77 protein-coding genes and 2 tRNA genes (1 of these 79 only partly in view) are annotated in these 82,367 nt (G+C 45.6%); 48 read left to right on the top strand and 31 right to left on the bottom strand.

The window, feature by feature from the left end; all coding sequences use genetic code 11:
- Positions 1–90 precede the first annotated feature (90 nt).
- Positions 91–1,395 carry a hemolysin family protein gene (locus KNQ15_RS06090; RefSeq protein ID WP_214728331.1) on the bottom strand — a complete coding sequence of 435 codons (1,305 nt, stop codon included), beginning with the start codon at positions 1,393–1,395 and terminating at the stop codon, positions 91–93.
- Between the two features lie 116 nt (positions 1,396–1,511).
- On the opposite strand from KNQ15_RS06090, the gene fumC reads away from it, so the two are divergent.
- Together fumC and KNQ15_RS06080 are read left to right on the top strand one after the other, a co-directional pair.
- Positions 1,512–2,906 carry a class II fumarate hydratase gene (fumC, locus tag KNQ15_RS06085; RefSeq protein WP_029341963.1) on the top strand — a complete coding sequence of 465 codons (1,395 nt, stop codon included), beginning with the start codon at positions 1,512–1,514 and terminating at the stop codon, positions 2,904–2,906.
- A gap of 80 nt (positions 2,907–2,986) precedes the next feature.
- Positions 2,987–4,504: a GGDEF domain-containing response regulator gene (locus KNQ15_RS06080; RefSeq protein ID WP_047395518.1), complete on the top strand. Its 1,518-nt coding sequence runs from the start codon at positions 2,987–2,989 to the stop codon at positions 4,502–4,504.
- Between the two features lie 50 nt (positions 4,505–4,554).
- On the opposite strand, the gene KNQ15_RS06075 is transcribed toward KNQ15_RS06080, so the two are convergent.
- The 3 genes from KNQ15_RS06075 to KNQ15_RS06065 are packed head-to-tail and all read right to left on the bottom strand — an operon-like array spanning position 4,555 to position 6,488.
- Entirely contained in the window at positions 4,555–5,031 is a 477-nt protein-coding gene (locus KNQ15_RS06075) for a dihydrofolate reductase (protein WP_029341961.1), read from the bottom strand.
- Positions 5,028–5,822, bottom strand: a complete 795-nt coding sequence (locus tag KNQ15_RS06070; protein ID WP_029341960.1) for a thymidylate synthase — start codon at positions 5,820–5,822, stop codon at positions 5,028–5,030. The genes KNQ15_RS06075 and KNQ15_RS06070 overlap by 4 nt, the downstream gene beginning before the upstream one ends.
- 48 nt (positions 5,823–5,870) lie before the next feature.
- Positions 5,871–6,488 carry a hypothetical protein gene (locus KNQ15_RS06065; RefSeq protein ID WP_029341959.1) on the bottom strand — a complete coding sequence of 206 codons (618 nt, stop codon included), beginning with the start codon at positions 6,486–6,488 and terminating at the stop codon, positions 5,871–5,873.
- A gap of 225 nt (positions 6,489–6,713) precedes the next feature.
- Here KNQ15_RS06065 and KNQ15_RS06060 point away from each other — a divergent pair, with 225 nt between their 5' ends.
- Positions 6,714–8,384: a glycoside hydrolase family 13 protein gene (locus KNQ15_RS06060; RefSeq protein ID WP_214728329.1), complete on the top strand. Its 1,671-nt coding sequence runs from the start codon at positions 6,714–6,716 to the stop codon at positions 8,382–8,384.
- 263 nt (positions 8,385–8,647) lie between these two features.
- On the opposite strand, the gene KNQ15_RS06055 is transcribed toward KNQ15_RS06060, so the two are convergent.
- The 3 genes from KNQ15_RS06055 to KNQ15_RS06045 all read right to left on the bottom strand — a co-directional run bounded on the left by KNQ15_RS06055 (position 8,648) and on the right by KNQ15_RS06045 (position 10,371).
- Positions 8,648–9,004, bottom strand: a complete 357-nt coding sequence (locus KNQ15_RS06055; protein ID WP_029341957.1) for a PilZ domain-containing protein — start codon at positions 9,002–9,004, stop codon at positions 8,648–8,650.
- A gap of 59 nt (positions 9,005–9,063) precedes the next feature.
- A complete protein-coding gene (locus KNQ15_RS06050; protein ID WP_214728327.1) occupies positions 9,064–9,762 on the bottom strand; it encodes a queuosine precursor transporter in 699 nt (232 codons plus the stop codon).
- 126 nt (positions 9,763–9,888) lie between these two features.
- A complete protein-coding gene (locus KNQ15_RS06045; protein WP_047395528.1) occupies positions 9,889–10,371 on the bottom strand; it encodes a GNAT family N-acetyltransferase in 483 nt (160 codons plus the stop codon).
- A gap of 204 nt (positions 10,372–10,575) precedes the next feature.
- Between KNQ15_RS06045 and KNQ15_RS06040 the strand changes: the two genes are divergently transcribed.
- Both KNQ15_RS06040 and KNQ15_RS06035 read left to right on the top strand, forming a co-directional pair.
- A complete protein-coding gene (locus tag KNQ15_RS06040) occupies positions 10,576–10,890 on the top strand; it encodes a hypothetical protein (RefSeq protein ID WP_023468579.1) in 315 nt (104 codons plus the stop codon).
- 41 nt (positions 10,891–10,931) lie between these two features.
- Complete coding sequence (locus KNQ15_RS06035) at positions 10,932–11,723, top strand: class I SAM-dependent methyltransferase (RefSeq protein WP_231925629.1); 792 nt, start codon at positions 10,932–10,934, stop codon at positions 11,721–11,723.
- Positions 11,724–11,778: 55 nt separating this feature from the next.
- Here KNQ15_RS06035 and putP read toward each other — a convergent pair whose 3' ends face one another.
- Together putP and KNQ15_RS06025 are read right to left on the bottom strand one after the other, a co-directional pair.
- Positions 11,779–13,251 (bottom strand): sodium/proline symporter PutP, encoded by a 1,473-nt coding sequence (gene putP, locus KNQ15_RS06030; RefSeq protein ID WP_214728325.1) that lies wholly within the window; start codon positions 13,249–13,251, stop codon positions 11,779–11,781.
- A gap of 261 nt (positions 13,252–13,512) precedes the next feature.
- Positions 13,513–14,688 (bottom strand): MalY/PatB family protein, encoded by a 1,176-nt coding sequence (locus KNQ15_RS06025; RefSeq protein ID WP_133207466.1) that lies wholly within the window; start codon positions 14,686–14,688, stop codon positions 13,513–13,515.
- Positions 14,689–15,126: 438 nt separating this feature from the next.
- Here KNQ15_RS06025 and KNQ15_RS06020 point away from each other — a divergent pair.
- The 7 genes from KNQ15_RS06020 to KNQ15_RS05990 all read left to right on the top strand — a co-directional run bounded on the left by KNQ15_RS06020 (position 15,127) and on the right by KNQ15_RS05990 (position 20,786).
- Positions 15,127–15,197: transfer RNA gene (locus KNQ15_RS06020), tRNA-Thr, on the top strand.
- 89 nt (positions 15,198–15,286) lie between these two features.
- Positions 15,287–16,174: a helix-turn-helix domain-containing protein gene (locus tag KNQ15_RS06015; RefSeq protein ID WP_214728323.1), complete on the top strand. Its 888-nt coding sequence runs from the start codon at positions 15,287–15,289 to the stop codon at positions 16,172–16,174.
- Between the two features lie 12 nt (positions 16,175–16,186).
- The gene (locus KNQ15_RS06010) at positions 16,187–17,083 is read left to right on the top strand and encodes a helix-turn-helix domain-containing protein (RefSeq protein WP_214728321.1); all 897 of its coding nucleotides are present in this window, start codon (positions 16,187–16,189) and stop codon (positions 17,081–17,083) included.
- A 47-nt stretch (positions 17,084–17,130) separates the two neighbouring features.
- The gene (locus KNQ15_RS06005) at positions 17,131–18,012 is read left to right on the top strand and encodes a helix-turn-helix domain-containing protein (RefSeq protein WP_214728319.1); all 882 of its coding nucleotides are present in this window, start codon (positions 17,131–17,133) and stop codon (positions 18,010–18,012) included.
- Positions 18,013–18,095: 83 nt separating this feature from the next.
- Positions 18,096–18,977, top strand: coding sequence for a helix-turn-helix domain-containing protein (locus KNQ15_RS06000; protein ID WP_214728317.1), 882 nt, complete (start codon positions 18,096–18,098; stop codon positions 18,975–18,977).
- Positions 18,978–19,014: 37 nt separating this feature from the next.
- Positions 19,015–19,881 carry a helix-turn-helix domain-containing protein gene (locus KNQ15_RS05995; RefSeq protein WP_214728315.1) on the top strand — a complete coding sequence of 289 codons (867 nt, stop codon included), beginning with the start codon at positions 19,015–19,017 and terminating at the stop codon, positions 19,879–19,881.
- 56 nt (positions 19,882–19,937) lie between these two features.
- Positions 19,938–20,786 carry a helix-turn-helix domain-containing protein gene (locus KNQ15_RS05990; RefSeq protein ID WP_214728313.1) on the top strand — a complete coding sequence of 283 codons (849 nt, stop codon included), beginning with the start codon at positions 19,938–19,940 and terminating at the stop codon, positions 20,784–20,786.
- On the opposite strand, the gene KNQ15_RS05985 is transcribed toward KNQ15_RS05990, so the two are convergent.
- Entirely contained in the window at positions 20,783–21,412 is a 630-nt protein-coding gene (locus KNQ15_RS05985) for an FMN-dependent NADH-azoreductase (protein WP_050678294.1), read from the bottom strand. The two genes, KNQ15_RS05990 and KNQ15_RS05985, sit on opposite strands and share 4 nt — an antisense overlap.
- Before the next feature lie 146 nt (positions 21,413–21,558).
- Here KNQ15_RS05985 and KNQ15_RS17025 point away from each other — a divergent pair, with 146 nt between their 5' ends.
- On the top strand, positions 21,559–22,641 hold the full coding sequence (locus KNQ15_RS17025; protein WP_353048889.1) for a GGDEF domain-containing protein: 1,083 nt from the start codon (positions 21,559–21,561) through the stop codon (positions 22,639–22,641).
- Positions 22,602–23,402, top strand: coding sequence for a putative bifunctional diguanylate cyclase/phosphodiesterase (locus KNQ15_RS16765; RefSeq protein WP_251137608.1), 801 nt, complete (start codon positions 22,602–22,604; stop codon positions 23,400–23,402). Before KNQ15_RS17025 ends, KNQ15_RS16765 begins: the two co-directional genes overlap by 40 nt.
- 81 nt (positions 23,403–23,483) lie before the next feature.
- Here the strand turns inward: KNQ15_RS16765 and KNQ15_RS05975 are convergent, their stop codons facing one another.
- On the bottom strand, positions 23,484–24,161 hold the full coding sequence (locus KNQ15_RS05975) for an amino acid ABC transporter permease (RefSeq protein WP_064299703.1): 678 nt from the start codon (positions 24,159–24,161) through the stop codon (positions 23,484–23,486).
- A 2-nt stretch (positions 24,162–24,163) separates the two neighbouring features.
- Positions 24,164–25,006 carry a transporter substrate-binding domain-containing protein gene (locus KNQ15_RS05970; RefSeq protein WP_058705360.1) on the bottom strand — a complete coding sequence of 281 codons (843 nt, stop codon included), beginning with the start codon at positions 25,004–25,006 and terminating at the stop codon, positions 24,164–24,166.
- 294 nt (positions 25,007–25,300) lie between these two features.
- Between KNQ15_RS05970 and gltB the strand changes: the two genes are divergently transcribed.
- The 22 genes from gltB (at position 25,301) to KNQ15_RS05860 (ending at position 51,833) form a co-directional block, all read left to right on the top strand.
- Positions 25,301–29,773 carry a glutamate synthase large subunit gene (gltB, locus tag KNQ15_RS05965; RefSeq protein WP_214728311.1) on the top strand — a complete coding sequence of 1,491 codons (4,473 nt, stop codon included), beginning with the start codon at positions 25,301–25,303 and terminating at the stop codon, positions 29,771–29,773.
- Positions 29,770–31,236 (top strand): glutamate synthase subunit beta, encoded by a 1,467-nt coding sequence (locus KNQ15_RS05960; RefSeq protein WP_214728309.1) that lies wholly within the window; start codon positions 29,770–29,772, stop codon positions 31,234–31,236. The genes gltB and KNQ15_RS05960 overlap by 4 nt, the downstream gene beginning before the upstream one ends.
- Before the next feature lie 157 nt (positions 31,237–31,393).
- Positions 31,394–31,687, top strand: coding sequence for a PTS sugar transporter subunit IIB (locus KNQ15_RS05955; protein ID WP_050678288.1), 294 nt, complete (start codon positions 31,394–31,396; stop codon positions 31,685–31,687).
- The gene (locus tag KNQ15_RS05950) at positions 31,680–33,692 is read left to right on the top strand and encodes a BglG family transcription antiterminator (RefSeq protein WP_214728307.1); all 2,013 of its coding nucleotides are present in this window, start codon (positions 31,680–31,682) and stop codon (positions 33,690–33,692) included. The genes KNQ15_RS05955 and KNQ15_RS05950 overlap by 8 nt, the downstream gene beginning before the upstream one ends.
- A gap of 193 nt (positions 33,693–33,885) precedes the next feature.
- Positions 33,886–35,316 (top strand): PTS mannitol transporter subunit IIBC, encoded by a 1,431-nt coding sequence (locus tag KNQ15_RS05945; RefSeq protein WP_214728305.1) that lies wholly within the window; start codon positions 33,886–33,888, stop codon positions 35,314–35,316.
- A 34-nt stretch (positions 35,317–35,350) separates the two neighbouring features.
- Positions 35,351–35,788, top strand: coding sequence for a PTS mannitol transporter subunit IIA (locus KNQ15_RS05940; protein ID WP_251137607.1), 438 nt, complete (start codon positions 35,351–35,353; stop codon positions 35,786–35,788).
- Between the two features lie 2 nt (positions 35,789–35,790).
- Positions 35,791–36,933, top strand: a complete 1,143-nt coding sequence (locus tag KNQ15_RS05935) for a mannitol-1-phosphate 5-dehydrogenase (protein WP_214728303.1) — start codon at positions 35,791–35,793, stop codon at positions 36,931–36,933.
- A 246-nt stretch (positions 36,934–37,179) separates the two neighbouring features.
- Positions 37,180–37,977, top strand: coding sequence for a hypothetical protein (locus KNQ15_RS05930; RefSeq protein WP_214728301.1), 798 nt, complete (start codon positions 37,180–37,182; stop codon positions 37,975–37,977).
- A 68-nt stretch (positions 37,978–38,045) separates the two neighbouring features.
- Complete coding sequence (locus KNQ15_RS05925; protein WP_035407390.1) at positions 38,046–38,570, top strand: TraR/DksA C4-type zinc finger protein; 525 nt, start codon at positions 38,046–38,048, stop codon at positions 38,568–38,570.
- 195 nt (positions 38,571–38,765) lie between these two features.
- Positions 38,766–40,286 carry an aldehyde dehydrogenase gene (gene adh, locus KNQ15_RS05920; protein WP_214728299.1) on the top strand — a complete coding sequence of 507 codons (1,521 nt, stop codon included), beginning with the start codon at positions 38,766–38,768 and terminating at the stop codon, positions 40,284–40,286.
- Between the two features lie 22 nt (positions 40,287–40,308).
- The gene (locus tag KNQ15_RS05915; RefSeq protein ID WP_023468555.1) at positions 40,309–40,671 is read left to right on the top strand and encodes a DUF779 domain-containing protein; all 363 of its coding nucleotides are present in this window, start codon (positions 40,309–40,311) and stop codon (positions 40,669–40,671) included.
- Between the two features lie 188 nt (positions 40,672–40,859).
- Positions 40,860–41,870 carry a S66 family peptidase gene (locus KNQ15_RS05910; RefSeq protein WP_133207453.1) on the top strand — a complete coding sequence of 337 codons (1,011 nt, stop codon included), beginning with the start codon at positions 40,860–40,862 and terminating at the stop codon, positions 41,868–41,870.
- Positions 41,871–41,885: 15 nt separating this feature from the next.
- Entirely contained in the window at positions 41,886–42,227 is a 342-nt protein-coding gene (locus KNQ15_RS05905; protein WP_050678281.1) for a hypothetical protein, read from the top strand.
- Positions 42,228–42,248: 21 nt separating this feature from the next.
- Positions 42,249–43,181 carry an alpha/beta hydrolase gene (locus KNQ15_RS05900; protein ID WP_214728297.1) on the top strand — a complete coding sequence of 311 codons (933 nt, stop codon included), beginning with the start codon at positions 42,249–42,251 and terminating at the stop codon, positions 43,179–43,181.
- A 42-nt stretch (positions 43,182–43,223) separates the two neighbouring features.
- Positions 43,224–43,307: transfer RNA gene (locus KNQ15_RS05895), tRNA-Leu, on the top strand.
- A 202-nt stretch (positions 43,308–43,509) separates the two neighbouring features.
- Positions 43,510–44,277: a transporter substrate-binding domain-containing protein gene (locus KNQ15_RS05890; protein ID WP_023468551.1), complete on the top strand. Its 768-nt coding sequence runs from the start codon at positions 43,510–43,512 to the stop codon at positions 44,275–44,277.
- 31 nt (positions 44,278–44,308) lie between these two features.
- Positions 44,309–44,953 (top strand): amino acid ABC transporter permease, encoded by a 645-nt coding sequence (locus KNQ15_RS05885; protein ID WP_023468550.1) that lies wholly within the window; start codon positions 44,309–44,311, stop codon positions 44,951–44,953.
- Positions 44,950–45,678: an amino acid ABC transporter ATP-binding protein gene (locus tag KNQ15_RS05880; RefSeq protein WP_251137606.1), complete on the top strand. Its 729-nt coding sequence runs from the start codon at positions 44,950–44,952 to the stop codon at positions 45,676–45,678. Before KNQ15_RS05885 ends, KNQ15_RS05880 begins: the two co-directional genes overlap by 4 nt.
- 312 nt (positions 45,679–45,990) lie before the next feature.
- Positions 45,991–48,831: a 2-oxoglutarate dehydrogenase E1 component gene (locus KNQ15_RS05875; protein WP_214728295.1), complete on the top strand. Its 2,841-nt coding sequence runs from the start codon at positions 45,991–45,993 to the stop codon at positions 48,829–48,831.
- 35 nt (positions 48,832–48,866) lie between these two features.
- The gene (odhB, locus tag KNQ15_RS05870) at positions 48,867–50,123 is read left to right on the top strand and encodes a 2-oxoglutarate dehydrogenase complex dihydrolipoyllysine-residue succinyltransferase (RefSeq protein ID WP_050678279.1); all 1,257 of its coding nucleotides are present in this window, start codon (positions 48,867–48,869) and stop codon (positions 50,121–50,123) included.
- A 152-nt stretch (positions 50,124–50,275) separates the two neighbouring features.
- Positions 50,276–51,172 carry a glycerophosphodiester phosphodiesterase gene (locus KNQ15_RS05865; protein WP_214728293.1) on the top strand — a complete coding sequence of 299 codons (897 nt, stop codon included), beginning with the start codon at positions 50,276–50,278 and terminating at the stop codon, positions 51,170–51,172.
- A 217-nt stretch (positions 51,173–51,389) separates the two neighbouring features.
- Complete coding sequence (locus tag KNQ15_RS05860) at positions 51,390–51,833, top strand: Rrf2 family transcriptional regulator (RefSeq protein WP_214728291.1); 444 nt, start codon at positions 51,390–51,392, stop codon at positions 51,831–51,833.
- A 53-nt stretch (positions 51,834–51,886) separates the two neighbouring features.
- Here the strand turns inward: KNQ15_RS05860 and mnhG are convergent, their stop codons facing one another.
- From mnhG to KNQ15_RS05825, 7 genes are read right to left on the bottom strand one after another with little or no spacing between them, the layout of a single operon-like run.
- Complete coding sequence (gene mnhG / locus KNQ15_RS05855) at positions 51,887–52,261, bottom strand: monovalent cation/H(+) antiporter subunit G (RefSeq protein ID WP_023468544.1); 375 nt, start codon at positions 52,259–52,261, stop codon at positions 51,887–51,889.
- Positions 52,245–52,481: a Na(+)/H(+) antiporter subunit F1 gene (locus KNQ15_RS05850; RefSeq protein WP_369792030.1), complete on the bottom strand. Its 237-nt coding sequence runs from the start codon at positions 52,479–52,481 to the stop codon at positions 52,245–52,247. The genes mnhG and KNQ15_RS05850 overlap by 17 nt, the downstream gene beginning before the upstream one ends.
- 47 nt (positions 52,482–52,528) lie before the next feature.
- Positions 52,529–53,005 carry a Na+/H+ antiporter subunit E gene (locus tag KNQ15_RS05845; protein WP_023468542.1) on the bottom strand — a complete coding sequence of 159 codons (477 nt, stop codon included), beginning with the start codon at positions 53,003–53,005 and terminating at the stop codon, positions 52,529–52,531.
- A 3-nt stretch (positions 53,006–53,008) separates the two neighbouring features.
- Complete coding sequence (locus KNQ15_RS05840; RefSeq protein ID WP_214728289.1) at positions 53,009–54,496, bottom strand: Na+/H+ antiporter subunit D; 1,488 nt, start codon at positions 54,494–54,496, stop codon at positions 53,009–53,011.
- On the bottom strand, positions 54,489–54,830 hold the full coding sequence (locus KNQ15_RS05835) for a Na(+)/H(+) antiporter subunit C (RefSeq protein WP_023468540.1): 342 nt from the start codon (positions 54,828–54,830) through the stop codon (positions 54,489–54,491). The genes KNQ15_RS05840 and KNQ15_RS05835 overlap by 8 nt, the downstream gene beginning before the upstream one ends.
- Position 54,831: 1 nt before the next feature.
- On the bottom strand, positions 54,832–55,272 hold the full coding sequence (locus tag KNQ15_RS05830) for a Na(+)/H(+) antiporter subunit B (protein ID WP_023468539.1): 441 nt from the start codon (positions 55,270–55,272) through the stop codon (positions 54,832–54,834).
- On the bottom strand, positions 55,269–57,674 hold the full coding sequence (locus tag KNQ15_RS05825) for a Na+/H+ antiporter subunit A (protein ID WP_214728287.1): 2,406 nt from the start codon (positions 57,672–57,674) through the stop codon (positions 55,269–55,271). The genes KNQ15_RS05830 and KNQ15_RS05825 overlap by 4 nt, the downstream gene beginning before the upstream one ends.
- A gap of 357 nt (positions 57,675–58,031) precedes the next feature.
- On the opposite strand from KNQ15_RS05825, the gene KNQ15_RS05820 reads away from it, so the two are divergent.
- Positions 58,032–58,283, top strand: coding sequence for a hypothetical protein (locus KNQ15_RS05820; RefSeq protein WP_023468537.1), 252 nt, complete (start codon positions 58,032–58,034; stop codon positions 58,281–58,283).
- A gap of 40 nt (positions 58,284–58,323) precedes the next feature.
- On the opposite strand, the gene KNQ15_RS05815 is transcribed toward KNQ15_RS05820, so the two are convergent.
- Both KNQ15_RS05815 and KNQ15_RS05810 read right to left on the bottom strand, forming a co-directional pair.
- Positions 58,324–58,617: a hypothetical protein gene (locus KNQ15_RS05815; protein WP_023468536.1), complete on the bottom strand. Its 294-nt coding sequence runs from the start codon at positions 58,615–58,617 to the stop codon at positions 58,324–58,326.
- A gap of 246 nt (positions 58,618–58,863) precedes the next feature.
- Complete coding sequence (locus KNQ15_RS05810; RefSeq protein WP_023468535.1) at positions 58,864–59,577, bottom strand: YebC/PmpR family DNA-binding transcriptional regulator; 714 nt, start codon at positions 59,575–59,577, stop codon at positions 58,864–58,866.
- A gap of 194 nt (positions 59,578–59,771) precedes the next feature.
- Between KNQ15_RS05810 and KNQ15_RS05805 the strand changes: the two genes are divergently transcribed.
- The gene (locus tag KNQ15_RS05805; RefSeq protein ID WP_214728285.1) at positions 59,772–61,544 is read left to right on the top strand and encodes a glycoside hydrolase family 13 protein; all 1,773 of its coding nucleotides are present in this window, start codon (positions 59,772–59,774) and stop codon (positions 61,542–61,544) included.
- 55 nt (positions 61,545–61,599) lie between these two features.
- Here the strand turns inward: KNQ15_RS05805 and KNQ15_RS05800 are convergent, their stop codons facing one another.
- From KNQ15_RS05800 to KNQ15_RS05775, 6 genes are all read right to left on the bottom strand, one after another.
- On the bottom strand, positions 61,600–62,802 hold the full coding sequence (locus KNQ15_RS05800; protein WP_214728283.1) for a DUF1015 domain-containing protein: 1,203 nt from the start codon (positions 62,800–62,802) through the stop codon (positions 61,600–61,602).
- A 13-nt stretch (positions 62,803–62,815) separates the two neighbouring features.
- Entirely contained in the window at positions 62,816–63,973 is a 1,158-nt protein-coding gene (locus KNQ15_RS05795) for a phosphoglycerate dehydrogenase (protein ID WP_133207446.1), read from the bottom strand.
- Positions 63,974–65,038 (bottom strand): 3-phosphoserine/phosphohydroxythreonine transaminase, encoded by a 1,065-nt coding sequence (gene serC / locus KNQ15_RS05790; protein WP_214728281.1) that lies wholly within the window; start codon positions 65,036–65,038, stop codon positions 63,974–63,976.
- 124 nt (positions 65,039–65,162) lie between these two features.
- Positions 65,163–65,528, bottom strand: coding sequence for a nuclear transport factor 2 family protein (locus KNQ15_RS05785; protein WP_047394207.1), 366 nt, complete (start codon positions 65,526–65,528; stop codon positions 65,163–65,165).
- An 84-nt stretch (positions 65,529–65,612) separates the two neighbouring features.
- The gene (locus tag KNQ15_RS05780; RefSeq protein WP_023468529.1) at positions 65,613–65,813 is read right to left on the bottom strand and encodes a cold-shock protein; all 201 of its coding nucleotides are present in this window, start codon (positions 65,811–65,813) and stop codon (positions 65,613–65,615) included.
- A 243-nt stretch (positions 65,814–66,056) separates the two neighbouring features.
- Positions 66,057–66,317: an RNA polymerase sigma factor gene (locus KNQ15_RS05775; protein WP_214728279.1), complete on the bottom strand. Its 261-nt coding sequence runs from the start codon at positions 66,315–66,317 to the stop codon at positions 66,057–66,059.
- Positions 66,318–66,460: 143 nt separating this feature from the next.
- Between KNQ15_RS05775 and KNQ15_RS05770 the strand changes: the two genes are divergently transcribed.
- The 5 genes from KNQ15_RS05770 (at position 66,461) to egtD (ending at position 71,015) form a co-directional block, all read left to right on the top strand.
- Positions 66,461–67,018 carry a GNAT family N-acetyltransferase gene (locus KNQ15_RS05770; RefSeq protein ID WP_214728277.1) on the top strand — a complete coding sequence of 186 codons (558 nt, stop codon included), beginning with the start codon at positions 66,461–66,463 and terminating at the stop codon, positions 67,016–67,018.
- On the top strand, positions 67,005–67,511 hold the full coding sequence (locus KNQ15_RS05765) for an NUDIX domain-containing protein (protein WP_051656280.1): 507 nt from the start codon (positions 67,005–67,007) through the stop codon (positions 67,509–67,511). The genes KNQ15_RS05770 and KNQ15_RS05765 overlap by 14 nt, the downstream gene beginning before the upstream one ends.
- A 160-nt stretch (positions 67,512–67,671) precedes the next feature.
- Positions 67,672–68,655, top strand: coding sequence for a GMP reductase (guaC, locus tag KNQ15_RS05760; RefSeq protein WP_023468525.1), 984 nt, complete (start codon positions 67,672–67,674; stop codon positions 68,653–68,655).
- A 123-nt stretch (positions 68,656–68,778) separates the two neighbouring features.
- Positions 68,779–70,059, top strand: a complete 1,281-nt coding sequence (gene egtB, locus KNQ15_RS05755) for an ergothioneine biosynthesis protein EgtB (protein WP_214728275.1) — start codon at positions 68,779–68,781, stop codon at positions 70,057–70,059.
- Complete coding sequence (gene egtD / locus KNQ15_RS05750; RefSeq protein WP_214728273.1) at positions 70,059–71,015, top strand: L-histidine N(alpha)-methyltransferase; 957 nt, start codon at positions 70,059–70,061, stop codon at positions 71,013–71,015. Before egtB ends, egtD begins: the two co-directional genes overlap by 1 nt.
- 78 nt (positions 71,016–71,093) lie before the next feature.
- Here egtD and KNQ15_RS05745 read toward each other — a convergent pair whose 3' ends face one another.
- Positions 71,094–71,417: a hypothetical protein gene (locus KNQ15_RS05745; protein WP_214728271.1), complete on the bottom strand. Its 324-nt coding sequence runs from the start codon at positions 71,415–71,417 to the stop codon at positions 71,094–71,096.
- A gap of 42 nt (positions 71,418–71,459) precedes the next feature.
- The gene (locus tag KNQ15_RS05740) at positions 71,460–72,578 is read right to left on the bottom strand and encodes an NAD(P)/FAD-dependent oxidoreductase (protein WP_214728269.1); all 1,119 of its coding nucleotides are present in this window, start codon (positions 72,576–72,578) and stop codon (positions 71,460–71,462) included.
- A 284-nt stretch (positions 72,579–72,862) separates the two neighbouring features.
- On the opposite strand from KNQ15_RS05740, the gene KNQ15_RS05735 reads away from it, so the two are divergent.
- From KNQ15_RS05735 to KNQ15_RS05725, 3 genes are all read left to right on the top strand, one after another.
- Complete coding sequence (locus KNQ15_RS05735) at positions 72,863–73,411, top strand: hypothetical protein (RefSeq protein ID WP_023468520.1); 549 nt, start codon at positions 72,863–72,865, stop codon at positions 73,409–73,411.
- A 94-nt stretch (positions 73,412–73,505) separates the two neighbouring features.
- Entirely contained in the window at positions 73,506–74,456 is a 951-nt protein-coding gene (corA, locus tag KNQ15_RS05730; protein WP_214728267.1) for a magnesium/cobalt transporter CorA, read from the top strand.
- Between the two features lie 12 nt (positions 74,457–74,468).
- Positions 74,469–75,377: a LysR family transcriptional regulator gene (locus tag KNQ15_RS05725; protein ID WP_214728265.1), complete on the top strand. Its 909-nt coding sequence runs from the start codon at positions 74,469–74,471 to the stop codon at positions 75,375–75,377.
- 55 nt (positions 75,378–75,432) lie between these two features.
- Here the strand turns inward: KNQ15_RS05725 and KNQ15_RS05720 are convergent, their stop codons facing one another.
- Together KNQ15_RS05720 and KNQ15_RS05715 are read right to left on the bottom strand one after the other, a co-directional pair.
- Entirely contained in the window at positions 75,433–79,020 is a 3,588-nt protein-coding gene (locus KNQ15_RS05720) for a dynamin family protein (RefSeq protein ID WP_214728263.1), read from the bottom strand.
- Between the two features lie 120 nt (positions 79,021–79,140).
- A complete protein-coding gene (locus KNQ15_RS05715) occupies positions 79,141–80,565 on the bottom strand; it encodes an NAD(P)H-binding protein (RefSeq protein WP_214728261.1) in 1,425 nt (474 codons plus the stop codon).
- A 156-nt stretch (positions 80,566–80,721) separates the two neighbouring features.
- Here KNQ15_RS05715 and KNQ15_RS05710 point away from each other — a divergent pair, with 156 nt between their 5' ends.
- The gene (locus KNQ15_RS05710) at positions 80,722–81,111 is read left to right on the top strand and encodes a hypothetical protein (RefSeq protein ID WP_029341901.1); all 390 of its coding nucleotides are present in this window, start codon (positions 80,722–80,724) and stop codon (positions 81,109–81,111) included.
- 245 nt (positions 81,112–81,356) lie between these two features.
- Positions 81,357–82,367, top strand: partial view of a phenylacetate--CoA ligase family protein gene (locus tag KNQ15_RS05705; protein WP_214728259.1) — the 5' portion only. Its footprint extends 339 nt past the window's final position; the window shows 1,011 of its 1,350 coding nt (coding positions 1–1,011); it begins with the start codon at positions 81,357–81,359; the stop codon falls past the right edge of the window.

The following is an 82,367-nucleotide window of genomic DNA, read 5'->3' as shown; positions in this document are numbered from 1 at the left end:
CTTGGACTTTAAACGCCTTTGTATATTTGACCATAAAAAACACCCCATAAAAGTTGGATTTTTATGTCCAACTTTTATGGGGCAGTTCACTCACGGTAGGGGTGTTTGTTTATGTTCGATGCGCTCAATCAAAATTTGGTCGACGCGTCGTCCGTCTAAATCGACGACTTCAAACCGATACGGTCCAATTTCGACAGTACTCCCACGGGAGGGTACATCACCTAACGTATATAAAATTAAACCAGCAACCGTATGATAGGCGTTCAACTGTTCTCCAGGTAAGTCATCTGTATAACCGAGCGTTCGTTTCAAATCATCGATGTGCAATAATCCATCAGCGAGGAACGACCCATCTTTCCGCATGACGAGTTCCGGTTCTTCCTCGACGCTTGAAATCTCACCGACAAATGCTTCGAGAATATCAAATAAAGTAATCATACCGAGGAACCCCCCGTACTCGTCTAAAACGAAAGCAATTGATACAGTTTCCTTCCGCATCCGTTCGAGTAAAACGGTTGCTTTTAATTGACGGGGAACAATCAGCGGTGACTGAATCAGTCGTTCCAGTTCCTGAACAGGTCGTTCCGTTGATAGCACTTCTTTCGCATCAATGAAACCGACGAAGTGATCCAAGTCACCATGACCAACCGGTAAGTTTCGATGTCGCGCTTGCCGAAGCTCTTGTAAGATCGTGTCGGAGTCATCCGCTAAGTCAATCCATTCGGTAACGGTACGCGGCTCCATCAGTTCGTAAGCGTACAAATCATGAAAATCAAACACACGAGAGACTTGCTCCGCTTCAGACCGGTTGAAGGTTCCCTCTTGCGTACCACGAATCAGTAATTGCCGGACTTCGTCTTCCGTCTCGTCTTCTGTCTGTAGGCGATCCAAACCAATCAAACGGAAGATGGAACTCGTCGACTTACTTAGAACCCAAATGAATGGTCGAAGCACGATTGAGAAAAAACGCATCGGTGGGGCAAGCCACATCGTAACCCGTTCAGGACTGACAAGGGCGATACGCTTAGGAACAAGTTCACCGATGACAAGCGAAATGTAGGTAATGATCGTTACGACGAGAATATAGCCAATTGTACTGGCATAAGGAGCCATCCATTCAAATTGAGCGAGCCAGTTGATGACAGGACCAGATAATGCGGCACCACCAAATGCACCATTGACGATTCCGATCAACGTGATGCCGACTTGTACGGTCGATAACAGATCGGTCGGGCGATCGAGTAACTCTAACGCGACATGGGCTGACTTCTTACCATTATTCGCTGCTTTTTCCAATTTCGGACGTTTTGAGGAAAGCAAAGCGAGTTCGGTCATCGCAAAAATGCCGTTTGCCAGAATCAATAACAAAACAATCATTAAATTTATCAACCACATAAAATCTTCACTCCTTTTTCGATAATAAACTATTCCCCAAAACTGTCTCCCTCATTCCCATTCCGCAAGCTTTCCGGTAAACTAGAAGAGAAGTAATTAAAAGGGGGAATTTGTTTATGGAATACCGTGTAGAACGTGACACGATGGGGGAAATTCGTGTACCAGAAGCGCAGGAATGGGGCGCACAAACACAACGTAGTCTAGAAAACTTTAAGATCGGAACGGAAAAAATGCCGATTGAAGTCATTCGTGCCTTTGCAGTCCTGAAAAAAGGAGCAGCACTTGCGAACCGTGACTTAGGCGTGCTTGAGGCAGAAAAAGCGGGTGTCATCGCTGAAGTATGTGACGAAATCATCGCGGGGAAATTCGATGATGAGTTTCCGCTTGTCGTTTGGCAAACGGGTTCAGGTACACAATCCAATATGAACGTCAACGAAGTGATCGCTCGGGTCGCGACACGCAAGTTAAAAGAACAAGGTAGTGAGACGACAATTCATCCGAATGATGACGTCAACAAATCACAAAGTTCAAATGATACATATCCGACAGCAATGCATTTAGCGGCAAAAACAGTCTTGCTGGAATCACTATTCCCAGCGATTGATGCTCTGCATGCGACACTTGACGAAAAAGCGAACGCGTTTGCGGATATCGTCAAAATTGGACGGACACACTTGCAAGATGCTACACCGATCACACTCGGTCAAGAAATCAGTGGTTGGGTCCGGATGCTTGCACTTTCGAAGCAAATGATCGAACGGACGCTTGATCCGTTAACGGAATTAGCAATCGGCGGTACGGCAGTCGGAACCGGCATCAACGCTCATCCTGAGTTCGGTGATTTGGCTGCGAAAAAGATGAGTGAAGAAACGGGATATGAATTCACAAGCGCGGAAAACAAATTCCATGCCTTAACGAGCCACGATCAACTCGTCTTCACACATGGAGCGGTCAAAGCGCTAGCGATGGACGCGATGAAGATCGCGAACGATGTCCGCTGGCTCGCATCAGGTCCACGAGCAGGAATCGGTGAAATCACGATTCCAGAAAATGAGCCGGGAAGCTCAATCATGCCGGGGAAAGTCAATCCGACTCAAAGTGAAGCGTTGACGATGGTCGCAGCGCAAGTTCTTGGAAACGATGCAACGATTGGTTTTGCTGCAAGTCAAGGGAATTTCGAACTAAACGTCTTTAAACCGGTCATCATGTATAACTTCATTCAATCCGTTCGTTTATTGACAGACGCCTTGCATTCGTTCAATGACCATTGTGCGATCGGAATCGAACCAGAACAGTCCGTCATCGCTGAAAACGTCGAACGTTCGTTGATGCTCGTCACTGCACTCAACCCGCACATCGGATATGAGAATGCGGCGAAAATTGCGAAAGCGGCGCATCAGTCAGGATCCACTCTAAAAGAAGCAGCACTTGCGACAGGTTTATTAACAGAAGAACAATATGATCAATGGATCGTACCAGCAGATATGGTCCGTCCGAACTTAAAAGCGTGAGTTGAAAAAGCGGGGGAATTCCCTCGCTTTCTCTTTATCCGAGGACGGTTCTTCGGATCTATAGAAAGAGAGGGGATTGGATGGAACGGAGTCGAAAACGGGCAGAAAAACAACTGCAACAAACGATTGTCATGGTAGAGACATTACTTCGAATGCCGAACGTACCACGGACAGAATTGCTAGCTTTAGCCAGCTGGCTCGAAGGACTCGGGAGAGAAGAGCTCTTTAAGGGACTCGCTGATCAAGTCAGCCGTGAAAAAGTGACGTGGGAACAAATGGACGCTGTCATTTCGCAGTCAAGCGTCAAAGAATTGCTGCAACCCATCGTCGATCAGTTGTCGGAACGCTCACGCGCCAATCGAATTCGAAAAGAATTGGTGGTCACTGTGACAAGACGTTTTCTTGAAAATATCAAATGGAAGAAATCGCTCGAACAGGAGCGCTATATGTCACGATTCTTCAGTTCGGTGGAAGACACGTTGTCGATATCACATGATATTGCGATGGATGCCGTCATCATCGACCATGCATCTATCGTGGATTCATTAGAGTTGTTTAAAAAACTGATCAAACAAATGGAGTCGGCATTCGTTCCCGTCATCATCGTAGGTCCGAACCGGTCTGAAATTCGTCAAGTCAGCTATGAGATGGGAGCCGATGACTACTGGGATGAAACAGTGCCGAATGAAGAACGGCATGTTCGTCTAGCGAGACTCTTACGAAAATTAAGGGTCGTATCTTCGACGATCTTGGTCGATGAATTGACGGGAGCTTATAATCGGAAATATCTCCAAAATGCTTTTGATCGTCGCGTAGCACGTCTCGAACGTGAACAGCGGACATTTGGGCTAGCGATTTTTGATATCGATCATTTTAAGCGGATCAATGATTTACATGGACATCCAACAGGGGATTTGGTCCTTTCCGAATTAGCTACCGTCGTTCAACAAGCTGCTCGTCTCGACGATGAATTCATTCGTTTTGGTGGTGAGGAATTCATCTTATTGTTTTCAGCAGAAACATTACCGCAAGCAGTTGCGAGTATGAATAAAATTCGCGAGCGCGTCGAGCGCCATATTTTTGCGAACGGATTAAGAGTAACGATTTCGATTGGTCTATCCTTTTCTTTTGATCTCCACACATCCCTGGCGCAAGCAACAGCGGAGGCAGATGAAGCTTTGTATCAAGCGAAACGTAACGGCCGTAATCAAGTGGTGTCCTATTCGACAGCGATATCCATCGAAAAAATACCGGTCTATATCCGTGTCGAGCAAGGATTGCTCAAACAGGTACATACTCTTGATATGCCGGATCATCCGAAATACCATATTGAGGTGATTCCGCTAGACGATCGACGGACGACGCAATTACAATTGGCGATTCTTTCACTTGATCAAGTAGTAAGAGAGAACTTTGTACGATTAGAAGAGTGGAGACAACAACGGGAATCGATCATTGATATTTTGGTCGTGACGGATCAAGAAGACGATCGTTTAGCCAATGCGCTATCATGCGGTGCGACAGACTATATCATGACCTCACAGATCGATTCTGATATGGAGGAATGGATTACTGAATGGATCATGCAAATTCCATAGAAAACCAGCCACATTCGTCCGTTACACGGAGCAATGTGGCTGGTTTTTGGTTACTGATCATATCGACGAATGATGAACGGATAATCGTTTCCCTCGACCGCATCATAATGTATTTCGGAAGTAATCTGAAATGAAGACGGGATTTCGGGATAATGTACATCTCCAGAAAGAACCGCATCAATTTCGGTGACATACAAGCGGCGAGCAAGAGGAAGCGTTTGAGCAAACAACTCTCCACCACCAATTAAAAAGACTTCTTCTTCTGAATCGACGTATGGTTGTAAAGCAGATAGATCATGCCATACCGTTACACCTTCGGCTGCAAACGTCTGATCGCGCGTAATGACGATGTTCTCTCGACCGGGCAACGGTCTTCCGATGGATTCGAACGTCTTTCGTCCCATGATGATCGGTTTGCCAATCGTCGTACGTTTGAAGTGAGCCAAATCAGCTGGAAGATGCCAAGGCATCGCATTGTCACGACCGATGACATGATTTTTTGTATACGCTACGATATGTGTGATCATACGGCTACCACACCTTTAATGTGAGGATCAGGATCATAGCCTTCAATGATGATGTCTTCGAAGCGGAAGTCTTCGATACGATCGACTGTTCGAGCGAAGCGCAGCGTCGGTAATTTTTTAGGGGTACGTGTCAACTGAAGATTGACTTGTTCCACATGGTTCGAATAGATATGAGCGTCACCGAGCGTATGAACGAAGTCTCCGACTTCAAGTCCACACACATGAGCAATCATATGTGTCAGTAACGCATAAGATGCAATATTGAATGGTACGCCTAAGAAAACATCAGCTGAACGTTGATACAATTGGCATGATAGTTTTCCGTCAGCGACATAAAATTGGAACAAGAGATGACAGGGCGGTAAAGCCATCTCATCGACTTGTCCAGGATTCCAAGCACTGACGATCAAACGACGAGAATCCGGATTCGTCTTGATCTGTTCAATGACTTGTGCCAGCTGATCAACCGTCGTGCCATCTGGACGTGGAAAAGAGCGCCATTGTGCTCCGTAAACAGGACCTAGATCTCCGTTCTCATCTGCCCATTCGTTCCAAATCCGCACACCATTTTCCTGTAGATAACGAATATTCGTATCACCCGAGATGAACCAAATCAACTCATGGATGATCGACTTCATATGTAACTTTTTCGTCGTAATGAGAGGAAAGCCATCTTGAAGGGAGAAGCGCATTTGGTGACCAAACACGCTGAGCGTTCCCGTTCCCGTCCGGTCTTCCTTTTTTGTTCCGTGTTCCAAAATGTGTTCGCAAAGTGCATGATATTGTTCCATCGGATGACAGCTCCTTTTCAAAAAATCCAAATTTCATTGTACCATAAATTAAGATTTTGAGGATGTCGGTAAATGTCTTGCGAATAGATAGCGGAATAAACCAAAGAGCGGAATCACGTCTTGCCACTTTAATGACTGTGCATTCCGAAGACGAATGCGCCGGAGCAAATAGACTTGTAGAATGTAGAATAATAACAAATCGACGGTCATCGTTCGAACGAATTGATTGGTCTCAAAGTAGATGCGGAATATACTCCAATCAGACCGAGCAAGAGCAATCCACAGTAATAATGTCGTCACGACGCTAAGTAAGGCGACGACGGTCGGAATCCATCCTCGACGACGAAAAGGAAGAAAAGTTTTCCTAGGAATAGCGAGAGCGACATAAGGCATCAACACGAAGGCACCTAAGAAGAAGGATCCAATACTTGCGACGAGCGGTCCAGGTCGCATGAATCGTTTCTCATCTAGAAATAGTAAAAAGAAAGCGAACGGATAAATACCGAGTAAAGCAAATAAACTTAAAGCAGAAGTATCAAATTGACTTTGGTCGAAACGTAAAAACGAAATCAAGAAACCTTCCGGAAAGACACGATTATTTCCAAATAATAAGATGAAGACAATAGCAATCGTCCAGACAAGGAAGAGCAAATATCGACGATACATTTATCCACACTCCTTTCTCATACCTTTCTTTCCCATCATCTTGGATGTAGTAAACACCTGTATTTCATATTTCATGATATCAAATATGTAGAGGTTCTTGCTTGAGCACCTCTCATGGACATGTTAAGATGACGTTGTGAGAATTGAAAGCGCTTTTACAAATTGATGCAATCGTTTGCTCAATATTGTAGCACGTTACGTACATAAAAGAGGAGAGTGTTGAGGATGGAACGTAAATGGTGGCATGATAGTGTCGTTTATCAAATTTACCCACGTAGTTACAATGATTCAAATGGGGATGGAATCGGTGACTTGAATGGGATCATCGAAAAGTTGAATTATTTGAAGACGCTTGGTATCGACGTCATCTGGCTAAGTCCTGTCTACGATTCACCGAACGACGATAATGGCTATGACATCCGTGATTATGAAGCCATCATGAAGGAATTCGGAACGATGGATGATTTTGATCGTCTTCTAGATGAGGCACATGCACGAGATATCAAAATCGTCATGGACCTCGTCATCAATCATTCGTCAGATGAACATCAGTGGTTCGCGGAATCGCGTCAAAGCAAGGACAATCCGTATCGGGATTATTATATGTGGCGCCCAGCAAATCCAGACGGTTCGCTACCAAACAACTGGGGATCGATTTTCTCTGGACCTGCCTGGGAATATGATGAAACAACGAATGAATACTATCTTCACTTATTCTCGAAGAAACAGCCTGACTTGAACTGGGAAAATGAACAGATGCGTCACGATGTGTACGGGATGATTCGTCGGTGGTTGGATCGAGGGATTGACGGTTTCCGAATGGACGTCATCAACTTGATTTCGAAGACACCGGGACTACCAAATGCGACGGTCCATCCAGGAGCATTGTATGGAGATGGTGGAGAACATTATATCAATGGACCACGTGTTCATGAATTTTTACACGAAATGAATGAAGCCTCTTTCGGTAAATACGATGTCCTGACAGTCGGTGAGATGCCAGGAGCGACGACGGATGATGCCATTCTATATACAGATCCGGCACGTAAAGAGGTCAACATGGTCTTTACGTTCGAACATATGGATCTCGATTCAGGTCCGAATGGGAAGTGGGACGTCATTCCGTTTGATTTACTTAAACTCAAGCAAAATTTCACCAAGTGGCAGACGGCGTTACATGAGACGGGCTGGAACTCGCTCTATTGGAACAACCACGATCAACCCCGTGTCGTCAGTCGATTCGGTAATGACACGACGTACCGCGTCGAGTCAGCTAAGATGCTTGCTACATTGTTGCATTTGTTAAAAGGGACGCCATATATCTATCAAGGCGAGGAAATCGGCATGACGAACGTCGCTTTTGAAGACATCGCGGACTATGAAGATATCGAAATTCGGAACATGTGGAAAGAACGTACGGAACAAGGGGCATCACCGGCTGAACTACTACGTTCTATCCATATCAAAGGACGCGACAATGCGCGGACACCGATGCAGTGGGATGCGTCGGAGAACGCTGGTTTCTCGACGGGAACACCATGGTTGAAGGTCAATCCAAACTATCCGGAAATCAACGTCGAACAGGCGCTTGCAGATGAGCAGTCCATCTTTTATTACTATCAACAGTTGATTCGTCTACGACATGATCATGAACTCGTTGTGTATGGTCGCTATCAACTCTTACTCGAAGATCATCCGGAAGTATATGCCTACTCACGGACGCTTGAAGGGGAGACATGGTATGTCTACTGTTCGTTTGCGGATCATGATGTGAACATTCCGTCTACGCATGATACGTCAGACCGGGTCATCGGAAACTATGATGGGTCCGCTGTTACCGACGAACTCACGCTTCGACCTTACGAAGCCGTCGTCTTCCGTACGTTTGAAGGATGATTCATCTAGGCACAAAACAGAGGGCTGACTCAAAAAAAGAATGACGCGTCTTTTCACGCCCTTTCCTCAGGCGAGACACAAGCCGGTTTTCCTGCTTCATTCAAGCAGGAAAGCGGGTCTTGTTTGTCTTTGAAGCGCATAAATGCGCTTATTCCTGTAAGAGTTGCGTGTGACGCGTCATTTTTTTACGAGAAAAGGGTGGCAGATCATCATTCTGCCACCCTTTCCTTTGTAGAGACTGACTTTTGAGTCAGCTAAATAAATTATCGTTCCAATTGAGCAACTTGTTTAACCTGAGCGATGATCGTATCACGATCAGTCGTTGACGGATTGAGGCGGATGCCATACAGTCTCTCGGGACCCACTGGCTTCTCATGCAATAACTGACCTTCGATGCATAAAGGTTCTTGACCCTCGATCAATGAGAACTCAACAACGATTTTCATTGATTTGTGAAGTGGAAGTTTTAGTTCTGTGCTGATTGCTAGTCCGTTCGGTGAGATATTATGAATTTTCATCAGACCATTGGGAGTACGCTGGTTATTTTTCAATAAATGAAATTCACCTGTTATTGGTTTTTTCAGCGTATATCGAAATGGTTCATTCCGTTTGATTTTCATGTAGGCACCTCCACTCCCATTATCCGACAATTTCGTCAAGTCTTCTAGTTTTTTTTAGGTCATGCAGCAGCGTCTGTCGATTGTTTCGTTGGGTGGATACGTTTTGCTAAATACATGAATGGTGTCGCGAACCAAGCGACGACGAATTTCGCAAGATACGTCGTAATGAAGATTTGCCACCAGATGGAGAAGGGCATATCGTGAAAGGCAATCGCACAAAACGTCAACGTATCAAGCAATTGACTTAATACGGTTGACCCTGTCGTCCGTAACCAAAGCTTACGTTCGCCTGTCTTCTGACGGATCTTTGAATAGATAAAGACATCGAATAGTTGCGAGACGAGATAAGCGGCAAGACTACCAACAGCAATCCATGGTAAGAGTCCAAACAATAAATGCAAGGAATCGGATGTTTCGAGTGCAGCCTTATCAGCAAGTGGTGTATACAAGAGACTGAACTGCATGAGGACGGTCGTCGTGATCAGGGAGAAGAACCCCATATAGACGCCTTTACGAGCGACCTGTTTTCCGTATTTTTCATTGAGGATATCTGTCGCTAGATAACAACTGCCATACACGACGTTTCCTAACGTGAAGACGAAACCAAAAATATGGACGGTTTGTGTAACTTGGATGTTTGCAATGATTGTTGCGATGGCAATCCACATCAACAATCCTGTCTTACCAAATAAATAATAACTGAAAATCAATAATCCCATCGTTAAAAAAATGGAAGGGATCCATAACCATTCGTTCATGAGATGTACTCCTTTCTGTTCATACAGATGAAAATTGTACGCTGAAATTCATCAACTGTCAAAGGTGACGAAGAGATGAGGGGCATTAAAAAAAGACCATGAGCTTCATGGTCTTTCGGACGGTCTTTAGCCCATTCGTTGCAGAGAGTACCGACGACGTCTTCCTTTGACGTAATAGTTCTCTGTCGACGTAAAATCATTCGCTTCCAAAATGCGTTTTGCAAACGAAGCGTGTGGTGATTGTTCAAGGACACGCGCGCGTACTTCGTGACGATCTAGTACCCCAGAATACGTCAATGCTTCGGCAACTGCTTGAGTAGCTAGACCCCGACGCGTATAGGGATCAAACACCATGAAGTCGAGTTGGAAGTAGTGACCCATTTTTAAGAGCAGAACCCGCCCCAGGATCGTATCCGCTTCAACGATATCAAAGTAATAATCTTCAGGATAGCTGTGCTCGACGGAATCAAAAGCTCGCTCTTCTCCAAGCTCATGGTCATACCCTTTGATTTCTTGCGGAGTCAGTCCATATGCTTGCTCGCCATACTTCAAGAAATGATCGTACTCAGCTTGATCGACATGACGTAATGTTCGACGTCTCAATTCCATCACAAAATCCTCCCTCATCCCAATTGATGCTTCGTTTACATTATAGCGATACCCTTCGTGCAATTGCAAAAATTAACTGGAATCGATCCGCAGGAAGAAATCTGAAAAAAGTCATTCTGTAATCATCTTGTGATTGTTTTAATTACCTCGGAATATGGTAAAGTAATGATGTAGACAACTGCATACTGGAAGGGGCTGGAAAACGTGTTCACAGAACGTGACGGAATCAAATTGCGTCTAGAGCAAATCGAACGATTGTATTCGGACTTGAATCGTGAAGCGAAACAATTGACGGAACGCTTACGCCAATTAGATGAACAAGGGGATGAAGTTCAACATGATCTTTCCCTTAATAAAGAAGACCGCGATCATTTGAAGTCAAGCATCGATGAGACGCTACAAGCACTCATGAAGCGGACGACGGTCGATGCAAAAGTCGAACAGGAAAAGCAAGAAGATCTGATTTCGAAAAAAGCATTGATTGAAGACATCGAAGGATTATTGAAGAAAAAGAAATGAGCTAGCTCCGGCTAGCTTATTTTTTTATGGAGGAACACATTATGAAACCAACCATTGGACTGACGACATGTCTTCGTCCGACTGACGACGTACATCATCGTGTGAAGCAGTTGTTAGCGGATGAAACGATACATTTTATCTACGTCGTGCGTCAGAAAAAAAGCATAGAACACTTGCAACAGGAGACAGGGTTACCGGTGCTTGTCGTCGATAAACAGCGGCTTGATTTATATCCACTAGGCGAGACGACATCGTTCTTTTTCCATCCTTCAAGTGCGGTGTTTCGCATCAAACAAATTGATGCAGGTGGAGGAGATCCACTAGTTTCAATCGGACGCTTATCGGAAGGGATGCATGTGTTAGATTGTACGCTTGGACTCGGGGCAGATGCGATCGTCATGAGTCATGCCATCGGAGAGCGGGGGCGGATCATCGGTTTAGAGAGCCGGATTGAGACAGCATTTGTCGTCAAGAACGGATTAAAACGGTGGGAAGAATCCTACGAACCGATCAATCAAGCAATGCGACGAATTGAAGTGAAAGTCAAACACCATCTTGCCTATTTGAAAGAATGTCCGGATCATTCTTTTGATGTCATCTACTTTGACCCCATGTTCGAACAGACCGTCGAAGAATCGACGCACCTCGACGCTTTACGAACGCTTGCGAATTATGAAGCCTTATCCGAAGAAGCGATGATGGAGGCGAAGCGTGTGGCACGTCAGCGCATCGTTTTAAAAGCACATTATGAGAGCCCATTATTTGAACGGTTTGGGTTCGAACGAACAAAGCGGAAGTCGTCGAAGTTGCATTATGGTGTGATTGAACTGTAAGTCAAAAAAGACCTCTGCCGATTTTCCGGCAGAGGTCTTACTCGTTATTCGCTGATTATTGAACAGCGTCTTTTAATTCGTCTTCCATCTCTTCAAACGTTTCCTGAACGGCATTGACCGGTTGTTTCGTCATCAAGCTGACAACGACCGTAAAGATCAAGCTTGTGAAGAATCCAGGTACCATTTCGTAAAGCGTCGTACTAAGTCCGAGTTGAACCCAGATGATGACTGTCAAGGCACCTGAGATGATACCAGCCAGTGCACCTTGTTTCGTCATTCGTTTCCAGTAGAGAGAAAGCAAGATGATTGGACCAAAGGCAGAACCGAATCCAGCCCATGCATAACCGACAAGTGCAAGAATCGTCGCTGATGGATTCCAAGCGAGTACACTTGCGATGATCGCAACGACAAGAACGGCAATTCGACCTGTTAAGACGAGTTCTTTATCTGATGCATCTTTTTTCAAGAACGTCTTATAAAAATCTTCTGTCAATGCACTTGAAGTAACAAGCAATTGTGATGAAATCGTCGACATGATTGCTGCAAGAATCGCAGCCATTAAGAATCCTGTGATATACGGGTGGAATAGTACATCCGAGAAACGAATGAAGACTGTTTCCGGATCACCCAGTCCATTGCCTTGTCCTTCGAAATAGGCAATCCCGACAAGACCAGTCATCATCGCACCGATGATTGAGACGAACATCCAACCGATCCCGATACGACGGGCGCTTTTTAAATCCTTGACTGAGCGAATCGCCATGAAACGGACGATGATGTGTGGTTGACCGAAGTAACCAAGTCCCCAGGCAAGGAATCCGATGATTCCAAGAACTGTTGTTCCTTTAAGTGGATCAAACAACGAAGGGTCTAATTTTTCAGCGTAGTTGTATGCACCATCGACTCCGCCGACGTCTGTCAATGCGACGACAGGAACAAGCACGAGTGCGATGAACATGATACAGCCCTGGACGAAGTCGGTCCAACTAACTGCGAGAAAACCGCCAAATAACGTGTAGGCGATTACGACCGCAATCGTCAAGAGCATACCATAGTGGTAATCAAATCCGAATGAGCTGACAAATAATTTTCCACCTGAGACGATTCCAGCTGATGTGTAGAACGTGAAGAAGATGATGATGACGAGTGCTGATACAGTACGAAGCACACGTGATTTGTCTTCAAAACGATTCTCTAAGAAATCAGGGATCGTAATCGAGTCGTTCGCCATTTCCGTATAAAGTCGAAAACGTGGTGCGAGTACTAAATAGTTTACGTAACATCCAATCAATAATCCGAGTGCGAGCCAGAGTGCTGAAACACCTGTCGCGTACATGGCGCCGGGAAGTCCCATGAGCATCCATCCACTCATATCAGATGCACCAGCAGAGAGTGCTGTGACACCTGGACCGAGATCGCGTCCGCCTAACATATAATCTTCTGTATTCGTCGTTCGCTTGTAGGCAAAATAACCGATTGCCAACATGAGAACAAGATACAGGATGATTGAAATCCATTCTTGCGTCATAAAGTTAAATCCTCCAAATGCAATAGTTTTTTTCAGCGATCAAGCATGTATTGACTCATTCGCCAAATGATATGTTCCCCACCTTACAGGGGATAAAACGACTTTGCAAGTCACGTCAAATTCATGAAAAGTACCGCTACGCCTAGTGCCTTAAGGGATTGGGACGGTTTTAGTCCCTGTTGAAGTTCTACTAGTTCGAATGTTCAGAATAATTAAATGAAAAATAAATGACCCTAATAAATTAGGATCATTCGTATCATGTTAATTGGTCCAAAACTGTTGGTATGCGGAGCTTAAACGGTCTAATGCCTGATCTAATTGTACACGAGGACACCCGATATTTAACCGTTCAAATGTTTCTCCGCCAGATCCGAACGAAGAACCATGTGTTAGAGCGATTTTTGCTTCCTTGACGAGCCAATCTGCTCGTATTTTACTATCTAGTTTGAGTGCTTTGAAGTCGATCCACAACAGGAAAGTTGATTCTGGAATGACAACGTCTAATTTTGGCATCTCTTGGCGAATCCGACGAATAGCATGGTCACGATTTCCTTCTAAATACACAAGTAATTGTGAAAGCCATTGCTCACTCGCAACATCACCATACGCTGCTGTAATAGCAGTTGAAGCTAATGCATTCGGGTGAACGAAATGACGCTGCTGGATACGCTCGATCTGTTGACGAATCGAGATGTCAGGTACGATCAGATAAGACGCATAGAGACCCGGAATATTGAACGTTTTGGATGGTGCACTTACTAAAATGAGTTTTTCATAATCCAATCCAAGAATAGGCGTGTGCACGGAACCTGTATAGACGAGGTCCGCATGAATCTCATCGGATACAACATAAACATCATGTTGCTTCGCGAGTTCGACGATTTGTTGTAATTCTTCTCTCGGATAGACTTTACCGCTTGGATTATGCGGGCTACAGAGAATCATCATACGTGCTGTTCGCATTTGTCGTTCGAGAAGTGGAAAGTCGGTCTGGTACGTCTCACTGTCTAAAAGAAGCGGACTTTCAATGAGTTGTCGTTGATTAGACTGAATGATTTGATGAAATGGAGGATAGACCGGTGTTTGGATGATGATTTCATCACTTGGTTCAGTCAATGCTAGGACAGTATGCGCAAGTCCAGGAACGACACCGCTTGAATAAAGAATGGAATCAGTAGTGATTGATACGTCATACCGCTTTTGAAACCAATGCTGAATCGCTCGTTTTGCTTCGTCTTCAAACATCGAGTAACCGAAATGACCTGTAGCAGCACGTCTTGTCAATCGTTCTGTCAAATGGTGTGGTGGACGGACGTCCATGTCGGCAACCCACATCGGAATCAGCTCATCTGATCCATACAGCGAAGGGAGCCCGTCCCACTTGACGGATCCTGTATTTCGTTTCTCGATCGTTTCATCGAAATTGATTTGTTCCATCAGACTTCACTCCTGTTCTTTAATAATTGAATGACTCCATTTCACCATAGCGGATAGGGAGAGAGTGGGGCAAGTCGAAAAAATAAAGGTTTAATATTTATACGATCAGGCAATTACTAAACTCGAACCTACCATAACGGAACGGAGTGATGATCATGTTGCATTCTAAAGTAGTCGTCGGGCGATCGCCTGAAGAATTAGAGGAAAGACTAAATGACTTTTTTGAAAATAATGGGGTCGGATCGAACGCCATCATTACATTAAAATTTTCAACATTCGTTGCGTCTAAAGCGGATGAACATTATTCAGTTTTAGTCGTTTATGATAACTCGCTAACGAAAACTACATTGTAAATTAGTGACAAGAAGTTGAGCTGAAAAAGCATCGACTTCTTGTTTTGTCTTTTTCTATAAGTTATACTAGAATCAGGTTTTGCAAGCTTCCGTAGGTTAATGGCAGACCTCAGCAATGGTAATGCTGCAGTGCGAGTTCGATTCTCGCCGGAAGCATAGACACGTCTTCCGTCTCAAGTGATATATACTTGAAACGGAAGACTTTTTTCATGAGTTCGATATTTTTGATTTGAGGAGTGACTTACATGCATCCAGTCATTCAATCTGTTGGTGATAAGATCAAGCAAGAACGAAAAAAACAAGGAATGACACAAAAAGCACTTTGTGAAGGAATTTGTAGTCAGGCTGAAATCAGTAAAATCGAAAATGGTCGAAATTCCCCGACGATTGATTTGTTGCAGCAGATTTGTCGAAGACTACGCATCCCGATTTCATTGTTTTTTGAAGATGAAATCCTCTCACAAAAATTAAATGAAATTGACCAAAGAATGCTGCGCCATATGAGAGAGAAAACTTACTCATCTATGGAGAAGGATTTAGAAGAATATGCGAAATCAAATACTGAATTTGAAATTCAAGTGTTAATTCGATATCATCAAAAGCTATTATTACATGAGAAAGGAAACATCGATTTTAGAACATGTATTTCTGCGTTACTAAAATTAGTCATTGAAGAAAGTTTAGTTGAAAAGTCATTTCTTCTCTACACTAGAATTCAGATGGCAATCGCTGTTCTATATACGAATCATGGGGATTACATGCATTCTCATCAAATTTACGAAGCGTTATTAAAACTACTTTACCGTACACGCGAGTATAAAAAAATTAAAATGAAAATCATATATAATTACTTACGTAACTTATATCGGTTAAAGCGATTCGAGGAAGGGTTAAAAGAAGTTGAACACGCTATAAAAGAAACCAAAGAGCTAGAAGATTTAACATACATTGGTCACTTTTATTATCAAAAGGGCTTCTTTTTAGAAGCGTTAAACGCTTCCGAGAAAAGTATTAAAGAAGCGTATACAATTGCTTACTCATTTTTCACCGCGACGAATAATCACGCATACCGAAAAATTCTTGAAACACATTTATCAGATCTATTGCTATTTCCTGTAGATGAAAGTGAGTGAGGAATGATAAAGATGGATGATTTAACTTCATCAATCGGTGCAAAAATCAGACAATTACGTATCGAAAAGCAAATGACCCAAAAAGAACTATGTGCTGATTTATGTAGTCAGGCTGAAATCAGTAAAATCGAGAACGGCTTAAATTCACCAACCGTAGAATTATTACAAAAAATTGCCGCTCGTTTAAATAGTCCGATTGCACTTTTATTCGAGAATCCTCAAGCTAATGAAGAAATAGATTTTTTTGATAAATTTATTTCAGATCAACTTCGAGAAGAGAATTTTGATCAAATCATACAATTCATTTCAAAGTATGATTACAAAGAGAATATGAATTTAATCATATTAAGTGCTTACTTTCAGATCATCGTGGATATGAAACAAAATCGGTTTGATTTTAGAACAGCCACGTCCTTATTAAGTAATCTTTTAAATGAGTATGATGTTTGGAACGAATCCATTTCTTTATTCATTCGGATTAAAACGGCAATTGCCAATATATATGCTGAACATGAGTTATATCATTTAACTACAGGTACTTATTCCGACATTGAAACGCTATTAGAACGACTCAATAGTTCCTTATATATTACTTCTTTGATAAAAATCTATTTTAATCATGCTCAAATTCTTTTGTATCAAGATTTATTTGAAGAAGCGAATGTGTTTATTCAAAAAGGAATTAATTTATGCTTAGAATCTCAACAGACTTTCCTGTTAGGGCATTTTTATTTTCAATTAGGAAATTATCAAGAAGCTGTCGGTAACGCTTTATTTCAAAAGACATATACGATAGCTTATACATTGCTACACGCATTTGAATTCGAAACGACGAAACAATTAGTCGTTGACCTAAAGAAAGAACATTTATTATTTACTTTTGAGTCTACCGTTAAACACGAAGCATGATTCAAAATACAGTGAGACGTTTTAAGATATTTGGAGGATTTGATAGAATGGTTAAAGCTAATCCAATTGGAGAAAACTTAAAACGATTTCGTGTTCAAAAGGGGTATTCTCAAAAAGAACTATGTGCTGATTTATGTAGTCAGGCTGAAATCAGTAAAATCGAGAACGGCTTAAATTCACCGACTGTTGATTTATTACAACAACTTGCTGTAAGGTTGCAAGTTCCCATCTCTTTGTTGTTTCAAGAACATACCGATGAGGAAAAGTTCTTTCAACTAGATCGATTCTTATCCGATTTGCTTCGAGAAGAGAAGTACAAAGAGGCGTTAGAGCGAATTCACCAGCAAGAAAAGGATAGCATTGTCGAAATCGACATTTTAAAAAGCTACATCAAGACGATCATTGAATTAAAGCAAAATCGAATCGATTTTCGGGCAGCGGCAAGCCTACTCAGCAACTTGTTGATTGAAAAAGAAGTCTGGTCTCGGTCCATTCAATTGTACATTCGAATCAAAATGGCAATTGCGAATGTGTATTCAGAGCAGGACTTATTTCATTTAACGGAATCCGTGTATCAGGAATTAGAAAATGAAATCGAAGTTCTTCAGTCCAATACCCATCTAAATGCGCTATTGAAAATTTACTTCAATCATTGTCAGATCCTTGAGTACCAAGGGAAGTCTGAGGAAAGTATCGTCATCGCAAAAAAAGGATATGAGTTATGCTTGATGCATAATCATACATTTCTCTTCGGTCATTTTTATTATCAACTCGCTCACTATGATGAATACTTAGGTGAGGATGAGAAGTCACTCCAAAAACAATATTCAGTCGCCTATGCACTATTTCATGCATTTGAGCACGACGTTCGAAAGAAAATGATTCTTCGCATGAAGGAGTCGTATATGTTGTTCACTTTTGAGAATTAATAAAAAGGATACGTGACCTTCTTGGTAAACAAGAAGGTTTTTTCATGAAAAGTGCAACTCGTTTATTTCAAAGAGGTGATTAGATGAAGGACGAACATCCAATTGGTAAGAAACTAAAATTTTTCCGACAATTGAAGGGGTTATCGCAAAAAGATCTGAGTGCAGGGATTTGTAGTCAAGCTGAAATTAGTAAAATCGAGAACGGAAAGACGATGCCGACTGTGGAATTATTACAACAAATCGCAACAGTACTTCGTGTTCCTATATCAGAATTATTAAAGAGCGATTCTGAACATCAATTGGAGCAGGTAAATATCCTTGATCAAAAACTCAGTACCTTACTACGCGAGAATGCTTTTAATGAATGTTTTCATGAAATGAAAAAAATCTCAGTAAATGAATCTTCTGATGAAATAAGACGATTAATGACCTACTATGAAATTGTGATTGCATATCGAAAAAAACAAGTTGATTATCGAACGACCTCCGTTTTATTTACGCGATGGATGGACCAAGAGGATTTAAGGGTGAAAGATCCGGTGCTTTACTTTCGAATCAAGATGGCATTATCCATTTTATATGCGGAATGCGGACAGTACCAACAAGCAGAAAAAATATATGATGAAGTATTACGCATTACTACAGAAATCAGCGGTCTAAAGAGTGAACGACTAAAGATTCTTTATAACTATGCAAAATTATTATATAAAATGGGTCAGCCTCAAAAGGGTCTTCGTATCATCGAGGAAGGCATACAGCTCAGTCGACAATTGAAACAGACTTCCTACTTAGCACATTTGTATTATCAACGTGGTGAGTTTCATGAACGGATGGATACGGACGTCACGCAGATGAAATATGATTATACGATGGCGTATGAATTATTCTCTGCTTTTCAGATGAAACAATACGCTACCATCGTTCTAAAGACGAAAGGTTCTTATTTACAATCTGTACTGGACTAAGATCATGACTAAAAAATACAAGAAAGGAGGAGGAAGATTGCGTATCGAGTCATTTGGTAAACAGATAAAACAACTACGAATCGAGAAAAATTTAACACAAAAAGAATTAGCAAAGGGTGTATGTAGTCAAGCGGAATTAAGTAAGATTGAAAATGGAAAAATAATTCCAACGATCGATCTTGTTCAACGTTTGTCTCAAAAATTACATATTTCAATGGATCAAATCTTTATCGATTCAAATGAAGTAAAGCTATTTCAGGACTATGACGTACAACTGTCGGACTTTTCTAGGCAACGTCGTTATGATGAAATGCTAGAATTTATGAAACGTTTACCGACTAGTCTTCCTTCTTCCGTTCAATTATTGATTCAATATTTTGACTGGGTCGTTCGCGAAGGTAAAAAAGATATCGATTATCGGACATGTATCTCCCAATTGCTTCGCTTATCGGATGAACACCAAATGGAAATAGAGTATCCTGTTCTTTATTTACGTATTCGAATGTCAGTCGCGAACTATTATTATTTGAACGGTCAATATCCATATGCACGAAAAATCTACGAAGATTTATTAACGTATGAGTATTCGACATACGCACTCAAAAAATTACAGTGTAAAATCATATATAATCATGCGCAACAGTTGTATTTTCAAAATGACTTCAAAACAGGACTACAGGTTACTGAACAAGGAATTTGTTTATCCATCGAACGAAAAGATACAGCGATGTTAGGACATTTCTTTTATCAAAGAGGATGTTTCTATGAAGAATTGAATTATCGAAAGTGTGATATTCATGATGCGTTTACTCTTGCCTATTCCCTTTTTACTGCCTTTGGCAATGATAATCATGCCGCGTTAGTCTTAAAAGGAAAAAAACAATTTCTCCACTTTCAAATGTGAGGACGGAAGTGAAAGAAAGGACGATATAATGGATCACTTACCCGTCTCGATTGGTTATGAAATCAAGCGAATTCGAAAAGAAAAAAAGATTACACAAAGCAGAATTGTGTGAAGGCATTTGTAGCCAAGCTGAAATCAGTAAAATCGAAAATGGTAAAAATTCACCCACCATCGATTTGCTCCAACAAGTCGCAAAACGATTAAAAGTACCATTGTCGATGTTGTTTCAGGATCATTTACGAAGCGATGTTTTTCAATCGTATGACGAGCAATTAGCAGAACTATTGCGTACTAATCAATACGTTGATGCTTTAGAGATGATCGAACATGTTCTTTCAACGGTAGATTTTGAGGAAGTTCGTGATTTGGCAGCATATTATCAAGTCATCGTTCAGGAAAAAAGTGGTCAACTTCACTACTTAAAAGCCATTCAATTGCTCGAACGATTACTCAATAAAGAACACCTTTGGTTTGAATCAGCTATTCTGTATATAAGAATTCAGATGGCGATAGCGAATTTGTATGTTGAACACGGTGACTTCGATTTAGCGGAGGGTATCTTCCAGGCATTGATTCAATCGAATTATCCATCCATCGAATTGAAAAAGGTTCGAATCAAGATTTTATATAACTATGGACAACAACTTTCTAGGCAAAAAAAATACCTTGCCGGTCTAAAAATCACCGAACAAGGTATTCAAGAGAGTCTTCAAATAGAAGATGGTCATTTCTTAGGTCACTTTTATTATCAGCGAGGATATTTCACTCAACAACTGAATGGCGATCTTTCAGCTATCCAACGCGATTTTACGATGGCCTATTCCATTTTTCGAGTATTTGATATGCCAATTCATGAAAAACTGCTTCTGGAAGAACATGCAGAGTACGTTCTCTTCCCAACTTAGAACGAACGACCGAATTGTCGGCATTCTTGAAGTGCTTGTTCGATTAATTCAGAGGCACGTTCCGGATATTGCTGATGTCCCTCGAGAATGACAGTCGATACATCCTCAATGCCGAAAAATGCCAATAGATCGAGCATGTAGCGAACAGCGTGTTCACTCGGTGCTTTCTCTTTCGTCGAGTAATCACCACCGCGTGAATGAATCAACAGGACTTGTTTGTCTTCAACAAGTCCAATCGAACCTTCGGCCGTATAACGAAATGTTTGACCAGCTTGAGCAAGGTAATCCATATAATTGTGCAGCGGTGCCGGAACCGTCAAGTTCCACATCGGAAATGAGAAGACGACCTTATCGGCATCTAAGAAACCGTTTAAATACTCCTGAAGTCGCTGTGCATGTGTCGCATCCTCTCCAGTTAATTCCTCGCCTTTAAAGAGGCGACCTGCCGCGCTCGCCAGTTTCAAATCGAAGAAGGGAAGACGTTCTTCAAATAAATTTAAAACCGTAACTGTATCATCCGGATGTGTTTCACGATACGCGTTCAAAAAGGCATCGTTCAATTCAGAGCTAATGCCTTTTTTTTGATGTGTGCTATCGTTCGCTTCGATGAATAGTAAATGTGACATAATCATTACTCCTTTCTATACCTCTCTATTCCCATTCTACTTAAAATCATGACTTCCCAATATTTTATTATTTTTAGAAAATTCAGGTTTTATTTCGGTTCTGATAAGGAAAAATAAACGACAGGAATTAGAAAGAGGGGATGGCGGTGAATACACAGCGACGTTCTTCCAATAGTCTGCAATATCATCGAGAGATTCGAGCAAATTATCAATTGTTCGGGATGATCATTTTTGTATTGACGAGTTGTGGTGCCGTTTTATATATCGTTGCCAACGTATTTAGTCGTTCTGGTCTGAACGGGGAGGATTGGACACGTGCACTTGTCATTGCAAGTGCTGGAATCGTGCAATATTTCATCGGTAAAAGTTCGTTGTCAGATCGTTTAAAACCTCATATGATGTCGAGTATTTTTTTATTGATTCCTTATATTTATTATCCATTCATCGATCGGGGAGTCCAGACGGTTTGGGCATGTGCCCTTCTTTTCATTTTAGCGTCCTTAGTCGTCATCAACCGAACGATGCTACTGTATGCAACAAGCATCACGACGGTTTCTCTTCTTTATATTTGGTATCAAACCCCGTCACTTGAAAATACTTCGATGTTTGCATCCGATCACATCGCGCGCATCGGACTCATCTTGATTGCGACGATCATTAGTTTACTGATTCATAATCAATATGTTACTCGTCTTGAACGCAATATTGACTACTTAGCCCGTCTACAGGAACAAGCATTTACGGATCCCGTGACAGGTTTGTCGAACCGTTCTTCTTTTGTCATTGAAGTGGATAACAAAAAGCGAGAAGGCGATATGATTTGTATGGTTGATCTGGATGATTTTAAAACCGTCAATGATGCTTTTGGTTACCGGACAGGTGATCGCACTTTGCACATCATTGGTCGTCGATTGATGAATCGCTTTCCGGATTGTACGATTGCGAAAGCAAGCGGAAGTGCCTTTTTACTGCATGCACCAAGCCATTACGACGCACGAAGCCTTTGTGACGATATTTTATCGAGTGTATCAGAACGCGTCCAAATCGACTTTAAACAGATTAACGTCACTGCAAGTATTGGTGTTTCCTATATGAATGACGAAACGACGGACCATGTCATCAATGATACGGAGATTGCCTTGTTCACTGCTAAATCCAATCGTAAAAATACGTGTATGCGATTACAGATTTGGCGACACAAAATGAACGAAAACGGGCGCTTCAGTTAACACGCGACTTATACGATGCAGAGTTGGATCGCGACTTTTTTATTTTATTTCAACCTCAAGTCAATGCAAAAACGCGTCAAATTACAGGAGTCGAAGCATTGATTCGTTGGAATCATCCGGAATATGGTCTTGTTCCGCCAATTGAGTTCATTCCACTTGCGGAAAGGACACGTTTCATTGAGACTCTCGGAGGTTGGGTCATGCGTCAAGCCTGTTTCCAAGGAAAAGCATGGTTGGAAGAGGGGAAGGAACCTTTAACGATTTCCGTGAATGTCTCGCCGTGGGAACTGCGCCAACCCGATTTTACGGAGCGTGTATTAGCAATCTTAAAACAGTCAGGCTTTCCTCCATCATTACTCGAAATCGAAATGACAGAACACATCTTCATCGAAGGAACTGAGCAAATCATCGAGACATTAAATGCACTCCATTTATATGGGATTCGGATTGCGCTCGATGACTTCGGAACGGGCTTCTCATCCATGCAACCATTAGTGGAGTTACCATTCGATCAATTGAAGGTTCCAAAAGAAATCGTTCAAGAAGCCATTCATTCAGAGAAGAAACGAGCGATGATCGAGACGATCATTCAGTTAGGAAAGCGATTAGATATGACAATCGTAGCTGAAGGGATTGAATTAGAAGAAGAGGCGGCATTGCTCGAGCGATTGGGATGTCATACGTTGCAAGGATATCTCTTCCATCGCCCGTTACAACCAAGACAATTAGAACACTTTTTGACGATATATCGAGAAGGCTGACGATATGGTATATCAAAAAAAGAGAGTAAACAGGCGATGGACATAGTCCATCGCCTGTTTGTATAACTGTATATCAATGAATCACAGATACCGCGCAAAACGACGTTCGAGAACCTCTTGAATGACTGCGATACAAGAACAGATTCCCCAGTAAATGAACGCAACGACAAAATAGACAGTCATATAATCGAATTCGCGCCCACCGACGATTTTTGCCTTTTGAAAAATCTCAGGAACTGTAATCATGGCAGCAAGCGATGAAGCTTTAACCAGATCAAGCAAAACGTTTGAGAGTGGTGGGATGGCAATCCGGATCGCTTGTGGCAAAATAATACCAACAAACGTCCGATACCTGGATAAACCGAGTGACGCTGCCGCCTCTTCTTGACCACGATCAATCGATAACAAAGAGGAGCGAATGATCTCCGCCATGTACGCAGCACTGTTCAAACTAAAACCGGTGATGGCTGCTGTTAACGCGTCAAGTTGAATATTGATGACCGGCAGTCCGAAATACAACATGAACAGCAACACGAGAATCGGAACACCACGCATGAACGAGATATAAGCGCTAGCTCCGATGCGTAAAAGTCGAAGGTGAGACAGACGGCAAAGGGCAAGGATTAACCCGATTCCGAGACCAATGGCCATACTGAGCAAGGAAATCCATAGCGTCTGTCCCAGTCCACTCAAAATATAAGGAAACGATTCGACCGCCAATTCCGGATTGAAGACGGACCGCCAATCAATTGAAGACATCGTTAGTTCACATCGACGATCGTCGTTTTGACGTCAGGCATTTGGGAGACATCTTTTCCGGCATAGAATTGCTTCGAAATTTCCTTTAATGTGCCATCTTCCTTCATTTTATCGAGTTGTTCGTTAATGTTGGATTGAAGTTCCTTGTTATCTAAATCCATGATTAAACCAACCTGACTTGGATTATAAGCGATATCAGGATGAATCGTAATATCGAAGTCCTTGAAGAAATCGACAGCGAGTGTTTGCAAATAATAATCATTCAAGATAACGTCTGTTCGACCATTTGAGACATCGCGTAGATACTGATCGTTCGTCGCGTTATCGTACGTGACTTCTTTTGCTCCGTATTTTTTAGCAATCTGCATATATGTCGTTGTAGCTTCTCCGGCAGCTTTTTTCCCTTTCAAGTCTTCAAGAGATTTGATGCCTGATAAATCACTTTTACGGACGATTGCCGTACCATACGTATATTTATATGGTTTTGAGAACGCGAATTTTTCTTTACGATCATCGGTGATCGTAATGTCGTTAGCGGCAAGATCAACTTGACCCGTATTAACACTTGTCAACATACCGTCGAATGACATCTCTTTGAATTTCACTTTCAAATCAAGACGTTTTGCTACTTCTTTGACGACTTCAACGTCAAATCCAGTCAACTTATTGTTTTTCTCTTCATGATAAGATGTCGGATAAAGTGTACCAGCCGTAGCGACGACAATCGTTCCTTCTTTTTGAATCTTGTCATATGCGGTTGCCTTCTCCTCTTGCTGACCACATGCGCTTAATAAAATCGAGCTTCCTGCGATCAAGAGACCCGTAAATTGCATTGTTTTTTTCATCGTATTATTCCTCTCTTTATTTCCATGATCAATAACTCTTTTCATAGTTAAAAATACCACGGAATCATATATTCGGGCAAAGTAATACGCGCACAAAGTGTAGAATTCAACCAAAAAAAATATTGAATGAATATCCAAGTTTATGTAAGCGTTATCAATGTTGATATATGGTAATTCTACCTTCGAAGGTTAAATAAAATGAAGATTATGCATAGTAGCGAGTAAACATAAAAGGGTGTAAAGTATAATTTAACTGAATATACAGAAAATTAAGAAGGCAAGGAGAGTGCTACTATGACATTTCATCAATACCCTGAACAGCAGGGATTATACGACCCTCGTATGGAACATGATGCGTGCGGGATCGGGGTTTACGCACATCAAACAGGACGAGCGAGTCATGAAATCGTTGAACATGCATTGGCCATGCTTTGTCAAATGGAACACCGTGGTGGACAAGGAAGCGATGCGAAGACCGGAGACGGGGCGGGTATTTTAACGCAATTACCAGATCGGTTGTTTCGTGAAACGGTTCGTCACATTTCCTTTCCTAAAAAAGGGGATTATGGCGTTTTCATGATGTTCTTACCACGTGAGGAACGGGAACGGATGCGACTCGAACGAACGTTAGAGTCAATCATTTTGACGGAAGGACAAGACGTCTTAGGATGGCGTACCGTACCCGTCCAGTCCGAAGTGCTTGGGTCGGGTGCCCGCCGCACGGAGCCAGTCATTCGTCAATGTTTCATTGGTGCAAAGGCGATGGAAGGATTGACATTTGAACGAACACTCTTTTTAATTCGTCGCGCATTTGAACGTGAATCGGAGCAACTCGGTCTTGAACAATACGTCTTGAGTAGCTCGAGTGAAACAATCGTGTATAAAGGACTCGTGACGACGGATCAACTACGTGCGTACTTTGATGATTTACGAGACGAACGCTATCAGTCAGGCTTTGGTATTGTACATTCACGTTTTAGTACGAACACGTTCCCAAGTTGGAAACGTGCCCATCCAAACCGTTATTTGATTCACAATGGCGAAATCAATACGTTGCAAGGAAACATTCGGGCAATGCGCGGTCGAGAACGTCGACTTGCTGAGACGACGTACGGTAATCGGGCAGAGGAAGTGTTACCGATATTGGATGAGACAGGTAGCGACTCATCAATGCTTGATAATGCGTTTGAGTTTCTTCATCTGTCAGGTCTTTCTCTCGCTGAGACAGCACTGATGCTCGTGCCGGAACCGTTCGAACATGCCGAAATCAGACCGGCGAAGCGCGCGTACTATGAGTATCACAGTAGCATGATGGAACCGTGGGATGGTCCGTCTGCCATCGTCTTCACGAACGGAAAACAGATTGGTGCGACGCTTGACCGAAATGGTTTACGCCCGGCGCGATATGTATTGTTACGCGATGGACACTTCATGTTGTCGTCCGAAGCAGGAGTACTCCCTCTTCGTGAACAAGACATTCTGTACAAAAAACGATTAGCACCGGGTGAACTGCTTTTACTCGACTTTGCGTCCGGTCAGTTGATCGCAGATGAGGAGATCAAAAGGGAACTCGCAACACGGCACCCCTACGCGGAGTGGCTCGCTCAAGAAGTCGTGTCCCTCTCAAGTAACGACTTCAAGGAGACACTCGTTGAACTGGGAACGAAACAACGGCATTTTGGATATACGCGTGAAGATATCGATCAATACTTGATTCCACTCGTCGAAGAACAAAAGGATCCGTTAGGTGCGATGGGGACGGATATACCGCTAGCGGTCTTAAGTGAACGCCCTCAATCCTTGTTCCGATATTTCAAGCAACTGTTCGCACAAGTCACGAATCCACCAATTGACGCGTTACGCGAAGAGATCGTCACCTCGACGCTGACATGGCTTGGTCGACAAGGGGAACTGCTGACGCCGAACCGCGCGAACTGTCGTCGTGTTCGCTTAGAGACCCCGATTCTGCGACCAGACGAAGCCCATGCGCTTAAACAAAGTGGACTTAAGCAAAAAACGATTTCGACGACGTTCACCAACTCGCTTGCAGAAGCGCTCGACATGATCGTTGATGAGGCTGTGACCGCTGCACGAAACGGGAATGAATTATTGACATTATCGGATCGTCTCGTACGCCCCGGCACATTGCCGATGCCCATCCTCTTAGTGACGAGTGCGATTCATCATGCGCTGATCCGCAAGGGATTACGTACAAATCTCAGCTTGATCGTTGAAGGGGGAGAGATTCGTGAAGTCCACCATGTCGCGACGTTGCTCGGATATGGTGCGGATGCGATTTATCCGTACCTGGCATATGCGACGCTTGAAGAAGCGGTAGGGGATCGTTTTACGGATGTAGACAAACGTTACCAAAAAGCAGTCACCGAAGGCGTCGTCAAAGTCATGTCGAAGATGGGCATTTCGACGGTCTTCAGCTACCGTGGTGCGCAAATCTTTGAAGCAGTCGGAATCGATCGCTCCGTCATCGACCAGCATTTCACTGGTACGGTCTCTCAATTGAGCGGGATGACGCTTGAACTGATGGAAGAAGAAGTCCGACGAGCACAACAGATTGCAGATGAACGGATTTATTTAGAGTCCGGCAGTGTCTTCCGGTACCGTCAAGCAGGAGAACATCATGCCTTTAACCCAGCAACGATTCATTTGTTGCAACACGCATGCCGTACGAATGATTACCGGCTCTATCAAAAGTACGCTCAACGCATTCAGGAGGAACCGGCAACGGTGCTACGACATCTGTTGACGTTCAAGGAGACGACGGCGATCCCAATTGAAGAAGTTGAGCCTGTCAGCGAGATCGTCAAATACTTCAAGACGGGTGCGATGTCATACGGCTCGTTATCAAAAGAAGCGCACGAGACGCTTGCGATCGCGATGAACCGCCTAGGCGGAAAGAGTAATAGTGGTGAAGGCGGTGAAGAGGAGGAACGATACGAACGGGATGAAAATGGTGACTTCCGGATGAGCCGGATCAAGCAGATCGCCTCTGGTCGTTTTGGGGTGACGAGTCATTACCTCGTTCACGCGGACGAATTACAAATCAAGGTGGCACAAGGTGCGAAGCCCGGAGAAGGTGGTCAATTGCCTGGTGAAAAAGTCTATCCGTGGATCGCACGGGTGCGTGCATCGACACCGGGTGTTGGATTGATTTCCCCACCACCACATCACGATATCTATTCGATTGAAGATTTGGCCCAGTTGATTCATGACTTAAAACGTGCCAACGATCAAGCCCGGATTAGCGTCAAACTTGTCGCAAAAGGTGGCGTTGGAACGATCGCGGCTGGAGTTGCGAAGGGGCTTGCGGACGTCATTGTCATCAGTGGTCATGACGGCGGTACGGGTGCCTCGCCGAAGACGAGTATTCAACATGCCGGACTGCCATGGGAGCTTGGTCTTGCTGAGACGCACCAAACGTTGACATTAAACGGGTTGCGCGAACGTGTCGTCCTTGAAACCGACGGAAAGCTATTGACTGGTCGCGATGTCATCCTCGCCGCGATGCTCGGAGCGAATGAGTATGGGTTTGCGACAGCTCCGCTCATCGCCGTCGGATGTATCATGATGCGTGCTTGTCATCTCGATACGTGTCCTGTTGGTGTCGCGACGCAAGATCCAGAGCTCCGTAAGAAATTCACGGGATCTGCCGATGACGTCGTCCATTTCATGACGTTCATCGCTGAGGAAGTACGAGAACATTTAGCGAAACTCGGTGTAAGACGGCTGCAAGATCTCGTAGGGCGTACGGATTTACTCGAACCATCGGAGCGACAACGGACGCATTGGAAAGCGAAGAGTCTTGATTTTTCGCGTCTCCTCGTCCATGTGACACACGGTCCGGCTGAACAACAACAGCATCATGTCGAGCGTTCCTTTGACGCTCGTGAAATATCGCCGTATTTGGAGGCGGCAGATTTCAGTCAGCCTCAGACACTACGTTTAACGATTCAAAATACAGACCGTGCGATTGGAACACAGACCGGTGCCATGCTGACAAGACGGTTTGGGGCACTTGGTCTGCCGACGGATCGATTGAAACTCGAACTGAATGGATCTGCCGGACAAAGTTTAGGCGCGTATTTACCACGCGGAGTAACGCTTGATGTCACGGGAGAAGCGAATGATTACGTCGGGAAAGGATTGTCCGGAGGTATCATCGCCGTTCATCCTCCACGTTCGATTTCGTTCGTCTCGTCCGATCAGTCGATCATTGGTAACGTCGCACTTTACGGGGCGACGAGTGGAGAACTCTATGTCAACGGTCAGGCAGGTGAGCGATTTGCGGTTCGAAACAGTGGAGCAGTCGCTGTCGTCGAAGGAATCGGTAATCATGGACTCGAGTATATGACCGGTGGATCCGTCGTCGTCCTTGGCGATGTCGGAAAAAACTTTGCTGCCGGTATGTCAGGTGGTGTCGCCTATGTCTTACCGCGTCATCCTGAACAATTTTTACAGCGCATCAACCGCGAACTCGTCACGACGGGACCCGTCATGCATGTCGAAGAGATTGCGCGACTGAAGACGTTCATCGAACGTCACGTTGCACGGACCGGTAGTGAGCAGGGCGATGCGATTCTAGCGAACTGGGATCATGTCATTCATTCGTTCATCCGCGTCATTCCTTCGACGTATGAGAAAGTGACGACGTTGATGGCTGATTTCGCAAAACAAGGACACAACACCGAAGAAGCGATGTTGCTCGCATTTGAGACACATCTAGGGCGCAGAACAGGAGGGGTACGATGAAACGACGCGATCAATTCATGACAGTTGCTCGTTCGGGTGGGACGGAACGACATCCAAGCGAACGGGTGGGTGACTTTAAGGAATATAAGACGGCTTTGACGGAAGCGGAAGCGAGTCAACAAGCAAGTCGATGTATGGATTGTGGCACCCCATTTTGCCATGTAGGGGAAGTATTTGATCAAGTGAAGATTGGTTGTCCAGTCTATAACTTGATTCCAGAATGGAACTTGCTCGTAGAAGAAGGACGTTTTCAAGAGGCACTCGATCGCCTTCTTGAGACGAACAATTTCCCAGAATTCACGGGTCGTGTCTGCCCAGCGCCATGTGAAGGATCGTGTACGTTGTCGATTCATGAACCTGCGGTCGCGATCAAAGATATCGAACGGACGATCATCGACATCGGCTTTGAAAAAGGATGGGTCGTGCCCCGAATTCCAGCAATACGATCGACACGTTCGATTGCCATCGTTGGATCTGGTCCTGCCGGTCTTGCGGCTGCCGATCAGCTGAATCAAGCCGGTCACCAAGTGACGGTCTTTGAGCGGGAAGATCGGATTGGCGGATTACTCACGTACGGTATACCAGCCATGAAACTCGATAAAGAGGTCGTACAGCGCCGTGTTGATTTGCTTGAAGCGGAAGGGATTCACTTCCGGACGAACGTCACGATCGGCGCAGATATCACTCTCGAGACACTTGAAGCGGAGTATGACGCGGTGATCTTATGTGTCGGCGCGACGGAACCGCGCAAATTAACGGAAGCGCCAACGCGTGGAGTCGGTTATGCGATGGATTATTTGACAGGGGTGACACGTCACGTGCTCTCGCAAGAACCGTTGTCTCCTGATCACGATGCGAAAGATAAAGATATTCTCGTCATCGGTGGAGGCGATACAGGAGCGGACTGTGTGGCAACAGCACTCCGTCAACGCTGTCGCTCCGTCGTCCAATTCGGTAAACATGAACAACCAGGTACGACGCGTGCGACAGGAAACATGTGGCCGGATACACCGTCACTCTACTCAATCGATTATGGGTATGCAGAAGCTTTTCAACAATTCGGTCGGGATCCTCGTGAATACTTGATCGCCATCAAGCGATTCACAACAAGTGAATCGGGTCAAGTCACCGGTGTCTGGACGATTCAGACGACGAAAACAAAAAATGAATCGGGTGCAGTGATCTTTGAGGAAATCGAAGGGAGCGATCGTTACTTCCCAGTCGATCAAGTCTGGATCGCCATTGGATTCAGTGGTGTCGAAGAGAATGTACTCGAACATTTAGCGGTCGCTTCGGAACGCGGGAAAATCAAGACGACGCGTTATGCGACGAACCGGCCAGGCATATTTGCTGCAGGTGACGCAAGACGTGGTCAATCATTGATCGTCTGGGCGATTCGCGAAGGTCGTGAAGTAGCGGAAGCCGTCGGACACTATTTAAAAGCAATGCAACAAACAGGCTAAATCACATGGTCTGGATTTCTGGCATCATCAGAAATCCAGGCTTTTTTGTGTTTGGCAAAGATATCTGCCAGTTCAAAAATAACTATTGATTTTGTTTCAAGATGAAACACCGAAAATATTTCTGCTATTCTTATAAAATGAAGAGGAGGTATGACAGATGAATTCAGAAATCATCTATTTCGTATGCGAGAGTGGAATGGCGAGTAGTGTCATGGGTGCTACGATTTTAAGAAAGCGCTTACTTGAATGCGGTATTACGACAGACGTTAAGACATGTCGGATCGCAGAACTACCTGATCAGGCATCTTTTATCGTCGGAGAAACGCAACTCGTCCATCGACACGTATGGAAAACACATTGTTCTGTGCATCCAGTCGATCGGGTTCTTGATCCGACTGCATATGATGTCATCCTCGAATCTTGGCAGAAAAGAGTGAGGCTGCATGACTGAATTTACACCACGGGAACATGATATCTTATTTTTCCTCTTATCACGCGAAGAACCTGTTCAAATACAAGAGATCGCGGATACGCTCGAGACATCGGAACGAACGATTCAACGTGAACGCGATCGTCTTGCCCAATCTTTAGAAGATCATGACTTGCGTTTGACATATGTCCGCGGCAGAGGCCTCTTAATTGAAGGAACAGACGAAGCCAAACATGTATTACGGGACCAATTATTGTTGTCACATAAACAATTACCGAACGCTGAAGATCGCCAAGTCGAGTTAGCGTATCGGCTACTACAAGAAGAAGGGATGGTCAAATTACAGGCGATCGCCCATGCGATGTATGTGGCTCCGAGCACGGTCAGCCAGGATTTAGAGCGGATTGATGAGTGGTTTCTGCAATATGACCTTGAAATCAAGCGCAAAAAAGGTATTGGTGCTGAAGTCATCGGTGAAGAAATCAACAAACGCCGTTTACTGATTTCATTGATTTTTACGCAATGGGATGTTCTCGCTTTCTATCGGTTGTTACAAGGCGACGCTGGGCAATTACCTCATCTGTTACGCTTGAATCGAACATCTTGGCTTGAGATGATCAATCAAGCGTACGCGGTCATTGCGCCATTGACGAAAGAAGGGCGTCTCAATGACCGACAAATCATGCGTGCGACGCTCAGCTTAGCTTTACAAGCGTTGCGCAAAGATCAGTTTCCGATGCGTTACGAGTTAAAAGCGTATCCGGTCGAAATCCTCAAATGGGTGGAACGCGTCGAAGAGCGATTACCTGACACGTTGTCGATTGCCGAACGCCAATGGTTATCAGAAGAGTTGCGTGCTTTCTTTCAATCGGACGCAGGAGATACGGAAGAACTCGTCACGCGCCTTCGTGTAAAACGATTGATTGAGCATGTCTCCTTATTATATGGAACGAACTTTACGAAGGATCATGCGCTAGAACGCGGACTCGTCTCGCATATTCAATCGTACACCCGTCAAAATAGCGTCAATCCGTCCTATGTCATCAAACAAATCGAACGGGAATATCCGCGCTTGTTTGATGCGGTCAAACAAGCAGCACTGTCGATCTTCACCGATGCGACATTTGAAGACGTGGATTTAGCATTTTGGGTCATGCATTTCGGTGCCGTTCTCAGCAAACCGACACCAAAACTCCCATATCGTGTTCTAGTCGTCTGCTCTGCTGGACTCGGTTCCTCGAAGTTGTTGATGAATCGGCTACGGCAAGAATTCGCTGAACTCGAGCAGATCGATAACTCGTCCCTGTTTGGCATCGAACGGTTACCAATCGATTCGTACGACTTTGTATTGTCGACTGTACCGTTGCCTGACATTCGTCCACCACATCTTCTCGTCAACCCGTTGCTTCCTCAGGATGAGGTCGAACGGATTCGGAAATTAATTCTCGCCTTGCCTAAATCCTTTCAACCGGCACCGCGAAAGACGAAAACGGAATGGCTCGATCTTGAGCAATTGCATCGGCTCGTTGCATCGTCCATTCAAGTATCGGACGGATTCCGAATGGAACGGTTAGAGCGGGTGGGCGATGGGATTGAATCGCTCTTGTTTGAGATCAGTACACGCATGGTCGAGCAAGGATTGGCGAAGTCAGCTGTTTCGCTCTCTGGACAATTGTTACGTCGTCATGAGATGTCAGGTCTTGGTATTCCGGGAACGCGGCTTGCGCTGTTTCACGGACGTGATGCGACGATTCAACGAGGGGGATTCCTCATCTTTGAATTGCCTGAACCGATCGACTTGCTCGGAATGGATCAACAGTTACAATCCGTCGAACGGCTCCTCGTCTTGGTCGCACCGGAAGAGACCTCGAACGAACTGCTTGAATTACTAAGTTCGATCAGTGCTGCGATCATCGAGAGTCCCGAACAAATGGATCAATTCGAGTTCGGGGAGGAACAGACGATTCGTCTGCTTTTGAATCGAACGTTTCGAACGGTCATTGATCAATTCCTAGGTCACACGTGAAAAAATCCCTGTCACTCCATTCCTGAAGTGACAGGGATTTTTTCACGTCAAGCAGGCTTCTGTTCAATCTGTCCAACTTCTTGGACAAAGACTGAACTAGGAAAGATTGAGTAAGCGCTTGCAGTACTCTTACAATAAGGTCATAGCAAAGCAATCATCTTATCAACTCATACACGAAATGGAGGCTAACGCAATGGCGACAGCTCAAAATGGAGCACGGGGCATCCGTGTACAAGTTCAACGGTTCGGAAGCTTTTTAAGCGGTATGGTCATGCCGAACATCGGTGCATTTATCGCCTGGGGGATCATCACGGCACTGTTCATCCCAACTGGATGGGCACCAAATAAGGAACTCGGTGAACTCGTCGGTCCGACGATCACCTATCTCTTACCGTTGCTGATCGGATACACAGGCGGGAAATTAATGCATGACGTCAGAGGGGGCGTCGTCGGGACGCTCGCGACGATGGGGGTCATCGTCGGAACAGAGATTCCGATGTTCCTCGGTGCCATGATCATGGGACCACTTGGCGGATATGTCATCAAAAAGTTTGATCAGTTGATCGAAGGAAAAATCAAACCAGGTCTCGAGATGCTCGTCAACAATTTCTCGGTCGGAATCATCGGTGGTTTGTTGATGCTCGGTGGATTCAAAGTGTTCGGACCACTCATGACAGGTCTTGACGACATCATGGCTGCAGCAGTTGGTGCGATCGTCAGTGCACACTTGCTACCATTAGCGAGTATGTTCATTGAACCAGCGAAAATTTTATTCTTGAACAACGCCATTAACCACGGCATCTTAAGTCCACTTGGTCTCGACCAAGTAAACGAGGCGGGTAAATCAGTTCTGTTCTTACTCGAAGCCAACCCCGGTCCGGGTCTCGGATTGTTACTCGCTTACTCGTTCTTCGGTTCTGGTGCAGCGAAGAAAACAGCACCCGGTGCAGCATTTATCCAATTCATCGGTGGAATTCACGAAATCTATTTCCCATACGTCTTGATGAAGCCAGTCTTGTTGCTTGCGATGATTGCAGGTGGCATGAGTGGTATCCTCACCTTCGTCCTGTTTGATGTCGGATTAGTCGCACCCGCTTCACCAGGTAGTATCATCGCGGTCCTCGCAATGGCATCACGCGGTTCTTACGTCGGATTGATTGCAGGTGTACTTGTTTCAGCATCTGTGACATTTGTTGTCTCGACTGTCCTGCTAAAAACTAGCAAGGCAAAAGAAACGTCGCTTGAAGAGGCGAGCGCGAATGTCAGTGCGATGAAAGGAAAACAATCAATTGCCTCATCACTCGTTTCAGCTGATGCAAAACCACTTGCGGAGGTCGAACATATCATTTTCGCTTGTGACGCTGGTATGGGATCGAGTGCGATGGGTGCATCCGTTCTCCGCAATAAAATCAATAAGGCTGGCTTACCGATCAAAGTGACGAATACGTCGATCAGCCAACTTCCGCAAAACGCTGAACTGATCATCACACACCGTGATTTGACGGAACGGGCAAAGGAACAAGTACCGACGGCAGAACACCGGTCAGTCGATAACTTCCTGAATGCCGGATATTATGATCAACTCGTCCACGAGATCGAAACAGCACGGAATAAGATTTCTTAAAGATAAAGATAGAGACACTCAAGGAGGAATAAACATGACAACGACAATGAAAATTTCACCGAAACTTGTATTACTTGATCAACAATTCGCAGACGAGACGGCAGCCATCAAGGCTGCCGGTCAACTCCTCGTCGATCACGGATATGTCGAAGCGGGGTATATCGATTCAATGCAGGAACGTCATGCCTTATCAACGGTCTACATTGGCAACCATGTCGCGATTCCACACGGAACAGAGTCGGCTAAATCACAGGTCAAGAAAACGGGACTATCGATTCTACAAGTACCGCAAGGCGTAGCTTTCGGAAGGGAACAAGCACGACTCGTTATCGGCATCGCTGGCGTCGGTGATGAACACCTCGAGTTGTTATCAAATATCGCAGTCATTTGCTCCGATGAGGAGAACGTAGAGCGCATCGTAGCAGCGACATCAAAAGAAGAAATCATCGCGTTATTGACAGCGGAGGTGTAATTATGAAAGCCATCCATTTTGGTGCCGGTAATATCGGACGAGGATTCATTGGCTTACAACTCGTCAAGACGGGTTACGAAGTCTGTTTCGTAGATGTCAATACGACAGTCGTCGATGCATTAAAAACACGACATACCTATGAGGTGGGTTATGCCTCTGAAAGAGGAGGGCGTGAACGGGTCGACGGCGTGACGGCACTTAACAGTTTATCTGAACCAGATCAGGTCATTGCAGCGATTCGCGATGCAGATGTGATTACAACAGCTGTCGGCCCGAGCTTGTTGTCGAAAGTGGCTCCTTTGATCGCGGAAGGGTTACGTCAACGTGATCAACAGACACCTGTCTACGTCATTGCGTGTGAAAACATGATTAGGGGGTCAAAACACTTACAAACAGAGGTGGCGAAACATCAACCGATAGCGGAGAATTGGTATTTCCCGAATGCAGCAGTTGATCGGATCGTTCCACTTCAGCATCACGAAGACCCGTTATACGTCGAAGTGGAAGAATTCTTCGAATGGGTGATTGAGACGACTGGACTACCGGAAGCCTATCCACGGATCAAAGGTGTTACCTATGTCGAGAACATCGAACCGTTCATCGAGCGGAAACTGTTCACCGTCAACACAGGACATGCGATTGCTTCGTACCTCGGAGCACTCTTTCATAAAGAGACGATCGCTGAAAGTCTAACGGATCCACGCATCCGTCGTGGTGTCCAGACAGCACTTTACGAAACAGGGTGGTTGTTACTTGAAAAGTACGGCTTTAATCCGGTCGATCATAGTGCGTACATCCAAAAGAATATGAAACGCTTTGAAAACCCGCGAATTCATGATGAAATCATTCGTGTCGCTCGTTCACCGATTCGTAAATTGAGTCCAAGTGACCGACTTGTCAAACCAGCGAAGGAATTGATGGAGCGTGGGATCGAAGCAGATGGATTAGCACGTGGGATCGCAGCAGCCCTAACCTATTTCGATCCAAATGATTCAGAATCTTCAGAATTAAATGCGTATATTACGAAACATGGAATCGAAGATGCGCTGAACGCATATCTACAACAGTCAGCAACGGATCCACTTGGATCTCGAATCGTCGAACATTATGAAGCGATGCAACAACAAGTCAATTCGATTGCTTAAGAATGAATAACTCTGTAAGCCGAACACCTTTCATATCTGTGGAGGGTGTTTTTAGTTTGCGATTTAAATATGTCTTGGTATCAACGAAAAAAGCAGTTTCTAAAAATCTTACTATCACAATTTGATTACAATTTGTATATTAAATTCGGAATATTCGAAAACGAATATTTAGCGATTAAAATACATTGTACGCTATATGAACGGAACATCTCTATTCCGATTTTTCAGGTAAGAGAAGGTGATCATATGTTGAATTATAAAGTGAACGTATATAGATTAAACGGAGCACGACCAAAAGCAACAAAAGGAACCGGACCAAAACATTTGATTTATTCGAGTCAGTTTTCTTCACGTACACCAGTCCATTTATTGCATCAACTCATCTTGAATCGTTTGTTGGTTGAACAAGAAAAAAATCTTGATTTGACGTATACGATCGAAGTAAATGCGGTACTTGATCAATTCGTGATCGACGTCCGTGTCTTTTCAACAGATACGGTCAGTGTCCAAGTCGAGCGTGACTTGATTGAAATCATTGAACGCGAAGAAGTCCGTCATATCCCGGCTCTTGAAATCGGGAAACCGGATTTTGCGGAATTCGCCCACATCGTCTTAAAGGTGAAGGAAGGTGGACCACGCCTTTCACAAGAGGATACGCAACGAATTTTCAATGAGTCTGGTGTTCGAGGACGAATCATCCTGCACAAGGAGCGCATCGATAGTCATGAGCCCTCCCATTCGATTCAGTTGTTGATTGGTGGGGCCGAGAAGTGTTTGTATAGTCTTTCGCAATATCAGCTTGATCCACTCTTCCGTAAACATGGTTTGACGATTCAATCCTTGAATCTGTTACCGTTTGATTTATTCATGATTCGTGACAAAATCGCGATGCTGTCTTCGGCAGATGCTTCGCAACTGTGGATCGATGACATCACGACATCCAAGAACGGACGATCACATCAGATTTGTTTTAACGATGGGAATGAATGCATGACGGTCATCTGTGATCTTCATGGATCAATTCGTTCTTATAAGTGTTCGTGATGGTTTAACTCTTCTTCGAATAGGCTACATTCTTAACAGAGGTTCTAACGAAGGGGAGTCGAACAATCATGTTATCTAAACAACAGACGGAAGAATTCAAGCAACGGTTATTAAAGGAAAAAGAAAAGACGACATCAAACATCGAACAACGCGATACCGACTACGATGAAGGTGAATTGTCGAGTTACGATAATCATCCTGCCGATTCCGGCGATGAATTGTTCTTGCGGGAACGCGATCAAGCGATCACGGACATGCAAGAGGATATGCTCTCGGATGTGGATCGTGCTCTTAAAGCGATTGAAGACGGAACGTACGGGATTTGTGAAGTATGCGGAAAAGAGATTGAGATTGAACGTCTTGATATCATTCCGGAGACGTTATTATGTATCGAGCATGCAAAAGAAGAAGCAGAACAAAACGAGAACGATCCGAATTCGCGACCAAGCGAAGAAGACGTACTGGATCCATCTGTCACAGCCCGCGGCAAAGACATCGACGGTGATACGGACGGATTCTCGAAAGTGAGTGACTTTGGTAGTTCCGATACACCGTCTGACCAAGAAGACGGAATTGACCCGACACGGTCTTGACCGGCAAAACATCTCCCGAAAATGGAGATGTTTTTTTCTCGAAAAAAAACACAAATATTTACCGGAATTTTTTGACTTTTCATATAATTTTGATACGATGGTATCGAGGGGCTGTTTTAGCCTATATTAAAATGTAAGCGCATACAAGCATCCGTCTCACTGCTTGACCATTTTAGTTGAGGGAGGAAATAACGCATGATTTATGACATTCCGAACAAGCAAGGGTCAAAGGTACAGTACAAGGAACGGTATGAAAATTACATCAATGGAAAGTGGACGGCACCTGTCGGGGGAGAATATTTTGATAATGTAACACCTGTCACGGGTAAAGTATTGTGCCAAGTCGCTCGTTCCGGTAAGGAAGACATCGAACTGGCTCTTGACGCAGCACACGCGGCAAAAGAAGCATGGGGGAAAACGTCTGTAACGGAACGCTCAAACATTTTAAATAAAATCGCCAACCGGATGGAAGAAAACCTCGAGATGCTCGCTTATGCAGAGACACTTGAGAACGGGAAAGCGGTCCGTGAGACACTCAACGCCGATCTACCGCTCGCGATCGATCACTTCCGTTATTTCGCCGGCGTCATCCGTGCCCAAGAAGGTTCGGTCGGCGAACTCGATCAAGATACGGTCGCGTATCACTTCCATGAGCCACTTGGCGTCGTTGGTCAAATCATTCCGTGGAACTTCCCACTCTTGATGGCTGTCTGGAAGCTGGCACCGGCTCTCGCGGCAGGGAACTGCGTCGTCTTAAAACCGGCAGAACAAACACCAGCGAGCATCATGGTACTCGTTGAGCTCATTGAGGATTTACTCCCACCGGGTGTTCTTAACATCGTCAACGGTTTTGGTCTTGAAGCAGGGAAACCGCTCGCGTCGAGCAAACGGATTGCCAAAATCGCCTTTACGGGTGAGACGACGACAGGACGTTTGATCATGCAGTACGCATCGCAAAACTTGATTCCGGTCACCCTCGAGCTCGGTGGGAAATCACCGAACATCTTCTTTGAGGATATCATGCAGGCAGACGATGCTTTTTTTGATAAAGCAATCGAAGGATTACTGATGTTCGCGTTGAATCAAGGAGAAGTCTGTACGTGTCCGTCGCGTGCTTTGATTCAAGAATCGATTTACGAGCCGTTCATGGAACGTGTTCTTGAGCGCGTTAAAGCCATCAAGATCGGAAATCCTCTTGATTCGGACGTCATGATGGGGGCTCAAGCTTCGAACGAACAGATGGAGAAAATTCTTTCATATCTTAAAATCGGTAAGTCAGAAGGCGCAGAATGTCTCATCGGTGGGGAGCGCAATATGCTCGAAGGGGATCTCGCAGAAGGATATTACATCCAACCAACGATCTTCAAAGGACACAATAAGATGCGAATCTTCCAAGAAGAAATTTTCGGACCGGTCCTATCGGTCACGACATTCAAGACGGAAGAAGAAGCACTCGAAATTGCAAATGATACGTTATATGGTCTTGGTGCCGGGGTCTGGACACGTGACATGAACCGTGCTTATCGGTTTGGGCGTGCGATCGAAGCAGGACGCGTCTGGACGAACTGTTATCACCAATATCCAGCTCACGCGGCGTTTGGTGGTTACAAAATGTCAGGTATCGGACGTGAAAACCATAAGATGATGCTCAACCATTACCAACGGACGAAAAACCTACTCGTTAGCTACAACCCGAATAAACTCGGTTTCTTCTAAGTCGGAAAGGACGTGGATGCAAATGGTGGAACGTGTTCAGGCGACAGCAGCTTGTTTAGAGTTAATCGACCAGTTGAGAGAAAAACACGGTCCGTTGATGTTTCATCAATCTGGTGGTTGTTGCGATGGCAGTTCCCCGATGTGTTTTGCGCAGGGTGATCTATTCCTGGGAGATCAGGATAAAAAACTGGGAGAGATCGGTGGTTGTCCGTTTTATATTCATGAAGATCAATATGAGTACTGGAAACATACGCAACTCATCATTGATGTCGTGGATGGTCGAGGCGGAATGTTCTCTCTTGAAGGTGTCGAAGGGAAACGTTTTTTGACACGCTCCCGTGCGTTCACGCAAGAGGAATACGCTGAACTATCAGCATCAAGCTAATAAAGGAATCAAACACGGTTTCGTCGATGCGACTTGTTCATTCAGGTCGCTTGTACGGAATCGTGTTTTTTGTTCGTATCACGACGTTCTAACAGGATAAAAGTTGGTAATGCGGCATAAGAACGGTATAATGAACTCATATTTTGACGAGAAGATAGTTCCATACTATGACATTATAGGGGGTCACCATGAAATATCCATTTTTAGGTTGGACAGGTCAAACGATCGGAGTGACGGCGCCCTCCTCCGGATTACGTGAACAGCAACAGGAATGGGTCGAACAAGCAGTTGAACAGGTACAAGCACGGCAAATGAACGTCCGTTTAGGCGAAACGATTTGGTCGCATCAACTTGCTGAGAGTGCACCGGTCAAACAACGCGCCGAAGAATTGAATCACATGATGACGGATGAGACGATTGATGCCGTCATCCCGCCATTTGGCGGGGAACGCGCCATTGATCTATTCCCCGAGTTGACGCTAGCTACTTACCAAACAAAATGGTTGCTTGGCTATTCCGATATCAGTACGTTATTGCTCAGTCTGACGCTTCAGACGGGAATCGCGACAGCACATGGTCCGAATTTCGTTGAGCTTCGGAGTGAAGAATGGGACGAGACGACAAGTGCCTGGCGACGGGTGCTCGCGACGCCAACTGGAGGAACCGTCACACAATGGGCTTCCGATCGTTATCAACCCGAGTGGACTGATGAAGAACGTCCAACAGGTTCGTTATTTCAGCTAACGGAAGCGACGGAATGGAAAGCGCTTGATGAGCGAACAGAAGTGACTGGACGGTTACTTGGTGGGTGTCTGGAGACGATTCGCCATCTGATTGGGACACCGTATGGAGATGTGCAGCGTTTCCAGCGTGAGGAGATCAACGGAGAACCGATACTCTGGTACTTTGAGGTGTCTGAAGCGAATTCTGCAGAGGTACACCGGACGCTGCGACAAATGGCGTATGCTGGGTGGTTCGACCATGCGGCTGGCTTTTTATTTGGCCGTACGTCTGCAAGGATTATAGAAGACCTGACATGGCTAGACGTATATCAATATCTCGCGGATGAGACGGGCTTACCAGTCTTATATGATCTTGACATCGGTCATCAACCGCCACAGTTGACATTAATCAATGGAGCGACGGGGACGGTTCGTATTCAAGGGAAAGATTCACGAATCGATCTTACGTTCAACTAAAAAGGAGAGCACGCAATGGCACGTCGTAAGTTTCAAGCATTAGGCGTTTATAAACGCGTCCATATCAATCCGGAGACACGTCGAATGACGTTACCTGAACCATTTTACGATGCACTTCGTCTAGAAGATGAATTGCTGATTGCACAAGTCGGAGATGTTCTCGTCATGCGACGTCCGGGGGAGGTCGTCGAGACAGAAACGGAATTATTGAGCGAACTCGTAGAAGATGGATTCACGGGTACAGAGCTTGTCCAGGAATTTGCCTACCGGCGTCAGCAACAAGAACAACGATTACGTCAACAAGTCTTGCAGGATGAAGAGGATGACCATGCTGCTCAACTGAAGATCGAGCTATAACGGAAAGAAGGAGTGGGGCAGATGCGTCGCAGAACAAAAATTGGAATCGGAGTCATCGGATCCGGATTAGTAGCAGCGAGTTATTATTTTTATGAGATGGCAATCGCCACGAATCCAAAGCCATTCTTATCGAATAATCGAGATTTAAGTGACGAGATGGTCCGATTGATGCAACCTGGTCAGACGTGGATCAAGGAGCAACCGCTTGAGCGGATCGAGATTGAAGCGAAAGACGGTTTAACGTTACGCGGGCATTTTCTTCCGTCACCTGTTCCGTCAGATCGGATCGTCATTCTCGTGCACGGGTACGGAGGCGTCGGAACGGATTTAGCCGGATTCGCCTATCTGTACCATCAGGCCGGTTTCCATGTCATGATGCCCGATAATCGTGGACACGGAATGAGTGACGGTCACTATATCGGATTCGGATGGCATGATCGGGAAGATTGTCTCAGTTGGTCGAACTATCTGATTGATCGGATCGGACAGGATGCGAAACTGTTCTTGCATGGGGTGTCGATGGGAGGGGCGACCGTATTGATGACGAGTGGCGAACAACTCCCACCACAAATCAAAGGAATCATTTCTGATTGTGCCTATACGTCCGTCAATGCTGTCCTTGCGTATCAGATGAAGCGGATGTATCGACTACCACACTTTCCGTTCTTAGGCATGACGAGCGTATTGACGAAGCTAAAGGCAGGTTATACGTTCCGTGAAGCATCAGCGTTGAAACAAGTCAAAAAAGCACAGGTACCGATTTTGTTCATCCATGGTGGGGCGGATACGTTTGTACCGACAGATATGGTATATGAGCTGTATGAAGCTTGTCCAACGGAAAAAGAGCTCGTCGTCATTCCAAATGCCGCTCATGCGATGGCCTATTTTGAGGATCCGGCATTGTATGATGATGTCGTCGAGAAGTTCGTTCGCAACATCTTGCGAAATGATTGACAACTCAGTTCGTTACCCGCTATATTAATATCATAAATCAACGTCGTCGTGGCGGAACTGGTAGACGCGCTAGACTCAGAATCTAGTGGTGGCAACACCGTGGAGGTTCAAGTCCTCTCGGCGGCATAAATGATTGAAGGAGGCAATCCCAGCAAGGGGTTGCCTTCTTTTTTGTTGCTGAATAGAAAACGATTACAACGAATAAAAATTCAGAAATATTTATCTTTTTAGAATTTTTCTGGTAAAATACGTTTTAAAGAGGGTACTCTTCAGGGAAAGTACTAAGTGAACTAGACAATCTTTAACACATAGGAGAGGGGAAACAAACATGAAAAAAGGGAGTATCTTGCTAGCGCTCTTGATGAGCTGTGTTCTCGTACTTGGTGCATGTAGCATCGGTTCGAAAGAAGAAGAGTCGTCTGAAGGAAAGACGTATAAGGTCGGCATTGACGTCACGTACCCACCATTTGAATATAAAGATGGGGATACGTACAAAGGAATCGACATCGATCTCATGAAAGCAATCGCGAAGGATCAGAACTTCAAGATTCAATTTGAAGCGATGGACTTTAGCGGCATTATTCCGGCACTTCAAGCAAATCAATTGGACGTTGCCATTGCTGGTATGAGTATTACGCCAGAACGGAAGAAAGTCGTCACATTCTCGGATCCATACTTCAAAGCTGGTCTTATTCTAGTCGTCAAAGAAGATGAGAATGGTATTAAATCCGTCAACGATTTAAAAGGGAAAAAAGTAGCCGTCAAAAAGGGAACGACGGGTGCGAAATATGCAACGGATAACGCAGACAAACTGGGCTTCACGGTCACACAGTTCAATGACAGCCCAGCGATGTTCCAAGAAGTGAAGAACGGTAACGCTGCTGCTTTGATTGAAGATTATCCTGTCATCTCATATGCAAACAAACAACAAAACCTTGGATTAAAACTTGTCGGAGACCGTCTCAACGGGGACAACTACGGGATCGCTGTCTTAAAAGGTGAGAACGAGGATCTGATGAAGAAAATCAACAAAGGGCTTGCGAATCTGAAAGAAAACGGTGAATACGATAAAATCGTTGACACGTATCTGAAATAAGTCGCAAGGCGATAAGGGAGTGGGATAGCCAATGGAAGTGGTCAAAACCGCATTTCCATTTTTCTTGGAAGGGCTTCAAGTCACATTGTATATTTTCATCATCGCGGTCATCGTCGGCTTTCTGATTGGCTTAGTCGTCGCATTGATGCGGTTATCACCATCAAAAATCTTAAACGGGATCGCAATTGTCTATATTGATGTCATTCGCGGAACGCCGTTCATCGTTCAGTTATTCTTCATCTATTTTGGACTCAATTCGCTCGAATGGTTATCGATGGACCGGATGTATGCAGGGATACTGACGGTCGCGATCAATGCCGGTGCTTATTTTGCGGAGATCATTCGCGCTGGTATCCAGTCGATTGATAAAGGACAAACAGAAGCTGCACGTTCACTCGGGATGACAGGGCGTCAAACGATGGTACAGATCATCTTACCGCAAGCATTCCGGCGGATGTTACCAACGATTACGAACCAATCGATCATCAGCTTAAAAGATACCTCGTTGCTGTCGATCATCGGCATCGCTGATTTGACGCAACAAGGTCAAGTTCAGCAGTCAACGACGTTTGAACCATTCATCGTCTGGTCCGTCGTCGGATTGATGTACTTCGTCATCATTTATCTCTTGTCCTTAGTGGCGAAGTTCTTGGAACGGAGGTTTACATTACGATGAGTATCATAGAAGTAAAGAATCTAAAGAAATCATTCGGTTCGAATGAAGTCTTAAAAGACATCAACGTCTCGATTGCCGAAAAAGAAGTCGTTTGTGTCATCGGTCCGTCGGGATCTGGGAAAAGTACGTTTTTACGCTGTTTGAATCGATTGGAAGAGATTACAGGTGGCACGGTCATCATCGATGATTTCGATATTACGAGTCCAAAGGTCGATATCAACAAGGTCCGGGAAGAAGTCGGGATGGTCTTTCAACATTTTAATCTCTTCCCGCATAAGACCGTGCTAGAAAACGTCACGCTTGCACCGATCAAAGTGCGTAAATCGGATAAAGAACAGGCGAAACAGCGGGCACTTGAACTACTCGATAAAGTCGGATTACGTGAAAAAGCGGATAATTATCCAGGTGAATTATCTGGGGGGCAAAAACAGCGGGTCGCGATTGCCCGCGCGCTTGCAATGAATCCGAAAATCATGTTATTTGATGAGCCAACGTCAGCGCTTGACCCGGAAATGGTCGGTGACGTGCTTGCCGTCATGAAACAACTTGCCCTTGAAGGCATGACGATGGTCGTCGTGACCCATGAGATGGGATTCGCTCGAGAGGTCGGAGATCGCGTCTTATTCATGGATGGTGGCTATATCGTCGAAGAGAACGTGCCACAAGCATTGTTTGATTCTCCACAACACGAACGGACGCAATCGTTCCTTAGTAAGGTCTTATGATAGAACCGGCGTATCTAAATGCGGATACGCCGGTTTTTTGACGAATCATAAATAACTGTCTAAGCGCTCATAAGAAAAACTTATACATTTAAGCGTGAGAATTTGGGAATTCGAAATGCACACACAGGAAAAGAGTAGTAATATAGTAACGAAGGCACTTTCATGGAAGAATGACACGATCATTCCTTCTCATGACGTTCAGCGTTTTATTCATGCAATTCCTTTTGAAAGCGCTAACAGTTAGAGGGCTGGAGACACATCGAGTATCCACTGGATGTGTGGGGAGAAATATAGAAACGGGGGGAACCGTACATGGCAGGCCACGAGCAAGATCAACAAGCATTCTATGGACCAAACCTTGGCTACATCATTGAATTGTACGAGCGTTTTTTAGAAGACAAGACATCCGTTGATGAGGAGACACGTGCTTATTTCGAAGAGCATGGTGCACCCGTGACGGAACCAGTCGTACCGATGCAAGTCGAGACAGGAGATTTCGAAAAATATCTTGCGGCGAATCGTTTAGCGGAACAAATTCGTGCAAAAGGACATCTTGCGGCGGATATTTATCCGCTGAAGGACCATCCGCGAGAAACAGGATTATTCGAATTGAGTCAGTACGGATTGACAGAGGCAGATCTTCGGAAAATGCCGGTTTCACTCGTCTGTCCTGAGCCGCCAGCGGGTGTTCAAGATGCATTTGAAGGCATCGAGCACTTGAAAGCGCAATACACGGGAGCAGCGGCTGTTGAGTTCCAGCATGTTGATGACTTAGAGGAAAAGAAATGGCTCCGACAGAAAATCGAGCAAGGTGCTTTGACGGCGACGCTAGACGCTGAACAAAAGAAACAGTTGTTCAAACGCTTAGCTGAAACGGACCTTTTCGAAAAATACTTGCACAAAACATATGTCGGTCAAAAACGTTTCTCGATTGAAGGACTTGACGCGATGGTGCCATTGCTCGACACGATCGTCGGACACCTCATCTCGAATGGGTCGGAGACGATCAATATCGGAATGGCACACCGTGGACGGTTGAACGTTTTGGCGCACGTACTTGGGAAGCCATATGAAATGATCTTTGCTGAGTTCCAGCATGCACCGAACCACGACCTCGTACCATCTGAAGGATCGATCGGGATCACGTACGGTTGGACGGGCGACGTGAAGTATCACCTCGGTTTAAACCGAAAACTCGAGCAAGAGACACGTAACGTGCGGATGACGCTTGCGAACAATCCGTCGCACCTTGAGTTCGTCGACCCAGTCGTCGAAGGCTTCACACGTGCTGCACAAGATGATCGCTCACAAAAAGGGGCACCACGTCAAGAGCAAGCAGCAGCAGCTGCGATCCTCATTCATGGGGATGCAGCGTTCCCAGGTCAAGGAATTGTGGCTGAAACTTTGAATTTAGCGAATCTCAAAGGATATAACACCGGCGGAACAATTCATATCATCGCGAACAACACGATCGGCTTCACGACGGAGCCGACGGACTCCCGTTCGACGCGTTACTCGAGTGATCTTGCCAAAGGATACGAGATCCCAGTCTTCCACGTCAACGCGGATGAGCCGGAAAGCTGTCTCGCAGTCGCTTTGCTCGCGAGCGAGTACCGGGCAACGTTTAAGAAGGATGTCATGATTGATTTAATCGGATATCGTCGTTTTGGTCATAACGAAATGGATGAACCGATGAATACGAACCCGGTCTTATACGATTTGATTCATAAACATGATCCAATTCGTGTCTTGTACGGGAAAACGCTTGTCGCGAACGGGGATGCGACAGCTGACGAAATTCAATCGATTGAAACGTCGATCAATGATCAAATGAAAGCGGCTCGTGAAAAAGTACCGAACGCGGAGAAAGAGTATGGTGGAGTCATGCCGGACGTCGTCTTTAAAGGCGTTCCGACGATTGAGACAGGGGTCTCGATTGAAACATTGACGGCGTACAACGAAGAATTGTTACAGTGGCCGGATGGCTTCCAAGTGTTCCATAAACTTGAGAAGGTCCTGAAGCGCCGGACGGATGCGTTCTCGACAAAGAACGGTATTGACTGGGGACATGCCGAAACATTGGCGTTTGCTTCGATTCTCTCAGATGGAACACCAATCCGCTTGAGCGGTCAAGATTCTGAACGAGGAACGTTCGCACAACGGAACATTAATCTTCATGATGTGAAAACAGGAGAAGGCTTCTCGCCACTCCATGCCTTATCAACGGCAACTGCATCATTCTCGGTCTACAACAGTCCGTTGTCTGAAGCAGGTGTACTTGGTTTTGAATACGGTTATAACGTCTTCGCTCCGGAAACGCTCGTATTATGGGAAGCGCAATATGGGGACTTTGCGAACTCAGGTCAAGTCATCTTCGACCAGTTCATCTCAGCTAGCCGAGCGAAATGGGGACAAACATCAGGTCTCGTCATGTTGCTTCCGCATGGTTATGAAGGGCAAGGACCAGAACACTCGAGTGGTCGTTTAGAACGCTTCTTGACGTTATCGGGTGAGAAAAACTGGACAGTCGCGAACGTATCGAGTGCTGCCCAGTACTTCCACTTATTGCGCCGACAAGCAGCGATTCTCGGAAAAGAGGAAGTCCGACCGCTCGTCGTCATGACGCCGAAGAGTCTCTTGCGTCATCCGCTTGCAACATCGGATGTTTCTGAGTTGACGGAAGGTAGTTTCCAACGTGTCATCGAACAATCAGGGCTCGGAGAAGCACCAGATCGTGTCAAACGTCTTGTGTTCTGTTCTGGTAAGATGGCAATCGACCTAGCTGAAGCCGTTTCGAAATCAGATGAGAATCTCGATTGGCTACAAATCGTCCGGGTCGAGGAGTTGTATCCATTCCCGGCAAAAGCCTTAAAAGAAGTCATCGCGCGCTATGAATCCGTCGAAGAAATGGTCTGGGTGCAAGAAGAACCGAAAAACATGGGGGCGTGGTCCTTCATGGAACCTCGACTTGAGACAGTCGCACCGAACGGTATCCAAACGGTCCGTTACATCGGTCGTCGTCGTCGTTCCAGTACAGCAGAAGGTGACCCGTCAGGTCATAAAGTAGAGCAGGCACGTATCATCAATGATGCACTCACAGCGACTGCTTCTATTCCAACAGCACCATCACACGTATCAAATCACACATCATAACTTAAGATAGAATCGAGTCATAGGGGGAGAATACGATGGAAATCAAAGTACCAGAACTTGCCGAATCAATTACAGAAGGAACGGTGGCGTCTTGGTTAAAACAACCAGGTGATCACGTGGAAAAAGGGGAAGCCATCGTTGAGCTCGAGACAGATAAGGTCAACATCGAAGTGCCGTCAGATGAAGCTGGTACGTTGACGGAGGTGATGGCTGCTGAAGGAGATACAGTCCGCGTCGGGGAAACGATTGCTGTCATCTCTGCTGGTGGCGAGGCTCCAAAACCGGCTGCGGCAGAAACAGTACAAGAAACTCCAAAAGAGACACCAAAAGCAGAAGAAAAAGCGGAACAACCGGTGGCTGCAGCAGCGACTGAAAGTACATCTGTTGCGGATCGTCCGATTGCTTCACCTGCTGCCCGTAAACTGGCTCGTGAAAAAGGAATTGATTTAGCACAAGTGGCAACGCAAGATCCGCTCGGTCGGATTCGCGTGCAAGACGTCGCGACGTTTGAAGTAGCACCACGTGAGCAAGCAAAACCGGCTCCTACGAAACCTGCTACACCGGCACCAGCACCAGCAGCCGCTCCTGGGAAACCGGAAGAGCGAATCAAGATGTCACGCCGTCGTAAGACAATCGCTAACCGACTCGTTGAAGTTCAACAAACGGCAGCGATGTTGACGACATTCAATGAGATCGATATGTCAGCGGTCATGGCACTGCGTAAACGTCGCCAAGAGAAATTCGTGAAGGAAAACGAAGTCAAGCTCGGCTTCATGTCATTCTTTACGAAAGCAGCAGTCGCAGCACTTAAAAAGATGCCATACTTGAATGCTGAGATTCAAGGCGATGAAATCGTCCTCAAAAAATTCTATGATATCGGTATTGCCGTTTCAGCACCAGACGGTCTCGTCGTTCCGGTCGTTCGTGATGCGGATAAGAAGAACTTCGCTGAGATTGAAAAAGACATCATTCAACTAGCGGTCAAGGCGCGTGATAATAAACTCGGTCTATCTGATTTGACGGGTGGTACGTTCACGATCACGAATGGTGGTACGTTCGGTTCACTCATGTCGACACCGATCTTAAACGGTCCACAAGTCGCGATTCTCGGAATGCACGCAATCAACTTGCGCCCTGTAGCGATTGATGCTGAACGCATGGAAAACCGTCCGATGATGTATGTCGCACTCTCTTATGATCACCGAATCGTTGATGGAAAAGAAGCCGTTACGTTCTTGAAGCACATTAAAGATCTCCTTGAAGATCCAGAGTCATTGATTTTCGAAGCGTAATCATAAAAAGACCCGTTTTAGATGCGGGTCTTTTTTTTGTTGATATCATTTTGTCATCAAATCACGAAACGACATTTACGTCTTCTCTATATCAGCTTCATACAAACGATATAGGATAAGTGTTGTAAGAATATTTCAAGGGGGAATTAATTATGTTGAAACAATTTGGATTGACGATGGTAGCAGGAGCCGTATTAAGCACAGGGCTTCCGACAGAAGATGTCAGCGCACAATCAAAAGGCAAATCGTTACTTGATCCAAATCGAATCATCAATGTTGCTCACCGTGGAGCTTCAGGGTACGCGCCAGAGCATACGATGCCAGCTTATGAAATGGGACATAAGACATTCAAAGCAGATTACATCGAAATTGATTTACAGATGACGAAAGACGGTCAATTGATTGCGATGCACGATGAAACGATTGATCGGACGACGAACGGAACAGGTGCCGTCAAAGATAAAACGCTTTCTGAAATCAAGAAACTTGATGCTGGTAGTTGGTTTAATGAAGCGAACCCGACGCTTGCGAAAAAGTCATATGTCGGTCTGAAAGTACCGACGCTTCAAGAAGTCTTGAGTAAGTATGGGAAGCATGCGAATTACTATATCGAGACGAAATCACCGGAAGTGTATCCCGGAATGGAACAGAAATTGCTCGACGTACTAAAGCAGAACGGATTGTCGAGTAACAAGGTCAAACCAGGACAAGTCTTGATTCAGTCGTTTAGTGAAGCGAGTCTTCAAAAAGTCAGAGCCATCGACCCGCACGTTCCACTGGTTCAGTTGATGGAAGCAAATGAAGTCAAGGCTTTGACGGATGATCGATTAACCGCAATCCGTCAGTATGCAGTCGGTGTTGGTCCTTCCTACAAAGCATTGACACGTGAAAACGTCTCAGCGATTCGGACTCATGATTTGTTACTTCACCCGTATACTGTGAATGAAAAAGCGGATATGGTTCGTATGCTCGACTATGGTGTCACAGGAGTCTTCACGAACTATGCCGACCGTTTTAATGATGTCGTGAAAGGACTATACAAAAAATAAAGTAAGGACGACACAGGACTATTTCTTCTTTCGAACAGGAAAGAAGAAATAGTTTTTTTGTTTTTAAAACTCGTATTTTAAATCCAATATTTCATTCCATACGTAAACCTAATAGAGGTTTATCAGAATTTCGAATCATAAGACAAAACAATGTAGTCAGTTTCGTATTTCATGGTACGATAACAGTGCAGTTTTGGGAAGGAATGGAGTGAGGATCGTGAGAATTACACAGTATACGGATTATGGACTACGTGTGTTGATGTATCTCGGGGTGCACCGGGATGTCATCACACCAATGCCGCAGATTGCAAATCATTATGGCATCTCATCCAACCATTTAATGAAGGTGACACAACAATTAGCGAAACTTGGCTATGTCGAATCAACAAGAGGTCGGTCAGGTGGACTCCGTTTGATTCGTGATCCAAAAGACATCAACATCGGGAAAGTCGTTCGGGAAATGGAACCGATGGATATCGTCGAGTGTTTTGGGAGCAACGGTCATTGTGTCATCGAACCAGGATGCCGTCTAAAAAGTGTGCTCGGACGAGCGCTTCGAGCTTTTATCCGGGAACTGGAACAGCATACATTAGAAGAATTGTTAGATAATCGTGATGAGTTGGCGCTCTTGTTTGCTGCCTCATCTTTACAGCGTTCCTAATCAAAAAACCCTCGTTTCCGTGAATGGAAGCGAGGGTTTTGTCATATCGATACTTATACGTCATCTTGGCGTTTCTTTGGTTCCACATGTTCTTTATTCTGGGACAAGTCGTCACGAACAGACGATTTCCACAACGGAACATTGCTGTAATATGCAGCACGAGCGATCAGATGTCCTCCAATCGGTGCTGTGATGAGCACGAACAGGATGCCGAGAACGACACGAGAGGAGAAGAATCCATCTTCAGTGACGAAATAGATGATGACGCCGATTAAAATCGACATGACACCTAATGTCGCGCTTTTAGATGCAGCGTGAGCACGCGTATAGACATCCGGTAAGCGGATCAGACCAAGCGCGGTGACGAGACTAAATCCCATACCGAGCAAGGCGAAGACCGCGACGATCAATTCATTGGTTGCGATCACGTTCGATGATCTCTCCTTTCTCGATATATTTTGAAAAGGCAACTGTACCGATGAAGGCGAGTATACCAATCAACAGGATGACTTCGAGGTAGTCGCTCGTCCGTAAGATGATCGAGACAAGTCCAACGATTGAAATCAAGCTGATACCAATTGAATCAAGCGCGATGACACGATCCGCAACACTTGGTCCTTTGATGACCCGGTAAAACAGACCAAGCATCGAGAGAAAGACACCCCCGAGTGCGATATAGATTAAAATATCGAACATCACCGACTCACCTCCAGAATGGCTTTCTCAAAACTATCACGAATCGAAGCGACCGCTTCATCGACCTCTGGCATGTGGAGTGCATGAATGTAGAGTGTCTTATTATCATCCGAGATATCAACGACAAGCGTTCCCGGTGTCAGCGTGATCAGCATTGACAGCAACGTGATTTGCCACGGTTGATCGAGTTCGGTCTCATAGGCGAAAATACCAGGTTGAATATCTAACTTCGGCTTTAAAATGATTTTCAAGACATCGATGTTCGCGACGACAAGCTCGTAGAGAAAGCGGAAAAACAATAGGACGAGTGCGACGACAGGTCCGAGATAAAAGCGACCTTTGAAGCCGCGACGGAAAGCGAACATCGCAATCAGCCCTAGCGCGTAACCGATGACGAAACCGGAGGCCGAGAAATTGTTTGAGAGAAACATCCACAAGAATGCAAGAAATAAGTTGAGCAAGACTTGAAATGCCATGAATTAACGACCTCCTTTTAGTACGGCATCGATATAGAGCGTTGGATTCGTCAACGGTTCGACGGCTTGTTGAATCAGTGGACGCATCGCCTCAGCACCTACTCCATAGAGAACGCTGAGCGCAACTAAGACAATCGTAGGAACTAGCAGCTTGGGAACAAGCGCTTGTTTATCACCCGAGTAGGTCTTCGGTGTTCCCCAAAAAGCACGCATGAACAATTGAACGACGGAATACAAGACGAGCAGACTTGATAGTAAGACGATGATCGGTCCAATCAACTCACCAGCTTCAATACCACCACGAACAATCAGGAATTTCCCAATGAACCCGCTGAGCGGTGGAATCCCGGCAAGTGATAACGCCGCGATGAAGAACGTCCAACCTAGTACAGGATAGGTTTTGATCATCCCTCCCATATCTTTCAGTTTACTCGAGCCGGCAATTCCGACCATGATCCCTACGAGAAGGAATAAAGCGGCTTTGATCAACATATCATGAAGAAGGTAGAAAATCGCACCTTCTAGTGCTTGCGGTGTCATGAGGGAAACCCCGTACAAGATGACCCCGACTGCGACGATGATGTTGTAGATGATGATTTGCTTCGCATCCCGTGTCGCAAGCGCACCGATCACCCCGATGACGATCGTACTGAGAGCAAGGATACTTAAGATTTGATGAATCGTTCCAATCTCATTTGAGAAGAACAAACTATACGTCCGTAAAATCCCGTAGACCCCGACCTTCGTCAGCAAGGCACCGAACAGAGCAAGAACAGGCGTCGGCGGTACTTGATAAGAACCAGGTAACCAGAAGTAGAGCGGGAAGATCGCACCTTTTAATCCGAAGACGATCAGGAATAACAAGGCGATGACGTTTAGGATTGCCGGCTGTCCGACCTCTGAAATCTTTTGACTGATATCCGCCATGCTGAGCGATCCAATGATCCCGTACAAGAAGGCAACCGTCATGACGAATAATGCGGACGAGATGACGTTGATCAAGAGATACTTCAGCGATTCTCGTAATTGTGCCGGTTTCCCGCCAAGAACGATCAAGACATAAGACGAAATCAGGAAGACTTCGAAGAAGACGAACATGTTAAAGATATCACCTGTCGTAAAGGCACCATTGACACCAACGAGCAAGAATTGGACGGCAATGAAATAGTAGTATCGTTGATAGGAAACGCTCAAGTAGACAATGGCATACCAGATGATACAAAGAACAAGAATGCTTGTCGTCGTGACGAGTAAAGCGGATAGCATGTCAGAGACAAGCGTGATACCAAAAGGTGCTGGCCAGCTACCGAGTGTGACTGTTAAGATGCCGTTCGACCGGACAGTCAGCACGAGATAGATGGAGGCACAGACAGTCAAAATCGTCGAAAAGAGGGAAACGATTCGTTGTCCTTTGAGGTGTCGCGGGAAAAACATCAAGAGGACACCCGTCAACAAAGGGATGATGATTGGTAGTAGCGGTAAGTTAATCATTCGAATCGGTTCCTTTCATCTCTTCGATATTATCGGTTCCGAGTTCTTGATAGGCACGATAAGCAAGTACCAAGAAAAAGGCAGTGACACCAAAGCTGATGACGATGGCGGTCAAGACGAGTGCTTGCGGTAGTGGATCCGTATAGGAAGTCACGCCGTCCTTTAAGACCGGAGCCGCGCCTCGTTTTAATCCCCCCATCGTCATGACGAGCAGATGGGCAGCGTGGCTGAGCAACCCTGTTCCGATGATAATACGAAGAATACTTTTCGAAAGAATGAGATAAATGGCACACATCGTCAGGATGCCTGCGGCGATCGCCATGATGATTTCCATATTAATCACTCTCCCCAATCGTTTGAATAATCGTCATCGTCACACCGACGACGACAAGATAAACACCAAGATCAAACAACATCGCTGTATGAAGTGATGTCTTACCGAATAACGGTAGGTTGAAATAGTCATGTGCATGTGTGAAGAACGGGACGTTAAAGACAAGCGCTCCTGAAGCCGTCAGTACGGCAATCAACATGCCAAGAGCCGTGATCCATTTGTAGTCGAATGGCAAAATCCGGCGTAACGTCTTGATGTCGTAAGCAAGTAAGATCAAGACAAGAGCAGACGCCGTCACAAGACCACCAATGAAACCGCCACCTGGCGTATAGTGTCCAGCAAAGAACAAGTAGACAGCAAACAGGAAGATGATGAACGTGATAAAGGAAGTCGCGGACTCTAAGATGACGTCATTCGTATGCTTTTTTGTCTGCTTTTTCATTTATCCATCCCTCCTGTTCGTCTGAATTTAATCATCGTGTAAATTCCGATTCCGGCAAGTGCGAGAACGGCAATCTCAAACAACGTATCGAAGCCACGGAAGTCGACGAGAATGACGTTGACCATATTACCGCCAGCGGCAAGATCAGCGACATTATCGATGTAATATTTGGCGATTGAAGTAAACGACCGTTGGCTGAGAGAAGCAAGTGCGACGAGTGTCACCGTCAGTCCGACGAGTGCCGAAATCAAGGCATTGCCGAGCTTGAACGGAATGCGCTCTTCTTTCCGGCTGATTTCCGGTAAACGATAGAAAACGAGCAGGAACAGAGCGACCGATACTGTCTCGATGACGAGTTGCGTCAAGGCAAGGTCTGGCGCTCGGAACAAGACGAAGAACAGAGCGACCGTATAACCTGTCACACCGAGCAAGATGATCGATGTCAGTCGTGAACGCGCAAAGGTGATCGAGAGGGCACTCGAAACGAGAACGAGTGCAAGGATGATCTCATACGCGTCAATCGAGCTGATTGGATCAACCGCGAAGCGGAAGGCATCAAACCCGTATAATGCCGTCAAGATCAAGATGACGATGAATCCGAAGATGTAGACGAGATACGACCGCATGTATCCGGTCATGACCGTATCATGGATCTTTGTCGAGGTCTGTTCACCACGGCGTAACAAAGCGTCATATTGATGATTCAAGGAGATGGCACGAGGCATCCGGTTATAGAGCGATTGCCAGCGCGGCAGTGTCTTATACAAGATGAACCCGACTGTAAAGATGAGTAACGTCAGGAAAAATTCTGGTTTGAATCCATGCCACATCGTAATATGCACATCAATCTTGCCACCGGCATCAACGACTTGCGGTAAGATTGCTTCGACTGCCGGTCGAATCAACGTATCCGATAATATATTCGGGAAGAGTCCGATGATGACGACGAGCGAGACGAGGACGAGAGGTGGAATCAACATGCCAATCGGTGCCTCGTGTGGTGCTTTCGGTAACTTGTCGTCTTGACGCTTACCGAAGAACGTTCTGCGGACGATCAAGATGCTATAGACGAATGTAAAGATACTTCCGACGACGGCGAGTACAGGAATAATCCAACCGTAAGACGGTAAGTGGAACAAGTCAGATCCTGAAACTTGAAGTACACCTGTCAAGAACATCTCTTTACTTAAGAAACCATTGAATGGTGGAATCCCCGCCATCGAAAGGGTCCCGATCATCGCAATCGTCATCGAAATCGGCATGAGTTGCGCAAGACCACCGAGATTCCGAATGTCGCGAGTACCAGTCTCGTGATCGACGATTCCCGCCATCATGAAGAGACTGCCTTTAAACGTCGCGTGGTTGATCAGGTGGAAGATCGCAGCGACTGTCGCAATCGTATATAATCCGTCATCTAACGCGTCGACGTGCAAGGCGGCTGCTCCGAGTCCGAGCAAGGACATGATCAATCCAAGCTGAGAAATCGTCGAGTAAGCAAGGATTCCTTTCAAATCATGTTGTTTCACCGCATTGAGTGAACCCCAGAATAAGGTGAATATTCCGACAGATGAGACGAGATAGAACCAGAGCGACTCATCCGCAAAAATCGGACTGAAACGAGCGACAAGATACAACCCTGCCTTGACCATCGTTGCCGAGTGCAAGTAGGCGCTGACAGGGGTCGGTGCTTCCATCGCATCCGGTAACCAGATGTGGAACGGAAATTGAGCCGATTTCGTGAAGGCAGCTAGCAAGAATAAAACGAGGGCGACCGAAAAGAAGGGTTCACCTTGAATCGATTCAAGCGACGCATAGGTCTCACGAATACTTAACGATCCACTGAGTGTTGAGAGAATCGCGATTCCACCAAGTATCGCTAGTCCACCGAAGACGGTGATCAGCATCGATTTTTGAGCGCCGTAACGAGAACGTTCCCGCTCGTACCAATAGGCGATCAATAAGAACGACGAAATCGACGTTAATTCCCAGAACAGATAGAGGACGATCATGTTATCTGACAGCACGACGCCAAGCATGGCGGTCATGAACATCAACAGATAAACATAAAATGTTCCGAGTGATTCTTTTTTCGCATCTAAATAAAAAATCGAATAAAGAACGACGAGTGAGCCGATTCCTGTGATCAATAGTGCGAACAATAAGCCGAGTCCGTCGAGATACGTGACGAAATCGATACCGAGCGATGGTATCCACGGCATGCGTGCCGTAAAGGTCTCACCTGACATCGTACCAGCGAGAAAGCGGCTGAAATACGAAACGAGCAGTACAGGTACGACAAGTACAAACCAACCGGTATGAATGTTCGGAAGGCGTTTCGCTAGAAGCGGAATGAAAAGACTGATCAATATGGGCAGTAAAATAGCCCCGTGCATCACGGACACGAAATTCCCTCCTTTGTGACATCGACGACCAAAAATGAAAAAGGGACGCGAACGCAAGCTGTTGAAGCTCGGAACTGTCCAGTAGAAGACACGATTCATTTTGTTCGTCGAAGATGTTTCTGAATCAAGTATAGCGTACTTTTTTCCTTCTTGCATGACGTGAAGCGTTGAAGCATAAGGGATAGAGCCATTTTCTCTCTTGATTATTAAATATGTAGGAACACGGCAGAAATAGGCTGAAATTTTTTTTGATTTTTTTCAAATAACACGTTGATCCATGAGAAGAATGATTCAAATTCAAGTAACTCGGGTACATCTACCTAGAGCACAACTAATGACCATAGAGGGGGAACTTTCATGCGAGCAACATTCAAGACAGGTGTCATTTTAGGTGGTCTAGCGGCGATTGCGACAATCGCCTATCAACAATACCAACAACGAAAAACAACTTCAGACGATATTGATCATCGTCCAAGTGTCGACGCGAAACGCGATCCGGCTGAAGTCGGGCTGACACAACTTGATTCCATTCATCGGGCAGATTGGCAAGCGAATGGATTCCCACAAACGCACGCAGAACTCGAACGCCTCGAGCGAGAAGAAAATTAAAAAAGCACGTCTCTCGAATGAGAGGCGTGTTTTATGGTCATTAAGCACTTGTTGTGACTAGGGCACGTGTCCGTTCACTATGTGCAGTATAAGAAGAGAGATGTTCGAATTGATAAAGCGTTAAGGTCGCTGTGCGACGTTGACCAGTACTCGATTCAAGCATTAAATAAGCTTCATTGAAGTCCGTACCACCACCATCATAGCGGATGTGTGCCGTAATCGTTCGTCCATCTGTCGTCTGCATATAAATATCGTAACCCCCGAAATCAACGCGCTTAAAGCTAGTTGCCTCGCTTACGATGTGTTTGAATGTTTCAATCAAAGAATATGTCATCGTTCGTTCCTCCCTTTATTTCTTCCAAAACAAGATAAGTTATAATCAACTCCGAATATTACTTTTCCCATTAAATTGAAGAAATAAACATCAAAAATGAATCTTTTTTAATCTTGTTATGAAACGCGTTTCATACTTTATGATGATGACAGACGGTGCGTAACCGATTGCGGGCGTTAGCCGATACAGAAACTGTATAATCAAAAAGACAAGAGGATGGTCGTGACCATCCTCTTGTCTTTTTGATTATAACTCTACGTTATGGTAGACCTGTTGCACATCCTCAAGATCTTCCAGTGCATCGATCATTTTCTCGAATTGTGCGACGTCGTCTTCAGACAACGCGACTTCGTTTTGGGCGAGCATGACCAGTTCGGCAAGTGAGAACTCAGTAATGCCTGCAGCTTTCAACGCTTCTTGTACAGCATGGAATTGTTCCGGCTCAGCGTAGATGATGACAGATTCGTCTTCTTCGAGGATATCGCGCACATCAATATCCGCTTCCATCATCAATTCGAGAACGTCATCTGCAGTTTTACCTTCAAAGGCAAAGATTGCCGTCGCATCGAACATATAAGCGACGGATCCGCTCACGCCCATGTTTCCACCATTTTTTCCGAATGCAGCACGAACGTCAGAAGCCGTCCGGTTAACGTTGTTCGTCAACGTTTCGACGATGACCATTGAACCGCTTGGACCGAATCCTTCATAACGCAAGACGTCGTAGTTTTCTTCCGCTCCACCTTTTGCTTTTTCAATCGCCCGATCGACGATGGCACGTGGCACGTTGTATGTTTTCGCTCGTTCGAGAACGACCTTTAATGCTTGGTTTGATTCTGGATCGGGTTCACCTTGTTTAGCCGCTACATAAATCTCACGACCGAACTTTGCGTAGATCCGACTCGTATTTTTGTCTTTTGATGCTTTTTTTTCCTTGATGTTGTTCCATTTACGACCCATTTCGTATCCACTCTCTTTCCGTAATATCAGAAATCCCTGATTTCCTATGCGTTATCAGTATACCTTAAACTACCTGACAGACTGAACTAAAATGTCGGTGGAACAGTTGAATTTCTACTAAATACGTTTAAGCGATGCGGAAGAAAGGAACTTTACCGATAGAGAAATATCAATTTAAGGGAGAGTGGCAGAATTTGAATCAGGCTGGAGTAGTTCATCGCGCATTATCACCGTTCGTTTATGCCTATGATCAAGAAACCGTCCATGTCCGACTTATGACGGCTAAAGGCGATATTGAAAAAGTTGAATTGATATATGGTGATCCGTATGAATGGGAAGCGGAAAAAGAAGAAGACCGAGATTGGAATTTTGATCCGGAGAAAGAAAAATCATGGAAAGTGAAACGGACGCCGATGCAACACAATGGAAGTGATGCGACGTATGACTATTGGTTCATTGCAATCCGTCCAGAACGGAAGCGGGTACGGTATGGGTTTGAGGTTCATGGCGATAAGATAGCCGTTTTAACCGAGCGTGGCTGGTATGACGAAGCACCACTCGATCATCCAGGCTATTATTTTTCTGTGCCATATGTTCATGCGACGGATGTCTTTGATACACCGGATTGGGTGAAGGATACGGTCTGGTATCAAATTTTCCCGGAACGATTTGCGAATGGCGACACGACGAATGATCCAGCGGGAACGAAGGAGTGGGGAAGTGAAGCACCGGCTTTTCAGAATTTCTTCGGTGGAGATTTTCAAGGGGTCATTGATCACGTCGATCATTTACAACGTCTCGGCGTCACGGGTGTCTACTTCTGCCCAGTCTTTGAGGCACCATCCAATCATAAATACGATACGCTTGATTACTTGAAGCTTGATCCTGCGTTCGGTGACGAGAAAACGTTCCGCAAGATGATCGATGTGCTACATGAGAACGGTATCCGCGTATTACTCGATGCCGTCTTTAATCATATTAGTGAAGAGCACCCAGCATTTCAAGATGTCTTAGAAAAGGGACAAGACTCAAAATACGCCAACTGGTTTACGATTGATTCCTTCCCGGTCGATCCATCGATTCCAAACTATGAAGTGTTTGCATTTGAACGAAACATGCCGAAGTTGAATACTGCCCATCCGGACGTCAAAGACTATTTGCTTCACGTCGGACGTTACTGGGTCGAGGAATTCGGAATTGACGGCTGGCGTCTGGATGTCGCTAGTGAAGTCGATCATGCGTTTTGGCGTGAGTTTAGAATGGAAGTCCGGGCTGCGAACGGAACATGTTATATCGTCGGCGAATGCTGGACGGATTCGCAACCATGGCTCCTCGGCGATCAATTTGATGCCGTCATGAATTACGGTTTGACAGAGAGCTTTTTGACTTGTTTTGCGACGGGCGAGACGAGCGTTCGTGATTTCTCACATGCAGTCATCCGGAATTTAAACTGGCATTCTCAAAATGTCAACGAAGTCATGTTCAATTTGATTGACTCGCATGATACGCCGCGTGCTCTAACGCGTGCGAAAGGGAATATCGATCGAATGAAGTTACTCTTCACTACACTGTTGACGTTTCCGGGTTCACCCGTCATCTATTATGGCGATGAAATTGGAATGACTGGGGGGCAAGACCCGGCAAACCGTGCGTGTATGGAATGGGATGAGACGAAGCAGAACCGTGAGTTGTTCGATCACGTTGCACAGTTGGTTGCTCTTCGAAAACAGCATCCGGTTTTAGCAAATGCCGGAACGTATCATTTCCAAAGGATTGATGATACAAAACAGACATTTGTCGTCGAGCGACGTCAGGGCGAACAGGTTTACTTGCTCGTGGTCAATGTAAGTGAAGAGGCACAATCTCTTTCGCTTGAAGGAACGTATGAAAGTCTTTTAGACACAACGACGTTGTCGGGAACTATTCAAGTAGAAGCTGTGTCAGCTCTTCTTTTGCGACACGTATAAGAAAAAGCAAGTCGTGGATATCGAATCCGCGACTTGCTTTTTTAGTGCGTGTGCATTATGAATCAAACGGATGGATCAGTAAACCGCTCCGAAGCTTCGGTTCGAACCAAGTCGACTTCGGCGGCATCACTTCTCCCGCATCAGCCACAGCCATTAAATCTTCGATCGAAGTCGGATGCAAGTGAAAAGCGACAGCGGCATGTCCAGAGTCCACGATTTGCTCAAGGCCGGCATACCCCTTATGACCACCGACGAACTGGATCCGTGCGTCCGTCCGTGGATCCTCGATACCGAGTAACGGTGTCAACAACTCTTCTTGTAAAATCGAGACGTCGAGATTCGCTTTCGTCCCTGTTCGTTCAGAATCGTACGAAAGGGTATACCATTGCCGGTTGAGATACATCTCGATTTGGTGAGGCTTCGTTTGTTCGGCACGTCCTTTTGTGATCGTAAAGTGATGGGCTAATCGCTCAAGGAAATCAACGACGGATTGACCGTACAAATCTTCAACGACCCGATGGTAACCGAGAATCCGTAATTGATCCTGCGGGAAGGAGACGCCAAGAAAACGTTGTGCTTCCTCCTCGTCCGTCCGACTGGCAGCGATGGCTGCTGCTGCAGCACGATGATGACCATCAGCGATATAGAGAGCATCGTGACGGGCGAACTGGCTCCCGATCGTCAATAGATGATTGCGATCGGTGATTTTATAAATTCGATGCGTCACTCCATCGACGGTGAAATCATATAGGGGATCGCCAGCAGTAATCGTCGTGACGATTGCTTCGAGTTGTGCATCGGTTTGATGCGCAAGTAAAATCGGACCCGTATGTGCTTGTAACTGTTCGACGTGTCGGACACGGTCGCGCTCTTTATCAGGACGTGTGAACTCATGTTTACGAATTTGATTCGTCTCATAATCACTGACGGCAACACATCCGACGAAACCGGATTGCGTATGTGTTCCATCTGACAATTGATAAATGTAATACGTCTCGTCTGCATCGAGCTGTAAGATGCCGTTTGTTTGACTCTCTTCGAAGGCAAGCGCTGCTTGCTGATAAACGCGTGGGTCATCTTCAGCGATTAATGACGGAAGAGTAGCTTCTGCTTTATCAATCCGTAAAAAAGACAGCGGATGACGTCGGATCTCGGAACGTGCTTCTTCGCGCGAATAAACATCATACGGTAAGGCGGCAAATTCTGCCGCATATTTTGAGTCCGGTCGTAACGCCGCAAAAGGTTCGAAAGTTGGCATGGGGTTCACTCCTTTAGAGTAGGCGTGTTTTCAAGACGCCAGGAATCTGATTCAGTCGGTCGAGCGAAATCATCTCGTCCGCATGGTTATCGATATCGATGATCGTATAGGCAATCGCATCTTTACTACCATTGATCATATTCGCGATATTGATCGACTCTTGCGCTAACACGGAGGCGATTTGACCGACCATGTTCGGAATGTTGTGGTGAGCAATCGTAATTCGTCGTTTTCCAGTGAACGGTAACTCGACGGCTGGGAAATTGACCGCATTGCGGATGTTTCCTGTCTCAAGGAACAGACGCAGTTGATCGACCGCCATGATGGCACAGTTTTCCTCCGCTTCACTTGTTGATGCCCCGATATGTGGTAAAGCAATGACCCGGGGGAGGGACAAGATGAAGGCGTTCGGGAAATCCGTCACATAATTCGCCAGGCGACCGGACCTGAGCACTTCGGCTAGCGCTTGTTCATCGACGAGTTCACCACGCGAGAAGTTGAGTAGGGTCGCGCCGTGTTTCATTTTTGAAAAGAGTGACGCATCGAGTAAACCCGTCGTCGCATCAACGAGCGGGAGATGCAACGTGATGTAGTCGCTTGTCGCGAGGAGATCCTCGAGCTGTGTTGCCCGCTGAATCTGATTCGAGACGCGCCAAGCGGACTCAACGGACATATGTGGATCATAGCCTGTGACGGTCATGCCGAGCTCGTGAAGGGTGTTGGCTAAGTTTGCCCCGATCGCCCCAAGTCCGACGATCCCGATTCGTTTCCCGAGTAACTCCGTTCCGACGAATTGTTTTTTGTTCGCTTCGATCCGCTCTGGAATATCCGGTCCGCGTAAGTTATTCGTCCAAAGCAGACTCGGTACGAGTTTTCGCGCCGTCAGGAACAAACTACCGATGACAAGTTCCTTGACGGCATTCGCATTGGCACCTGGTGTCGAAAAGACGGGAATCCCGCGGTTCGCGAGTTGATCGAGTGGAATCGTATTGACACCGACGCCAGCTCGGGCGACGGCTTTGAGACTATCTGGAAAGCGCATGTCATGCAAATCCTTGCTGCGGACGAGAAAGGCGTCTGGTTGCTCCGTTTCCCGCTGGACGTGATAGTCGTCTGTAAATCGTTTTAATCCTTTGTCAGATAGATCATTCCATAGTTGGACTTGATACATTTAACGTTCCCCCTGTTCAAAACGGTGCATGATATGAAGCAGTGCCGTAACCCCTTCGGTCGGCATCGCATTGTAAAGACTCGCGCGCATTCCACCAATCGAGCGGTGACCGGCAAGATTGATCAAATCGTGACGCGCAGCGAAGTTCAAGAAAGCAGCGTCTTCCGATTCGCTTCCAGTCGAGAATGGAATGTTCATCCGGCTTCGATCCTTGACGGCTACATGGTTATGAAATAGATCGGATTGATCAATTGCTTCATATAACATGCGCGCTTGTGAGACGTTTCGTGCCGCGATCGTCTCGAGTCCCGTCTCTTCAATCCAATCGAGCACTAATTTCGTCATATAAAGACTAAACGTCGGTGGCGTGTTATAAAGAGATCGCTGTTTGGCATGGATGTCATACCGTAAGTAGGCACCGATCGTGTCAGGAACACGATCAAGCAACTCGTTCTTCACGATGACGACCGTTAAACCAGCGACACCAAGGTTTTTTTGAGCACCAGCATACAACACATCGAATGACTCGATTGGCAATGGTTCAGACAAAATCGATGACGAGACATCAGCGACGAGTGGCACATCGACATGAGGCGGTGTCTGATAAGTCGTCCCTTCGAGGGTATTGTTCCAAGTGATGTGCAAATAGTCGGCTGTTGACGTGAACGGACCTTCTGGAATGAAGCGATACCCGTGATCAGCGGAAGAGGCGAGCACGTTGACCGTGGCGTACAGTTTGGCATCTGCAATCGCCTTCGTCGACCAGCCGCCGGTATCGATGAAATCAATCCGTCCGGTCTTCGTCGCCAGATTTTGCGGTAACATCGCGAACTGAAGTGTAGCTCCTCCTTGAAGAAACAATACGGAGTACGAATCGGGAATCGACATCAGTCTCCGTAAGGATTGTTCAGCTGCCTCTCGAATCGATTCAAAGATTGGCGAACGATGACTCATTTCAAAAACGGATTGTCCTGAATTTTCATAATCGAGTAGCTCGGATTGAGCCTTCAATAGGACCGGGGCAGGAAGGACTGCTGGACCGGCAGAAAAGTTATAAACCGTCATGAGGAACACTCCTTCTTGAATTTTCAGAAAATATGTACCACTCAAGTGTAACGGAATGAAAAATGAGAAGCAATTCCAACTGACGATGAATGGAAAATGAAAACAAAAACATCCCTTGAATCCGTTACGACGGATCAAGAGATGTCAATTGACCAAAGTGCCATTTCCAACCATCTGACGTAGCACGATAGATGGATACGATCCGGAAACGACCAACGTATTGAGTTGTCCCGTATTCAAATCGGTCTTCTGTCAAACTATACTGGATTGCCGTATCTTCGAAATGATCAATGTATGAAAAATCATCAGTTCGGGATAACCAGCGGATGTTTGCAGGATCCACGTAATGATCGAGGTAGGTCTCGGCATCAAATGACCGCCCTAATGCATCGATGAACGTAAATTCGGGAGATAATAGATGCGAGACTTGTGTTAGGTCGCCTTTTAGCATAGCATCTTGAAGGTGTTGCATCGTTTGTTCAAGTGTCATATTACATCTCCTTTCTTCCTGAATCGCTAGTGTAGCATATATAAATACAAAAAAAGACCCTGCGTGAGCAGGGTCTAAAAGAAATTAAAGTTTTACAACGTTAGTTGCTTGTGGTCCACGTTGACCTTCTTCAACTTCGAAAGAAACCTCTTGACCTTCGTCAAGTGATTTGAAACCTTCAGATTGGATTGCTGAGAAGTGTACGAATACGTCGTCTCCGCTTTCGCGCTCGATGAAGCCGAATCCTTTTTCTGCGTTAAACCATTTTACTTTACCTTGTTCCATGTGTATTGCCTCCTGCGTGTGACTGGCACACTGATTATTACTACCGTGATCAATTTCATCGAATATAAAGTGAAACACTTCGTATCTCCACCGAACAACAATAATTACTTAATAATATAGCATGCCTCAAACAAAAAAGAAAGGACAAAACAAAAAAAGAACAAACGAAGCTGTTCTTCTCTGAATAAATCATGCAATTAAAGGGTTCATTCTACTCATGTCGAAAGAATATAACTGATTCTTTCAGCGAGTCGGGATATGTTCTCTTTTGCTACTGAGTTGTCGTAATGTATGCAGAATGAATCCTTGAAAGTTCGGATAACGTGTCGGTTGCTCCCAAACAGTGCGGAATAACTGAGTCATCGCGGCATGAATGAGTGCTTCCTCGACTTGCGTGCGACGGAATAGAAGAAAGAGTGTTTTTTCGTAACGATCGTATAATCGTTCTAACGCGACGGAATCGCGTTGTTTGATTTGATTGAGCAAATCAGTGTCTGAATACATAAGTCACTCCTTCTTCGACAGTTTTCTCTATAGTATGCTGTCACAGTAATGTAATGAAACTATTATGTAGATTCCCGCCGGATGAATTATGAAACACCCAAACTTCTTGAACTAAAGATATTGATGGAAGAGGAGGAATAATTATGTTACCTGTTTACATTCGTCCTTATACATTAGAGGATGCAGCGGAGGTCCTTGAGGTGAATTTGCGAAACCGTGATCACTTTGAGTACTGGATGCCAATCAAACCGTCTCCTGAGCAATACACGATCGAAGGACAACGAGAACGAATTTACCGCCACCAAGAGTTGATGCACCAAGATGCTTATTATGCGTATGGCGTCTTTTTAAATGAGACAGACCAATTGATTGGGGATGTCTCGGCGATGTTCGTTCAGCGTGGACCAGCCGAGACATGCATGATCGGTTATCAACTGGATGCCACCTTTTCTGGTCGAGGATATATGGCTCAAGCAGTCGGATTATTCGTAGATCATTTATTTGATGTCCACCAGTTCCACCGGATCCGTGCTGAAGTCATGCCAGAGAATATCGGCTCGATCCGTGTCCTTGAGAAAGTTGGGTTTCGCCAAGAAGGAATCGCGAAACAAAATCTCTTCATCAACGATGCCTGGGAAGACTTTATTTTGTTTGCTCTATTAAAAGAAGACCGAGAGGAGTCAAAACATGCCAATCTCTGATTACTATGCTAATCTGCGCCAACTTGTCGGAACGCAACGTCTTTTTACACCATGCGTCGCAGCGATCATTCGAAACGAAGCAGGTCATATCCTCTTTCAGGATCCAGGAGGTCCGTTTTGGAGTTTGCCTGCTGGAGCGATCGAACTGGGAGAATCTCCTGCGCAAGCAGTCATTCGTGAAGTCTATGAAGAAACGGGTCTATTCGTCCGACCGGTCCGACTGATTGCGACATTCGGTGGAGAGGCGTTTCGTTTGACGTACCCGGACGGAAACGAAGTTGAATACGTAGCGACAGTATTCGAGTGTAAGGTAGTCGGGGGAACGCTCGAAGCTGTCGATGGGGAATCCAAACAACTGGCATATTTCCCAAAACAGGAGCGTCCACCTCTAGCACTTCCTTATCCTGATCATGTGTTTGAAGCATCCGAAGCGACGAGCTATTTTGACTGGGAAGAGCACTGGTTGACAGATTTACAACGGAAGAACCGGTAAAAACCGAACATTAAATTGCTGATAGCGGAATAAAGTTCTTGAAAAACCTTAAAAATGCGAAAATTTCTTTGACACTATGAGGACAGTTCGTTATAGTAGTCAAGGGGCGAATGATTATCGCCAATATATTTAAAAATATTCGTAATTAGAGGTGTTATTCATGGATGTAGTATTCGATTATGAAGATATTCAATTAATTCCAGCAAAATCAATCGTTGGTAGTCGTTCGGAATGTGATACGTCAGTTGAGTTCGGTGGTCGTCGTTTCAAGCTTCCAGTCGTACCGGCAAACATGCAAACGATCATTGATGAATCGATCGCTTTGTTCTTAGCGGAAGGCGATTATTTCTATATCATGCATCGATTCGAACCGGCTCGTCGTTTGGCATTCGTTCGTATGATGCAAGAACGCCAACTGTTCGCTTCAATTAGCGTCGGTGTCAAGGAAGAGGAATATCAGCTGATCGAACAGCTCGCAGCAGAAGGGCTGACTCCGGAATACATCACGATTGATATCGCGCACGGTCATTCGGAAGCCGTCATTCAGATGATTCGCCACATCAAGTCGCTTCTACCAGCAAGTTTCGTCATCGCTGGTAACGTCGGGACACCGGAAGCGGTGCGTGAACTTGAGAATGCGGGAGCCGATGCAACAAAAGTCGGGATCGGACCAGGTAAAGTGTGTATCACGAAGATTAAGACAGGATTCGGTACAGGTGGTTGGCAACTCGCGGCACTTCGTTGGTGTGCAAAAGCAGCAAGTAAACCGATCATCGCGGATGGTGGGATTCGGACGCATGGCGATATCGCGAAGTCAGTCCGGTTCGGTGCGTCGATGGTCATGATCGGTTCACTCTTCGCAGGGCATGAAGAATCGCCTGGTGAGACACATGAAGTGGACGGAGTGCTCGTCAAGGAATACTTCGGTTCTGCTTCTGAGTTCCAAAAAGGGGAACGCAAGAACGTCGAAGGAAAGAAAATGTTCGTCGAGCATAAAGGAAGTCTAGCGGATACATTGATCGAGATGGAGCAAGATTTACAATCGGCAATTTCGTATGCTGGTGGAAATAAATTGCAGGCGATTCGGACGGTCGACTACGTCGTCGTCAAGAACTCGATCTTCAACGGCGATAAAGTATATTAAAGTGATCAGTTCGCTCTTAACGGAGCGGACTTTTTTTGTTTCTTTAGCATAACTCTTCCATAGGAGGGGTATACATCAAATGGACCAAAAGATTCGGAATATTTTGGATAGGGAGTGATTGACATGCTATTTGAAACGACATCGTACTTAATTGAAAAATTTTCCACTGTTCGTAATCAAACAATCGCCTTGATCGAACCACTCGAAGCGGAGGATTTCGTCATCCAGGCAAGTTCCGACGTGAGTCCACCGAAATGGCATATCGCCCATACGACCTGGTTTTTTGAACGAATGATACTACAGGAATATAGTGAAGACTATCGCGTCTTCCATCCGAAGTACAATTATCTATTCAACTCGTACTATAACTCGATCGGTCCCTATCAACCTCGTCAACAACGAGGAATGCTGTCACGTCCGACCGTCGAAGACATCATTGCTTACCGGTCATATGTCGATGGACAAATGATCGAGTTCTTGAAGGAAGATCGAACTCCAGAAGACCAACGAAAAATCGAAGCATTAGTCGAGATGGGACTACAACACGAACAACAACATCAGGAATTGATCTTGATGGACGTGAAGAATAACTTTTTTACGAATCCGTTGTTACCTGCCTATCAGTCAAAGTCGCGGGCAACAGATGTGCCTGAAAATGCAGTCAAGGAAACATCTTTTATCCAATTCGAGGAAGGACTCGTCGAGATCGGTCATACAGGAGACGGTTTTGCGTTCGACAACGAGAGTCCACGTCATAAAACGTGGCTGTATCCGTTTGAATTAGCGACGCGTCCTGTCACGAATGGAGAGTATTTGGCGTTCATTGAAGCAGAGGGCTATGAAAAATCAGAATACTGGTTGTCCGACGGCTTTTCGACGGTTCAAAAAGAAGGCTGGAAAGCACCGTTATATTGGATGAAGGATGAAGCAGGGGAGTGGACGATCTTTACGATGAATGGTGTCGAACCACTTCGTCTCGATGAACCGGTCTGTCACGTCAGTTTTTATGAGGCGGATGCTTATAGTCGTTATATAGGGAAACGGTTGCCGACAGAAGCAGAGTGGGAATGGGCTTCTCGCCAAGTCGATTCTGTCACGAAGCGTAATATGATGGGAAGCGGGACCTTCCATCCGGTAGCCGTCGAAGAGTCAGAGACAACGCTTGCGAGCATGTTCGGAAACGTTTGGGAATGGACGTCGAGCGCTTATAGTTCATACCCAGGCAGTAAACCGCTCGAAGGAGCACTTGGAGAATACAACGCGAAATTCATGTGTAATCAAATGGTACTGCGTGGAGGAGCGTGCGTGACGCCTGACGATCATATTCGCGAAACATACCGCAACTTCTTCCCGCCTGATAAACGTTGGTTATTTGGCGGCTTCCGATTGGCAGGTGACATGTGATGCGGGAAACAGTCATAGGTTACGATTTATATACGCCGCAACAAAACATGCGTTTAGAAGTCATCGAAGGTCTGTTGCAAGAACAAAAGGTCTTACCGGCAAAATATTTTTATGATCACATCGGATCCCAGCTGTTCGAACAGATTACGCAACAACCGGAATATTATCCGACACGAACAGAACTCGCCATCTTGGAGCAACATCGAGCGGAAATCGCACGAAGTATCGGGGATGTGCATACACTGATTGAATATGGAAGTGGAAGCAGTCGTAAAATCCAAATGTTACTGGAGACATTTACACATTTAGACACGTATATGCCCATCGATATTTCAAAAGATTTCTTAATGGAATCTGCACGCCAATTGTCGGAACGGTATCCTGCGCTGCATATTAAAGCGGTCTGTGGGGATTACTCACAATCGATTTCTTTACCGGTCGAGGAGTCTCAAAAACGAGTCATCTTTTTCCCGGGATCGACGATCGGAAACTTTGAACCTGAGGAAGCGATGCGCTTCTTACGTCATTCCTCACGAATTCTTGAAACAGGAGATGGATTCTTGATCGGGGTCGATTTGAAAAAGTCTGTTGACGTTCTTGAACGAGCTTATAATGATGCAGCCGGCGTCACAGCAACATTCAATTTGAATATGTTGACGCATTTGAATCAGATGCTTGAGGGAACATTTGATGTAACGCGATTCGAACATCATGCTTTTTATAATGAAGAAAAAGGACGAATCGAAATGCATCTTCGGAGTCAACTCGATCAACTCGTACAAGTTGGAAATGTGACGGTTCCGTTTAAACAAGGAGAAACGATTCATACGGAAAACTCCTATAAATACAGTAAAGAAGAGTTTGAGACACTTGCCCTTAAAAGTGGTTTTCATCCGGTCAATTGCTGGATCGATGACGATGAACGATTTAGCGTACATTATTTAGAAAAAATGTAATGGCATATCTAAAAACACTCCTGCTTGCAAGCTTCCGTTACGAAGCGACACAGGGAGTGTTTTTCTAAATGATCTGCCTTATTCGACACGTGCGCCTTCCGGAATCGGATGTTCCGGTACGACAAGAATCGGCATCCATTGTTCCGAGCGACCGATCTCAAGCACCCGACCGAACTCTTCAGGCGTACGTCCAGGTATATTGAGGACGGTAATCGCTTGTTTTCCAAGCAATTCATGGACATCGGGTCGCAGTGATTCCCAGTCGAGTGAAAATGAACGTGTAAATCCGTCGAATTGTAGTTCAAGCTGAATCAAGCCGTCTGTGCGATTTGAAATCGACTGGATCGTACCAACGCGTATATCTAAAGCATCGAATAATTCAAGAGGAACGTTAGGTTTCATGGACAATGGTGTACTTCCTTTCAAAATGAAGCATAGAGTGGGTCAGGAGTCGAGAGCGACGTAGGTCGGCTCATAAGTCGTCCATTCGATATCAGGCGTTTGATGACGTGCAAGCTTCGCTAATTGGCTACCGAGATAAGGTCCGATCGTTAGACCGGATGCACCGAGTCCATTCGCTAGGAACACGTTCGGATGATTTTGAAGCGGTCCGATCACCGGTAGGGAGTTTTTCGTATACGGGCGTAAGCCGATACGCAGTTCATCGATCGTCGTTTCTTCTAAACTTGGTAAGACAGGTAAGGCGCGATTCAATAAAGCATGCATCCCCTTGACGGTCGGTTTCAAGTCATAGTCGGTCTGCTTTTCGTGTGTCGAACCGACGATCAGTTTCTTTTCGTGGATTGAGACCAGATATAATCCGCGTTGTCCCATGATAACCGGCCACGTCGTTGATGTAGAATCCGTCAAGTCGAGTTGTAGGATTTGTCCCTTCTCCGGATGCAAATCAATTTTAAGCGCAAGCGGGCGGAGAAGATCATTCAACCAGACACCTGCCGTTAAAATGAATTGTTCTGCCGTATACTCCTCACACCCCACTTTGATTCCCGTGACGCTCCCGTCCTCTACGATCAGAGAAGCGTCTCCTTCGATCACGGTGGCTCCATGTTCGACAGCACCACGGATCATAGCGGCACATAAGGCACGTCCATCAACACGGGCACCGCCAGAGACGAACAACGCATCTTCAATTTGTTCGACGAGCGGAAAGAGCGTTTTGACACGATCTTGATCGAGTCGCTCGATGCGCTCGATGGCAGGAGCTTCCGGAAAACGATTATGTGCAATCGTCTCCATCTTATCGATTTTTGACGTTTCGTGTAAGGCGATTGTTCCAACTTGCTGATAACCCGTACTCGTCTCACCGAATGCTTCGAGTTCAGGAATCAATGTCTTGTAAAAATGAGCCCCGTTATTCGCTAATTTGTACCATGCCTTATTTCGCCGTTGTGTCATCCATGGACAGATGATACCGGCTGCCGCATGAGAAGCGCGACCTGGTTCCTTTCGGTCGACGAGTAAGACACGTTCACCAGCCTTTGATAAATGATAGGCTGTCGAGGCACCGAGAATTCCGGCGCCGATGATGATATGGGTGTACATGAAAGATTCAACTCGATTCTGTTCAATTGGAATATCTTTTATTGTAGCAGTAGAAGATCCAGACGACTAGCAAGAGCGGGTTTCCAATCTGTAGCACATTGAATGATGGGAAATGATGGGGAAAGTGAACCATTTGGTGAATGATGACGTATACTAAATATATAGTTTCTAAAAACTGTGAATTAGACGATTAGAAACAGCTGAATTCGGAAACATACCCTTATAGGCATCATGTCCTGTCATCATCGACTTTGAAACGGTCCATCATGAAGGAGGGGAAGGCAATGAATATGAGTCAAGCCATCGTACGCAGACGCTACACGGATCATACTTTATTTTATTCCGCCATCCTAATCTGGAAATTGCTATTCTTCCTGCCACTGCTCATGTTCGTCAACAGCGGCACGGACCATGTGTTTCAAATGTACTTTGTACCGTACCTCACGGTCATCTTCCTATTTCGTGTGATGACCTACTTTGCGACCTATAAAGCATCTTTCATGGAGATGACGGAAATGGGTCTCTCGTTATCCTTGCTGATTGCAGATGTATATTTGATTGCGTTGTTCGATATTCCACTTCCGTTCGCTTTAATTATCCTTGCACTCGCCTTACTTCACTTCAGTGCGGCATTCAGTCGTTTTCGTTGGTTCCGTCGTCGTCTTTGGTTGAATCGGCATCTTGAAATCCTCAATTATTTGACGGATCACGGTGAAGTACCCATTAAAATTGCCGTCATGGCAGAAGATGAAATGCTTGTGACGACGAAGAGTGGAAAAGAGTTTACGTATCGTCAGGTCTATTGGAGCGGCTTTTATATTGAACATGGTTGATTGCTATATAAAACGGATTTCTCTTCGGAGGAGTCCTTTTTTGTTGCATGCGAAAAAATATAGTACGCTTACATAATCAAAGGGGGAGAAAAAGTTGATTCGTTGTATACTGATCGATGCGAATGACACGATCATTTTGACCGCTGATGTAAGTCGGACACAGGAGTCAGGTATCAAACGTTATTTCGTTGATTTCGATCAACCGACAGACGCAGAGAAGCAAAAATTGATGGAGGTTTTTGATTTCCATCCACTTGCGGTTGAAGATTGTTTCCATTACTTACAACGCCCGAAGCTTGAATATTATACAGAACATAGCTTTTTTGTCCTTCATGCGCTCGATGAAGGAACGTTGACGAGTCGCGAAATTAATTTGTTCGCAAGTGATCGGCATCTCGTCAGCTATCATGAGCAATCTTCGCGAGAAATTGATATCGTGTTCGAACAGTGTAGCCAACGCCTCGACAAACAAGAGACGGTCGACCTCGTCCACAAAATCATGGACAAAATCGTCGATGGTTATTTTCCGATCGTTCATGCGACGGAAGATGAGTTGTTTGCGCTTGAGGAACGTTACCGGACGCGTGGAAACGATCGTCGGTTGATGGAAGAAATTTTCGAACTACGGGCGCGGTTACTTCGAATCTCGCGGACGGTCATGCCGATGCGGGACTTATTGTACCGTGTCGTCGAATCAAAGCGCTTATCGATTCATCCGAAGAAACAGGCATTTTTTCGAGATTTGTACGATCACTTACTGAAGTTATCGGAAATGATTGAATACAATCGATTGATGACATCTGAATTTCGGGACAATTTCATTTCCCTCAACTCGTACCGGATGAATAGTATCATGAAGACATTGACAATCTTCACGACGATTTTCATGCCGTTGACGTTCATTGCCGGTATATACGGCATGAACTTCGAACATATGCCAGAACTGACCACTCGGTACGGTTATTTCGTGACATTAGGGGCAATGGCGCTCCTTGCTTTAGGAATGATTCTGTTCTTCAAAAAAAATCGCTGGTTTGATGAATAAGGGGAGATAGAAGTGGATATTCGACAGTTACTTTTTTTTACGACGATCGTCGAGCAAGGCTATAACTTAACGCGTGCTTCGAAGCACTTGTCGATTTCGCAACCAGCGCTTAGTCAGATGATTCGCGACTTCGAACAGCTAGAGCAAGTGGAACTATTCATTCGAAAGCACGGACGGTTGACAGGATTATCGGAAACGGGACGTCAATTATATGAAGATGCGAAGATCGTTCTGACACGTCATCAAGCATTGATGGGTCATCTGCGCGAACGCTCGAACGTCGTCCGAGGGAAAGTCCGTCTCGGCATCCCACCCGTTATCCTCCCTGTCTTATTTTCACAGTTGATTCCGAAGTTCATGGCGGAACACCCTGGGATTGAACTCGAAATCATCGAGGAGGGGGCGTTTGAACTCAAACGTCGACTGTTACTTGAAGAACTCGATTTGGCCATCTTGATCGAACCAGGTGAATCCTATGGCATCGAACGTTTTCGATTGATTGAAGACGAGGTCGTCGTCGCCGTGCGTCCGAATCATCCATTTCAATCAAAAGAAGCCCTATCGTATCGTGATATCGGAAATGAACCACTCGTCATCTTAAATGATCGATTCATGTTGCACCATCAGATACTATCGGAGTTTCGTAAGGTGCAACAAGAACCGAATATCTTCTTCATGTCAGGGGCATGGGACTTGTTGATCGGGATGGTCCAAGAACTTGACGTCATTTCAATCCTACCGGAGCCAATCCTACGGTTTCATCATGCGGATGACATTAAAATCATCCCGTTCGACCCACCGATGTTATGGGATGTCTCGTTGAATCGACTCGTTGGGACGGAATTACGTCCTGTCGTCCGGCACGTTCATCAATACGTCGTCCACTATTTTCAGTCGTATTGGCCGACGCCTGCGCGGTGAAGAAAAAAGACCGGAACGCATCGCGCTCCGGTCTTTTGTGCTGAACGATCGTATCTCATGAAGTGACGTGTTGCGTCAGACTGCGAATCTGCTTAGCTGCTTGTTTATAAGGGGTCAGCGTCTCTTGTGCCTGTAACGTCGCGCGTTCACTCTCAAGTTGCTCGAGTGTTTGACGTAACAGGTGCTCTGAAACGGCTGTCAAAGAAACATCTAGATGTGCCGCCGCGACTGCCAGCAAGCGTTTTTCTTGAGTGGCAGTATACGCGAGTGCTTCTTGTTTGGTTAATGTCGCAAGCTCCTCTTTCAGCTGCTCCTTCTCATTTTTCTCGAAGAAGGCTTTCGCATTCCGGAAGTGACGTTTGACGCCGACATAAGGCGTTGCATCTTCGAATGGACCATCGAACGTCATTTCGTTTAATCGAGAGACCGTGACAGGTGCGAGTTGAAAGGATTCGTTCCATTGCTCTAGCAACTGTTGCTCCTCTTGTTGACGCCGGATCAAGGCCGCTTCGAGCCATTGGTCGACACGGAAATGCGTGACCCGGAGCTCTTGTTCAAAATCAAAACGGAGGAACGTCAACAGTTCCGTTAGCGCATCCTGTAATGCCGCTCCTTTGCCAGTTTGAGCAAAACGAACAGGATTATAGGCTTCCTTGAAGAAGTCAGGGAAACGGTAATAAATACGTTGTACGACATGGTGCAACAGTTCATGGATCTCTGCTTTGAGCGCAGGTTCGATCAAAGCGGCGCGATTATCTTCGAACCGATCTGTGACCTGCTGTTCTAGAGCAGATAGCTCAGCCAACCGCTCTTCTTTTCGCAACAGATTCGCTTCAGTCGCAACGATGAATCGTTCGAGTCGCTGAACGGTCTTTTCTGTCTGCTCAGACAAGGATACTTTGGCAAGACCGGTCAAGTCCTCTGCTAGGAAGTGATGGAATGCCTCTTCGAACACAGGTAAACCGGAAGTTGAATCTGCTAGCTCTTGTTGCTTTTCAGCGAGTCCTTGTAAGCTCGAGACGCCATACAGTCGGGGTGATCGAATCCCGAACCGTTGCAATTCCGTCGCGACATAGTTCAAGACATCTTGACGTTCGCTATCTGAAGCAGCGAGATCAATTGCGTTGACGAGGAAGAACATCTTATCGAGTTCGAATGCGTCTTTGACACGACCGAGTTGAATCAAGAATTCACGGTCAGCGCGGGCAAAGGCATGATTGAAGTACGTGACGAACAAGATCGCATCTGCGTTCTTGATGTAATCAAAAGCGACATCGGTATGACGGGCATTGATTGAATCTGCTCCCGGCGTATCAACTAGCGTCACGCCGAGTCGCGTCAACGGGCTATCATAATAGAAATCGATGACATCGACGAAACAGCTTCGTTCTTCCTGCGCGACATACTGTTTAAAAGCTTCTTGATCGACCGTCTGGACGGTACCGATGAAGGATTTAACGGCAGGGAATCCTTTCAAGAAAGCACGCAAGAACGGATCCGTCAGTGACGCGGTACGTGGTAAGAGCGTATCGTATGCCTGTTTCGTTGACTCGAACGTCATCGTCCCGACCATCGCTTCATTTAAGTCTTCAAGCATCGCTGCTTCAGACTTGAACGTGACTTCTGCCACGCCGTGCGGGTGTATAGTGTCAACGGGATGAATCCGGTTGATCGACGCGGTTGTCGGGTTTGGAGAGACCGGTAGTACCTTATCTCCGAGCAAGGCATTGCAAAACGACGATTTTCCAGCACTGAAGGCACCGAATAAGGCAATCGTAAACGATTGGTGTGTCAGTCGATCCAATTTGTCATTCAAATAAGCGACGGCATCTTCAAAGCCTTTCAGACCATTCAGATGCTGACGGATTTGAGCGACGTCTTCTGGTGCATAACGGACGGCTTGTTGCTCACTGACGGTCGTCGCAAGTTCAAACGCAGTTGTCTCTGTCATCGACTCAAACCCGGTAAAGGAGACGATCGCCGCTTCTTGCTGAATCAATTGCTCCTCCCAGACCGAAACTTGCGTCCGAGCTCGTTCGAGTTGTTGATCAGATGGATCGGCAACACCATGCTCATAACGCTCAAGTGCTACGATAGCCTGTTGCCATACTTGGACGCTGTTCCATTTGTGCTGTAGTGACGACTGTCGTTGCAATAGCTCAGCTTGCTCTTTCGGGAAAGTCACCGTTAACTCTTGGCGCACATGCTCCCGCCACGCGTTCGTTTCCTTGACGAACCACGCTTGTGTCTGCTCAGCGACACGATTCGTGAACTGGAGCACCGATTCACCGGTAATCGTAATACCCGTCGGCAAGGCACTTTCGAGAACGGAAAGCGGCGGGTCGAGTGAGAGCTGATCAATTGCGACGATGTGTGTATCCTGCAGGAGATCAAGGTCGCGCAACGATTGTTTCATCAAGTTACGTAAATGAAGCGAAATTTCAGAAGCGGTCACCGTCTGATAGGCACGTAGCACGTCTTGCGCGATCTCTGCTTGAGCCGCTTCCGTCTTTTTCGTGCTACGGAATAGTCCAACCTTGAAGTCACGTTGGCGTGACTCAAGAAAACGGCGCATCTTCTCACGTAACTCAAACGGCATCAAGGTCGCATTTTTCAAGAGTTGATCCCGATGCAACGAAAACGTCTGTACCCAACGGTCCGGTTGGCGTGCTTCTAATTGCTGCGAGATGTGGACTAGTTCGGCTTCGATCGTCGCCGGATCGCGTCGTTCAGCGTCACTCAATTGTTCAGTCATCGTCTCGTGGGCTTCTGAAACGAGACGTGTGAGATACCGTGTATGCTCTTGGTGAAGACTTTCAAGTGTCAAAGCGGCAGACGTCAACAACTTCGGTTGAGCGTCGCGAATGCTTTGCTTAACGAGCTGTTCGACTTCCGTAAAATCGTTATGCAAATGATCTGGATTCCTTAGACTCGTAAAGAAGATTCCTTTTGGCACGACACCATGTTCGGCGAAGGATGCATGGACCGAGCGGCGGAATGCGTCGAATGATAATTCATCGTCACGATGTTTATCAATTTGATTGACGATTAAATATAACTCAGGTACGGCAGCTTGTAATTCATCCGTTACCATGAAGTTCAATTCGGATTGGACATGGTTGTAGTCCATGACGTAAAACAAGATGTCTGCTAAGTGAAGTGCGGATTCCGTTGATACACGGTGGGCATCATCGACCGAGTCAACGCCAGGTGTATCCATTAGGACAAGACCAGGTGGCAGCTTGGACGCGGCATGCGTCAAGTCGATTTGTCGGACATCGCCACTCTTCCCAAGCGTTTGAAGATGCTCCTCTTGCTCTTTCGCTGTCAGGCGAACAGACGGTTGTTCGTGAAAGTGAACGATCGCTGAATCCGTGTCACCTTGCTGAAGCGTCACGATGTTCGCACTCGTTGGAATCGGGCTCGTTGGTAAGACCGATTCTCCTGTCAAGGCGTTAATCATGCTCGACTTCCCAGCCGAGAAATGACCAGCAAATGCAATCGTGAACTCTCGTTTTAATAGTTTCATGGCGAATTTTTCTAGTTTATCTAAACGAAGTTGATCCGTTGAAGGTTGAATCAATGTGACGAGTGAGGCCGTCGCCTCGAGTTGGTTCGATAATCGTTCTTCAAATGAGCGCATGCGATGAAACCCCTTTCTTTCAGTCACCGTTCAGTGTATCACGATTTTTTCAGTTTCGTCATCCTTCTAAAAGCGACAAAAAACGATCCGCCCGGGAAGAGGCGGATCGTGTGATCGTGATCAAGATGACGGAACGATTTCGTCTGCGCTTGTCGATTCTTGCTCCGTCGAATGAATCCGACGCAACAAGTGTAATTTAAAGAGGTACATCACAAGCAAGTGAACGTTCGCCTGCGTTGCTTTATAGAGTACCCAAGGCAACGCGGGCACGAATTCATGGATGGCGATGATACATTCCTGTGTACCAGGAATTTGCCGGAATTCAATCCGACCACGGCTATCTTGCTCGACTTTCGCGAACAGTCCACCAGTAATCCGGTACGTCGCCATTTGTCGGTCGTGGACTGGTTCCTTCGTCAATTCAAGTAGTGGTTGTTCGTAAAATGGAATGTGGATTCCGACGACTTGATCCTGCACAGTTGACGATAGGAAGGGACGGGCAAACGAAGACAACCAATTCATATAATCATCGGCTGCCCAATCGGCGTCACGATCCTTCGGTAGAAGGACACGTTGGACTGAACGAACGTCTAGGACGTCTGGTGTCGAAGACGACGAGGAGGAAGAGCCTTTTTGTTCTTCTTCCTCTTTTAACGCATCCCGAACCGATTGTTCGAAAGTGATTTTACCGTCACTGATGCCTGGAACCATTTTTTCTGGATCTGCGACCATCTCATGCACCATGCTTTCAACAAGTGGATAGACGGTTTCTTTTGGTTCCCCGGACACGAGCGTCACCCAGAGGCGGGATAATTTAACGGTCAGTAAAGGAATATCGATCGTCGGTTGTCGTTTTCCCATGATATCTGCTGTTTTAAGAATCATCTCTTTGTAAGTCATCGCTTCCGGACCACCGATATCGATTGCCCGGTCTTTCACGTCGTCACGATCAACACTTTCGCCAAGTGCATGAATGACGTCGGGCAAGGCGACTGGGTGCGTTTTGTTGCGCGTCCAGCGGGGGAGTGCCATGACGGGAAGGCGTTTGACGAGCTTCGATAAGATCGGGAACGATGAGCCTTTTGGACCGACGATCAACGCGGCACGGATCGTCGTCACTGGAGTCCCGTATGCACCGAGGACACGTTCGACTTCCAGTCGGCTCTTTAAGTGACGTGATAGGTCTTCTGTTTCCTCAGGGATGATACCACTTAAGTAGATAATCTGGCGGATACCATTTTCTTTTGCGGCACGGGCGAAGTTATCAGCTAACAGCAAATCCATGTTCTCAAACGATCCTTGTGTCAATTTGGCAGAAGGCATCATCGAATGGACGAGATAGACAGCGATGTCCGCTCCTTTCATACCTTCGATCGTATCGTTTAAAGAAAAGAGATCGCACGATCGCCATTCGACGCGTTCCTCATTGTCCTTATCATCACCGTTTCGTGAAAGGGCGATGACGTCATATTTTTTCTTTAATTCATTCAGTAGGTTGTGACCAATGTATCCGGTGGCTCCGGCTAAAGCTAAACGCGTTGGCATGGATGTAAACTCCTCTCTTATATCTGTTGTAATGTACCCCCAATCGAGTCGGTTCAATCGCAAGAGATTATGCTAAGACGATTCAGGTGAACGGAATAGGGAATAGATGAATATAGAGAACCAACAGGAAGAACGAAAATAAAGGGGGCTTCAACCATGCAGACGATACAATTCATGCAAGAGGGACATGAACGACGATTCGATCTGTTGTGGAGACGCTTAAAGCCGAAACACCGGGAAGATGCAGCGATGGTCTCGATGCTGTACCTTGCGACAGGACAGCCACAAGTGCTCGAACGATTTTCGGATTACTTTTTCCCGGATAGTGGCGAGTTCTTTGACCGTGAATTTCTAGCTGAACCCTATCCGAATCCAGCGTTAGAAGCAATCATTCACTTGATCGTTCAACTGTATAATGGACGAACGACGATCACGATCATCGAGCTGATTGAACGATTGGATCAGCAACAGATGTCGCTCGTACTCGAAGCGATAAAATTGCGGGCTTACGGATGTCAAATGTTACAAAAAGTCGCAAAATCGTAATGACCCTACTATGAATCCGATTGATGAAGGAACTTCTCTTCGTCGATCGGATTTTTTGTGAGGGAAGAAAAGTTGTAAGTTCAAGAATCGGTAAGAAGATGTTCGTGAATTAGAGTTCATTAAAATAAATCGCCATGAAAATAAAAGCTAAGTTTATTCACGAAGAACTAATTGAGATGGGCAGCGACTGGAAATAAGATGAAAGTATCAGTAAAAGGTGGTCTAACTATGGAAGGAGTGACATCATGCAACTCAAAGAATCGATCTACTTTCACTCACCAATCTTCATTCAAAACTTGTTGACGACGTTACAAGGACGCCGTCTGTTCCACGAACGATACGGTGCAACTTACCAGCAACGCTTACAAGAACTGAAACAGAAGTTAGGACGACCGATTGACGTTCGAGCAGAACAGTTGCATCGATTAAACGACTTCCTTTCTTTTTGCCAAACGCATAGTCCATACTATCAGGAATTGTTTTCTTCTATCAGATTAGAGCTCCCTTTACAATCGATTGACGAGCTAAAGCAGATTCCCCCTTTAACGAAAGAAATCTTACGGCAACAAAATGAAGATGTCCATGCGCACGTCCATGCCCCGATTCTCGGAAAAACGGGCGGGACGACTGGTAAATCGATTCAAGTGCATTATACAAAGGAAGATATGCAAATCCGGATGGCACACCTCGATTTCTTCAAGTGGACCCATGGAGTCGATCAAGGAATGCGCCGTGCAAGTTTTACCGGTCAAACGCTCGCTTCGCCGCAACAAAAGGCACCGGTCTACTGGCGGACGAACAAAGTCATCAATCAGATGCTGTTCTCGATCAAAAATATCAATCCGAAAACCGCTGCTGCATACATTGAACAACTGAATCGGTTTCAGCCGGAATCGATTGATGGTTTGCCTTCAGGAATGATTGAAGTCGCACGATATGCTAAAAAATATGGGATGACCTGTACGTTCCGACCGAAAGCGATTTTCCCGACGGCAGAGATGATGACAGCAGAAGAACGAGCACTCGTCGAAGACGTCTTCCATGCACCGATCTATGACCAGTATGCGTCTTCAGAAGGGGCACCGATCGTCGCCGAATGTCCGTATGGGAAAAAACATATACATTATGAGATGGGAATCATTGAACGCGATGAGGATGGAGAAATTCTCGTGACGAGTTTTGATACACACGGGACACCACTCGTCCGTTACCGCGTCGGCGATCGGATGACGCTCAGTCAGGAAACGTGTCCGTGC

The organism is Exiguobacterium sp. s168 (genome assembly GCF_018619035.1).
In the GTDB taxonomy this organism is placed as follows: domain Bacteria; phylum Bacillota; class Bacilli; order Exiguobacteriales; family Exiguobacteriaceae; genus Exiguobacterium_A; species Exiguobacterium_A acetylicum.
This window is presented reverse-complemented; position numbering and strand designations above follow the sequence as displayed.

What these genes read in the sequence shown, in the direction of transcription:
- KNQ15_RS06090 (WP_214728331.1), bottom strand. Translation starts at nt 1,395, where the DNA reads ATGTGGTTGATAAATTTAATGATTGTTTTGTTATTGATTCTGGCAAAC.
- fumC (WP_029341963.1), top strand. Translation starts at nt 1,512, where the DNA reads ATGGAATACCGTGTAGAACGTGACACGATGGGGGAAATTCGTGTACCA.
- KNQ15_RS06080 (WP_047395518.1), top strand. Translation starts at nt 2,987, where the DNA reads ATGGAACGGAGTCGAAAACGGGCAGAAAAACAACTGCAACAAACGATT.
- KNQ15_RS06075 (WP_029341961.1), bottom strand. Translation starts at nt 5,031, where the DNA reads ATGATCACACATATCGTAGCGTATACAAAAAATCATGTCATCGGTCGT.
- KNQ15_RS06070 (WP_029341960.1), bottom strand. Translation starts at nt 5,822, where the DNA reads ATGGAACAATATCATGCACTTTGCGAACACATTTTGGAACACGGAACA.
- KNQ15_RS06065 (WP_029341959.1), bottom strand. Translation starts at nt 6,488, where the DNA reads ATGTATCGTCGATATTTGCTCTTCCTTGTCTGGACGATTGCTATTGTC.
- KNQ15_RS06060 (WP_214728329.1), top strand. Translation starts at nt 6,714, where the DNA reads ATGGAACGTAAATGGTGGCATGATAGTGTCGTTTATCAAATTTACCCA.
- KNQ15_RS06055 (WP_029341957.1), bottom strand. Translation starts at nt 9,004, where the DNA reads ATGAAAATCAAACGGAATGAACCATTTCGATATACGCTGAAAAAACCA.
- KNQ15_RS06050 (WP_214728327.1), bottom strand. Translation starts at nt 9,762, where the DNA reads ATGAACGAATGGTTATGGATCCCTTCCATTTTTTTAACGATGGGATTA.
- KNQ15_RS06045 (WP_047395528.1), bottom strand. Translation starts at nt 10,371, where the DNA reads ATGGAATTGAGACGTCGAACATTACGTCATGTCGATCAAGCTGAGTAC.
- KNQ15_RS06035 (WP_231925629.1), top strand. Translation starts at nt 10,932, where the DNA reads ATGAAACCAACCATTGGACTGACGACATGTCTTCGTCCGACTGACGAC.
- putP (WP_214728325.1), bottom strand. Translation starts at nt 13,251, where the DNA reads ATGACGCAAGAATGGATTTCAATCATCCTGTATCTTGTTCTCATGTTG.
- KNQ15_RS06025 (WP_133207466.1), bottom strand. Translation starts at nt 14,688, where the DNA reads ATGGAACAAATCAATTTCGATGAAACGATCGAGAAACGAAATACAGGA.
- KNQ15_RS06015 (WP_214728323.1), top strand. Translation starts at nt 15,287, where the DNA reads ATGCATCCAGTCATTCAATCTGTTGGTGATAAGATCAAGCAAGAACGA.
- KNQ15_RS06010 (WP_214728321.1), top strand. Translation starts at nt 16,187, where the DNA reads ATGGATGATTTAACTTCATCAATCGGTGCAAAAATCAGACAATTACGT.
- KNQ15_RS06005 (WP_214728319.1), top strand. Translation starts at nt 17,131, where the DNA reads ATGGTTAAAGCTAATCCAATTGGAGAAAACTTAAAACGATTTCGTGTT.
- KNQ15_RS06000 (WP_214728317.1), top strand. Translation starts at nt 18,096, where the DNA reads ATGAAGGACGAACATCCAATTGGTAAGAAACTAAAATTTTTCCGACAA.
- KNQ15_RS05990 (WP_214728313.1), top strand. Translation starts at nt 19,938, where the DNA reads ATGAAATCAAGCGAATTCGAAAAGAAAAAAAGATTACACAAAGCAGAA.
- KNQ15_RS05985 (WP_050678294.1), bottom strand. Translation starts at nt 21,412, where the DNA reads ATGTCACATTTACTATTCATCGAAGCGAACGATAGCACACATCAAAAA.
- KNQ15_RS05975 (WP_064299703.1), bottom strand. Translation starts at nt 24,161, where the DNA reads ATGTCTTCAATTGATTGGCGGTCCGTCTTCAATCCGGAATTGGCGGTC.
- KNQ15_RS05970 (WP_058705360.1), bottom strand. Translation starts at nt 25,006, where the DNA reads ATGAAAAAAACAATGCAATTTACGGGTCTCTTGATCGCAGGAAGCTCG.
- gltB (WP_214728311.1), top strand. Translation starts at nt 25,301, where the DNA reads ATGACATTTCATCAATACCCTGAACAGCAGGGATTATACGACCCTCGT.
- KNQ15_RS05960 (WP_214728309.1), top strand. Translation starts at nt 29,770, where the DNA reads ATGAAACGACGCGATCAATTCATGACAGTTGCTCGTTCGGGTGGGACG.
- KNQ15_RS05955 (WP_050678288.1), top strand. Translation starts at nt 31,394, where the DNA reads ATGAATTCAGAAATCATCTATTTCGTATGCGAGAGTGGAATGGCGAGT.
- KNQ15_RS05950 (WP_214728307.1), top strand. Translation starts at nt 31,680, where the DNA reads ATGACTGAATTTACACCACGGGAACATGATATCTTATTTTTCCTCTTA.
- KNQ15_RS05945 (WP_214728305.1), top strand. Translation starts at nt 33,886, where the DNA reads ATGGCGACAGCTCAAAATGGAGCACGGGGCATCCGTGTACAAGTTCAA.
- KNQ15_RS05940 (WP_251137607.1), top strand. Translation starts at nt 35,351, where the DNA reads ATGACAACGACAATGAAAATTTCACCGAAACTTGTATTACTTGATCAA.
- KNQ15_RS05935 (WP_214728303.1), top strand. Translation starts at nt 35,791, where the DNA reads ATGAAAGCCATCCATTTTGGTGCCGGTAATATCGGACGAGGATTCATT.
- KNQ15_RS05930 (WP_214728301.1), top strand. Translation starts at nt 37,180, where the DNA reads ATGTTGAATTATAAAGTGAACGTATATAGATTAAACGGAGCACGACCA.
- KNQ15_RS05925 (WP_035407390.1), top strand. Translation starts at nt 38,046, where the DNA reads ATGTTATCTAAACAACAGACGGAAGAATTCAAGCAACGGTTATTAAAG.
- adh (WP_214728299.1), top strand. Translation starts at nt 38,766, where the DNA reads ATGATTTATGACATTCCGAACAAGCAAGGGTCAAAGGTACAGTACAAG.
- KNQ15_RS05915 (WP_023468555.1), top strand. Translation starts at nt 40,309, where the DNA reads ATGGTGGAACGTGTTCAGGCGACAGCAGCTTGTTTAGAGTTAATCGAC.
- KNQ15_RS05910 (WP_133207453.1), top strand. Translation starts at nt 40,860, where the DNA reads ATGAAATATCCATTTTTAGGTTGGACAGGTCAAACGATCGGAGTGACG.
- KNQ15_RS05905 (WP_050678281.1), top strand. Translation starts at nt 41,886, where the DNA reads ATGGCACGTCGTAAGTTTCAAGCATTAGGCGTTTATAAACGCGTCCAT.
- KNQ15_RS05900 (WP_214728297.1), top strand. Translation starts at nt 42,249, where the DNA reads ATGCGTCGCAGAACAAAAATTGGAATCGGAGTCATCGGATCCGGATTA.
- KNQ15_RS05890 (WP_023468551.1), top strand. Translation starts at nt 43,510, where the DNA reads ATGAAAAAAGGGAGTATCTTGCTAGCGCTCTTGATGAGCTGTGTTCTC.
- KNQ15_RS05885 (WP_023468550.1), top strand. Translation starts at nt 44,309, where the DNA reads ATGGAAGTGGTCAAAACCGCATTTCCATTTTTCTTGGAAGGGCTTCAA.
- KNQ15_RS05880 (WP_251137606.1), top strand. Translation starts at nt 44,950, where the DNA reads ATGAGTATCATAGAAGTAAAGAATCTAAAGAAATCATTCGGTTCGAAT.
- KNQ15_RS05875 (WP_214728295.1), top strand. Translation starts at nt 45,991, where the DNA reads ATGGCAGGCCACGAGCAAGATCAACAAGCATTCTATGGACCAAACCTT.
- odhB (WP_050678279.1), top strand. Translation starts at nt 48,867, where the DNA reads ATGGAAATCAAAGTACCAGAACTTGCCGAATCAATTACAGAAGGAACG.
- KNQ15_RS05865 (WP_214728293.1), top strand. Translation starts at nt 50,276, where the DNA reads ATGTTGAAACAATTTGGATTGACGATGGTAGCAGGAGCCGTATTAAGC.
- KNQ15_RS05850 (WP_369792030.1), bottom strand. Translation starts at nt 52,481, where the DNA reads ATGCTTGGTCTGTTTTACCGGGTCATCAAAGGACCAAGTGTTGCGGAT.
- KNQ15_RS05845 (WP_023468542.1), bottom strand. Translation starts at nt 53,005, where the DNA reads ATGGCATTTCAAGTCTTGCTCAACTTATTTCTTGCATTCTTGTGGATG.
- KNQ15_RS05840 (WP_214728289.1), bottom strand. Translation starts at nt 54,496, where the DNA reads ATGATTAACTTACCGCTACTACCAATCATCATCCCTTTGTTGACGGGT.
- KNQ15_RS05835 (WP_023468540.1), bottom strand. Translation starts at nt 54,830, where the DNA reads ATGGAAATCATCATGGCGATCGCCGCAGGCATCCTGACGATGTGTGCC.
- KNQ15_RS05830 (WP_023468539.1), bottom strand. Translation starts at nt 55,272, where the DNA reads ATGAAAAAGCAGACAAAAAAGCATACGAATGACGTCATCTTAGAGTCC.
- KNQ15_RS05820 (WP_023468537.1), top strand. Translation starts at nt 58,032, where the DNA reads ATGCGAGCAACATTCAAGACAGGTGTCATTTTAGGTGGTCTAGCGGCG.
- KNQ15_RS05815 (WP_023468536.1), bottom strand. Translation starts at nt 58,617, where the DNA reads ATGACATATTCTTTGATTGAAACATTCAAACACATCGTAAGCGAGGCA.
- KNQ15_RS05810 (WP_023468535.1), bottom strand. Translation starts at nt 59,577, where the DNA reads ATGGGTCGTAAATGGAACAACATCAAGGAAAAAAAAGCATCAAAAGAC.
- KNQ15_RS05800 (WP_214728283.1), bottom strand. Translation starts at nt 62,802, where the DNA reads ATGCCAACTTTCGAACCTTTTGCGGCGTTACGACCGGACTCAAAATAT.
- KNQ15_RS05795 (WP_133207446.1), bottom strand. Translation starts at nt 63,973, where the DNA reads ATGTATCAAGTCCAACTATGGAATGATCTATCTGACAAAGGATTAAAA.
- serC (WP_214728281.1), bottom strand. Translation starts at nt 65,038, where the DNA reads ATGACGGTTTATAACTTTTCTGCCGGTCCAGCAGTCCTTCCTGCCCCG.
- KNQ15_RS05785 (WP_047394207.1), bottom strand. Translation starts at nt 65,528, where the DNA reads ATGACACTTGAACAAACGATGCAACACCTTCAAGATGCTATGCTAAAA.
- KNQ15_RS05780 (WP_023468529.1), bottom strand. Translation starts at nt 65,813, where the DNA reads ATGGAACAAGGTAAAGTAAAATGGTTTAACGCAGAAAAAGGATTCGGC.
- KNQ15_RS05775 (WP_214728279.1), bottom strand. Translation starts at nt 66,317, where the DNA reads ATGTATTCAGACACTGATTTGCTCAATCAAATCAAACAACGCGATTCC.
- KNQ15_RS05770 (WP_214728277.1), top strand. Translation starts at nt 66,461, where the DNA reads ATGTTACCTGTTTACATTCGTCCTTATACATTAGAGGATGCAGCGGAG.
- KNQ15_RS05765 (WP_051656280.1), top strand. Translation starts at nt 67,005, where the DNA reads ATGCCAATCTCTGATTACTATGCTAATCTGCGCCAACTTGTCGGAACG.
- guaC (WP_023468525.1), top strand. Translation starts at nt 67,672, where the DNA reads ATGGATGTAGTATTCGATTATGAAGATATTCAATTAATTCCAGCAAAA.
- egtB (WP_214728275.1), top strand. Translation starts at nt 68,779, where the DNA reads ATGCTATTTGAAACGACATCGTACTTAATTGAAAAATTTTCCACTGTT.
- egtD (WP_214728273.1), top strand. Translation starts at nt 70,059, where the DNA reads ATGCGGGAAACAGTCATAGGTTACGATTTATATACGCCGCAACAAAAC.
- KNQ15_RS05745 (WP_214728271.1), bottom strand. Translation starts at nt 71,417, where the DNA reads ATGAAACCTAACGTTCCTCTTGAATTATTCGATGCTTTAGATATACGC.
- KNQ15_RS05740 (WP_214728269.1), bottom strand. Translation starts at nt 72,578, where the DNA reads ATGTACACCCATATCATCATCGGCGCCGGAATTCTCGGTGCCTCGACA.
- KNQ15_RS05735 (WP_023468520.1), top strand. Translation starts at nt 72,863, where the DNA reads ATGAATATGAGTCAAGCCATCGTACGCAGACGCTACACGGATCATACT.
- KNQ15_RS05720 (WP_214728263.1), bottom strand. Translation starts at nt 79,020, where the DNA reads ATGCGCTCATTTGAAGAACGATTATCGAACCAACTCGAGGCGACGGCC.
- KNQ15_RS05715 (WP_214728261.1), bottom strand. Translation starts at nt 80,565, where the DNA reads ATGCCAACGCGTTTAGCTTTAGCCGGAGCCACCGGATACATTGGTCAC.
- KNQ15_RS05710 (WP_029341901.1), top strand. Translation starts at nt 80,722, where the DNA reads ATGCAGACGATACAATTCATGCAAGAGGGACATGAACGACGATTCGAT.